Raw genomic sequence first — 114,251 nt, 5'->3', positions numbered from 1 at the left:
CCGTGGGCCTGGCCAACGGCCGCAACCCGATCCCGATCGTCATCCCCTGCCACCGGGTCATCGGCGCCAACGGCACCCTCACCGGCTACGCCGGCGGCCTCGAGCGCAAGCAGCTGCTCCTCGGTCTCGAGCAGGACGGGTTGTTCTGACCGCGGCGGGTTTCACCGGACATCCGGTGGAACCCGTGGTTGTCGGCCCACGCTTCGGCCGACGACCAAGGGTTTGCCCCGACAACCCCGACTTCTGCCCCTCGGGTCCGGGTGCCGGGTGCCGGGTGCCGGGTGCCGGGTGTGCCCCACGAGGCCCCACGAGCCCCACCTGTCGGCCCGGACCCGCACCTGTCGGCCCGTGCGACGGCCGACAGGTGCGGGTTTCACCAGCCGGCTGGTGAAACCCGCCAGACCCTCAGGCCGACTCGGCAGCCGCGCGGCGCAGCGACTCGGAGAGCCGCTCGGCCGCGGCGAGGACGGCGGGGGCGTGCATCCGCCCGGGCTGGCGCGAGAGGCGCTCGAGGGGTCCCGAGACCGACACCGCGGCGATGATCTTGCCGCTGGGGGAGCGCACGGGGGCCGAGACCGAGGCCACGCCGGCCTCGCGCTCGCCGACCGACTGCGCCCACCCGCGGCGACGGATGCCGGAGAGGGCGGCGGCGGAGAAGGCGGCGTGCTGCAGCCCGCGGTGCATCCGCTCGGGGTCCTCCCACGCCAGCAGCACCTGGGCGGCGGAACCGGCGCGCATGGTGAGCTGGGAGCCGACCGGGATGGTGTCGCGCAGGCCGGAGGGGCGCTCGGCGGCGGCGACGCAGACGCGGTGCTCGCCCTGGCGGCGCCACAGCTGCGCCGACTCCCCGGTGATGTCGCGCAGCCGGGCCAGCACAGGTCCGGCGGTGGCCAGCAGCCGGTCCTCACCGGCGGCGGCGGAGAGCTCGGCCAGGCGCGGGCCCAGCACGAAGCGCCCTTGCATGTCGCGGGCCACCAGCCGGTGGTGCTCGAGCGCGACGGCGAGGCGGTGGGCGGTGGGGCGGGCCAGGCCGGTGGCCGTGACCAGCCCGGCCAGCGTCGCGGGCCCGGCCTCGAGGGCGGTGAGCACGATGGCGGCCTTGTCGAGCACGCCCACTCCGCTGGTGTCCATATGCCAATACTCGTGTCTCAGATCATGGGATGCAAGCGTTGTGACCGGGACAACACCCCTCGGAGCGAGACGCGGACGTCGTCGCGCGAGGCCGCGTGGATCGCCAGGGCTGTCCCGAGGAGCGAGATCGGCATCTCAGGTAGTGGGACGGAGGCCGTAGGCTGGCGGGGCACACCAGCACCGCTGCACACGTCACGAGGGAGTGAGCCATGGGCACCGCCCGCACCGCCCGGACCTTGGCCGAGAAGGTCTGGGACGAGCACGTCGTCCGCTCGAGCGACGGGGAGCCCGACCTCCTCTTCATCGACCTCCACCTCATCCACGAGGTGACCTCCCCGCAGGCGTTCGACGGCCTGCGGCTCGCGGGCCGGGGCGTGCGCCGTCCCGACCTCACGCTGGCCACCGAGGACCACAACGTGCCCACGCTGGACTGGGACAAGCCCATCGCCGACCCGGTCTCGCGCACCCAGGTGGAGACGCTGCGCCGCAACGCCCAGGAGTTCGGCGTGCGGCTGCACCCCCTCGGCGACGTCGAGCAGGGCATCGTGCACGTGGTCGGTCCCCAGCTCGGGCTGACCCAGCCCGGCATGACGATCGTCTGCGGCGACAGCCACACCAGCACCCACGGCGCCTTCGGTGCGATCGCCTTCGGCATCGGCACCTCCGAGGTCGAGCACGTGCTGGCCACCCAGACGCTGATGCAGGCCCGGCCCAGGACGATGGCCGTCACCGTCAACGGCAGCCTGCCGCCCGGCGTCACCGCCAAGGACATGGTGCTGACCCTCATCGCCCACACCGGCACCGGCGGCGGCCAGGGCTACATCGTGGAGTACCGCGGCCAGGCCGTGGAGGAGCTCTCCATGGAGGGCCGGATGACGGTGTGCAACATGAGCATCGAGTGGGGTGCGAAGGCCGGCCTGATCGCCCCCGACCAGACCACCTTCGACTACATCGAGGGCCGCCCCGAGGCACCGCAGGGCGCCGACTGGGACACCGCCGTCGCGCACTGGCGCACCCTGGTCAGCGACCCCGACGCGGAGTACGACGCCGAGATCGTCCTGGACGCCTCCACGATGACGCCGTTCGTCACCTGGGGCACCAACCCGGGCCAGGGCGTGCCGCTGGGCGCGGCCGTGCCCGACCCGGGCAGCTACGACGACGCCTCCGACCGGGTGGCCGCCGAGAAGGCGCTGCAGTACATGGGCCTCGAGGCCGGCACCCCCATGCGCGAGGTCAAGGTCGACACCGTCTTCGTCGGCTCCTGCACCAACGGCCGCATCGAGGACCTGCGCCTGGCCGCCGAGGTGATCAAGGGCCGCACCGTCGACCCCGACACCCGCCTGCTGGTGGTGCCGGGCTCGGTGCGGGTGCGGCTGCAGGCCGAGGCCGAGGGCCTCGACGTGGTGTTCAAGGACGCCGGCGCCGAGTGGCGCGGCGCGGGGTGCTCGATGTGCCTGGGCATGAACCCCGACACCCTCGCCCCCGGGGAGCGCAGTGCCTCGACGTCCAACCGCAACTTCGAGGGGCGCCAGGGCAAGGGTGGGCGCACCCACCTGGTCTCGGTGCCGGTGGCCGCGGCCACCGCCGTGCGCGGCACGCTGTCCTCGCCGTCCGACCTCGAGCCCGTGGGGAGCCACTGACATGGAGAAGTTCTCGCGCCACACCGGCGTCGGCGTGCCGCTGCGCCGCAGCAACGTCGACACCGACCAGATCATCCCGGCGGTCTACCTCAAGCGCGTCACCCGCGACGGATTCGAGGACGGGCTGTTCAGCGCCTGGCGGGGCGACCCCGACTTCGTGCTGAACAAGGAGGCGTACGCCGCCGGCTCGGTGCTGGTCGCCGGCCCCGACTTCGGCACCGGCTCCTCGCGCGAGCACGCGGTGTGGGCGCTGCAGAACTACGGGTTCAAGGCCGTGGTCTCGCCGCGCTTCGCCGACATCTTCCGCAGCAACTCCGGCAAGGCGGGCCTGCTCGCGGCACAGGTCGACGAGAAGGTCGTGCAGCGGCTCTGGGACCTCCTGGAGCGCGAGCCCGGCGCCACGGTCACCGTCGACCTCGAGTCGCGCACCGTGCGCGCGGGCGAGGGCCCCGACGCGGTCGAGGACTCCTTCGACATCGACGACTACACCCGCTGGCGGCTGCTCGAGGGTCTCGACGACATCGGCATCACCCTCGGCCACGCCGACGACATCACCGCCTTCGAGGCCGCCCGGCCCACGTGGAAGCCCGCCACCATCCACTCCTGAGCCGGCGCTCCGGCGCGCCGGAGCGCCACCGCAGGGGCTCGGAACCACTCACCCCGACGAGCGAGCCGTCGGGGCAGGTGGTGACGAACCATGGGGGACGCACCGTCTCCTACCGGAAGGGTCCGACGTGACCACGATCCCCAGCAACGGCATCACCCTCGAGTACACCGACACCGGCGGCACCGGCCGCCCCGTCGTCCTCATCCACGGCTGGCCCCTGAGCGGGGCGTCGTGGTCGGCGCAGGTGCCTGCGCTCACCGAGGCGGGCTACCGCGTCGTGACCTACGACCGGCGCGGCTTCGGGGCCTCCGACAAGCCCGAGACGGGCTACGACTACGACACCTTCGCCGCCGACCTGGCCGGCTTCCTGCAGGGCCTCGACCTGCGTGACGTGACCCTCGTCGGCTTCTCCATGGGCGGCGGCGAGGTGGCCCGCTACCTCGGCACCCACGGCGCCGAGCGCGTGCACTCGGTGGTGTTCGCCGCGGCGGTGCCGCCGTACTTGCTCGCCACCGACGACAACCCCGACGGGGGTCTGCCCGAGGAGTCCGTGCAGGGCATGGAGCAGGGCGCCGCTGCCGACCGCGAGGCGTTCCTCGACGGCTTCACCACCGACTTCTTCTCCGTCGACGGCGAGCTCAAGGTGACCGAGGCGCAGCGTCAGGAGGCGCTGGCGCTGGCCGCCCACGCCGGTGACACCGCGCTGGTCGGCTGCATCGGCGCCTTCGCCCGCACCGACTTCCGCGCCGACCTCGCCGCCGTCACCGTGCCCGCCCTGGTGATCCACGGCGCGGGCGACGCCACCGTGCCGTTCGAGATCTCCGGCAAGCGCACCGCCGAGGCCGTGGCCGGCGCCGAGCTGGTCGTCGTGCAGGACGCCCCCCACGGGCTCAACGTGAGCCACGCCGAGGAGTTCAACCGCTCGCTGCTGGACTTCCTCACCCGCTGAGCGGCCCGGTGGGGTGGGCAGTTTCCCCGGCCGGCCGGGGAAACCGCCTCTTGGTGGCCGACATTTCAGCCACCAGGAGACAGTTTTCGCCTCCAGGTCCGGCCGCCGGTGCTCAGGTGACCAGGCCGAGCGCGGCGGCGACCGAGCGGGTGGCCGGGCCGACGCCGAGAGCCAGCGCGACGCGCAGGTCGTCAAGGTCGTCGACGTCGCGGCGCAGGGTGACCAGCTCGCCCGGCACCTCCCGGGCGCCGGCGGCCAGGTGGGCGGCGCGCGACCCGACGCCGTACGCCGGGTCGAACCGCTCGTGCGGCGCGCTGTAGAGGGTCGTGCCGACCGCCTCCGTGTCGGGCACGAACGCGGCGCCGTCGACGCGCGCACCCGTCGGGTCCGCGGCCCCGAGCCCCCTCAGCCCCCTCAGCCCCGCCAGCGTCTCCAGAGCCGCGTCGAGGTCGCGCGGGTCGAGGGCCGGGAGGTCGGCGCACAGCGCCACCGGCACCAGCGCGGGCCAGCGCCGCTGCGCCTCGGCGGCGGTGAGCCGCAGCGTGACGTTCAGGTCGCTGGTGGTGCCGTCGGGGATCGTCGTGCAGCCGGCCCGCGCCAGGTCGTCGGCCAGCACCACGTCGTCGGTGGCCACCAGCACCTGCGCCACCCCGTGGGCGGTCAGGCACGCGCGAGCGGTGTCGAGGGCGAACGCCGTGGCCAGCCGCCGGCGCGCGTCGTCGCCGAGCCCCACCAGCCGCGTCTTCCCGACGGCGGGGGGCTTCACGGGCAGCAGCACGACGTGCGCGGGTGGGCCGGTCATCGCCCCGATCCTCCCAAGCCACGGCCCGCGTCGGCACGCCGGGCGGCGCGCGCCGACGAGTAGCCTGCGCGGGTGCCCGTCGTCCTGCAGCCGCGCCACCGGGGCGACGTCCCCGCGGTCGCGCCGCCGGGGCGCGTGGCGCAGGCGCCCGGTGGGCGCCCCCGCGTCGTACGGTTCGACCAGCGCACGGCCGGCGCCCCCCGCGACGGCGACACCGACCGGAAGGACACCGCATGAGCCAGCCCACGGGCCGCCCGACCGGCAAGGGCAAGGTGGCGGTGCTCGGCGCCGGGTCGTGGGGCACGTCGTTCTCCATGGTGCTGGCCGACGCCGGCAACGAGGTCACGATGTGGGCGCGCCGCGAGGAGGTCGCGGAGGCGATCAACGAGACGCGGGAGAACGCCGACTACCTCCCCGGCGTCGAGCTGCCGGGCGCGATCACCGCCACCCACGACGTGGAGAAGGCGCTGCACGGCGCCGACGTGGTCGTGCTGGCCACGCCGTCGCAGACGCTGCGCGACAACCTCACCGCCTGGGCGCCGTTCGTGGAGCCCGGCGCCGTCATGGTGTCGCTGATGAAGGGCGTCGAGCTCGGCACGCTCGCGCGGATGAGCGAGGTGATCGCCGACGTCACCGGCGCCGGCCCCGAGCGCATCGCGGTGGTCAGCGGGCCCAACCTCGCCAAGGAGATCGCCCGCCGCGAGCCGGCCGCCTCCGTGGTGGCCTGCGCCGACGAGGACGTCGCCCGCATGCTGCAGGACCGCTGCCACTCGCCGGCGTTCCGGCCCTACACCTCCGTCGACGTCGTGGGCTGCGAGCTGGGCGGCGCCTACAAGAACGTCATCGGCCTCGCCGTCGGGATGGCGGTCGGGCTCGGCTTCGGCGACAACACCACCGCCTCGCTGATCACCCGCGGCCTCGCCGAGACCGCCCGCCTGGGCAGCAGCCTCGGCGCCAACCCGCTGACGCTGATGGGGCTGGCCGGGCTGGGCGACCTGGTCGCCACCTGCTCCTCCCCGCTCTCGCGCAACCGCACCTTCGGCGAGAAGCTGGGTCGCGGCATGAGCACCGAGGAGATCTACGCCTCCAGCCGCCAGGTGGCGGAGGGCGCGAAGTCGTGCTCGTCGCTGCGGGCGCTGGCCGAGCGCAGCGGCGTCGACGCCCCCATCGCGATGGCCGTCGACGAGGTCGTCGGCGGGCGGCTCACCACCTCCGACATGATGTCGTCCTTCATCGCCCGCGACACCAAGGCCGAGACCGACTGAGCCGCTCAGTCGTCGCCGAAGCCCGCAGCGGCGTACGACGAGCGCAGGAACCCGAGCAGCAGGGCGTCGGGGTCGGGCGCCTCGCGCACGAGGTGGTAGGGCAGCACGAGCTCGCCGAGCGCCTCGACGTAGGCCGCGCCCTCCGGCGCGACCGCCGCGGTGCGGAAGCCGGGCGGCTCGGGGTAGGTGTAGGAGTAGAAGCTGCCCTCGGGGCTCCCACCAGGCCAGAACCCGGCGCTGGAGACCTCCTGGTCGTAGGCCTCCCACATCACCCGGTCCGGGCAGTTCGGCACCCCGCCGGGGTGGCGGGGCGCGGGTCGACCGGAGAAGCGGGTGACGGCGAGGTCGAAGGCGCCCCAGAAGAAGTGCACCGGGCTGGCCTTGCCGCGGAACTCGCCGCGGAACGTCGTCAGCACGCGGTGGGCGTGCACCAGCGACTGCCAGAACAGGTGCGCGGCCTCCGGGTCGTACGACGCGTGGTGGTGGTCGTCGGCGAACGGCGTGTCGTCCTCCACCTCGACCGGACGGGGGCCGATCGGCACGTGCAGGCCGAGCTCGGCCAGCCGGCCGCGGACCTCGGCGTGGAAGTCCGCGACCGACCGGGGGGCGAGCTCGACGGTGCGCCGTCGCCCGTCGGTGGTGTCGATCAGCAGGCGGTGGTCGGTGAAGTCGAGCTGCACCTCGAGCCCGCGCCCGTCGACCGGCACCAGCGACGTGGTGAGGCCGGTCGCGTTGACGTAGAGCGGCACGTGCCACCAGTGGTTCTCCGCCGGCGAGAGCGCCAGCCGCAGCTTGCCGACGACCTGCGCCCAGCGGTGCAGCGTGTCGCGGGTGTCGGTCCAGTCGTCGACGAGCAGGCGCGGCCAGCGGCCCCCGGCGGTGTCCACGAGGCTCAGGCCCCCTGGGCCGACGAGGCCGCCGCCGGGTGCGTCACGGCCGCGAGGGCCGTGCGGACGACGTCGGCGACCCGCTCGGGGTGCGCGAGCATCACCAGGTGGGAGGAGTCGACCTCGACCGTCGTCATGCCGGCCCGCTGGTAGCCGAACCGTTCGACGTCGGGGTTGATCGTGCGGTCGGCGGAGGCCACCACGCCCCAGGCGGGCTTCGTGCGCCACGCCGCGACGGGGGCCGGCTCGCCGAACGCCGCGCCGGCGAGCGGACGCTGCGAGACGGCGAGCACGGCGGCGAGGTCGGGGTCGAGGTCGGCGGCGAAGACGGCCGGGAACTGCGCGACGTCCACCGACACGTCGGTCCCGGGCTCGCCGCCGGCCTGGGGGAAGGGCGTGTAGACCAAGGCCTGCGCCAGCGGTGAGTCGGGGAAGCGGCCCTGCAGCTCACCGAGGCTCTCGCCCTCCTCGAGGGCGTAGCCGGCGAGGTAGACCAGGCCGACGACGTTGTCGGCGGCACCGGCCACGGTGATGACCGCGCCACCGTAGGAGTGACCGACCAGCAGCACCGGGCCCTCGACCTGCGAGACGACGGAGGCGACGTACTCGGCGTCACCGGTGAGGCTGCGGTTGGGCACGGCCGGCACGCGCACGGCCAGCCCGTCGGCGAGCAGCAGCGGCACCAGGGCCGCGAAGCTGGAGGCGTCGGCGAACGCGCCGTGCACGAGGACGACGGTCGGGGTGGTGGACATCGGGGCTCCTGGGTCCGGGGCGGTGGACGCGGTCGAGGTCACTGGTCGTGGAGCGCGGCGCGGAGGAAGTCGCCACCCTGGGCGGTCGCGGCCTTGGCTGCGTGGGTCTCGGCCAGGGCGTTGACCATCACGAAGTCGTGGATGGTGCCCTGGTAGCGCACCGCGGTGACGGGCACGCCGGCCGCGCGCAGCTTGGCGGCGTACGCCTCGCCCTCGTCGCGCAGGACGTCGGCCTCGGCCACGACCACCAGGGCCTGCGGCAGCCCGGCGAGCTGCTCCAGGCTGGCGCGCAGGGGGGAGGCGGTGATCTGGGCGCGGTCGGCGGGGTCGGTCGTGTACTGGTCCCAGAACCACTGCATCGCGTCGCGGCGCAGCCAGTGGCCGGTGGCGAACTGGTGGTAGGAGCCGGTGTCGAACGAGGCGTCGGTGACGGGGTAGTAGAGCAGCTGTGCCGCGAGGCGGGGGCCACCGCGCTCCTTGGCCATCAGGGTGATCGCCGCGCTCATGTTGCCGCCGACGGAGTCGCCGGCCACCGCGATGCGGCCCGGGTCGAGGTCGTGCTCGGCGCCGTGCTCGCCCACCCACTCCAGGGCGGCGTAGACCTCCTCGATCGCGGTCGGGTACGGCGCCTCCGGGGAGAGGCTGTAGCTGGTGAAGACGGTGGCGGCCTCGGCGCGTACGGTGAGCTCGCGCACGAGGCGGTCGTGGGTGTGGGCGTCGCCGAAGACCCAGCCGGCGCCGTGGGTGAACAGCACCACCGGCAGCGGCCCCACCGACCCGGCGGGGCGGTAGACGGTCACCGACACCTGACCGGTCGGGCCGCCGGCGATCGTGAGGGTCTCGGTGTCGACCGCCGGAGCGGGCACGTCGCCGTCCTGCACGGAGTCGACGGTCTTGCGGCCCTCCTCCACGGAGAGGTCGAAGAGGTACGGCGGGTCGGCGGTGGCCTCGACGAAGGCCTGGGCGGCGGGTTCGAGGACGGGCTTGATCTCGGTCATGCCCGGAGCCTGACGGTCGGTGCGGGCGCAGGCATCCGTCACCTGACGTAGGTGACGGCGCCCGCGCGGGACTCAGCGGTCCTGCTCGTCGGTAGGCACGTCGCGCAGCTGGGCCCGCGAGACCACGCCGAGCTTGGGGAAGGCGCGGTAGAGGTGCGTCGACACCGTGCGGGGCGAGAGGAAGAGCTGCTGCCCGATCTCCCGGTTGGACATCCCCGTGGCGGCCAGACGCACGATCTGGCGCTCCTGGGCGGTCAGCGGGTCGCCGGTGGGCCCGGAGTCGGGGCGGGTGGTCCCGGCCGCCCTCAGCTCGACGGCCGCGGCGTCGCGCCAGGCCCGGGCACCGAGCCGGCCGAAGGTCTCGTGGGCGGTCGCCAGGTGGCCGCGCGCCTGCGCCGGACGCCGGCGACGGCGCAGCCAGGTGCCGTAGTCGAGGCGGGCCTGGGCCAGCTCGAACGGCCACCGCTCGGCTCCGGGGTGGGTGGTGGCGAGCTCGAAGCAGGCCTCGGCCTCGCCGTCGTCGGCGAGCAGCCCGAGCGCGCGCTGCACGACGACGGCGTGGCGCGGGTTGCCGGTGCCGTCGAGGTGGGACCGGGCCCGTTCCACCACCCGGGCGACCGCGTGCTGCTCCCCGGCGCGGACCGCCACCGACGCGAGGTCGCCCAGGGTGCGGTAGGCGACGTGGGGGTGCCCCGGCTCCCCGTCGCGGTCGAAGAGGGAGCGGGCGTGGCGGTAGGAGCTCTCGACGTCGCCGCCGGCCAGGGCTGCCCGAGCCAGCGTGGCACGCAGGTTGGCCTCGAGCGCTGCGCACTCACCGAGGTCGAGGGAGCGCAGCACGGCCTCCGCCTGGCTCCGGGCGGCGTGCGGGTCGCCGGTGACGGCGGTGGTGCGGGCGAGCAGCTCGCGCCCGACGAGACGGTAGAACGGCAGGTGGTGGGCCTCGGCGAGGTCCACCAGCGTGCGGGCGGTCCCGGCGGCGTCGGCGAACGCGCCCACGTCGAACTGCACCTGGCCCTGCGCGGCCAGCGTCTGGGGCAGCTGGCCGGGGCCGAAGCCGCGTCGCATGAGGGAGGCCGCCTTCTCCAGCCGGCGGGCGGCGACGTCGGGCTCGTCGAGCAGCCAGGCGGTCGCGCCCAGCAGCATCTCCTGGGCCGCCACGGCCCCGGGGGGCAGCCCGGGGTCGAGGGGCCCGGCGTCGCGCACCAGCGCGACCACGGCGTCGGGACGGGACTGCGGTGACAGCGCGGTCTCCACCCAGGCGCGCACGGCCCGGGTGACCTCCGCGAACGGGCCCTGGGTGGGCGGGGCCTCGCGGACGTAGCGGTCGTACCAGTCGCGCAGGCGGTCGGCACCGCGCCCGGTCTGGTAGCTGAGGGAGGCGAGCGTGCTGAGCGAGGCCCAGCCGTCGTCGACGTCGGTCGCGAGCAGCTCGGGCAGGGCGCCCTCGAGGGTGTCCAGGGCGGCGGACTGGCGCATCGACTGGGCCAGCGCGTAGCCGACCTGGTGCGCCGCACGCGCGCGCACCGCAGGGTCGTCGCTGTCGCGACGCACGCGCTCCGACAAGGTGAGCAGCCGGGCCAGGTGTCCGGTGCCGGCGGTGTGGGCCAGCGCCTCCAGCATGCGGGCGTCGCGGTCGGCCCGGAGGGGGCTGAGGTCCGCCGCGCGGACCATCGCGCGGGCGGCCTCGGCGTGCGCGCCCCGGTCGCGCGCCGACCGCGCCGCGGCCTCCAGCTCGGCGGCCATCGGCTCGTCGGGTCCGAGGGTGGCCGCGGCCCGGTGCCAGGTGCGCCGCTCGGGGTCGTCGGTGTGGGCCTCGGCGAGCCGCCGGTGCGCGGCGAGCCGCTCGGCGGTCGAGGCTGCGTCGTACACCGCCGAGCGTGCCAACGGGTGACGGAACCTGACCCGGCCGTCCACCACCGTGACCAGCCCGACGGCCTCGGCGGGCCCGAGCGCGGGGGCCACCGGGTCGGGGCCCACCGCGCGGGCGAGGACGCGCAGGTCGCTCCCGCCGGCCGCGGCCAGGAGGAGGACGGTGCGGGTGGACGCCGGCAGCAGCGGCAGCTCGGCGGCGAACGCCGCCTCGACGTGCGGCGGCACCGCGGGCAGGCTCCCGGGGACGGCGGTCGCCCCGTGGCCGACGGCGCGGGCGAGCTCGCGCAGCGCCAGGGGATTGCCCTCCGAGCGCTGCAGCACGGCCGACCGGGTCACCGGGTCGAGCCGCACGCCGACGCCGTCGAGCAGGGCACCGGCGCCGTCGAGGTCGAGCGGGCGCAGCACCACCGTCGCGGGGTCGTCGAGACCGGTCGCCCCGGCCGTCGGACGGCTCGCGACCAGGCACGACACCGCGGTGCCCGTGAGCCGGTTGGCCACGAACGACAGCACCGACCACGAGCTCGCATCGAGCCACTGCTGGTCGTCGACGACGAGCAGCAGCGGCCGGTCGGTCGCGGCGTCGAGCAGCCACCGCCGCAGCGCCAGCCGCAGGACCAGGGCGGGGGAGGACGCCGCCGCGGCGGCGGCCCCACCTGCCGGTGCGGGGTCACCGGCTCCCACCACGAGCGCGGTGAGCTCAGCGGCCCTCTCCCGCAGCGCCGTGTCGTCGTGCACGTCCCGGGCGGCGAGCAGGTCGACGAGCCCGGCCCAGGGCAGGGCTCGTTCGGCCACCCGCCCGCGCAGCGCGAGCACGCGCCACCCGGCACCGACCGCGAGGTCGCCCACCGCGGCCAGCACGGTCGACTTCCCGGCGCCCGGGTCGCCGGTGACGCACACCGTGCGCGCCCCTGTGGACAGCAGCGACCAGGTGCGGTCGACCTCGTGCCTGCGCTCCGCCGCGTGCTCCGCCACGGTGGCATCCTCCCGCAGCCGGGAGGTCGGTCCGCACCTGCGGGTGGGGGCCGGTCAGCCGAGCGAGTCGAGGGCCTGGGCCAGGTCGGCCCACAGGTCCTCGACGTCCTCGATGCCCACCGAGAGCCGCACCAGCGCGTCGGGGATGGTGACGGGCTCCGACTTCCAGCGACGACGCCGCTCGAAGGTCGACTCCACCCCGCCGAGGCTGGTCGTGTAGACCCACAGCGACGTCTGGTGCACGAGCAGGTCGGCGGCCAGCGCGCCGCCGGCCAGCACGATCGAGACGATGCCGCCGAAGCCGGGGTAGCGCACCTCGGCCACCGCGGGGTGCTCGTCGAGGCGGGCCGCGAGCGTGGTGGCGTTGGCCTGGGCCCGCTCGACGCGCAGGTGGAGGGTGCGCAGGCCGCGGGTGGCGAGGTAGGCCTCCAGGGTGCCGGGCACCGCCCCGAGCAGGTCGCGGCGACCCTTCAGCACGCCGAAGAGCTCGTCGTCGGCGGTGACCACGGCGCCCATCAGCAGGTCGCTGTGCCCACCGAGGTACTTGGTGGCCGAGTGCACCACCAGGTCGGCGCCCAGCCCCAGCGGCTGCTGCAGCAGGGGGGTGGCGAAGGTGTTGTCGACCACGACGTACGCCCCGGCCGCGTGCGCGGCAGCCGCGATGGTCTCGATGTCGGCGATCTCGAGCGCGGGGTTGGTCGGCGACTCCAGCCACACCAGCGCGGCGTCGTCGCAGGCCGCGACGCAGGCCGCGGTGTCGACCACGTCGACCAGGTCGGTGGTGATGCGTCCCCGCGCCTCGAGGTCGGCCAGCTGCAGGATCGTGCCGTTGTAGGAGTTGCGCGGGGCGACGACCTTGGCGCCGTGACCCACCAGGTCCAGCACGGTGGCCACCGCCGCGAGCCCCGAGGAGAAGCTGAGCGCGCGGCCGCCCTCGAGCGCGCCGAGGGCCTCCTCGAAGGCCAGCCAGGTGGGGTTGCCCCAGCGCCCGTACTCCCGCTCGCCACCGGCCACGAACGTCGAGGCCAGGGTGATCGGGGTGTTCAGCGGCTGGTCGGCCTCGTGGGGCGGGCGCCCGGCGTGGACGGCCACGGTGGAGGGGCGCAGCGGAGCGGGCTCGCGGGGGTCGGCCATGCCCCACACACTAAGGTGAGCGGCCATGACCTCGATGCCCGGGACGGCCGCCGGAGTGGCCCCGTGATCGCCCTGACGCTGGCCCGGATCGCCGACGTGGTCGGGGGCGAGGTGGTCGGCGAGACCACCCCGGTCACGGTCAGCGGACCCGTCGTCCTCGACGGTCGGCAGGCCGGGCCGGGGAGCCTGTTCGTGGCGTTCGTCGGCGAGCGCGTCGACGGCCACGAGCACGCCGCACAGGCCGGGGAGGCCGGCGCCGTCGCGGTGCTCGGCAGCCGCCCCACGGCGCTGCCGACCGTGGTGGTCGCCGACACGCAGGCGGCCCTGCAGCGGCTCGCGGCCCACGTCGTCGCCGAGGTGCGCCGCGCCGGGCGGCTCACCGTCGTCGGCATCACCGGCTCGCAGGGCAAGACCTCCACCAAGGACCTGCTCGGCGCCGTCCTGGGCCACGCCGCGCCCACGGTGGCCACCGCCGGGTCGTTCAACAACGAGCTGGGCATGCCGCTCACGGCGCTGCGGGTCGACGACGACACGCGCTACCTCGTGCTCGAGCTCGGCGCCCGCGGCCGCGGCCATATCGCTGAGCTCACCGCGCTGGTGCAGCCCGACGTCGCGGTGGTGCTCAACGTCGGCCAGGCGCACCTGGGGGAGTTCGGCTCCCGCGAGGCGATCGCGGAGGCCAAGGGCGAGCTCGTGGAGGCGCTGCCCGACACCGGCACCGCCGTGCTCAACGCCGGCGACGAGCGGGTGGCCGCGATGGCGCGCCTCACCGCGGGAGCGGTCGTCACCTTCGACGAGGGTGGCGCCGACGGCGCCGACGTCCGGGTCGAGGACCTGCGCCTCGACCGGCTGGGTCGTCCCTCCTTCGTGCTCGCCACCCCGCAGGGCTCCGAGCCGGTCTCCCTGCGCCTGGTCGGTGCCCACCAGGCGCTGAACGCCGCCGCGGCGGCCGCGGCCGCGCTGGCCGTCGGGCTGACGCCGGCCCAGGTCGCCGAGGCGCTGAGCGGCGTCACCACGCTGTCGCAGTGGCGCATGGAGCTGCACGAGCGCGCCGACGGCGTCGTCGTGCTCAACGACTCCTACAACGCCAACCCCGAGTCGATGCGCGCCGCCCTCGACGCGCTGGCCGCCATCGGCGCCGACGCCGGGGTGCGCCGCACGGTCGCCGTGCTCGGCGAGATGCGCGAGCTGGGGGAGACCGGGCCCGAGGAGCACCGCGGCGTCGGGGCGTACGCCGTCGGCCTCGGCATCGACCGCGTGGTGGTGGTCGGTGAGCCCGCCCGGGGCATCCTCGACGGCGCCGGGCCGCGCGGCGTCCACGTCGCCGACAACGCCGCGGCCGTGGCCTGGCTGCAGGACTCCCTCGGGGAGGGTGACGCAGTGCTCCTCAAGGCCTCGCGCGGGGCGCGCCTCGACGAGGTGGCCGCCGCCCTTCAGTAGGGTCGCGGACCATGACCGAGACCCCTCCCCGCAAGGTCCGGGTGGCCCTCGTCTTCGGCGGCCGCTCCGGCGAGCACGCCATCTCCGCGGCCACCGCCGGCGGCGTGATGAAGGCGATCGACCGTGACAAGTACGACGTGCTGCCGGTCGGGATCACCCGCGAGGGGCAGTGGGTGCTGGCCTCGGGCGAGGCCTCCCACTGGGAGCTGCGCGCCGGTCGCCTGCCCGAGGTCACCCGCGACTCCGGCCGCGAGCTGGCCGGCCTCGGCGAGGCCGGCCCGGTCGACGTGGTGTTCCCGCTGCTGCACGGGCCCTACGGCGAGGACGGCACGATCCAGGGCCTGCTCGAGCTCGCCGGGGTCCGCTACGTCGGCGCCGGGGTGCTGGCCTCGGCGGTCGGCATGGACAAGCACTACATGAAGGTCGTCTTCGCCGGCCACGGCCTGCCGGTGGGTCCCTACGTCGTCGTCACCCCGCGCGAGTGGGAGCGGGACCAGGCGGGGGTGGTGGAGCGAGTGCAGTCGCGGCTGTCGTTCCCCGTGTTCGTGAAGCCGGCGCGCGCCGGCTCGTCGCTCGGCGTCACCCGCGTCGACGACCTGACGGGTCTGGTCGACGCCGTCGAGCAGGCCCGCGTGCACGACCCGAAGGTTTTGGTCGAGCAGGGCCTCGTGGGCCGGGAGATCGAGTGCGCCGTGCTGGGCGGGCGCGACGGCGGTCCGCCGCGGGCCTCGGTGCCCGGCGAGATCGTCGTCGACCACCACGCCGCCGACTTCTACGACTTCGAGGCCAAGTACCTCTCCGGGGAGCAGGCCCGCACCGAGGCGCCGGCCGACCTGCCCGACGACGTGGCGGCGCGGGTGCGCGAGGTGGCGGTGCAGGCGTTCGAGGCGATCGGCGCCGAGGGCCTCTCGCGAGTGGACGTGTTCGTGGCCCCCGACGGCGAGGTGGTGGTCAACGAGATCAACACGATGCCCGGGTTCACCCCCATCTCGATGTACTCGAAGATGTGGGAGGCCAGCGGCCTGCCCTACACCGAGCTCGTCGACGAGCTCATCCAGCTCGCGCTGGAGCGCCCCACCGGCCTGCGCTGAGGCGCGGTCAGCGGGCGAGGACGCCGAGCAGCAGGTCGCGGGCGACCTCGCCCAGCGAGGTGTCGCTGTGCGTGCAGGCGTAGGGCATCACCGAGGTCTCGGTCATGCCCGGGGTGATCGCGGTCTCCAGCACGACGAACGACCCGTCGGGCTCGACGATGAAGTCGGAGCGCGACACGTCGGCGAGGCCGAGCACCCGGTGGGCCTCCACGGCGGTGCGGCCGACCTCGGCGAGCTGGGCGTCGGAGAGGGGCGGGCGCGACAGCGAGACGTACTCCGCGGTGTAGCGGGCGCTGAAGTCGAACTCGTGGCCCTTCTCGTACTCCACCCACACCGGGGTCAGCGCCGTCGGGCCGTCGGGCCGCTCGACGCACACCACGCTGACGTCGATGCCGTCGTGGAAGCGCTCGATCAGCGCGTCCTCGCAGTAGGCGTAGCTGCTGACCAGCGCGGAGGGCAGCGCCCCCATGCCGTCGACGCCGGTGACCCCGAGGGCGCTGCCGCAGCGGGTGGGCTTGACCACCACGCGCGTGCCGAGGCGGCCCATCACGTGCTCCATCAGCGCGTTGGCGCCGACGTCGCGGAAGGTCTGCGCCGACAGCCCCACGCTCTCGGGCACCGGGATGCCGGCGCGGCGCAGCAGCTCGCGTGCGGTGCCCTTGTCCCACGCGACGCGGCAGGCGTTGCTGGAGGAGCCGACGTAGGGCAGGTCGATCAGCTCGAGCAGCGTCTGGATCTCGCCGTCCTCGCCGAAGTGCCCGTGCAGCGCCGGGAACGCCGCCACCACCCGGTCACGCTCCAGGGCGTGCAGCAGGGCGCGGTCGGAGTCGTAGGCCTGGGCGTCGATGCCCAGGGAGCGCAGCTCGCGCACCAGGTTGCGCCCCGAGGCCAGCGACACGTCGCGCTCGTGGCTGAGGCCGCCGGCGATGACGGCGACGGGTCCCGGGAAGTCCTCGCTCATGGCAGGAGCGTCCCACACGGCGCCGACGTCCCCCGACGGGTGTCACCGGGGGCCGTGCGGGGCCGGACGCGACGACGCCCCGGGGCCGCAGCGGCTCCGGGGCGTGCCGGGGGCGTCGTGGGGACGCCGGGTGGCCTCAGATGTGGACGACGGGGCAGGTCAGCGTGCGCGTGATGCCGTCGAGGGTCTGCACCTTCGCCACCACCAGCTTGCCGAGCTCGTCGACGTTGCGGGCCTCGGCGCGCACGATGACGTCGTAGGGGCCGGTGACGTCCTCGGCGAGGGTGACGCCCTTGACCTGGGCGATGGCCGAGGCCACCTCGGCGGCCTTGCCGACGTCGGTCTGGATCAGGATGTACGCCTGGACGACCATGGTGGTTCTCCCTCTTCAGCGACGCTGCTGGACGGTTGCCCTGCGGGCGCAGGTGCTCGGCGGTCAACCTACCCGCACCCGCTCCCGCCTCGGTAGCCGCGTCGCTGACCGCCCGCGACCGCCCCCGACCGCCCGCAGGGCCCCGGTCTGCTGGGATGGGGGCATGTCGACCCCGCCGCAGCACCCGACGTCCCCGCCGCCCGCGACGGGGCTCGCGCCGGGGACCACGCTGGCCGACGCCGGCGAGTTCGCGCTGATCGACGCGATCGTGTCGCGATTCCCCCAGGGGGAGCACGTGCTGATCGGCCCGGGCGACGACGCCGCCGTGCTGCGGGTGCGCACCGGCCACGTCGTGGTCTCCACCGACCTGATGGTCGAGGGCCGCCACTTCCGCCGCGACTGGGCCGGCGGGGCCGACGTCGGCCACCGCGCCGCGGCGCAGAACATCTCCGACGTCAACGCGATGGGCGGGCGCGCCACCTCGCTGACCGTGGGCCTGGCCGCGCCCCCCGACCTCGAGGTCGCCTGGGTGCTCGACCTCGCCCAGGGCCTGGCCGACGAGTGCGCGCTGGTGGGGGCCAGCATCGTCGGCGGCGACGTCACCCGCGCCGACCAGGTCGTGCTCGCCGTCACCGTGCTCGGCGTGTGCACCACCGCGCCGGTGCTGCGCTCGGGCGCCCGCCCCGGTGACGTGCTGGCCCTGGCCGGGCGCCAGGGCTGGGCGGCCGGCGGCCTGGCGGTCCTCGGCCGCGGGTTCCGCTCGCCGCGGGTGCTCGTCGAGGCCTACCGCCGCCCGCAGCCGCCGTACGACGCCGGGCCGGCGGCCGCCGAGGCCGGCGCCACCGCGATGGTCGACGTCTCCGACGGGCTGCTGGCCGAGGCCGGCCACCTCGCCGCGGCCTCCGGGGTGGCCGTCGACGTGCACCGCGCGGCGCTGCTGCTGCCCGAGCCCCTGGAGGCGGTGGGCGCGGCGCTCGGCGCCGACCCGATGTCGTTCGTGCTCGGCGGCGGCGACGACCACGCGCTGCTGGCCACCTTCCCGCCCGACGCGGCGCTGCCGCCGGGCTGGACGGTGGTGGGCGCGGTCGCCGACGGCAGCGGGGTCACCGTCGACGGCGCGACGTACGACGGGCCCACGGGGTGGACGCACTTCTGAGCGGTGGCCCGGGAACGCCGAAGGGCCGCCACCTCGCGGTGACGGCCCCGTCCGCGCGGTGCGCGGGTCAGGCTCTGGTGGGGCGCTCGGCCCCTCCTCGCACGCCCAGGGTCAGCGGGTGACCTTGCCGGCCTTGAGGCAGCCGGTGCAGACGTTGAGGCGCTTCGGGGTGCCGTTCACCTTGGCGCGGACGCGCTGGATGTTCGGGTCGAAGCGACGCTTCGTGATCTTGCGGGACCACGGGCGGTTGTTGCCGAAGCCAGGCTTCTTGGCGCAGATGTCGCAGACGGCAGCCACCGTGTACTCCTGTTGATCGATTGCTGGGTGAGGCTCGAACGAACGCTCGAGGGGCCCGGTCGAGCGGGCAACCGAAGTAGCGTATCCGACGTCCGGGGCGCCGGACGAATCGCGCTGCAGCACCGTCGTCCACACCGCCCGGCCCCGCCGCGGCGAGGCCACGACGGCCCCGTCGGGGCGCCACCACCGTACGACGTCACGCGGTCAAGGGTGGTGCGTCGGCGGGTTGCTCTAGCCTGGGCCGGTCGGTCCCCACGACCGCCCGCCGGCCCCGGCGCCCTCGCTCCGCGGACCGGCCGGCCCGTCCCGTCCGCCGCCCGGCGGCCCGAGCCCGAGGTGTCGAGTGGAAGTCCCCGCCAGCGGCCACGTCCGGCTCGACGTCCTGCTGCGCTTCGTCGACGTCGCCGTCGATGCGCTGGGTGCCGCCCGCGAGGAGGTCGACGCGCTCAACGTCTACCCCGTGCCCGACGGCGACACCGGCACCAACATGCACCTCACCGTCTCCGCCGCGCGCGACGCCGTGCGCCAGGCGATCGGCGCCGACGGGCCCGCTGCCGGCGCCGCCGACGGGCCGGCCGCCGTGGGGCGGGCGCTGGCGGCGCTGAGCCGGGGCGCGCTGCTCGGCGCCCGGGGCAACTCCGGGGTCATCCTGAGCGAGATGCTGCGCGCGGTGGCCGTGCGGCTCGCGGAGGCGACCCCCGGCGAGACCAACGCCCGCGTGGTCGCCGACGCGCTGCGCCGCGCGGCCGACGCCGGGTGGGCGGCGGTCGGCGAGCCGGTCGAGGGCACCATGCTCAGCGTGGCGCGAGCCGCGGCCGACGCGGCGCTCGACCGCGCCGACCAGCCGGGTGCCCGGGCCCGCGACGTGTTCGCCGTCGCGGCCGCCGCCGCGCGCACCGCGCTGGCCGCCACCCCCGACCAGCTCGCCGTGCTGCGCGACGCCGGGGTCGTCGACGCGGGCGGACGTGGTCTCAGCGTCGTGCTCGACGCCGCCGAGACGGTGCTGACCGGACGCCGGCCGGCGCCGGTCACCTCCCGCTGGGGCCGGCGCTCGATCCCGGTGCCGAAGCGCGCGGCCGACCCCGGGCTGCACGCCGACGGCCCGTCGTACGAGGTGATGTACCTGCTGGAGGCCGAGGCGCCCGCGGTGGCCGTGCTGCGCACCCGGCTCGCCGCGCTCGGCGACTCCCTCGTCGTGGTCGGCGAGGCCCCGCTGTGGAACGTGCACGTGCACGTCGACGACGTGGGCGCCGCCGTGGAGGCCGGCATCGAGGCCGGCCGCCCCCACCGCATCCGGGTCACCCACTTCGCCGAGCAGGCCGCCACCCGGGCCCAGGGCGACCCCGGCGACGGCCTCGGTGCCGGCGGCGCCGGTCCCCGCACCGGACGCCGGGTGGTCGCGGTGTCGGCGGGGCCGGGGCTCACCCGGCTCTTCGAGGAGGCCGGCGCGGTGGTGGTGCCCGGCGGCCCCGGCCGACGTCCCTCGACCGGTGAGCTGCTCGCCGCCGTCACCGGCTGCGGGGCCGACGAGGTGGTCGTGCTGCCCAACGACGGCGCCTCGGTGCGGGTGGCCGAGGTGGCCGCGGCGACCGCCGCCCAGGACCTCGGGCTGCGGGTGGCCGTCGTCCCCACCGTCGCGCAGGTGGAGGGCCTCGCCGCGCTCGCCGTGCACGAGCCCGGACGCGGCTTCGACCGCGACGTGCGCGAGATGACCGCCACCGCCCGGCACGTGCGCCAGGGCGCGGTGACCGTCGCGGCGCGCCAGGCCCTGACGATGGCCGGGCCCTGCGAGCCCGGTGACGCGCTCGGGGTCGTCGCGGGCGACTTCGTGGTGGTGGGCCACGACCTGCTCGACGTGGCCACCGAGGTGCTGGGGCGCCTCCTGGGCAGTGGTGGCGACCTGGTCACCGTGGTCGGCGGGGCCGACGACGCCGGGGGCGACCTCGCGGCCCGCGCCGCGGCCTGGCTCGGTGAGCACCACCCCACGGTCGACGTGGTGGTCTACGACGGCGGGCAGGAGCGCTACCCGCTGCTGGTGTCGGTCGAGTGACGGGGGAGGCGCGCCGGTGATCGCGGCGGACACACCGGTCGAGTCGGTGCTCGGCGAGGGCGGGCGCGGCAAGCGCGACGCCATCGTGGTGCGGCTCGGCCTGCGCACCGTGGGCGACCTCGTGCGCCACTACCCGCGGCGCTACCTGCGCACCGCCGAGCTCACCCACGTCGAGGACGTCGTCGTCGGCCAGATGCTGGTGGTGGTGGGGCGCATCGTCGCGAGCCGCACGGTCACCTACCAGGACAAGCGCCGCGGCGGCACGGCCCACCGCGTCGAGGTGACCCTGGAGACCGATGGCCCCGCGCTCAAGATGACCTTCTTCGCCAAGCACGCCCGCATCGCGGCGTGGCACGCCTCCCGCCTGCCGGTCGGGCGCCGCGGCGTGTTCCAGGGCAAGATCGGCCGGTTCCGCGACACCTGGCAGCTGACCAACCCGCAGATGGTGCTCTTCGGCGAGGCCGACGAGGACCGGGCGACGCTGTCCCTGGAGACGCTGCGCGACCTCTACCCGCTCTACCCCTCCACCAAGGGCGTCGACTCCTGGGACCTGCAGCGCTCCATCTCGTTCGCGCTGACCGTGCTCGACGAGCTCCCCGACCTGCTGCCCGACGACGTGCGCGAGGCCCACGACGTGCTCGACCTGGCCACCGCGCTGAGCTGGGTGCACCTGCCGGCCGACTGGTCCCAGGTCACCCGCGCCCAGCACCGCTTCCGCTTCGAGGAGGCCCTGGTCACCCAGCTCGTGCTCGGCCGCCGTCGCCGGGCCCTGCGCGCCCTCGGGGCCCAGGCGCGCACCGGCGGCGGCGGGCTGCTGGGCGCCTTCGACGCGCGGCTGCCCTTCACGCTGACCGCGGGCCAGCAGGAGGTCGGCGCCGAGATCGAGGCCGACCTCGCCCGGCCCCACCCGATGAACCGGCTGCTCCAGGGCGAGGTGGGCTCCGGCAAGACGCTGGTCGCGCTGCGCGCGATGCTGCGCGTCGTCGACTCCGGCGGGCAGGCCGCGCTGCTGGCGCCGACGGAGGTGCTGGCCCAGCAGCACCACCGCTCGATGACCGCGCTGCTCGGCGACCTCGCGGCCGGCGGCATGCTGGGCGGCGCCAGCGAGGCCACCGGCGTGGAGCTGCTGACCGGGTCCATGACCAAGGCGCAGCGCACGGCCCCGCTCTCGCGGCTGGCCAGCGGCGAGTCCGGCATCGTGGTCGGCACCCACGCGCTGCTCCAGGACACCGTGCAGCTGGCCGACCTCGGGCTGGTGGTGGTCGACGAGCAGCACCGCTTCGGCGTCGAGCAGCGCGCCGCGCTCACCGACAAGGCCGGTAGCCCGCCGCACGTGCTGGTGATGACCGCGACGCCCATCCCGCGCACGGTGGCGATGACGGTGTTCGGTGACCTCGAGGTCTCCACCCTCACCGAGCTGCCCGCCGGCCGGGCGCCCATCCAGACCACCGTGGTCCCGCTGGCCGACGCCCCCCACTGGGTCGACCGCGTGTGGGAGCGCGTGCGCGAGGAGGCGGAGACCGGCAACCAGGTGTACGTCGTGTGCCCGCGCATCTCCGGCGACGTGCTCGAGCAGGGCGACCGCGACGCCGTCGACGTCGACGCGGAGGGCCACGACCTCCCGGCGCCGTCCTCGCTGAGCGCCGTCGAGGAGGTCGTCGAGCGGCTGCGCACCGGACCGCTGGCGGGGCTCACCCTCGCCGCGCTGCACGGCCGGCTCCCCGCCGAGGAGAAGGACCGCACCATGCGGTCCTTCGCCGACGGAGAGGTGGACGTGCTGGTCTCCACCACGGTCATCGAGGTCGGCGTCGACGTCGCCGGCGCCACCGTGATGGTGCTGCTCGACGCCGACCGCTTCGGGGTCTCCCAGCTCCACCAGCTGCGGGGCCGGGTCGGTCGCGGCGGGCTGGCGGGCCTGTGCCTGCTGGTCACCGCCGCCGAGGCCGGCACCCCCGCCCGGCAGCGCCTCGAGGCGGTGGCAGCCACCGCCGACGGCTTCGAGCTCAGCCGGGTCGACCTGGAGACCCGCCGCGAGGGCGACGTGCTCGGCAAGTCGCAGTCGGGGTTCCGCTCCGGCCTCGAGAGCCTGCGGGTGCTGCGCGACGAGGACACCATCGTCGCCGCGCGCGCCGCCGCCGAGGACCTGCTCGACCGCGACCCCGAGCTGGCGGGCGCGCCGCTGCTCGCCGCGGCGGTCGTCGACCTCGAGCGCTCCGTGCAGGCCGACTGGATGGAGAAGTCGTGAGCCTCCCCGTGTCCTCGCCTCCCCGGGGACGTCGGCGGTGACCCGCATCATCGGCGGCGCGGCCGGCGGTCGACGCCTGGAGACCCCCCGCGGCTCCAGCACCCGCCCCACCAGCGACCGCGTGCGCGAGGCCCTGTTCTCCCTCATGGAGTCGTGGTCGGGCTCGCTGCACGGCCTGCGCTTCCTCGACCTCTACGCCGGCTCCGGCGCGGTCGGGCTCGAGGCGTGGTCGCGCGGGGCCGGCGTCGTGACGCTGGTGGAGTCCGACCGCCGCACCGCCGGGGTGGTGCAGGCCAACGCCCGCGCCATCGGCTTCCCCCGCGCCGACGTCGTGACGGCGTCGGTCTCGACGGTGCTGGCGCGCCCGGCGGTGGCGCCGTACGACCTGGTCTTCGCCGACCCGCCCTACCCGCTGGCCGCCGCGTCGGTGGACGCCGACCTCGCCGCGCTGGTGCGCAACGGCTGGCTGGTGCCGGAGGCGCTCGTGGTGGTGGAGCGCTCCTCGCGCACCCCGGCCCCGACGTGGCCCGCCGGGTTCACCGACGTCCGGCGGCGCACGTACGGTGAGACCTCGCTGTGGTCGGCGGTGGCCGGCGACGCCGCGCCGGAGTCCGACCCGGCCCCCGATCCCGATCCCGCCCAGCCCCAGGAGTGACGTGCCCCGAGCGGTCTGCCCCGGTTCCTTCGACCCGGTGACCCACGGCCACCTCGACGTGATCGGCCGCGCGGCAGCGCTGTTCGACGAGGTCGTCGTCGCGGTCGGCGTCAACGCCTCCAAGCACCGGATGTTCTCCGCCGAGGAGCGCCTCGACATGCTCCGCGAGACCTGTGCGCGCTGGGGCAACGTGCGGATCGCCGGCTTCACCGGCCTGCTCACGACGTTCTGCGCCGAGCACGACGCCCAGGTGGTGGTCAAGGGGCTGCGCGGGGCCGGTGACTTCGACTACGAGCTGCAGATGGCGCAGATGAACTCCTCGCTGACCGGCGTGGAGACCGTGCTGCTGCCCACCACCCCGGCGTACTCGTTCGTCGCCTCGAGCCTGGTCAAGGAGGTCGCCACGCTCGGTGGCGACGTCTCGGGGCTGCTGCCCGCCTCCGTGCACGCCCGGCTCCTGGCCCGGGTCGTGGAGCGGGCGGCGGCGCGCGACGCGGCCCAGCAGGGGTCGGCATGAGGTCGGCGGGCGCGTTTTGCCCGGTCAGGTGCCGGACGGTTACGATTCTCGACGATCTGTTGTGCCCGGAACCGGAAGTGACACCCTGACCAGCCTGGACCCGAGAGCGCCGCTCGTGCTCGACACCCGCGAGCTCGGCCGCCGCCCGGGGTCCCAACGTCAGGTGACGCGCTCGGTCCCGGCCCCGGCAGATCTCGGCATCGAAGTCCTCCATGTCCCCGAGGGTGCGCCGGTCGACCTCGACCTGCGCCTCGAGGCGGTCATGGAGGGGGTCCTGGTGACGGGCGGGGCGCGAGCCCGGCTCGAGGGCGAGTGCGCACGGTGCCTGGAACCGATCTCCGACGAGATCGAGGTGACGTTCCAGGAGCTGTACGTCTACGAGCAGCACCAGACGCCCCACGACGAGGACGACGAGGTCAGCCGGCTCGAGGACGACCTGGTCGACCTCGAGCCCCAGCTGCGGGACGCGGTGGTGCTCGCACTACCGTTCCAGCCGCTGTGCCAGGACGACTGTCCCGGGCTGTGCGTCGAGTGCGGTGCCCGGCTGATCGACGAGCCGGAGCACACCCACGACGCGCCGATCGACCCCCGCTGGGCCGGCCTGGCCGCGCTCACGCAGGACGAGGACCCCCGGGTCTGACCCGGCCAGCACGACCCGCACCACCTGCACCACCCACCCGAACTGCACGACCGGGGCGCCCGTCTGGGTGCTCCACAGCGAGCCGGACCTGCCGGCCCTGGTAGAGGAGAAGAACTGTGGCTGTCCCGAAGCGGAAGATGTCGCGCAGCAACACGCGCCACCGTCGCTCGGCCTGGAAGGCCGTCGCCCCCACGCTGGTGACCTGCGCCAACCCCGCCTGCGGTGCCAAGCACCTGCCCCACCGTGCCTGCAGCACGTGCGGTCAGTACGGCGCCCGGGCCGACCGTCGTCAGGTCCTCTGACCGGTCGACGACCCTGAACTACAACGAGCTGCGCGAGGCGCTCGGGAACCCTGAGCTGGATCCCGAGCTCCTCGAGCGTGCCCTCACGCACCGCTCGTACGCCTACGAGAACGGTGGCCTGCCCACCAACGAGCGCCTGGAGTTCCTCGGCGACTCGGTGCTGGGCGTCGTGGTCACCGAGCAGCTCTACGTCACCCACCCCGACCTCTCGGAGGGGCGGCTGGCGAAGCTGCGTGCGGCCGTGGTCAACGCCCGCGCACTGGCCGAGGTGGCCCGCGTCATCGGCCTGGGCGAGCACGTCAAGCTCGGCCGCGGCGAGGAGTCGACCGGCGGGCGCGACAAGGCCTCGATCCTCTCCGACACCGTCGAGGCCGTGATCGGGGCCGTGCACATGTCGCCCGGCGGATTCGCCACCTCCGCCCAGGTCGTGCACCGGCTCTTCGACCCCCTCATCGAGGCCGCCTCCGCGATGGGCGCCGGGCTGGACTGGAAGACCTCCCTGCAGGAGCTGGCCGCCGAGCACAGCCTCGGGGTGCCGGAGTACGTCATCCAGGACGCCGGGCCCGACCACCAGAAGACGTTCCGTGCCCAGGTGCGCGTCGGCGACGGGCTGCACGGCGACGGCGAGGGCCGGTCGAAGAAGGAGGCCGAGCAGGCCGCCGCCGAGACGGCGTACGGCGAGATCGCCGCCGAGCTCGGTCTCAACGACCCGGCGGCCGACGCCGCCGCCGCGGCCGTCTCGGTCGAGCCGCCCGCACGCGAGCACGACCCCGGCGCCTGACCTCGTGCCGGAGCTGCCCGAGGTCGAGGTCGTCCGCGCCGGCCTCGAGCGCCACGTCGTCGGGGCCCGCATCACCGCCGTCGACGTCCTGCACCCGCGCCCGGTGCGGCGGCACGTCGCCGGCCCGGCCGGCTTCGCCGACGACCTCACGGGTCGGCGCATCGTCGGCGCCCGGCGCCGCGGCAAGTACCTGTGGCTGCCCCTCGACGACGACGTCGCGGGCGACGCGCTGCTCGCCCACCTCGGCATGAGCGGGCAGATGCTGGTGCAGCCCGCCGACGCGCCGCCTGAGCGCCACCTGCGGGTGCGGCTCCACCTCGACCTGGGCGGCACCGGTGGCGGGACCGAGCTGCGGTTCGTCGACCAGCGGATGTTCGGCGGGCTGTCGATCTCCGCGGCGGGAGCCACGCTGCCACCCGAGATCGCCCACATCGCCCGCGACCCGCTCGACCCGCTCTTCGACGACGACGCGTTCGTGCGCGCCGTGCGCCGGCGCAGCTCGGCGGTGAAGCGGCTGCTGCTGGCCCAGGACCTGGTCTCCGGTGTCGGCAACATCTACGCCGACGAGGCCCTGTGGCGCACCCGCCTGCACGGCGAGCGGCCCGGCGAGCGGCTCACCCGCACCCAGGTGGTGGAGCTGCTCGCCCACGTGCGGGAGGTGATGACCGACGCGCTGGCCCAGGGCGGCACGTCGTTCGACGCGCTCTACGTCAACGTCAACGGCCAGTCGGGGTACTTCGACCGCTCCCTGCACGCCTACGGCCAGGAGGGTCGGCCCTGCGCCCGCTGCGGTGCGCTGATCCGTCGGGTGGCGTTCATGAACCGCTCGTCGTTCTTCTGCCCGGTCTGCCAGCCGCCCCCGCGCCGCCGCCGCACCCCCGCCGTCGGCTGAGCCGGGATCGGCCGTGGGCGGCCTGTTGCGGGTCTCGATACACCTCGTCGCTGGCGCTCCTCGGCACTCGACCAACGAGGGGCAAGGGTCGCCGGGCAAGGCCCGGCGTACGGCGTCACTGTCGTTGGTCGAGCAGGGCGCGCAGCGCCCGTACCGAGACCCGTTGCCCGCGCTGGGTGGGGTCTCGATACACCTCGTCGCTGGCGCTCCTCGGCACTCGACCAACGAAGGCGAGAGCTCGCCGGGCGAGGCCCGGCGTACGGCGTCACTGTCGTTGGTCGAGTAGGGCGCGCAGCGCCCGTATCGAGACCCTGGTCGCCCGCGCTGGGTGGGGCCGGGTCTCGATACACCTCGTCGCTGGCGCTCCTCGGCACTCGACCATCGAGAAAGGGGCTCGTCGGTCGAGTAGGGCGCGCAGCGCCCGTATCGAGACCCTGGTCGCCCGCGCTGGGTGGGGCCGGGTCTCGATACACCTCGTCGCTGGCGCTCCTCGGCACTCGACGACCGAGAAAGGGGCTCGTTGGTCGAGTAGGGCGCGCAGCGCCCGTATCGAGACCCCCGCCGCTCGCGCTAGGGCTGGCCGTGGGCGGCTTCCTGCGGGTGACTGCGGGGTCTCGACACACCTCGTCGCTGGCGCTCCTCGGCACTCGACCAACGAGGGGGGCTGGCGCTCCTCGGCACTCGACCACCGAGGTGAGAGGCGCAGTCCGTGCACGACGACCGCCCACAGGCCGTACGCCGTCGGATTGACCCCGACGGGCCCGGGTGGGACTCTTGAAGACGGCCCGCTCGTCGGGTCGCGCCGCGGCACGTCGTGCGGGGCGCACCACCCGGAACGGAAGGCAAGGCCCATGGCCAAGGCACTGATCGGCCACCTCGGTCACGACCTGCGCGACCCCCGCACCCTCGCCGACAACGCCCGCCTGCGGGCCCGCGTCGCCGAGCTCGAGCGCCTGGTCGTCCGGCTCTCGGAGGAGAACGACCGGCTGGTCGCCGCCCGCGCCGCCGAGCTGCTCGACACCGCGCCCCTGCAGGAGATGCAGCCCGCCTGAGCACCGCCGCACCCGACCCTCGCAGGGCCGGGTGGCACCGCTCGGCCTGCCCGCTGCTGCTCGCGACCTGCCCCGCCCCGTGACCCGCCCCACCGGCCGCCTGGTCGAGACGCTCGTGCCGGCCCGCCTGGGCCGCGGCTACCGCTGGGTGCTCGCGTCGTCGTGGACCAGCAACGTCGGCGACGGCATCGCCCTCGCCGCCGGTCCGCTGCTGGTGGCCTCGATGACCGACGCCGCGGCGCTCGTCGCGCTGGCCGCCCTGCTGCAGTGGCTGCCCCCTCTGCTGCTCGGCCTGTACGCCGGCGCGCTGACCGACCGCGTCGACCGGCGTCGGCTGGTGATCCTCGTCGACGTCCTGCGGTGCGGGGTGCTCGCGCTGCTCGCGGTGGCGATCACCACCGACACCGCGTCGGTCGCGCTGGTGCTGCTGGCGCTGTTCCTGCTCGGCACCGCCGAGGTGTTCGCCGACAACGCCTCCGGCACGCTCGTGCCGATGCTGGTGCACCGCGACGACCTGGCGCTGGCCAACGCCCGGCTGCAGACGGGCTTCATCACCGTCAACCAGCTGGCCGGCCCACCGCTGGGCGCGGCGCTCTTCGCCGCGGGCACGGTCTGGCCCGTGGTGGCCCAGGCGGTGCTGGTGCTGCTCGGGGCGCTGCTGCTGAGCCGCCTGGTGCTGCCCCACCGGGCCGACCCCGAGGTCGGCGCCACCCGGCTGCGCGCCGACATCGCCGAGGGGTTCCGCTGGGTGCGCCACCACGCCGCCGTGCGCACGCTGGTGCTGACCATCCTGATCTTCAACGTCACCTTCGGGGCCGCCTGGTCGGTGCTGGTGCTCTACGCCACCGAGCGTCTCGGCCTGGGCCCGGTCGGCTTCGGCCTGGTCACCACGGTGAGCGCCGTGGGCGGCCTGGTCGGCACGCTCTCGTACGGCTGGATCACCCGGCGGGTGAGCCTGGGCGACCTGATGCGCATCGGCCTCGTGGTCGAGACCCTGACCCACCTCGCGCTCGCCCTGACCACCGACCCGCGGGTGGCGCTGCCGGTGTTCTTCGTCTTCGGTGCCCACGCGTTCGTGTGGGGCACCACCTCGGTGACCGTGCGCCAGCGGGCCGTGCCGAGCCGGCTGCAGGGCCGGGTCGGCTCGGTCAACCTGGTGGGCGTCTACGGCGGCCTGGTGGTCGGGGCCGGCATCGGCGGGCTCCTCGCCCAGGCCTACGGCGTCACCGCGCCGTTCTGGTTCGCCTTCGTCGGCTCGGCGGTCTTCGTGGTGCTGATCTGGGGCCAGCTCAGCCACATCGCCCACGCCGACGAGCAGCCGGCACCGGCCTGACGCCACCCCCACGGGGGTCGTCGCCTCGCGCGCGTGCTCCTACCGTCGGTGCATGGCCCCCTCCTCCCACAGCACCCCCGGCGCGCCGGACGCCCCCCACGGCACGGACGCCGGCCGCACCGGCCCCGCCGAGGCGGTCCCGGCGGCGTCGCCCCGTGTGCCCGGTGACGTGCTGGCCCACAGTCGGCGCCCGTCGACCAGCGCCCTCGCGCTGTTCCGCCTGCGCACCAGCGGCACCCTCACCCGCGGCCTGCTCGCCGGCGCGGTCGGCAGCACCCTGCTCGGCGCGGCCGCCCACGCCGACGCGCTGCTCACCGGCACGCCGGCGGCCGACGCACCCGGACGGGCCGTCGCGGCCCTGCTGCGGCGCGCGGGACGCACGCCGTCGACCGACCCGGCCCGCGTGGCGGCGTACGGGCAGCTCGGTGGCGTCGGCGCCGGCCTCGGGGTCGGCGTGCTCGCCAGCGTGACGCGCTCCCGCGGGCTGTCGCTGCCCGCCCCCGTGGGCGTGGTGGCCGCGGGGGCCGCCGTGATGGCCGCGACCGACCTGCCGCTGCGCCACGACCTCGACGGCCCCGCCGGGTGGGGCGCCGCCGGCTGGCGTCGCGACCTGGTGCCGCACCTCGCCTACGGCCTCGGCGTGCGCTGGAGCCTCGACACGCTGCCGCCCACCGCCGCGGAGGCCGACCGCGCCACCGACCCCGCGCGCTGGCCGGTGACCCTCGGGCTGCTCGGTCGCAGCCTGGCGATCGGCGTCGCGGCGGGCAGCCGCTCCTCTATGGGGGCGGCCGCGGCCGTCCTGGGCACCGACGGCACCGTGCGTCGCCTGGCCGCCGGCGCCGCGGTGACCGGTGAGCTGGTCGGCGACAAGCTGCCCCTGGCCCCCAGCCGGCTGCGGCCGGGCCCGGCCCTGGGTCGGGCCGCGTCGGGTGGTCTCGGCGGCTCCGCGCTGGCCCGTCGCGCAGGCGCGTCGCCGGTGCTGCCCGCGCTCGTGGGAGCGGTCGGCGCGGTGGGCGGCACCGTCGCCGGCGCGATGTGGCGAGAGGTCGCCGAGCAGCACGGCTGGACCTGGCAGGCCGCGCTCGCCGAGGACGCCTTCGCGCTCGGCCTCACCGCGGCTGCGGTGCGCGGCGTGCGCGGCTGACGCCGGTCGCGCGGCTCGGCGGGTGACCCGGGTCACCGTCGGTCGCCGCCGGTAGTCTGTCGCGCGCCGACCCCCGCACGTGCCGCGCCCGGGGCGGGGCCGGTCGCGACCAGGGAGGAGCCCGCGGTGCACCTGAAGAGCCTGACCCTGCGCGGGTTCAAGTCCTTCGCCTCCTCCACGACCCTCCAGCTCGAGCCCGGCATCACCTGCATCGTCGGACCCAACGGCTCGGGGAAGTCCAACGTCGTCGACGCGCTGGCCTGGGTGATGGGCGAGCAGGGCGCCAAGTCGCTGCGCGGCGGCAAGATGGAGGACGTCATCTTCGCCGGCACCTCCGGGCGCCCGCCGCTGGGCCGCGCCGAGGTCGTGCTCACCATCGACAACACCGACGGCGCGCTGCCCATCGAGTACGCCGAGGTGACGATCAGTCGCACCATGTTCCGCTCGGGCGGCTCCGAGTACGCCATCAACGGCTCGTCGTGCCGCCTGCTCGACGTGCAGGAGCTGCTCAGCGACTCCGGCATCGGTCGCGAGATGCACGTCATCGTCGGCCAGGGCCAGCTCGACACCATCCTGCACGCCACGCCCGAGGACCGGCGGGGCTTCATCGAGGAGGCGGCGGGGGTCCTCAAGCACCGCAAGCGCAAGGAGAAGGCGCTGCGCAAGCTCGACTCCACCGAGGGCAACCTCACCCGCCTCACCGACCTGCTCAGCGAGATCCGCCGCCAGCTGAAGCCGCTGGGGCGCCAGGCCGAGGTGGCCCGGCGCGCCGCCACGGTGCAGGCCGACGTGCGCGACGCGCGGGCCCGCCTGCTCGCCGACGACCTGGTCACCGCCCGCACCGCGCTCGAGCAGGACCTCGCCGACGAGTCGGTGCTGCTGGCGCGTCGCGAGGAGGTGGAGACCGCGCTGGCCGCCGCCCGCGAGGCCGAGGCGGCCCTCGAGGCGGCGCTGCGCGACGACCTGCCGGCGCTGGCCCGGGCGCAGGAGACCTGGTTCGCCCTGTCGGGGCTGCGCGAGCGGCTGCGCGGCACCCAGTCGCTGGCCGCCGAGCGGGTGCGCAACGCGGCGAGCGCCTCCGAGCCCGACCGTCCGGGTCGCGACCCCGACGAGCTGGAGCAGCAGGCCGCCGGGGCGCGCGAGCAGGAGGACCGGAACGCCGCCGAGGTCGACACGCTGCGTGCGGCGCTCGCCGACGCCGTCACTGCCCGCGCGCAGGCCGAGGACGCCGCGGCCGCCGAGGACCGGCGGGTGGCCGCCCTGCAGCGCGCGGCGGCCGACCGGCGCGAGGGGCTGGCACGCCTGCACGGCCAGGTCGGGGCGCTGCGCTCGCGTGCGGCGGCCGCCGACGACGAGGTGGGCCGGCTGGAGGCCGCGCGGGAGGCCGCGGTCGCCCGCGCCGAGCGGGCCCAGCGCGACTTCACCGCCCTGGAGACGAGGGTCGCCGGCCTCGACGCCGGCGAGGAGGGCCTCGACGCCGAGCACGAGGACGCCGTCGCCGCGCTCGACGACGTGGACGAGCGGCTGGCCACGGCCCGCGCCGAGGCCCAGCAGGCCGACCGCGACCGCTCGGCCCTGGCCGCGCGCAAGGACGCGCTCGAGATGGGCCTGACCCGCAAGGACGGCGCCGGCGCGCTGCTGGCCGCCTCCGACGACGTGGCCGGGCTGCTCGGCTCGGTGGCGGCGCTGCTCGCCGTGCGCCAGGGCCTGGAGGCCGCGGTGGCCGCGGCGCTCGGCGCCGCCGCCGACGCCGTGGTCGTCGCCGGGCCCGACGCGGCGCTCGACGCCATCGGCCACCTCAAGGGCCACGCACTGGGCCGGGCCGGGCTGCTCATCGCCGGCGCCCCGTCGTCCGGGGTGCCCGAGGGCGACTGGCCGACGCTGCCGCCGGGCGCCACCTGGGCCGTCGACGCGGTGGAGTGCCGCGACGAGCTGCGCCCGGCGCTCACCCGGCTGCTCCACCAGGTCGCCGTGGTCGACGACCTCCACGCCGGGCGGGCGCTGGTGGCGCAGGAGCCCGAGGTGACCGCGGTGACCCGCGAGGGCGACGTGCTGGGCGTGCACGCCGCGGCGGGCGGCTCCACCGACCAGCCCAGCCTGATCGAGGTGCAGGCCGCCGTCGACGACGCCACGGCCCAGCTCGCCGAGGCCGTCGCGGCGGGGGAGCGGCTCGGCTTCGAGCTCTCCGGCCTCGAGGCCGAGCGGCTCGCGGCCCACCAGCGCGTCGACGTCGCGCTCGCGCGGCTGCACGAGTCGGACGCCACCCTCGCCGCGGTCGCCGAGGAGCTCGGTCAGCACGGCAGCCAGGCGCGCGCCGCGCGCGGCGAGGCCGACCGGCTGGCCCAGGCCATCGCGCAGGCCGGCGTGGCCCGTGAGCGCGACCTGGCCGGCCTGGCCGACCTCGAGGAGCGGCTGGCGGGCGCCGAGCAGGCGCCGGAGGAGGAGCCCGACACCGGCGAGCGCGAGCGCCTCGCCGACGCCGCCCGCGCGGCCCGGCAGGCCGAGACCGACGCCCGGCTCGCCCTGCGCACCGGTGAGGAGCGGGCCCGAGCCCTGCACGGCCGCGCCGACTCGCTGCTGCGCGCCGCCGAGCAGGAGCGCCGCGCCCGCGCCGCGGCCGCGGAGCGACGCCGCCGGCTGGCCCGCGAGGGCCGGGCGGCCCGGGCCGTCGGCGAGGGCGCGACCCACGTGCTGGCGCGCCTGGAGGTGTCGGTGACCGCTGCCGCGGCGGCGCGCACGGAGGTGGAGCAGCAGCGCAGCGGCCGCGAGCAGGAGCTGCTGGCCACCCGGACGAGCCTGCGCGACCTCACCCGCCGCCACGACGAGCTGGTCGGCACCGCCCACCGCGACGAGCTGGCCCGCGCCCAGCAGCGGATGCGCATCGAGCAGGTCGAGCAGCGCGCGGTCGACGAGCTCGGCCTCGAGCCCGACGCGCTGGTGGCCGACTACGGCCCCGACCAGCCGGTGCCGGTGGCGCCGTCCCCCGAGGGAGCCGACGGGGCCGACGGGGCCCCTGAGCCGGTGCCGTTCGTGCGCGAGGAGCAGCAGAAGCGGTTGCGGTCGGCCGAGCGGGCCCTGGCCCAGCTGGGCCGGGTCAACCCGTTGGCCCTGGAGGAGTTCACCGCGATGGAGGAGCGCCACCAGTTCCTCTCCGAGCAGCTCGAGGACCTGCGCAAGACCCGCAAGGACCTCCTCGACATCGTCAAGGACGTCGACCTCCGCGTGGAGCAGGTCTTCACCGAGGCCTACGCCGACGTCGAGAAGGCCTTCGACGCCACCTTCGAGCGGCTGTTCCCCGGCGGGGAGGGGCGCCTGGTGCTGACCGACCCCGACGACATGCTGACCACCGGCATCGAGGTGGAGGCCCGCCCGCCCGGCAAGAAGGTCAAGCGGCTCTCGCTGCTCTCGGGCGGCGAGCGCTCGCTGGTGGCCGTGGCCTTCCTGGTGGCGCTGTTCAAGGCGCGGCCCTCACCGTTCTACATCCTCGACGAGGTCGAGGCCGCCCTCGACGACACCAACCTCGGGCGGCTGCTGCAGATCTACGAGGAGCTGCGCGAGAGCTCGCAGCTGCTCGTGATCACCCACCAGAAGCGCACCATGGAGGTCGGTGACGCCCTCTACGGCGTGACGATGCGCGGCGACGGCGTCTCGACGGTGATCAGCCAGCGGCTGCGCGACACCGAGCCCCGCGAGCGCCGCGACCCCGACGACCGACCCGCCCACAGCCTGGAGAACGCGTGACCGCCGCACCCGCCAAGACCGCCGACACCGCCGCAGCGGCGCGCCCCGTCCGGCCGACCCGCGCCGACTACGTCGTGTGGCGCACCATCACCACCCGGTGGCGCGACGACGACGCCTACGGCCACCTCAACAACGCCACCTACTACGAGATGTTCGACACCGCGGTCAACGCCCACCTCTACGAGCAGACCGGCGTCGACATCCGGCGGCTGCCGCAGATCGGGGTGGTCGCGGAGACCTCGTGCCGCTACTTCCGCGAGATCGGGTTCCCGGCCCCCGTCGAGGCGGGCCTGGTGGTCGACCGCATCGGCACCTCCTCGGTCGTCTACCGCATCGGCCTGTTCCAGGGCGACTCCGAGGAGGCCGCGGCGGAGGGCCGCTTCGTGCACGTGTACGTCGACGACACCGACCCCGCCCGCCCGGTGACCCCGATGCCCGACGTGATCCGCGTCGCAGTGCAGCCGTGCCTGCGCGAGGTGGGCGCAGGCTGAACCGGGCGCGTGCGACCGTGGTGACGTCGGGGCGGTCCATCGCCCCGCTCATCGTCTCGGGAGGTCCGTGTGCTCGCCATCGTCGTCGCCATGCTCGTCATCGTCGTGCTCGCGGGGCTGGTGATCTTCTACGTCGCGTTCCCGCACCGCGGGCAGACCCCGCCGCAGGGCGAGTGGCTCGGTGACGCGATGACCCGTGCCGTCGCGCGGATGCCCACCCTCGAGCACGACGCCCGCGCGGGGCACGACGCCCGCGCCGAGCAGGAGCGTCTCGTCGACGGCGACCTCGCCGACCAGGACAGTCCCCACCGCGCCGCCTGACCCGTCTCCGCGCCGACCCGGCGCGCCACCGCGGCCGTGCCTGCGCGCGTGCGGGGAGCCGCGGGGGCTCTGGTTGGATTGAGCCATGGAGCTCATCGCAGGCTTGATCCTGGTCATCGCCCTGGTCGGCGTCGCCCTCGTGGTGACGGTGACCGGGCTGGTGGTCACCCGGCGGCGCAAGCCGGCGCCGCTGCCCGACACCCACACCGACGTGCTGGGGGCGCCCCCGGCCGAGGACGGTGCCCCACCGGTCGAGCTGAGCTCGCCGCCGGCCACCATCGAGCCGGGGGTGCCGCTCGAGCCCGAGCTGGTGCTCGACCGCCCCGAGAGCACCGCCTCCCGGCTGCAGCGCCTGCGCGCCCGCCTCGCGGGCTCCCAGGGCACCCTGGGCCGCGGCCTGCTCGCACTGCTGTCGCGTGACCGGCTCGACGAGGACACCTGGGAGTCCATCGAGGACACCCTGCTCACCGCCGACATCGGCGTCGGTCCGACCCAGGAGCTGGTCGACCGGCTGCGCACCCGGATGCGGGTCGACGGCACCGACGCGGGCTCGGCCCGCGAGGTGCTGCGCGAAGAGCTCGTGACACTGGTCGACCCGACCATGGACCGTCGTCTGCGCGTCAGCGGCGACGACGGCCGCCCCGGGGTCGTGCTCGTGGTGGGCGTCAACGGCGCCGGCAAGACCACGACCGTCGGCAAGATCGCCCGCATCCTGGTGGCCGAGGACCGGCGCGTGCTGCTGGGCGCCGCCGACACGTTCCGCGCCGCCGCCGTCGAGCAGCTCGCCACCTGGGGGGAGCGGGTCGGCGTCGAGGTCGTGCGCGGCCCCGAGGGCACCGACCCCGCCAGCGTGGCGTTCGAGGCCGTGAAGCAGGGCACCGCCGAGGGCGTCGACACCGTCATCGTCGACACCGCCGGGCGGCTGCAGAACAAGGCCGGCCTGATGGACGAGCTGGGCAAGGTCAAGCGGGTCATCGAGAAGCAGGCGCCGGTCACCGAGGTGCTGCTCGTGCTCGACGCCACGACCGGGCAGAACGGGATGGTCCAGGCCCGCGTCTTCAGCGAGGTCGTCGACGTCACCGGCATCGTGCTGACCAAGCTCGACGGCTCGGCCAAGGGCGGCATCGTGGTGGCGGTGCAGCGCGAGCTCGGCGTGCCGGTCAAGCTCGTCGGCCTGGGGGAGGGCCCCGACGACCTGGCGCCCTTCGACTCCGGGGCGTTCGTCGACGCGCTGCTGGGCTGAGCCCGCGCGGCGCCCGCGCCGCAGGACACACACGAGGGGCCGGTGCGACCGCACCGGCCCCTCGTGCGCGTGCGTCACGGTGAAGTTACACAGCGGTGGAGTCGTTTACACCGGTGAAACAACGCCCACGGCGGGAGGAAACCTGGCGCCACGAGTCTCTGCTGCATCAGCCGTTGGGCCCCGACACCGCCGTCGCGGACGACCCAGCGGCACCCGTGCAACTCCTGGAGGTTCTGTGGACGGCTATTACGCCTTCATGCTGGTCGCGACGGCGCTCGTGCTGATGATGACGGTGCCGGCGCTGGCGATGTTCTACGGCGGCATGTCGCGGTCGAAGTCGGTGCTCAACATGATGATGATGTCGTACATCGCGGTCGCGATCGTCGGCATCCTGTACGTCGCGGTCGGCTGGTCGATGGGCTGGAGCGGTGACGGCACCTTCTTCGCCGACCCGTTCGAGATGCTGTGGCTCGACGGCGTGACCACCGACGCCTACGTCGGCGTGATGTTCCAGATGACGTTCGCGATCATCACCGTCGCGCTGATCAGCGGTGCGGTCGAGGGCCGGATGAAGTTCGCCGCCTGGGTGGCGTTCGTGCCGCTCTGGGCGCTGTTCGTCTACTTCCCGCTGGCCCACATGGTGTTCAGCTGCACCGACGCCTCGCTGATCTGCGGCCGCATCGGCGCGCAGGACTACGCCGGCGGCACCGCGGTGCACATCAACGCCGGTGTCGCGGCCCTGGTGCTCGTGCTCCTGCTGGGCAAGCGCGTCAGCTGGCCCCGCGACAAGATGCGCCCGCACAACCTGACCCTCACCATGCTGGGCGCCGGTCTGCTGTGGTTCGGCTGGTACGGCTTCAACGTCGGCTCGATCGTCTTCGCCGGTGAGGAGGGCGAGGCGTTCACGGAGCGGTTCATCTCCGAGACCGGCCGCACCTTCGCCAACACCACCCTCGCCACGATGGCCGCGATCCTCGGCTGGCTCGTCGTCGAGCGGGTGCTGCACAAGAAGGCCACCTCGCTGGGCGCCGCGTCCGGCATCGTCGCGGGCCTCGTCGCGATCACCCCGGCCGCCGGTGCGGTCGACATCGAGGGCGCGGTCGCCATCGGCGCCATCGCCGGCGCCGTGTGCGCCTGGGCGGTCGGCCTGAAGTTCACGCTGCGCTACGACGACTCCCTCGACGTCGTCGGCGTCCACCTCGTCGGCGGGATCGTCGGCACCGTGCTGATCGGCTTCTTCTCCACCAGCGACGGCGCCGGCGGCATCGACGGCCTGCTGTACGGCGGCGGCGCGGAGTCGCTGGTCGACCAGGTGCTGGGTGTGCTCGTCGCGGTCGCCTGGTCCGGTGTGCTGACCGCGATCATCGCGCTGGCCATCAAGCTCACCATCGGGCTGCGTCTCGACGAGGAGGACGAGGTCGGCGGCATCGACCTGGCCGAGCACGGCGAGAGCGCCTACGACCTGCACACCGGCGTGGGTGGTGGCGTGCAGTCCGGCATCGTCGCCGGTGCCACGACCGGCCCCAACAAGGGAGTGAAGGCATGAAGCTCGTCACCGCGGTGATCAAGCCGCACAAGTGGGAGGACGTGCGCGAGGCCCTCGAGACCTTCGGCGTCACCGGCATGACCGTGAGCGAGGTCAGCGGCTACGGCCGGCAGAAGGGCCACACCGAGGTCTACCGCGGCGCGGAGTACGACATCGCGCTGGTCCCGAAGATCCGCATCGAGATCGTGGTCGAGGACGGTGACGCCGAGGACGTCGTCGGCATCGTCGTGAAGACCGCGCAGACCGGGCGCATCGGCGACGGCAAGGTGTGGCTCAGCCCCGTCGAGAGCGTGGTGCGGGTGCGCACCGGCGATCGGGACGCGGCTGCGCTGTGACCCAACGGACGGGCCCGGTCCTCCTCACGCAGGAGGGCCGGGCCCGTCCCGTTCCCGCGGCGTCGGCCCGGCGCGCGCCACACCCGGCCGCGGCCGGGGTCCGGCATGATCGGGGCCACGTCCCCGGCGGGGTCGGCGTCCCGCCCCCTCGCCGCACCACCCCCGGCACGATCCGGACGCCCCTCGGCGGGGCGTCCCGCACACCCACCAGGAGAGATCGATGAAGCTGGTCACCGCGGTCATCAAGCCGCACAAGTGGGAGGACGTCCGCGTCGCCCTCGAGGCCGTCGGGGTCACCGGCATGACGGTCAGCGAGGTCAGCGGCTACGGCCGGCAGAAGGGGCACACCGAGGTCTACCGCGGCGCGGAGTACGACGTCGCGCTGGTGCCGAAGATCCGCCTCGAGATCGTGGTCAACGACGCCGACGTCACCACCGTCGTCGACACGATCCTCAGCGGTGCCGCGTCGGGCCGCATCGGCGACGGCAAGGTGTGGGTCTCCCCGGTCGAGTCGGTGGTGCGCGTGCGCACCGGCGACAGGGACGACGCAGCGCTCTGACGGTGCCCCGCCCGGTCGCAGCACCCCTGCCCGTCCACCTGCCCGTCCTCCCGGGCGCCACTGCACCTGGCGGTCGCCGGTGAGCGCCGAGGACCGCGCGCGCCGCACCGCGCAGGCCGACGAGCTGTGCACGGGCGCGTACGCCGCCGCCGGCGGGGGAGAGGTCGGTACGGCGCTGGTGGCCGTGGGCGGCTACGGCCGCGGCGAGCTCGCGCCCCACTCCGACCTCGACGTCGTGCTGGTCTCCGACGACGGGGTCGACCCCGGTGAGGTGGCCCACCGCGTCTGGTACCCGCTGTGGGACTCCGGGACCACCATCGACCACTCGGTGCGCACGCTCTCGCAGATGCTCGCCGCGGCCGACGCCGACCTGCGCGTGGCGCTCGGCCTGGTCGACATCCGCCACCTCGCCGGAGACCCCAACCTGACGCTGCGCCTGCGCACCACGATGCTGGCGCACTGGCGCCGGCGCGCGCGGGAGCGCCTGCCCGCCCTCCACGACCTGGTGCGTGCCCGCCACGAGCGGGTCGGGGAGCTCGCGCACCTCTCGGTGCCCGACCTCAAGGAGGCCGAGGGCGGCCTGCGCGACGCCACGGTGCTCAAGGCGCTCGTCGCCACCTGGCTGGTCGACGTGCCGCACGTCGCGCTCGAGCAGGGCCGGCAGTCGCTGCTCGACGTGCGCGACCTGGTGCAGGACGTCGCCGGGCGCTCCACCGACCGGGTCGCCCCCGAGATGTGGAGCGACCTCGCCACCGGCCTCGACCTGCCCGACGCCCGCGACGCGCAGGTGCACGTGCGCGAGATCGGGCGCCGGCTGACCCACCTGTCGCGCCTGACCTGGCGCCGCGTCGACGACGTGCTGGCCCGGCCGGTGGCCGCGCGCCCACGGCGTCCGGTGCTGACCCCGATCGGGCCGGGCGTCGCGCTGTCCGGGCGCGAGGTGGTGCTCGACGCGCGGGCCCGCCCGGCCGACGACCCCGTGCTGCTGCTGCGCGCGGCGGCGGCCGCCGCCGAGCTCGACGTCGTGCTCGCCCCGCCCACGGCCGCGCGCCTGGCGCGGGAGTGCCCGCCGCTGCCCGACCCGTGGCCGGCCGAGGCCCGCCAACAGCTGGTGCGGCTGCTGGCCGCGGGGCGCGGGCTGCTGCCGGTGTGGGAGACCCTCGAGGAGACGGGGGCGCTGGGCCGGCTGCTCCCCGAGTGGGAGCGCATCCGGCTGCTGCCCCACGCCTCGGCCATCCACCGCTTCACCGTCGACCGCCACGTCGTGGAGACCTGCATCGAGGCCTCGGCGCTGATCCGCACCGTGGCGCGACCCGACGTCCTGATGGTGGCCGCGCTCCTGCACGACATCGGCAAGGGGAGCCTGACCGAGCACAGCGTGGCCGGCGAGCCGCTGGCGCGGCGCATCGCCACCCGCATGGGCTTCGCCCCCGACGTCGTCGACCTCGTCGCGACGCTGGTGCGCTGGCACCTGCTGCTGGCCGAGACCGCCACCACCCGCGACCCCGACGACCCCGCCACCGTCGACCGGGTCGCCAGCCGGGTGACGTCGGTGGAGGCGCTCGACCTGCTCACCGCCCTCACCGAGGCCGACGCCAAGGCCGCCTCGGCGCCGGCCTGGTCGACGTGGCGCGCCGGGCTCGTGCGCGACCTCGCCCGGCGCGTCCGCACGGCGCTCGACACCGGGCGCAGCCTCCCCGTGGTCGAGACCGACGACGTCGAGATCCCCGACGAGGTGCGTCGCGGCGGGGTTTCGGTGGTGGTCGAGGAGGTGCCGGGCGGGTCGCGGGTGGTCGTGGTGGCCCCCGACCGGGTCGGGCTGCTCGCCGACTTCGCGGCTGTGCTCGCGCTGCAGCGCCTCCCGGTGCGTGCCGCGCGCGCGTGGGCCCAGGAGTCCTACGGCGTCGCGGTGTGGGAGGTCGGCGAGTCGGGCCTGAGCGGGGCGGTGCTGCTGGAGAAGTACGAGGCGATCGTCGAGGGCCGCGTCGACCCCGCCGCGCGCCTGCGCCCGCCCGCCTCGGCGACCCTGGCACCGACCGTCGAGGTGCGCGCCGACGCGTCGGCGTCCGCGACCGTGCTCGAGGTGCGCACCGCCGACCGGCCCGGCGTGGTGCACCTGGTGTGCTCGGCGCTGGCCCGCCTCGACGTCGCCGTGCGCTCGGCCCACGTCGACACCCTCGGCCCGCAGGCCGTCGACGTCTTCTACCTGCAGGAGGCCGGGGCCGGTCGGCTGGCCGACACCCGCGCCGCCGAGGCCGCCCACGCGGTCAGGGCGACCCTGTCGGGAGGCGCGGGTTAGGCTCGACGCCGACTGCACGCCCGTTCGACAGCCGAGGACCTCCTTGTTCGCCACACTCTCCGACCGCCTCGCCGACACCTTCAAGAACCTGCGGGGCAAGGGCCGGCTCTCCGAGGCCGACATCGACGCCACCGCGCGCGAGATCCGCATCGCGCTGCTCGAGGCCGACGTCGCGCTGCCGGTGGTGAAGGAGTTCGTCGCCGCGGTCAAGGACCGCGCCCGCAGCGAGGAGGTCAGCGGTGCGCTGAACCCCGCGCAGCAGATCGTCAAGATCGTCAACGAGGAGCTCGTGACGATCCTCGGCGGGGAGACCCGCCGGCTGCGCTACGCCAAGAGCGGCCCGACGGTCATCATGCTGGCGGGCCTCCAGGGCGCCGGGAAGACGACGCTGGCGGCCAAGCTCGCGCTGTGGCTGAAGGAGCAGGGCAAGACCCCGATGCTCGCGGCCTGCGACCTGCAGCGGCCCAACGCCGTCAAGCAGCTGCAGGTCAACGGTGAGCGCGTCGGCGTCCCGGTCTTCGCCCCCGAGCCCGGCAACGGCGTCGGCGACCCCGTCGGCGTGGCCCGCGCCTCGATCGAGGAGGCGCGCCGCAAGCTCCACGACGTGGTCATCGTCGACACCGCTGGACGTCTCGGCGTCGACGCCGAGCTGATGCAGCAGGCCGCCGACATCCGTGACGCGGTGCGCCCCGACGAGGTGCTCTTCGTCGTCGACGCGATGATCGGCCAGGACGCCGTGGTCACCGCCCAGGCGTTCCTCCAGGGCGTCGGCTACGACGGCGTGGTGCTGACCAAGCTCGACGGCGACGCCCGCGGCGGTGCGGCGCTGTCGATCGCCTCGATCACCGGCAAGCCGGTCATGTTCGCCTCGAACGGCGAGAAGCTCACCGACTTCGACCTGTTCCACCCCGACCGCATGGCCTCGCGCATCCTCGACATGGGCGACGTGATGACGCTCATCGAGCAGGCGGAGAAGACCTTCGACGCCGAGCAGGCGATGAAGGCCGCCGAGAAGCTCTCGGGGCGCGGCGGGCAGTTCACCCTCGACGACTTCCTGCAGCAGATGCAGCAGGTGCGCAAGCTCGGCTCGATGTCGAAGATCATGGGCATGCTCCCGGGCATGGGCCAGTTCCGCGAGCAGCTGGAGAACTTCGACGAGCGGGAGATCGACCGCATCGAGGCCGTCATCCGCTCGATGACGCCCGCCGAGCGCGACAACCCCAAGATGATCGACGGCTCGCGCCGCGCCCGCATCGCCAAGGGCTCGGGACGTCAGGTCTCCGACGTCAACCAGCTCGTCGACCGGTTCTTCGAGGCGCGCAAGATGATGGAGCAGATGGCCCGCGGCGGCGGGATGCCGGGCATGCCCGGGATGCCCGGCATGGCGGGGGTGGGCGGGCCCAAGCGCGGCAAGGCCAAGGCCCAGCCGAAGAAGGGCAAGGGCGCCAAGCGCTCCGGCAACCCCGCCAAGGCCGCGCAGGAGGCGGCGGCCGCCAAGGAGAAGTCGGCCGCGGTCAACCCGTTCGCGACCCCCGACGAGGTCGACTACGAGCAGGCCGCCGCCGCCCTCGACCTGCCCCAGGACTTCTCCAAGTTCTTGAAGTGAGCCGCCCAGCGCCGTGCGAGCCCGCGAGCACGGGGCGCCAGGCGGCCAGGTCGAGCAAGCCCCGCGGCGCCGAGCCTGCGAGGCGCCGCGACGGGCGGGTCGAGACCCAGTTGCGTGGAGCGGTCGAGCTCGCGAGGGCGCGGCGTCGGGCGGCCGGGTCGAGCCGCGACGGGCGGGTCGAGACCCAGCTGCGTGGAGCGGTCGAGCCGGCGAGCGCGGAGCACCGAGCGACGCGGGCGAGCGCGGCGGCGAGCCGGTGACCACCGTGCTGGTCGTCGACGGCGCCAACGTCGTGGGCTCGCGTCCCGACGGCTGGTGGAAGGACCGCGCCGGGGCGGCCCGGCGCCTCCACGAGCGGCTGCTGGTGGCCGACACGACGTACGACGCGATCGTGCTGGTGCTGGAGGGCGGGGCCAAGGGCGGGGTCAAGGCGGGACGCGACGGCCACGTGCAGACCGTCCACGCGCCCCGCGACGGCGACACCACGATCATCGAGCAGACCCGGGTGGCCCGCGAGCGCGGCGACCAGGTGGTGCTGATCAGCGCCGACCACGTGCTGCGCGGGCGCTGCGAGGGCCTCGGTGCGCGGGCGATGAGCCCGTCGTGGCTGCTCGACCAGCTCGGCTGAGCGGGAGCACCCCCCGGTGCCGCTCAGCCGGCGGCGACGCGGCTGAGCGCGAGGGCGACGGCGCCCAGCACCTCCGCGCGGTCGCCGAGCTCGCCGGAGCGCACCTGCACCGCCGCGGCGGCGTCGGGCTGGGTGTAGCGGTCGAGGGCGTCGCGGATGCCCTGCACCAGCGACGGGCAGGTGCCGAGCGACCCGCCGAGCACCACCGCGCCGGGGTTCAGGCTGTTGCACAGGTCGGCCAGGGCGCGCCCGACGGTGCGCCCGGCGTCGCTGAGCACCCGACGTACGCCGGGGTCGCCGGCGAGGTCGAGCTCGCGCAGCCGGCCGGTGGTGAGCGGCTCGTCGTACGCCGGTCGCAGCAGGTCGAGCAGGCGGGGCGCGGCCACCAGGGTCTCCAGGCAGCCGCGGTTGCCGCAGCGGCAGACACGACCGTCCTCGCCGACCTGCACGTGGCCGATCTCGCCGGCGATGCCGGTGGCGCCGCGGTGCAGCCGGCCGCCGAGCACGATGCCGGCCCCCACCCCGCTGGCGAGCTTGACGTAGACGGTGTCGGGGCTGTCGCGGGCCGCGCCGCGGGCGCGCTCGGCGAGGGCGCCGAGGTTCGCGTCGTTGTCGGCGTGCACCGCCACCCCGAGCCGTCGCTCGAGCTCCTGGCCGGGCGCCAGCCCGTGCCAGCCGGGCATGATGCCGGTGCTGATGCGGGCGGAGCGGCGGTCGAGCGGCGCCGGCACGCACAGCCCCACGGCCTGCACGTGGTCGCGGCCCAGGCCCAGCTCGCGCAGCAGCGCGCGCAGCATGTCGGCCACCTCGTCGAGCACCTGCGCCCCGTCGAGGTCGACGTCGGCCGGGGTGAGCCGCTCGCCGAGCACGGCACCGGTGCGGTCGGCCACCGCCACCCGCACGTGGGCGTGCCCGACGTCGACGCCGGCCACGCCGCCGCTGGGCGTGCTGAGCTCGAGCAGGGTGGGCGGCCGGCCGCTGCCGCCCTTGTGGGGGCGGCCCCGTGCCGGGGCCTCGACCACGTGGCCGGAGGCGACCAGGGCGGCCACCAGGCTCGAGACGGTGCTGCGCGACAGTCCGGAGGCGCGGGTGAGGTCGGCCCGGCTCAGCGGCCCCTCGGCGGCGAGCAGGCCGGTGACGACGCGGGCGTTGGCCGCCCGCAGCCGTTCCAGGGAGCCGTGGGAGCCCTGGGTGCCCGGGGGTGCCGGCGAGGTCATGCTCCGACTCTAGGGGCGTTCGTCCGGAAGTCGGACGAAAAAGTCCGGTTAACGGGATGTTTACGCATTGACCGTGGCAAAACGCGGTTCCTACGTTGACGGGACGCGCACCGCGCGTCCGGACGCCCCCGCGCCCGGCCCTTGATCGGGCAAGGAGCCCCCATGTCCCTCCGACCCACCCCCACCCGACGGCGCCGCCGCTCGGTCGCGACCGGGCTCACCGCCTTGGCCGTGGGCGCCCTCGGCGTCACCCTGCTCGCCCCTCCCGGGTCCTCCGCCCCGGCCGCAGCCGCCCCCGCGGTCGGCGCCCTGGCCCGGGCCGACGAGGTGCTGCCCTACCAGGACGCCTCGCTGCCCACCTCCGAGCGCGTGGCCGACCTGATCGACCGGATGACGCTGGCCGAGAAGGTCGGCCAGATGACCCAGGCCGAGCGTGCCGACATCGACGCCGACCCCTCGCTGATCGCCACCTACGGCCTCGGCAGCGTGCTGTCGGGCGGCGGGTCGGTGCCGGCGACCAACACGCCCGAGGCCTGGGCCGACATGGTCGACCGCTACCAGGAGGCCGCCCTCGGCACCCGCCTCGGCATCCCGCTCCTCTACGGCGTCGACGCCGTGCACGGCCACGGCAACCTGCTCGGCGCCACCGTGTTCCCCCACAACATCGGGCTCGGGGCCACCCGTGACCCCGCCCTGGTGCGCCGCATCGGCCACCTCACCGCCATCGAGACCCGTGCCTCGGGTCCGCAGTGGAACTTCGCGCCCTGCGTCTGCGTCGTGCGCGACGATCGCTGGGGCCGCACCTACGAGTCCTTCGGCGAGGACCCCGCCCTGGTGACGTCGATGGCCACCGCCATCGACGGCCTGCAGGGCCGGCCCGGCGAGCTCGACGAGCCCGACCGGGTGCTGGCCACCGCCAAGCACTTCGCCGGCGACGGCCTCACCGACTGGGACACCGGTGAGGGCGACTACACCCTCGACCAGGGCATCAGCCGGGTCTCCCGCGAGGAGTTCGCCGAGCTGGCCCTGGCGCCGTACCCCGCCACGGTGCGCAGGCACGACGTCGGCTCGGTCATGCCGTCGTTCTCCAGCGTCGACTGGACCGACGACGGGCTCGGCGACCCGGTGAAGATGCACGCCAGCAAGGAGCTCGTCACCGGCTACCTCAAGCGCGAGCTCGGCTTCGACGGCTTCGTGATCTCAGACTGGCAGGCCATCCGCCAGATCCCGGGCGACTACGCCACCCAGGTCGTGACGTCGGTCAACGCGGGTGTCGACATGTTCATGGAGCCCTACTCCGGCAGCGCGACCGGCTTCCGCGAGTTCACGGCCACGCTGGCGACCGCCGTCGAGGAGGGCCGGGTCACCCGGGCCCGTCTCGACGACGCCGTGGCCCGCATCCTCACCGCGAAGTTCGAGCTCGGCCTGTTCGAGGACCCGATGACCGACCGCTCGCTCATCGACACCGTCGGCAGCCCGGCGCACCGGGCCGTCGCCCGGCGCGCGGTCGCCAAGTCGCAGGTGCTGCTGCGCAACCGCCGCCAGACCCTGCCGCTGGCCCCGGCCGGCGACGTCTACGTCGCGGGCAGCAACGCCGACAACATCGGCAACCAGGCCGGCGGCTGGACGCTCACCTGGCAGGGCGGCTCCACCAACGTCCTGCCCGGCGACACGGTCCTCGACGGGATCCAGGAGGCCAGCGACGGCCGGGTGACGTACAGCGAGACCGCCGAGACGCGGGTGCCGAAGCGGGCCCACGGCATCGTGGTGGTCGGCGAGACGCCGTACGCCGAGGGCTTCGGCGACGTGGGTGGCCCCGAGTGGGGCTACGACCCGGGCGACGCGGGCGTGCTGCGCCCCGAGCAGACCATGGAGCTCAACGACGCCGACCGTGAGGCGGTGCGCACCGTCTGCGCCGCGGCAAGGAGCTGCACCGTGCTGGTCGTCTCCGGGCGCCCGCTGGTCCTGCCGCCCGCGCTGCTGCGCTCCACCGACGCCGTCGTGGCGTCGTGGCTGCCCGGCAGCGAGGGGGCCGGCGTGGCCGACGTGCTCTACGGCGAGCGGGCCTTCACCGGCACCCTGCCCGTCACCTGGCCGCGCAGCGTGGCCCAGGAGCCGATCAACGTCGGCGACGAGGACTACGACCCGCTGTACGCGTTCGGCCACGGGCTGACCACCCGCCGCTGAGCACCCACCGTTGCACCACGGCTGTGCCCCGGACGCGCGGTAGCGTCCGGGGCATGGCCGTCCCCGGTGCCGCCCCCGCCCCCGCCCCCGTCCAGCGCTTCCACGGGCCCGTGCTGCCCGACGGCGAGGTGCGCGACCTCCACGTCGTCGACGGCAAGGTCACCTACGAGCCGCAGCGGGGCGCGGAGACCGTGGCCTCGGGGTGGCTGCTGCCCGGGCTCGTCGACGCGCACAACCACCTCGGTATGGAGGACCACGGTGCCGTCGACGAGGCCGAGGTCGAGCGTCAGGCCCTCGCCGACCGCGACGCCGGCGCCCTGCTGCTGCGCGACTGCGGCTCGCCCGCCGACACCCGGTGGGTGCACGGGCGCGACGACCTGCCCCGCCTGGTGCGCGCCGGACGCCACGTCGCGCGCACCCGCCGCTACATCCGCCACTACGCCCACGAGGTCGAGCCGGCCGACCTCGTCGCCACCGTGGCCGGGGAGGCCCGCGCCGGCGACGGCTGGGTCAAGCTGGTCGGCGACTGGATCTCCCGCGACGCCGGCGACCTCGCGCCCTCCTTCGACGCCGACGACTTCGCCGCGGCGATCGCCGCCGCCCACGCCGAGGGCGCCCGGGTCACCGCCCACTGCTTCGGCCGCGAGGTCCTCGACGGCCTGCTCGACGCCGGCATCGACTGCCTCGAGCACGGCACCGGCCTCACCACCGACCATCTCGACCGGATGGTCGCCCAGGGCGTGGCGCTGGTGCCGACGGTGATGCAGACCGCGAAGTTCCCCGAGTTCGCCGACGCCGGGCGCGAGCGGTTCCCGGCGTACGCCGCGACCATGGAGGACCTGTTCGCCCACCGGCGGGCGACCCTGCTGGCGGCCCACGAGGCCGGGGTCGAGCTGTACGTCGGCAGCGACGGCGGGGGAGCCGAGCGGCACGGCCACCTGGCCGGCGAGGTCATGGCGATGGTCGACCTGGGCCTGCCGCCGGCGGACGTGGTGGCCGCGGCCTCCTGGCGCGCCCGCGCCTGGCTGGGCCACCCCGCCGGGCTCGAGGAGGGCGCGCCGGCCGACTTCCTGGTGCTCGACCGCGACCCGCTGCTCGACCCCTCCGTGCTCTGGGGGCCGTCGCGCGTGGTGCTGCGCGGGCGGGTCGTGGCCTGAGGCACGCGGCGCCCAGGGCGTGCCCACCGGGCGATTTAGCCTGCCCGCCGCTCTCTGGCATCATTACCGGTCGAGTCCTGCGCGTCCGGCCCCTCTCACTGGTCGCGCAGTGCCCTCGAGGTGCCCACCCCGGTGTTTCCCCACCTGGTGCGCGGGTCCTCACCCACCCCGATAAACGAGGAGACACCACAGACGTGGCCGTCAAGATCCGCTTGAAGCGCCTGGGCAAGATCCGGGTGCCGCAGTACCGCATCGTCGTCGTCGACTCGCGCAAGAAGCGCGACGGTCGAGTGATCGAGGAGATCGGCAAGTACCACCCCAAGGAGGAGCCGTCCTACATCGACGTCGTCTCCGACCGGGCGCAGTACTGGCTGGGTGTCGGCGCGCAGCCGACCGAGGCCGTCGAGGCCATCCTCAAGATCACCGGTGACTGGCAGACCCACCACGGTCTCCCCGGCACCGAGGGCACCCTGCGCACCGCCGAGGCCAAGCGCGCCAAGCTCGACATCTTCAACGAGGCCCTCGCCGACGCCCAGCGCAGCGGCTCGTCCGACGCGACGACCAAGAAGACCTCGAAGAAGGCCGAGCCGGCCGCCGCCGAGAAGCCTGCTGAGAAGCCGGCCGAGGCCGCTGCCGAGACCCCGGCCGAGGTCCCTGCCGACGAGACCCCCGAGGTCGCGACCGAGCAGGCCGAGACCGCCGAGACCGCGGCGGTCGACGCCGAGGCCCCGAAGACCGAGGCCTGAGCGTCGTGCTGGCCGAGGCGCTCGAGCACCTCGTCCGCGGCGTCGTCGACAACCCCGACGACGTCTCGGTCCGCGACAAGCAGCTGCGTCGTGGCTCGACCCTCGAGGTCCGGGTGCACCCCGACGACCTCGGCAAGGTCATCGGCCGCGGCGGACGCACCGCGTCGGCGTTCCGCACCGTCGTGGCCGGCCTCGCCGGTCGCGAGGGCGCGCGGGTCGACTTCGTGGACGTCGACCGCCGCCGCTGAGCCTGCGCCCACCGGCCGCTTCGGACGGGTGTCGCCCTGCGGGGCGGCACCCGTCCGGCATTTCCCCCGCTCCCTGGAAGGACCACCGTGGCCCCCACCCCGCCCCGCATGCCCGACGGCACCCCCGACGGCACCCTCGAGCTGGTCGTGGGGCGCGTCGGCAAGCCCCACGGCCTGCGCGGCGAGGTGACCATCGACGTGCGCACCGACGAGCCGGAGCGGCGCTACGCCGACGGCGCGGTGCTGCGCGCGGAGCCCCCGCGCGACGCGGTGTCCGCGCACCGCGCGCTCACCGTCGAGCGCACCCGGTGGCACCAGGGCGTGCTGCTGGTGACGTTCGCCGAGCTCGGCGACCGCACGGCGGCCGAGGCGGCGCGCGGGCTCGTGCTGCACGCCTCGGTGCCGGCCGACGCGGTGCCCGACGACCCCGACGAGTACTACGACCACCAGCTGGTCGGCCTCGACGTCCACGACCTCGACGGCGCCCACCTCGGCACGGTCTCCGCGCTCGTGCACGGTGGCGCCCAGGACCTGCTGACCGTGCGCACCCCGGGTGGGCGCGAGGCGCTGGTGCCGTTCGTCAAGGCGCTGGTGCCGCAGGTCGACCTCGACGCGCGCCGCGTCGTCGTGGCCGACCGTCCCGGCCTGGTGACCCCGCTGCCCGAGGACGCGTGAGCGCGTGCGGCTCGACTACCTGACGATCTTCCCCGACTACCTCGCGCCGCTGTCGCTCTCGCTGCCGGGCCGGGCGGTCGAGAAGGGCCTGCTCGAGCTGCACGTGCACGACCTGCGCCGCTGGACCCACGACCGCCACCGCACCGTCGACGACACGCCGTACGGCGGCGGCGCCGGCATGGTGATGAAGCCCGAGCCGTGGGGCGAGGCGCTCGACGAGGTGGCACCGCCCGAGGCCACCGTGGTGGTGCCGACCCCCTCGGGCGAGCCGCTGACCCAGGCCCTGGCCCGCGAGCTGGCCACCCGGCCCCACCTGGTCTTCGCCTGCGGGCGCTACGAGGGCATCGACCAGCGGGTCGTCGACCACGCCGCCACCCGCGGCGAGGTGCGGGAGGTGTCGATCGGCGACTACGTGCTCAACGGCGGCGAGGTGGCTGCGCTGGCCGTCACCGAGGCGGTGGTGCGCCTGCTGCCGGGCTTCATGGGCAACGCCGCCTCGCTGGTGGAGGAGTCGCACGAGGACGGCCTGCTGGAGTACCCCGTCTACACCAAGCCGGCCTCCTGGCGCGGCCTCGACGTGCCGCCGGTGCTGCTCAGCGGCGACCACGGCGCCGTCGCGGCCTGGCGCCACGAGCAGGCGGTCGCCCGCACGGCGCAGCGCCGCCCGGACCTGCTCCACCCCAGCGCCGTGGTGGGGGAGTGGGTGGTCGAGCGCGCCACCCGCGCCGACGCCGCGGAGGTGCTGACCCTCCAGCTGGCCTGCTGGGTGCGCGAGGCGGTGGTCAACGACGACCTGACCATCCCCCCGCTGCACGAGGACCTCGACGACGTCGTCGCCTCCATCGCCTCGTGGGACACCTACGTCGTGCGCTCGGCCGGGCGCCTGGTCGGGTCGGTGCGCGGGCGCCTCGACGGCACCGCCTGGGACGTCGGGCGGCTCATGGTGGCCCCCGACCTGCGCGGTCGCGGGCTCGGGCGGCTGCTGCTCGAGCACGCCCAGCGCGTCGCCCCGCCGGCGGCCACGTCGTACCGGCTGCTGACGGGGGCGCGCAGCACCGCCAACCTGCGGATGTACAAGAAGGCCGGGTTCTCGGTGCGCGAGGTGCTCGACGGCCCGTCGGGGCCGGCGGTGCTCACCAAGCGTCGCCGTGGCTGATTCACGACCACCGCGCGCGCTGTGGCAGAATCGGCGACCGGCCAGCCGGCCAAATCAGGACCACCCCGAGGCGCTGCTCGCAGCCGCCGGCAGGGGGGTCTGCGTCAGGCACCTGCCACAGGGGGAGCACGACGCCGCCGGCCACACCTGCTGCGCCGCACCCGATGAAGGCACCACCTTCCAGCACCGCGGCTGACCTGTGGCACCCGCGAGGAGAACACCATGACCAACGTGATCGCCGAGCTCGGCAACGCGCTCAAGCGTGACGACGTCCCGGCCTTCCGCGCCGGTGACACCATCAAGGTCCACGTGAAGGTCGTCGAGGGCAACCGCGCCCGCGTCCAGATCTTCCAAGGCGTGGTCATCCGCGTCCAGGGCTCCGGCATCGGCCGCACCTTCACGGTGCGCAAGGTGTCGTTCGGCGTCGGCGTCGAGCGCACCTTCCCGCTGAACTCCCCGATCTTCGAGCAGATCGAGATCGTGACCCGCGGCGACGTGCGTCGCGCGAAGCTGTACTACCTGCGCAACCTGCGCGGCAAGAAGGCCAAGATCAAGGAGCGTCGCGAGGTCTGAGTCGTTCCGCTCCGGCGGCGACCCACGCTTTCTAGACTCACGCGCGTGACACCCCACGACCGCGACCCCGCCACTGGCGCCACCGGCGGCTCGACCTCCACGGACGAGCCCCCGGCGCCGGCCGCGGCGTCGCGGTCGTGGCGTCAGCGGGGGCGCGAGCTCCCGTTCGGCGTCGAGACGCTGGTGCTGCTCGTGCTGGCCGTCGTGCTGGCGGTGCTGGTGAAGTCCTACCTGCTGCAGGCCTTCTACATCCCCTCGGAGTCGATGGAGCCGGGCCTGGTCGAGGACGACCGCATCGTGGTGCAGAAGGTCTCCTACTGGGGCGACGCGGGCCCCGAGCGCGGCGACGTCGTGGTGTTCGAGGACCCGGGCGGCTGGCTCGGCGACGAGGAGGTCCGCGAGCCCGGCAACGTGCTGACCCGGGCGATGGCCGGCATCGGGCTCTACCCCGAGGGCGGCCACCTCGTGAAGCGCGTCATCGGCGTCGCGGGCGACGTCGTCACCTGCTGCGACGCCCAGGGCCGGATCAGCGTCAACGGCACGCCGCTCGACGAGGACTCCTTCGTGCTCGACGAGAAGAACATCAAGTGCCGCGGCCCGATGCTGGGCGACTGCGACTGGGAGGCCGGTCCGGTGCCCGAGGGCACCCTGTTCGTCATGGGCGACAACCGCGGCCACTCCGCGGACTCCAGCTTCCAGATGTGCGCGGAGGGCGACACCGCCTGCGTGCCCGGCGACGAGTTCGTGCCGGTGGACGACGTCGTCGGCAAGGTCCTCGCCGTCATCTGGCCGCTGGGCAACGCCGGCACCCCCGATCGTCCCGCCGTGTTCGCGGACGTGCCCGACCCCCGGTAGGTCGCGATGAGCCTGCTGCCCCGTGGCGCGACGGTGCGCCGCGACGCCGGCCTCTACGGCTACGAGCGCGCCCTGCGCCGCCACGGCATCGAGACCGTCGCCGGTGTCGACGAGGCCGGTCGCGGCGCCTGCGCCGGCCCGCTGGTGGCGGGCGCCTGCATCCTGCCCGCCGGCCGGGCGGGGGTGGTGCCGGGCCTCGCCGACTCCAAGCTGCTCACCGAGCGCGCCCGCGAGCGCTGCTACGAGCAGGTGGTGCGCCGCGCCCTGGCGTGGTCGGTCGTGGTGGTCTCCCACGAGGAGTGCGACCGCCTCGGCATGCACGTCGCCAACATCGAGGCGCTGCGTCGCGCGGTCGCGCTGCTCGACACCGCCCCCGACTACGTGCTCACCGACGGCTTCCCCGTCGACGGGCTCGGGGCGCCCGGTCTCGCGGTGTGGAAGGGCGACCGGGTGGCGGCCTGCATCGCCGCGGCCTCGGTGCTGGCCAAGGTGACCCGCGACCGCATCATGACCGACCTGCACGACGAGTGGCCCGTCTACGACTTCGCCACCCACAAGGGCTACATCACCGACACCCACACCGCGGCGCTCACCGCCCACGGGCCCTCGCCGGTGCACCGCATGCGGTTCGTCAACGTACGCCGCGCCGCGGGCCTCGAGCCGCCGCCGGGCAGCGGCGCCGAGACCGGCTGAGCCGCACTTGGCAGCCGGCCCGGCCGGCTCACCGCGGCGGCTCAGCGCGGCTGGCTCAGAGGGGCTGGCTCAGAGCGGCTGGGGGAGCCCGAACTCGGTGCGCACGCCCGAGGAGAACAGCACGGAGTCGGGCGGCGTGCCGGCCACTCCGGGCAGCCCGGCCGCGGTCACCAGCTCGTCGTCGAGCGCGGTGACCCGGGCCCGGCGCAGCGGCCACGGCCCGTGGGTGTTCGGCACCCACCAGGTGCGCCCGGCGACGCGGGTGTGCAGCCCGAAGCGGGCGGTGAGGAAGAGCTCGAGCGCGCCCGGCTCGGCGACCGGGTCGCCCACCTCGACCTCCACCAGGCTGCGCGGGCGCCCCGGGGCGCGCCGTACGCTCTCGTAGCGCATCTGGCGCCCGGTCGGGTCCGGCGGCAGCGAGGCGGGGGTGGCCCGCATCCGCGCCCACCGGTAGGGCACGCCGAAGGAGGCGTTGGCGCCCAGCACCACGGCCAGCCGCTGGGCCTCCAGCGAGCAGAACACCACGCCGCGGCGTCCGCGGTCGTCGGTGGAGTAGAGGCGCACGTTGGTCTCGAGGAACGAGCCGAACCACGGCGCCGTGCTGCGCGGCCCGAACCCGGCGTCGACCATGCGGAACGGGATCAGCCCCACCCAGGCGCTGCCGTCGTGCACGTCGGGCCGCACGCCCGACGGCAGCAGCGGCGCCACCCGTGCGGGGTCGACCCGCCAGTGCACGAAGGTCAGGTCGCGCCACCACTGGTTCATCACCGACCGGCCCGGCAGGGGCGGGCCCTGTGCCCGGATCACGCCGGGAGGAACGGCGTCGCGGGTGTCGCTCACCCCTCTACGATGCCAGGCAGCAGGCGCCCGGAGCCCACCCCTGCGGCTCGTTCCCGGGCCCGGCCCCACCACCAGGCCCGCCACGACCAGGACGCCACGACCAGGCCCCCCACGACCAGGCCCCGCCCACACCAGGAGAGTGCATGAGCGCCGAGGATCTCGAGAAGTACGAGGCCGAGATGGAGCTCACGATGTACCGCGAGTACCGCGACGTCGTCGGCATCTTCAAGTACGTCGTCGAGACCGACCGCCGCTTCTACCTGTGCAACCAGGTCGACGTGAAGGCCCGCACCGAGGCCGGCGACGTGTTCTTCGAGGTCTCCATGAGCGACGCCTGGGTGTGGGACATGTACCGCCCGGCCCGCTTCGCCAAGAACGTCAAGGTGCTGACCTTCAAGGACGTGAACGTCGAGGAGCTCAACCCTTCGGACATGGATCTCCCCGAGAAGTAGCCCGTTCGGGCCACCCGGTCCGCGTGCGTCCTCGCCGAGGGGCGGGAGCTCGTAGCGTGCGCGTGAGGCGTCGGCGAGGCCGGTGCCCCCCGGCGTGACCCGTGGTCGACCGGCCACGTCGTCACCCCACGCCGGGACCGACACGGCGGGAGGACGCAGCGATGGGTGGGATCCGCCGCCGCACGCAGCGCGGCGCGGCAGCCGTCGAGGCCGCGCTCGTCATCTCGTTCCTGCTCGTGCCGCTCGCGCTGGGCGTGATCCAGTGGGGCGAGTACTTCTGGCGCGCCCAGAAGGTCGACACGATCTCGCCCGCCGTCCCGACCGGCGGCGTCGCCGGCTCCTACAGCTGCCAGGGCCTGAAGGACGCGGTGGCCGGCACCGTGGTCGGGGTCGTGGCCGACCTCACCCGCGACACCGAGCTGGTCGGCCTCGAGGAGGTCACCGTGACCGTCGTCGAGGTCCTGCCCGACGTCGGGGTGACGGTGGCGATCCACATCGAGTCGGCTGCGGTGACCGGGCTGTCGTCGCTGCTGCCCCTGCCCTCGGGCGGCGCGCTGGTCACCGACTTCACCCAGCGCCTCACCGACGTCACCATCACCGACGCGGTGTGCCGGTGAACGTCGTCCCGGACCGGCTGCGCCGGCCCCACCGCCCTGGCCGCTCGCGTCGGTCGCCCGACGAGCACGGCGCGATCGCCGTGATGACCGCCATCGTCAGCCTCGCGCTGCTCGTGGTGGCGGGCCTCGCGGTCGACATCGGCAAGACCTGGGCCGTGCGCGGCCAGCTGCAGGTGCAGGCCGACCGCGCGGCGACGTACGCCGCCCAGTTCCTCCCCGCCGACTCCGCGGCGCAGCGGACCACGGTCGCCAAGGCGGTCGCCTACTACGTCGCCTGCCACGAGGTGGGGGGCCAGCGCCAGCTCGACGCCACCATCCCGGCGTGCCCCACCGACCCCGAGTCGGCGACGTTGAACGCGTACGCCGCCAGCCTGCTGAGCACCGGCCAGGTCACCTTCCCGCTGCGCAACCAGGTCAAGGTGCTCACCCCCCGGGCGCGGATCGACTTCGGCTTCGGCCGTGCGGCGGGGTTCGACGGCTCGACCCAGCAGAAGCAGGCCGCGGCCAAGGTGACCTCGCCCGGGCTGCTGTCACCCATGGCGCTCTCGCTCGACTGCCTGCTGAACACGGGGAGCACCCTCCTCGGCGGTGCGGCCCTGCCGTTCGGCTACATCTCGACGACCCACCAGGGCGGGGGCTCCACGTCGGTCACCACCACCTGGCCCACCACGCTGGCCTACCAGGCCGACCCGCAGATGAACGGTGTCGTGCCGGGCCGGGTGACCCAGCAGCTGCTCGGCACGCCACCGACCATCCAGGTCAGCGGCAGCAGGTGGCCGGAGCTCGCGGCGAACCAGCGCTACGTGGTGATCTTCGCCCAGGGCGGTGATCTGCTGCGTCGACAGTTCGAGGCGGCCGGCACCCTGACCCTCGACGCCGGGAGGAACCCCCGCCGGCTCGGCTACGTCGCCGTCCAGCTGCCGCCGGGCGCGCAGGCGATCACGGGGGAGTGGCAGATCAAGGTCGCCGTCGAGACGACGGGGGCGGCCGGCGCCACCCGGGTGTACTCCTCCGACACCTCCACGATCGAGGTCGACCCGCTGGTGACCTCGGGCACCACCTCGTGCGGACGGCTGCTCAAGAGCCCCCGGGCGGGCACGCAGGCCAACGTGAACTTCACCCTCAACCTGCAGGAGGGCATCGACCACCTGATCGCGCAGTACCCCGGCCTGCTCTCCGCGGGGACCACCCTCGACAGCCTGCGCTCCCTGGTGAACCTGACCGAGTGCGGCCCGGGGTCGGTGAAGGACACGAACGGCGTGCAGCCCCCGTCGGTGCCGTCCTGCGTGGTCACCAACATGAGCAACGCCTACGAGGCCGGCTTCACCGAGGGCATGATCGGCGCCAACGGCCGGCTGACCTGCACCACCGCGCGGCCGTGCCGACCCGACCGGCAGTTCGCCCTCAACGGGCGGACGGTCAACGACGACCGGTTCACCGACTACGTCGAGAACACCTCGCTGCTCACCTCCGCGACGTTCTTCAACGTCGACAGCTACCTGCAGACGGGCGTGCCCGTCGTGACGCCCACCAGCAACCTCGACCGCAGCATCTACGGCTCGCACCGCTTCATGTGGGTCGCCGTGATCTCCACCGCCGGGGCGACGTCCGCGGTGCAGGCGGGGGACTACCCGGTGCTGACGTTCCGCCCCATCTTCATCACCCAGTCCACGGCCCTGGACGGCACGCTCCCGCTGCTCGACGAGGCGGGGCTCTCGCTGCTCAGCGGCGGCCTGCTCGGTGCGCTGGGGCTGGTCGACGCGTCGATGACGGCGTTGCTGCAGCCGGGCCTCAGCGACCGTCAGGGCCTGCTGATGGACTCCTCCGGCAAGCTGAGCGCCGTCCGGTTCATGACCATCAGCCCCGACGCGCTCCCGGCCGTGCCGGCCGACTACGCCGGCCCGGAGTCGGAGTACCTGGGGGTCGGGCCGCGCATCGTCAGGCTGGTCCAGTGAGGCGGCGCGACGAGCGGGGGTCGGTGGTCGTCGAGTTCGCCCTGGTCGTGCCGCTCGTGCTGGCGCTGGTGTTCGGGATCATCCAGTACGGCTACCAGTTCTGGGCGATGGAGACGGCTGCCGCGACCGCGCGGGAGGCGGCCCGCCGGCTGGTGGTCGGCACCGACCCCGGCTGCACCCGCACCGAGGCGGTGGCGCGCGTCGCCGGGGTGGACACCGGGCCGGGGGACCCGACGGTGACGTGGGTCTACGAGAGCACCACCGGTGGTCCGGCCACGCTCGAGCGCGGGGCGCTGGTGACGGTGACCGTCCGGCTGCAGAGCCTCGACCTGGGGCTGCTCCCGGTGCCGAACGACGGGGTGGTGGTGGAGACCGCGGTCAACCGGGTGGAGAACGTGCCGGTCGACGCCCTGGACTGCGACCTGCCCTGACCTGCCCTGCCCTGCCCTGACCGGCCCCGGCCGGCTGTGACCGGCCCTGACCGGCCGGCGACCACGCCGGCCCACGAGCCGTCCACAGAACGGGTGCGAGAGCCCCGCGTCCACAGCCGCTGACCGCTCGCCCGCCGCTGTCGACCACCGCGGCCAGGATCTCCGCAGGAGGTCGCACCCATGACGACAGCAGCGAGCAAGCAGGCCCTGGGGGCCTACGGCGAGACCGTCGCCGAGCGCCACCTGGTGGCGCGCGGCATGACGGTGCTCGACCGCAACTGGCGGTGCCCGCAGGGCGAGGTCGACCTCGTCCTGCGCGACGGCGACGTCCTGGTGGTGTGCGAGGTGAAGACCCGCAGCAGCCTGGCCTGCGGCACGCCCCACGAGGCCGTCACCGACGCCAAGCTCGACCGGCTCCGCCGGCTGGCCGACGCCTGGCAGGACGAGCGCGGCACCCGCGTGCCCGAGGTGCGCATCGACCTGGTGGCGGTGCTGCGCCCGCGGCGCGGGCCCGCGGTCGTCGACCACGTGCGGGGCCTGGCCTGATGGCCACCGCCACGGCCCGGTCGGTGTCGCTCCACGGTGCACTCGGCCACCTCATCGACGTGCAGGCCGACGTGTCGCCCGGCCAGGTCGGCACCACGCTGGTCGGGCGGCCCGACGCCGCGCTGAACGAGGCCAAGGACCGCGTGCGGATGGCGGTGGTCAACGGCGGGTTCGACTGGCCCGCGACCAAGCGCATCACCATCCTGCTCTCGCCGGCCGACCTGATGAAGCGCGGCACCCACTTCGACCTCGCCATCGCGGTGTCGGTGCTGGCCGCCTCCGGCACCGTGCCGCCCGCAGCGCTGGAGGGGGTCGCGATGATCGGGGAGCTCACGCTCGACGGCCACCTGCGCTCGGTGGCCGGCGTGCTGCCGATGGTGCTGGCCGCGTCCGAGCGGGGCGTGCACTGCGTGTTCGTCCCCGAGCCGCACGCCCACGAGGCGTCGATGGTGCCGGGCATGAGCGTGCTCGGGGTGCGGTCGCTGGCCCAGGTGGTCGCCGAGCTGCGCGGTGAGGAGGTGCCGTGGGCGCCGCCGGTCGCGGCCATCTCGGGCAGCCGGCTGCTGACCTGGCGCGGCGACAGCCGCCACGAGGAGGGCGACCTCGCCGACCTGATGGGGCTGGCCGACGCCCGCTTCGCCGTCGAGGTGGCCGCGGCCGGGGGCCACCACCTGATGCTCGAGGGGCCGAAGGGGGCGGGCAAGACCACGCTCGCCGAGCGCATCCCGACGATCCTGCCCGACCTCGGCCCGGCGGAGTCCCTCGAGCTGACCGCCATCCACTCGCTGGCCGGGGTGCTCGAGCCGGGCGACCCGATGATCGTGCGCCCGCCGTACTCCGCGCCCCACCACGACGCCAGCAAGGCCAGCCTGATCGGCGGCGGGTCCGGGTCGGTGCGCCCCGGCGAGCTCAGCCGCACCCACCTCGGGGTGCTGTTCCTCGACGAGTTCCCGCTGTTCCGCAGCGACGTCATCGACGCCCTGCGCCAGCCGCTCGAGAGCGGCAACGTCACCGTGGCCCGGCGCGAGGAGTCGGTGACCCTGCCGGCGCGCGCCATGGTCGTGCTGGCGTGCAACCCGTGCCCGTGTGGCGAGTACACCGCGTCGGCGTCCTCGCGGTGCGGCTGCACCGAGCGCCGGCGGCGCGACTACCGCGCCCGCATCACCGGCCCGATCGCCGACCGCATCGACATCACCCGTCACGTCGAGCCGCTCGCGCCGCACGACCAGGCCGACCCGCTCGCCGTCGTCGAGTCGTCGGCGCAGGTGCGACGTCGCGTGGCTCGGGCCCGCGAGCGGCAGGCGGCGCGCTACGCCGACCGCAGCTGGCGCCTCAACGCCCACACCCCGGGGCCGCAGCTGCGCGACGAGTGGCCGCTCACCTCCGACGGCAAGCGGCTCCTCGAGCGCGAGATCTACTCCGGCAAGGTCACCGGCCGCGGCGCGGTGCGGGTGCACCGGATGGCCTGGACGCTCGTCGACCTCGCCGAGACCGACGACGTCGGACCGCCCGGTGAGGCAGAGGTCGCGACGGCCCTGCGGCTGCGGCGCGGCGACCCGCTGCTCGGCGCCACCCTGCTGCGGAGGGCCGGGTGAGCGCGGAGGGGGTGCACGGGGAGGGGGTGCACGGGGAGGGAACGAGCGGGGAGGGAACCAGCGAGGAGGGGGTGGGTGCGGGCCGGGCACCCGACGACGAGCGGCTGGCCCGCGCGGCACTGAGCCGCCTGGCCGAGCCGGGTGACGAGCGGATGAACGCCCTGGTGGTCGAGCTGGGCCCCTGCGCCGTGCGTCGTGCCCTCACCGCCGACCACGACCTCCACGGCCTGCTGGGTGACCTCGGCGCCCGCCTGGCCGCGCTCGACCCCGAGCGCGAGCTGGAGCAGGCCGAGCGCCGGGGGGTGCGCTTCGTGGTGCCCGGCGACGACGAGTGGCCCAGCGGTCTCGACGAGCTCCACGGCGTGCCGTCGCTGCACCGCCGCGGCGGCACCCCGCTGGGGCTGTGGGTGCGAGGTGCGCTGCGCCTCGACGCCGTCGTGGGCTCGGTGGCCGTCGTGGGCTCGCGCTCGGCCACCACCTACGGCGAGACCGTGGCCCGCGACCTCGCCGCCCGGGTCGGCCTCGCTGGCACCACGGTCGTCTCGGGCGCCGCGTTCGGCATCGACCAGGCCGCCCACCGCGGCGCCCTGGCGCTCGGGTCGCCGACCGTCGCGGTGATGGCCTGCGGCGCCGACCGGGTCTACCCGGCCGCTCACGCCACCCTGCTGCAGCACGTCGCGGCCACGGGGGCGATCGTGTCGGAGACCGCGCCGGGCCTGCCGCCGACCCGCATCCGGTTCCTCAGCCGCAACCGGCTGATCGCGGCGATGACCCGGGGCACCGTGGTCGTCGAGGCGGCCGCGCGCAGCGGGGCGCTGAACACCGCCAACTGGGCGGGCCGGCTCAACCGCGCCGTCATGGGGGTGCCCGGCCCGGTGACCAGCGCGCCCTCGCAGGGCGTGCACCAGCTGCTGCGCAGCGGTGCCGCCACCCTGGTCACCTCCGGCGACGACGTCCTCGAGCTGGTGGGGGCGAGCGGGGAGCACCTCGCCCCGGAGCCGCGCGGCCCGGAGCGTCCGCGCGACCGGCTGACCTCGCGTCAGCAGCAGGTGCTCGACGCGGTGCCGGTGGCCCGTCCCGCCGAGGCCGACTCGGTGGCCCACACCGCCGGCATGGGTCTGCTGGAGGTGCGCTCCACGCTCGGGGTGCTGGAGGGCGCCGGGCTGGTGGTGCGCTGCGAGGAGGGGTGGCGGCTCGCCGTCCTCGCTCACGCCTGAGCCGGGGGAGGCGTCCTACCCTCGGCCCATGACCACGGGACCGGCCACCGGCGACGCGCCGGCCCCCGGCGGCGGCGTCGAGCAGGCCGAGGGCGCTGAGGAGGCAGACCTGCTCCCGGAGGCGATGGCCCGGCTCCTGGGCGACTACGAGCGCCATCTCGTCTCCGAGCGCGACCTGAGCCCCCACAGCGTGCGCGCCTACACCGCCGACGTCGCGGGGCTCCTCGAGCACGCCCGACGCCTGGGCCACCACGACGTCACCACCCTCGACCTGCGCGCGCTGCGCAGCTGGCTTGCCAAGCAGCAGAGCACGGGCCTCTCCCGCACCACCCTGGCCCGCCGCGCGACCGCTGCCCGGGTGTTCACCGCCTGGCTCACCCGCACCGGGCGCGTCCCCACCGACGTCGGTGCCAGCCTCGCCAGCCCTCGTGCCCACCGGACCCTGCCCGCCGTGCTGCGCGCCGACGAGGCCGAGCGCCTCATCCGCAGCGCCGCCGACCTCGCCGACGACGGGAGCGCCGTGGGCCAGCGCGACGTCGCGATGCTCGAGGTGCTCTACGCCACCGGCGCGCGGGTCGGTGAGCTCGTCGGGCTCGACGTCGACGACGTCGACCGCGAGCGCAACGTCCTGCGGGTGCTCGGCAAGGGCCGCAAGGAGCGGATGGTGCCCTTCGGCCGGCCTGCGGCCGACGCGCTCGACCGGTGGGTGCGCCACGGCCGGCCGCTGCTCGCCGTCGACGGCTCCGGGCCCGCCCTGTTCCTCGGTGCCCGCGGGCGGCGCATCGACCAGCGGGCCGTGCGCACGCTGGTGCACCGCCGCATCGCCGACGTACCGGGGGCGCCCGACATCGGCCCCCACGGACTGCGCCACACCGCCGCCACCCACCTGCTCGAGGGGGGCGCCGACCTGCGCTCCGTGCAGGAGCTGCTGGGCCACGCCAGCCTGGCGACCACGCAGCTCTACACGCACGTCACCACCGACCGGCTGCGCGCCGCCTACCGGCAGGCCCACCCGCGGGCCTGATCCCGGCCCGTCGCCGGCCCGGTCACCCGAGCCTGGCCGCCCACGGCAGCCACCCCAGCAGCGCCCACCCCGGCAGCAGCGCGGCCGTGGTCGGCGCGCCGGCGGGGGCGTCGGCGGGGGTGTCGCGCCACAGCGGGAGCAGCCGCACCGGGCCGGCCCCCACCAGCCGCAGCGGGTCGAGGTAGGTGTCGGGGTCGGCGATCCACCCCCAGTGCAGGCAGGTGCCGGGCGCGCAGTGCGACGCCGCGGCCTGCAGGGTGCCGATCACCGCCCCCTCGACCACGGGCGCGCCGCGCCGTGCGGTGGCCGTCACCGGCTCGTACGTCGTGCGGGTGGCCCCGTGGTCGACGACCACGACCCCACGGCCGGCGATGGTGCCGGCGAACGAGACCGTGCCGGCCAGCGCGGCGTGCACGGCCTGGCCGGGCCGGCCACGCAGGTCGGCGCCGCGGTGGCCCGGGGCGTACGGCGTCGGCGGTGGCTCGAACCCGCGCACCACCTCCGGCGCCGGCCGCAGGGGCCAGGTGCCGACGGGGTCGTCGGCGGCCGCGGCGGCCGCAGCGACGTGGACGACCCCGGGCGGGGCGAGCACGACCAGCAGCGCCAGCAGGGCGACGCGGCGGGCGACCCGGCGGGCGACCCGGCGGGCGGGCGGCAGGGCGGCGGCGGGGGACAGGGGGGTCATCGGGCCAGCCTGGGCCGGCTCGGGCGCGGCACGGGCCGACCCGGTGGCGGGGTGTGGACGAGGGGGCCCGAGGCGGGGCTGGGCACGGCTCGTGGGTCGTCGTCACACGATTGGTCGCGCACCGCCGGACTCGCGTAGGCTGTGGGGTGCGACCGGTGCGTCAACGCGCGCCGATCGACTTCGCACGCCGGCAGACCGCGTCGGTCGTCCCCCTCCGGGACGGCTGGTCCACCGTGGGCGACGACCCTCGGTCCCCCTGGGAGCGGCCGCTGAGCGATCAGTGGCGGTGAGCAGGTCGGGGCGGGTCGCGCGCTGGCGTCAGGGCGACCGACACCCGTCGGGAGCAATCGAACCGAAACCGACCGGCTGCAGCGCCGGTGCGTCCTGGCCCACCCGCGGGTGGACTGGAAGGACGCACGTACGGCGCCGCGCCACCCAGGAGAAGAGAACCACCATGGCAGTCGTCACCATGCGCCAGCTCCTCGAGAGCGGCGTCCACTTCGGGCACCAGACCCGTCGCTGGAACCCCAAGATGAAGCGCTTCATCATGACCGAGCGCAACGGCATCTACATCATCGACCTGCAGCAGTCGCTGGCCTACATCGACCGCTCCTACGCCTTCATCAAGGAGACCGTCGCCAAGGGCGGTGTCGTGATGTTCGTGGGCACCAAGAAGCAGGCCCAGGAGGCGATCGCCGAGCAGGCGACCCGCGTCGGGATGCCCTACGTCAACCAGCGCTGGCTGGGCGGCATGCTCACCAACTTCCAGACCGTGCACCAGCGGATCAACCGCCTCAAGGAGCTCGACGAGGTCGACTTCGACGACGTCGCCGGCAGCAGCCGCACCAAGAAGGAGCTGCTGCAGATGCGTCGCGAGCGCGACAAGCTGAACAAGTCGCTCGGCGGCATCCGTGAGATGACCCGCACGCCCTCCGCGGTGTGGATCGTCGACACGAACAAGGAGCACCTCGCCGTCGAGGAGGCCCGCAAGCTGCACATCCCGATCATCGGCATCCTCGACTCCAACTGCGACCCCGACGTCGTCGACTTCCCGATCCCGGGCAACGACGACGCCATCCGCGCGGTCGGCCTGCTGACCCGCGTGATCGCCGACGCCGTCGCCGAGGGCCTGATCGCCCGCTCGGGTGCCAAGACCGGCACCGAGAGCGGCAGCGGCACCACCGACGAGCCCCTGGCCGAGTGGGAGCGCGAGCTGCTCGGTGGCGAGGCCGAGAAGGCCGCGGAGGCCGCGACCTCCACCGACACCGGCGCCGCGGCGTCCGAGGCCACCGGTGCGTCGTCCGAGGGTGCGCAGGCCGCCGAGGTCGCTGCTGCTCCGGCCGAGCCCGCCGCCGAGACCGCTGCGGAGCCCACGACCGAGGCTGCTGCCCCGGCCGAGCCCGCTGCCGAGACGGCCGCGGAGCCCGCGACCGAGACGGCCGACGAGCCCGCTGCCGAGACGGTGGCCGCGCCGGCCACCGACGAGGCCACGGCCTGATCCACCCCGTGTCGTGACCGCCGTCCGCGAGCAACCGCTCGCGGACGGCGGCACGTCCGGCGTCCGCCACTCACCACCGAACCGAGGGACCAACCACATGGCGAACATCACCGCCGCCGACGTCAAGAAGCTCCGCGAGCTCAGCGGCGCCGGCATGATGGACTGCAAGAAGGCCCTGACCGAGGCCGACGGCGACTTCGACAAGGCCGTCGAGATCCTCCGGATCAAGGGTGGCAAGAAGATGGCCGAGCGCGCTGCCGAGCGCGAGGCCTCCGCCGGCCTGGTCGCCACCTCCGGTGGTGCGCTGGTCGAGCTGCGCTGCGAGACCGACTTCGTCGCCAAGGGCGACGCGTTCGTCTCCACGGCCCAGCGCATCGCCGACGCCGCGGACGCGGCGAAGGCCGGGGACGCCGAGACCCTCAAGGCCGTCGAGCTCGACGGCAAGACCGTCGGCGAGGTCGTCGACGACCTCGCCGTCTCCATCGGCGAGAAGATCGAGCTGGGCCAGGTCGCCTACTTCGACGGCGACGTCGTGGTCTACATGCACAAGCGCGCCGCCGACCTGCCCCCCGCCGTGGGCGTGCTCGTCGAGTACGTCGGTGACGAGGCGGCGGCGAAGGGTGCGGCCATGCAGGCAGCGGCCATGCGCCCGAAGTACCTCACCCGCGACGAGGTGCCGGCCGACGTCGTCGCCAAGGAGCGGGAGATCGCCGAGGCCACCTCCCGCGAGGAGGGCAAGCCCGAGCAGGCGATCGCCAAGATCACCGAGGGCCGGCTCAACGGTTTCTTCAAGGAGCAGGTGCTCCTCGAGCAGCCCTCGGTCACCGAGAGCAAGAAGAACGTGAAGGGCGTGCTCGACGAGTCCGGCACCACCCTGAAGCGCTTCGCCCGCTTCGAGATCGGCGCCTGAGCCCCGGCTCGAGCAGGTCCCGCAGCACCAGCACGGCCAGCACCACCAGCACGACCCGGACCGGGTCGGCGAGCCACCGCTCGCCGGCCCGGTCCTGTCGGTTCCACCCGTGCCCGTGCCCGCGCCCGAGCCCGTGCCCGCGGCGTGGCGCCGGCCACGCCGAGCGTCGTCCGGCCTCCGTCAGGTCGGCGCCGGCCACCTCGATCGGTTAGGTTGCTGCCTGGGCCGGCGGCGCCCGCGCGGCCCCGTCGAGGGCCGGGCGGACCCCGTGCGCTCCAGCCGCACCGACCAGGACGGCGACGACCACGAGGGAGAACCACGGTGACCGGCTACGAGAGAGTCCTCCTGAAGCTGTCGGGCGAGGTGTTCGGCGGCGGCCGGGTCGGCATCGACCCCGACGTCGTGCAGGGCATCGCCAAGGAGATCGCCGCGGCGGCCGGGGCCGGCGTGCAGATCGCGGTGGTGACCGGCGGCGGCAACTTCTTCCGCGGCGCCGAGCTGCAGCAGCGCGGCATGGACCGCGTGCGCGCCGACTACATGGGCATGCTCGGCATCGTGATGAACTGCCTGGCGCTGCAGGACTTCCTGGAGAAGCTGGGTGTCGAGACGCGCGTGCAGACCGCCATCACGATGGGCCAGGTCGCCGAGCCGTACGTCCCGCGCCGCGCGATCCGCCACATGGAGAAGGGCCGCGTCGTGATCTTCGGCGCCGGCATGGGCATGCCGTTCTTCAGCACCGACACCGTGGCGGTGCAGCGGGCGCTGGAGAGCCGCTGCGACGTGGTGCTGGTGGCCAAGAACGGCGTCGACGGCGTCTACTCCGCCGACCCCCACCTCGACCCCACCGCCACCAAGTACGACGAGCTCACCTACGACGAGGCCATCGCCCAGGGCCTGCGCATCATGGACCAGACGGCGTTCGCCCTGTGCGGGGAGAACAAGCTGCCGATGATCGTGTTCGGCATGGAGCCGGAGGGCAACATCCTGCGCGTCGTGCAGGGTGAGAAGATCGGTACGCGGGTGAGCGCGGGCTGAGTCCCGCCCGCCCCGCCCGCAGCAGACCGCGACGAACAGGAGCCACCGGTGATCAACGACATCCTCAACGAGGCCGACACGAAGATGGACAAGTCGGTGGAGTCGACGCGTGAGGAGTTCGCGGCGATCCGTGCCGGCCGGGCCAACCCCAGCATGTTCAGCAAGATCACGGTCGACTACTACGGCTCGCCCACGCCGCTGCAGCAGCTGGCGTCGTTCACCGCCCCCGAGGCGCGGATCATCCTGATCCAGCCCTACGACATGGGTGCGATGACCAACGTCGAGCGGGCCATCCGCGACTCCGACCTCGGCGTGAACCCCTCGAACGACGGCAAGGTGCTGCGCTGTGTCTTCCCCGAGCTCACCGAGGAGCGCCGCAAGGAGTACATCAAGGTGGCCCGCGGCAAGGCCGAGGACGGCCGCGTCGCCGTGCGCAACCTGCGCCGCACCGCCAAGCAGCAGCTCGAGCGCCTCGAGAAGGACGGCGACGTCGGCAAGGACGACGTCACCGGTGCGGAGAAGAAGCTCGACGGCGCCACCAAGAAGCACACCGACGCCATAGACGAGATGCTCAAGAACAAGGAAGCCGAGCTGCTGGAGGTCTGAGGACCCCCCTCGACCTCACCCGACCCATGACCGACACCACCGCCGACACCACCGGACCCGTCCCGCCCAGGGACCACGGCCGGGCCGGGCGCGACCTCCCGGCCGCCATCACCTCGGCACTCGTGCTGCTCGCGGCGATCGCCCTGTCGCTGCTGTTCTACAAGGCGGCGTTCATGGTGATCGTGGTCGCCGCGGTGGTGGTCGCGATCTGGGAGCTGCACCGCGGGTTCACCGCCAAGGGCATCGACCTGCCGGAGCAGCCGCTGATGGTGGGCGGCGCCACGATGGTGGTGGTCGCCTACTTCTTCGGCGCCTCCGCGCTGGTCACCGCCACGGCCGTCGCTGCGCTGGTGATCATGCTGTGGCTGCTGCGCCGCGGCATCGACGGCTACGTCATGAACTCCACCGCGGCCGTCTTCTGCCTGGTCTACGTCCCGTTCCTCGGCTCGTTCGTGGCCCTGCTCCTGGCCGAGGGCGGCTCCAGCGGTGCCGGCCTCGACAACGACGGCGTGCTCGCCGTCATCGTGTTCATCCTGGTCACCATCGCCTCCGACACCGGCGGATACATCGGCGGCGTGCTGTTCGGCCGCCACCCGATGGCGCCGGTGATCTCGCCCAAGAAGTCGTGGGAGGGCTTCGCCGGATCGGCCGTGGCCACGGTCGCCGGCGGCACGGCGCTCGTGGTGTGGCTGCTCGACGGCGACTGGTGGGTCGGTGTCGCGCTCGGCCTGATCACCGTGGTGATGGCCACCCTCGGTGACCTGTGCGAGTCGGTGATCAAGCGCGACCTCGGCATCAAGGACATGAGCCAGGTCGTCCCCGGCCACGGTGGTCTGATGGACCGACTCGACTCGCTGCTGGCCACCGCCGCCCCGATCTGGCTGCTGCTCCACTACGCCGTCTTCTGAGCCTCGCCACGGGTGCGGGACGAACGCGCCGCGCGCCGTCGCAGCCTGTCGGGGAATCCGGCGAGGGCCGGGGTGACATATTGAGCCCATGGACACCCAGGGCCGGCCCGTGACGGGCGGCACCGACGCAGGCGCCACGACAGCGGCGCCGCTGCACGACACCGGCGACGGAGGCGACACCGGCGCCGGGTCGGCGACGACCGCGACGACCCCGGCGGCCGGCGGAGGATCGACCAGCACCCGGGCCCGCCGCCGCGACCACCCGACGTTCACCGCCCTGGCGGGGTTCTTCACCGGCCTGCTGTTCTTCATCCTGGTGCCGGGCGTGTACGGCGCCGTGCTGAGCGCGATGTTCGCCTACGACACCGCGGAGCGGCTGTTCCCCTACGTGCTGATCGCGCTGGCCGTGCCGCTGGTGCTGGTCGCGGTGCCGCGCACGCGCCGGTTCGGGCGCTACATGCTGATCGGCATCCTCACCACCGCCGTGGTCGTGCTCGGCGTGGCCGGGGCGGTCCTCTGGTACCTGGTCCGCGTCCGCGGCTGAGCCCCGGCTCAGGCGTCCTCGTCGACCACCCAGTGCAGGGTGCGCTCGACCGCGCGGTCCCAGGCGGCGCGACCGCGCCGGCGTGCGGTCTCGCTCATCGACGGCTCCCACAGCGCGGCGCGGCGCCAGTTGCCGCGCAGCACCTCGAGGTCGGGCCAGAAGCCGACCGCCAGGCCGGCGGCGTACGCCGCGCCCAGCGAGACCGACTCCGCCACCAGCGGCCGCTCCACCGGCACCGCGAGCACGTCGGCGACGGTCTGCATGAGCAGGTGGTTGGCGGTCATCCCGCCGTCGACCTTCAGCCGGGTCAGCGCCAGGCCGGTGTCGGCGTCCATCGCCTCGACCACCTCGCTGGTCTGCCAGGCGGTGGCCTCCAGCACCGCACGGGCGAGGTGGGAGCGGGTGACGTACGACGTCAGCCCCACCACCACCCCGCGCGCGTCGGGCTGCCAGCGGGGCGCGAACAGCCCGGCGAACGCCGGCACGATGTAGCAGCCGCCGGTGTCCTCCACGCGCCGCGCGAGGGTCTCGATCTCGGGGGCCGACGAGATCATCTCCAGGGAGTCGCGGAACCACTGCACGAGCGCCCCGGCGACCGCGATGGAGCCCTCGCTGGCGTAGACCGGCGGCCGGTCCTCCAGCGCGTAGGCCACCGTCGAGATCAGCCCGTGCGTCGACGTCGGCACCGTGGTGCCGGTGTTGAGCAGCAGGAACGCGCCGGTGCCGTAGGTGCACTTCGCCTCGCCCTCGTCGAAGCACGCCTGCCCGAACAGCGCGGCCTGCTGGTCGCCGAACGCCCCGCCGATGGCCACGCCGGGCAGCCCGACGGCGCAGGTGCCGTAGACCTGGGCGTTGGGTCGGATCTCCGGCATCAGCGGCTCGGGGATGTCGAGGGCGGCCAGCAGCCGGGGGTCCCAGGCGAGGGTGCGGATGTCCATCAGCATCGTGCGGCTGGCGTTGGTCACGTCGGTGACGTGCACGCCGCCGTCGGGACCGCCGGTGAGGTTCCAGATCAGCCAGCTCTCGATCGTGCCGAACGCCAGCTCGCCGGCCCGGGCGCGGCGCTGCAGGTCCGGCACGTGGTCGAGCAGCCAGCGCAGCCGAGGCGCCGCGAAGTAGCCGGCCGGGGTCAGCCCGCACACCTCCCGGAAGAGCTCCGCCGAGGGGGAGCGCTGCATCTGGGCCACCAGGTCGGCGGTGCGGGTGTCCTGCCAGGTGATCGCGGGGGCCACCGGCCGCCCGGTGGCCCGGTCCCACACCACGGTGGTCTCGCGCTGGTTGGCGATGCCGACCGAGGCGATGTCGGCCGGGGTGAGGCCGGCCAGGTCCAGCGCCTCGGGCAGCACCCGCAGCGTGTTGGTCCAGATCTCGGCGGCGTCGTGCTCGGCCCAGCCCGGCTGAGGGAAGTGCTGGTGGTGCTCGTGCTGGGCGACCGAGACCATCCGCCCGGCGTGGTCGAAGACCAGGCAGCGCGTCGAGGTCGTGCCCTGGTCGATGGCGGCGACGTAGCGGGCGGTCACAGGCGCTCCTGGAGGGTGGCGGAGACGGCGGTGGCGGCGCCGAGCACCTGGCTTACCAGGTCGTCGTGGGCCAGGCCGGACGGCGACAGCAGCCGCTCGCGCGGTCCGGTGACCCCGAGCGCGCCGACGCCGACGCCCAGCTGGTGGCGCAGGGGTGCGGCCAGCGTGGCCACCCCGGGCCGGTGGGTGCCGTCGAGCACCGCCCACCCCCGCCGCTGCACCTGCTGCACGAGGCGGGTCAGGGCCACCCGGGCGGTCGGGGTCGCCGAGGTGTACGGCGTGAGCTCCAGCTCTCGCAGGTGGGCGGCGTTGGGCGCGAACGCGAGCAGCACCTGCCCCAGCGCGGTGGCGTGCAGCGGCTGCAGCTCGCCCACGCGCAGGCGCTGGGGCGAGCCGTCGGGACGGAACACGTGGTGCACCAGCTCGACATTCTGCCCGCTGAGCACCCCGAGCTCGACCTCGAGGCCGGTGCGGGCGGCCAGCCCGTCGGCCCAGTTCACCGCCCGGGAGCGCAGCAGGTGGGGGTCGAGGGTGTCGCCCAGACGGGCCAGGCCGCTGCCCAGGGCGTACCGCCCGGTGTCGGGCTCCTGGGTGACGAAGCCGACGGAGACCAGCGTGCGCACGATGCCGTGCACCGTGGGCTTCGGCAGGTCCAGCATCCGCGCGAGCTCGCCCAGGGCCACCGGCTCCGGCACCGCCCCCAGCAGGTGCAGCACCGCAGCGGCGCGCTGGATCGACTGGATGGGCCCGGGCACCCGCGGAGTGTAAGCCGGATCACCGGTTCGCGTTCGACCATGTCGACCGCACGTTCGCCATCGTCGAACGACGCGGCTGGGCGGGACGCTCGCCGGACGGCAGCCTGTGACGGGCGCCACCCCAGGCGCCGTTCTCGGAGGGAGATCCACATGTCCAGTCGCAAGCACCCGATGGTCGGGGAGCTGTGTGCGGAGTTCGCCGGCACCGCGATCCTGATCCTCATCGGCACCGGCGTGGTGGCCCAGGTCGCCACGAACACCGACGGCGCGCTCGGCGACCACGACTCCATCGCCTGGGCCTGGGGCATCGCCGTCACCCTCGGCATCTACGTCGCCGCCCGCCTCTCGGGGGCCCACCTCAACCCTGCGGTCACCATCGCGCTGGCGGCCTTCAAGGGCTTCGAGTGGCGCAAGGTGCTGCCGTACTCGCTGGCCCAGCTCGCCGGCGCCTTCGTCGCCGCGCTCATCGTGCGGGTCACCTACGCCGACCTGATCTCCGCCGTCGACCCCGAGCACACCATCGCCACCCAGGGCATCTTCTCCACGCTGCCCGGCAACGGCGGACCCGGCGTCAGCATCCCCACGGCGTTCCTCGACCAGGTGGTCGGCACCGCGATCCTCGTGTTCGTGATCTTCGCCCTCACGACCGCGTGGAACAACCCGCCGATGGCCAACCTCGGCCCGGTCGTCGTGGGCCTGCTGGTCGTCGCGATCGGCATGTCGTTCGGCGCCAACGCCGGCTACGCGATCAACCCCGCGCGCGACCTGGGTCCCCGCCTGGCCTCCCTGATCACCGGGTACGGCGGAGCGCTGAACGACCAGAACGGCGACCTCTACTTCTGGCTGCCGATCGTCGCGCCGATCATCGGCGGCCTGGTCGGCGGCGGGCTCTTCAAGCTGCTCATCGAGAACCACCTGACCCCCGAGGACAGCGACGAGGCCGTGGCCGAGCCGCTCCCCAACGCCTGACCGCACCGCCCCCGCCACACCGCACGCGCCAGCACCCCCACCGAACCCAGGAGGACCCCCATGGCCGAGTACGTCGGAGCCGTCGACCAGGGCACCACCAGCACCCGCTTCATGATCTTCGACCACGGCGGCAACGAGATCGCCCGCCACCAGCTCGAGCACGAGCAGATCCTCCCGCAGGCCGGGTGGGTCGAGCACGACCCGGTGGAGATCTGGGAGCGCACCAGCTCGGTGCTGCAGACCGGCCTCGCCAAGGCCAAGCTCACCGCCGACGACCTGTGTGCGCTCGGCATCACCAACCAGCGCGAGACCACCGTGGTGTGGGACAGGCACACGGGCCGGCCCTACTACAACGCGATCGTCTGGCAGGACACCCGCACCGACCGCATCGCCAGCAAGCTCGAGCGGGACGGCCACGGCGACCTGATCCGCCAGCGCGCCGGCCTGCCGCCCGCGACGTACTTCTCCGGCGGCAAGATCCAGTGGATCCTGGAGAACGTCGACGGCGTGCGCGAGGCCGCCGAGCGGGGTGACGCCCTCTTCGGCAACACCGACTCGTGGCTGGTGTGGAACCTCACCGGCGGCACCGACGGCGGCGTGCACGTCACCGAGCCCACCAACGCCAGCCGCACCATGCTGATGGACCTGGAGACCCTCCAGTGGGACGACGAGCTGCTGGCCCTCTTCGACATCCCCCGCGCGATGCTGCCCGAGATCCGGTCGTCCTCCGAGCCCGGCGGCTACGGCACGACCCGCGCCACCGGCCCGCTGCGCGGCGAGGTGCCGCTGACCGGCATCCTCGGCGACCAGCAGGCCGCCACGGTGGGCCAGGTGTGCTTCGCGCCGGGGGAGGCGAAGAACACCTACGGCACCGGCAACTTCATGCTGCTCAACACCGGCACCGAGCTGGTGCGCTCGAACTCCGGGCTGCTGACCACCGTCTGCTACAAGTTCGGCGACCAGGACACCGTCTACGCGCTCGAGGGCTCGATCGCGGTGACCGGCTCGGCCGTGCAGTGGCTGCGCGACCAGCTCGGGATCATCTCGGGCGCCGCGCAGAGCGAGTCGCTGGCCCGTCAGGTCGACGACAACGGCGGCGTGGTGTTCGTCCCGGCGTTCTCCGGCCTGTTCGCCCCCTACTGGCGCTCGGACGCCCGTGGGGCCATCGTCGGGCTGTCGCGGTTCAACACCAACGCCCACCTGGCGCGGGCCACGCTGGAGTCGATCTGCTACCAGTCGCGCGACGTCGCGGAGGCCATGGAGAAGGACTCCGGGGTGACCCTGGAGGTGCTCAAGGTCGACGGCGGCGTCACCGCCAACGAGCTGTGCATGCAGATCCAGGCCGACATCCTCGGCGTGGAGGTCAGCCGCCCCGTCGTGGCCGAGACCACCGCCCTCGGCGCGGCGTACGCCGCCGGCCTGGCGGTCGGCTTCTGGAGCAACACCGACGAGCTGCGGGAGAACTGGAACGAGGCGAAGCGATGGTCGCCACAGTGGGATGAGGAGCGCCGGTCGACCGGTTATGCCCAGTGGAAGAAGGCCGTCGAGCGCACGCTGGACTGGGTCGACGTCGAGTGAGCGGCGCCCCGGCCGGCCCGCACGACCCCCGCCACCGCCCGCGCCACCGTCCCGCCCGAGAGGATCACCCCCGATGAGGTCCGTCGCCCTGTCACCCGAGCTCCGCGAGCAGTCCCTGCAGGCCATGGCGGCCGAGGAGCTCGACGTCCTGGTCATCGGTGGGGGCGTGGTGGGCGCCGGCAGCGCCCTCGACGCCGCCACCCGCGGCCTCAAGGTGGGGCTGGTGGAGGCGCGCGACTTCGCCTCCGGCACCTCCAGCCGCTCCAGCAAGCTGGTGCACGGCGGCCTGCGCTACCTGGAGATGCTCGACTTCCGCCTGGTCGCGGAGGCACTGAAGGAGCGTGGGCTGCTGCTGCAGGAGCTCGCCCCCCACCTGGTGAAGCCGGTGGCGTTCCTCTACCCGCTGCAGCACCGCGGGTGGGAGCGTTTCTACGCCGGCTCCGGCGTCGCGCTGTACGACGCGATGAGCCGGGTCTCCGGCCGCGCCGGGGTGCCGCTGCACCAGCACCTCACCCGCCGCGGCGCCCGCAAGCTGGCTCCGTCGCTGCGCAAGGACGCGCTGGTCGGGGCGCTGAAGTACTACGACGCGCAGGTCGACGACGCCCGCCACACCATGTTCATCGCCCGCACCGCCGCGGCGTACGGCGCGCACGTCGCCTCCCGCGCCCGCGTGGTCGAGCTGGTGCGCGAGGGCGAGCGGGTGACCGGTGCGGTGGTGCGCGACCTCGAGGCCGGCACCACCGTCACGATCCGCGCCAAGCAGGTGCTCAACGCCACCGGCGTGTGGACCGACGAGACGCAGTCGCTGGGCGGCCAGCGCGGCCAGTTCCGCGTGCGGGCCAGCAAGGGCATCCACCTGGTGGTGCCCAAGGACCGCATCCGCTCCGACGTCGGGCTGATCCTGCGCACCGAGAAGTCGGTGCTGTTCGTCATCCCGTGGGGCCGGCACTGGATCATCGGCACCACCGACACCGACTGGGCCCTCGACAAGGCCCACCCGGCGGCCAGCCGGGCCGACATCGAGTACCTGCTCGACCACGTCAACGCCGTGCTCGAGACGCCGCTCACCCACGCCGACGTGGAAGGGGTCTACGCCGGGCTGCGCCCGCTGCTCGAGGGGGAGTCGGAGGCCACCTCGAAGCTGTCCCGCGAGCACGCCGTGGGCCACCCCGCGCCCGGCCTGGTGGTGGTGGCGGGCGGCAAGTACACGACCTACCGGATCATGGCGCAGGACGCCGTGGACGAGGCGGTCTTCGGGCTGTCGTCGCAGTTCGACCGGGTGGTGGGCCCGTCGGTCACCGACAAGGTGCCGCTGCTCGGGGCGGAGGGCTACCAGGCGCTGGTCAACTCCCGCCACGTGCTCGCCGAGGCCTCCGGGCTGCACGAGGTGTGGATCGAGCACCTGCTGGGACGCTACGGCTCGCTGGTGCACGAGCTGCTCGACCTGGTGCGTGACGACCCCTCGCTGGGCCGGCCGCTGGCCGGGGCTCCGGACTACCTGCGGGTCGAGGCGCTGTACGCCGCCAGCCACGAGGGCGCCCGTCACCTCGACGACGTGCTGACCCGGCGCATCCGGCTCTCCATCGAGAGCTTCGACCGCGGGGTCGGCGCGGCCGAGGAGGTCGCCGACCTCGTCGGCGGCGTGCTCGGCTGGAGCGAGGAGCAGCGCGCGGTCGAGATCGACCACTACCGCAAGCGGGTCGAGGCCGAGCGCGAGAGCCAGCAGATGCCCGACGACGCCACCGCCGACGCCGCCCGCCTCGGTGCGGCCGACGTGGTGCCGCTGAGCTGACGACGTCCCGCGGCCCGCAGGTTCGTCGTCTCGGGCCGCGGGTGGGAGAATCGGTGGCCTGATGTCCCAGACCCCCGCCCCTGACTCCTCCGCCGTCCCGCCCAGCGACCCGTCGGCCGCCCCTTCGGCTGCTCCGGTGTCGCCAGTGAGCGCCGGCGCGCCGGAGGGTGCGCTGTCGCTTCCGCTGGTCTTCGACGAGCCGCGGGGCCGCAAGAAGCCGCCGCGCCACCTCGCCGACCTCGACGCCGCGGGGCGCAAGGCGCTGCTGGAGGAGCACGGCCTGCCGGGCTTCCGCGCCAAGCAGCTGTCCACCCACTACTTCGCCCGGCTCGTCGACGACCCGGAGCAGATGACCGACCTGCCGGCCGGGCAGCGCGCCGAGCTCGTCTCCACGCTGCTGCCCGACCTGATGACGCCGCTGCGCACCCTGGAGGCCGACAAGGGCACCACGCGCAAGACGCTGTGGAAGCTGTTCGACGGGGCCCTCGTGGAGTCGGTGCTGATGCGCTACCCCGACCGCGCCACGGTGTGCGTCTCCAGCCAGGCCGGCTGCGGCATGGCCTGCCCGTTCTGTGCCACCGGCCAGGGCGGCCTGCAGCGCAACATGAGCACCGCCGAGATCGTCGAGCAGGTCGTGGCCGCGGCCCGGTCGATGACCCGCGGCGAGGTGGCCGGCGGCCCCGGTCGCGTCTCCAACGTCGTCTTCATGGGCATGGGCGAGCCGCTGGCCAACTACAAGGCCGTGATCGGTGCCGTGCGACGGCTGGTCGACCCCACCCCCGACGGCCTCGGCATGTCGGCGCGCGGCGTGACCGTCTCCACGGTCGGGCTGGTGCCCCGCATGCGCCAGCTCACCACCGAGGGCATCCCGGTGACCCTCGCGCTGAGCCTGCACGCGCCCGACGACGAGCTGCGCAACGAGCTGGTGCCGATCAACACCCGCTGGTCGGTGGCCGAGACGGTCGAGGCGGCGTGGGACTACGCCCGCCAGACCAAGCGCCGGGTGTCCATCGAGTACGCCATGATGCGCGGCATCAACGACCAGGCGTGGCGCGCCGACCTGCTCGGCGACGTGCTGGGCTCCTACGGCGACTGGGGCTGGGTGCACGTGAACCTGATCCCGCTGAACCCGACCCCCGGCTCGAAGTGGACCGCCTCCGACCCCGCCGACGAGCGTGAGTTCGTGCGCCGCCTGGAGGCGAAGGGCATCCCCACCACCGTCCGCGACACCCGCGGCCGTGAGATCGACGGCGCCTGCGGCCAGCTGGCCGCGGCCGAGTAGCCACCGCCGTGCCGCTGACCGACGCGGAGGTCGCCGCCGCCTCGGCGGCGTGGGTCTGGGTGCCGGCCAACGCCCGCCGCATCGCCGGCGAGGGGTGGCTGCTGGTGCGCTTCCCCGACTGGTTCGAGCACCCCCTCGAGCTGGTGTCGGTCACGGCGCGCCACGACGTCGCGGCGACCCTCGACGAGGCGCTCGCCGCCGCCCGGGCCGAGGCGGTGCCCGGGGTGGTGGAGCAGGTGGTCTGCTGGGTGAGGCTCGACGCCCCCGGCCGGCTCACCGACCTGCTCCTCGAGCGCGGGGGGGCGCTCGACGAGACGCTCGACGTCCTCGCCCTCGACCTGTCGCCCACCGGCGCGCCGCCCGACCTGGGCGCCGAGCCGGCGCCCGGCCTCGAGCTGCGCTGGGCCGTCGACGAGGCCACCGCGCGCGACTCCTTCGCCGTGGGCGCCGAGGTGTTCGGCGGGCACGTGCCGCCCGACGACGAGGTCGCGGCCTACGCCGCGCTCGCGGTCACCGACCTGCGCGACGGCGACGGCGGCGCCGTGGTCGCCTACCGCGACGGCCGCCCGGTCGGCAGCGGCGGCCTCAGCCTGGTCGACGGCGTCGCCCGCCTGTGGGGCGGCGCGGTGGTGGCCGACCAGCGCGGCCGCGGCGTCTACCGCACCCTGCTCGCCGAGCGCCTCGCCTACGCCCTGGCCCACGGCGCCACGATGGCGCTGGTCAAGGGCCGGGTCGAGACCTCCGGACCGATCCTGCGCCGCGCCGGCTTCGCCGCCCACGGCCAGGAGCGCTCCTACGCCGTCCCCCTCACCGGCTGACGAACCGACCACGTCGTCGGTCGGGTGACGACGAGCTCCGGTGGTGGGTCTCGACACGGGCGCGGCGCGCCCTGCTCGACCGACGAAGGACCGAGGTCTCGTTGGTCGAGTGCCGAGGAGCCCTTCGAGACGCTCGCTGCGCTCGCTCCTCAGGAACCACGCCAGCGACGAGGTGTATCGAGACCTCCGCAGCCGGCGCTGGTACGTCGTCCGGCAGGGGTCTCGACACGGCGCTGCGCGCCCTCGACCGACGAACAGCTGGCGCGTCGAAGGGGGAGGGGGCCGAGGGTCAGCGGCGGGGGTCGGCGACGACGAGCTCGACGTTGCGGGCGTCGGGCGGGCCGCGACGGTCGCCGGGGCGGGTGTGCCAGTCGTTGACCGACAGCTCGCGGGCGAGCCCGGCGAGGGCGAGCACGTCGTCGAGGCGGGCGGCGTGGTCGGTCCGTGCGTCGGTGAGCCCGTGGTCGAGGTGTCCGTGGTGGTCGAGCAGCGTGCAGAGCAGCGACAGGGTGCCGTCGCGGTTGTCGGCCACCTCCACGACGCGCGACTGCTGGGGCCAGTCGACGTGGGAGGCGGTGGTGACCTCCCACAGCCCGCCGCCGTCCGGTCGGCGGTGGGCCCGGACGGCGTGGGTGTGGGTGTGCCCGTCGAGCCAGGCCACCACGCACGGGTGGGCGAGCAGCAGGGCGAGCAGGGCGTCGCCCAGCACCCGCGGACCCTCGCCGGCCACGACGCGGTCGTTGTCGAGCGAGGTGGAGTCGTGGTGGCCGGCGACCACGACCACCCGGTCGCCGGCGGCGTCGAGCGCGTCGAGCTCGCGGGCCAGCCACGCGGCCTGGGCGCGGTCGAGCGACCCGCTGCTCCCGCCGGCGGGGTCGACGGTGTCGAGCACCAGGAACGTGAGCGGCCCCGCGTCGTGGCGGTACCACGCGGTGCCCTCGGCCCGGTTGCGCGCGGTGAACCCGTGCCCCACGGGGGTGCCGGTGGTGGTGAAGTGCTCCGCCACGAGCTCGGCGCGTCCGAGCGGACGGCGGGCGGGGTCGGGTGTCACCTGGCGGGTGCCGGGTGCGGCGAGCAGCCGGCCGGCCAGGTCGCCGAGGTCGCCGCGATCGAGGGCGTCCAGCACGTCGGGAGGTCCGACGTCGTCGGGCGGGGTGACCACCTTGAAGCCGCCGGTGGCCAGGGTCTCCACCAGCGACGAGGTGGTCGGCAGGTTGCCCTGCACGAGCGCGTCGTGGTTGCCGAACGCCGTGATCCACGGCAGGCCGAGGCCGGTGGCCGCGACCGGTCGCCGGGCCGCGTCGAGCAGGCCCGGCACGACGGGGAAGCCGAGGTCGGCGCGGGGACGGTCGTCGTCGAGGCCGGCGGGCGTGCCGTCGGGGTGCCAGTACGCCGGGTCGTACGTCGACGCGTCGGCGTCGGCCACCCCCTCCCAGCGGCCGGGGTCGCCGGAGTCGGGCACGACCTCGCCACCGTCGAGCAGGTCGATGCCCCAGCGCACCTCGTCGAGCTGGGCGTTGTCGGCGTTGTCGCCGGTCTGCACCGCCAGCGCGAGCGGGGCGCCGGTCACCGGGCCGCGCCCCAGCGCCACCACGGCCCGCACCATCGCCTCGCCCACCTGCACGGTCAGCGGCTCCTGGGGTCGGTACGCCGCGGCGAACACCCCCGGCGGGGCGGCGGCGTCGGGGGGCGCGTCCTCGAAGCGGTCGGTCCACTCCACCCGCAGCGGCGACTGCGCGTCGAGCAGGTGCAGGTCGCTGAGGTGCACGAACGCCAGCAGCGCCCGCCGGCGTCCTGCTCGGCCCGGCCGGGGCCGGGCGCCGAGGTCGGTGCGCAGCACGTGGGGCTCGCCGGGGCCCACCACGACCCCGCGGTAGCCACCGGCACCGGGCGGGCCCGGCAGCAGCACCCCGTCGAGGGTGGTGGCGGGCTGCGGGGCGCCCGGCGTACCGGGGCCCGGGCCGGCGCCGGGGCCCGCACCCTCGGGGCCGCCCCAGCGCCACCACGCCGCGCCGCCGGCCCCGGCCACCGCCGCGCCGGCCAGCGAGGTGCGCAGGACGACGCGTCGGGAGGTGGCCATGGGTGACCACGACACCACACCCGCGGCGCCGGCGGGCCCGGTCGGCCCGGTCGGCCCGGTCGGACCCGGGAAACCGGGACCGGGCGGGGCCAGATGGGCACGCACGGTTCACGTGTCGGCCACCACGGGCTGGGCGGGCGTTGCTCCCGCGTCCTTAGCGTCACCCCCATGTCGACGCTCGTCAGGCTGCGCCCGACCACCCCCGCCCCCACCGAGAAGCTCCGCGTCCTCGTGGTCGCCGAGTCGTTCCTCCCCCAGGTCAACGGCGTCACCAACTCGGTGCGTCGCGTCCTGGAGCACCTCGAGGCCGAGGGCCACGAGGCCGAGCTGGTGGCCCCCACCGGCCCGGCGTCGTACGCCGGCTTCCCGATCACCCTCGCCCGCGGGGCGAGCCTGCCGTTCTACCCCGACTTCCGCATCGGCCTGGAGACCCGCCGCCGGCTGCGTGCGGTGATGCTGCGCTTCGACCCCGACGTCGTCCACGTCGCCTCGCCGGCCACGCTGGGCCACCAGGCGGTGCGCGCCGCCGAGGAGCTCGGCATCCCGGTCGTGGCGATCTACCAGACCGACCTGGTCGGCTTCGCCGAGCGCTACGGCATCGCCGGCGGCACCCGCGCGATGGCCCGGCTCACCCGCCGCATCCACAGCCGCGTCGACCGCACGCTGGCGCCGTCCACGGCCAGCCTGCGCCAGCTGCGCGACCTCGCCGTGCCGGCCACCGCCTTGTGGCCGCGCGGGGTCGACCTCGAGGCGTTCCACCCGCGGTGGCGCTCCGGCGACCTGCACCGCGAGCTGGCCCCCGACGGCCGCCTCGTCGTCGGCTACGTCGGCCGGCTGGCCCCCGAGAAGGAGCTCGAGCTGCTCGCCGGCCTCGACGCCGACCCCCGCTACCAGCTGGTGCTGGTGGGCGGCGGCCCCGAGGAGCCGCGGCTGCGCGAGCTGCTGCCCGGCGCCCGCTTCCTCGGCGTGCTGCACGGCGACGAGCTGAGCCGCGTCTACGCCACCCTCGACGTGTTCGTGCACACCGGGCGCCACGAGACCTACTGCCAGTCGGCCCAGGAGGCCCTGGCCGCCGGCGTCCCGGTGGTCGCGCCGCGCTCGGGCGGCCCGATCGACGTGGTCACCGACGTGGTGAGCGGCTTCCTCTACGTGCCGGGCGACGCCGACGACCTGGCGGCGTACGTCGACCGCCTCACCGACGCCGCGCTGCGCCAGCAGATGGGTCGCGACGCGCGCACCAGCGTGGAGGGCCGCTCGTGGGCGGCCGTCAACGCCGCCCTCGTCGAGCACTACCGCGACGTGGTCGCGGCCCGGCGCGGGCTCAGCCCGAGCCTGGCCGGCTGAGCACCACCGCGGCGGCCTCCTCCACGGTGTCGACCAGCGCCACCGGCATGTCCCGGCCGCGGGCCAGCGACTCCAGCAGCGGCCAGGCCGGCACCGCGCGGGTCCAGTGGTCGACCCCGACCAGCACCATCGGGGCCACCGACGACGCGTCGGCGTAGTAGTTCTCGCAGGCGTCCTGGAACACCTCCTGCACGGTGCCGGCGGCCCCGGGCAGGAAGACGATGCCGGCGTCGCACACCTCGAGCAGCACCGCCTCCCGGGTGGCGTTGCGCACGTACTTCGCGATGGCGGTGGCCAGCACGTTGGGCGGCTCGTGGCCGTAGTGCCACGTCGGGATCCCGAGGGTGTCCACGGGGTCGGGCAGGTCGGTCACGGCGCGGGCGGCGTCGGCCCACGCCTGCACCGAGGGGCGGTAGGAGGCCACGGCGGCCACGGACGCCAGCGCCGCCTCCAGGTCGGCGACCGGCCGGCGGGCCAGCCGCGCCCCGAGGTTGGCCGCCTCCATCGCGCCCGGGCCGCCACCGGTGGCGACGGTCAGCGAGGCGCCGAGCAGGTGGCCGAGCCGGGCGGCGGCGGCGTACCCGGGCTGGCCGCGCTCGAGGGCGTGCCCGCCCATCACGCCGACCAGGCGCCGGTCGTGCACCCACGAGGCGAGCGCGTCGTCGACGGCGTGGTCGTGCAGCGCCACGGCCAGCGACGCCTCCGGGCCGCCGTCCTGCTGCGACCAGGCGTAGGCGCGGGCGTCGAGGGAGTCCTCGTAGCGCGGGGTGTCGTAGAGCTCGGCGGCGGCGTAGAGCCCGGAGCGGTAGACGTCGAGGGGCACGTCGCCCATCGTCGGCAGCACCAGCGCGCCGGCGGCGGCGAGCCGCTCGGCGTCGCCGGGGGTGAAGGTGCAGCCCAGGAACAGCGCCCCGCCGACGCGGCTGCCGGCCAGGCGCTCTCCGTGTCGGGTGAGGTCGAGCGACCGCACCCGCCAGCCGGCCAGCGAGGCCGCGCCGGCGTCGAGGCGGTGGTCGAGGTCGTCGAGCGTGGCGACGTCGACGGTGCGCCCGAGGTGGCGTCTCATCGCGCACCGCCCCCGGCGACGGCCCCCGCAGCCACGGTGCGCACGCCGTAGCGCTCGGTGTGCACGACGTCGGCGAGCGGGGAGCGGTGGCGCCAGCCGGCCGCCTCCAGGTCGGGCACGTCGGGCAGCGCCGAGACGTGGCCCAGGCACAGCCACGCCACCGGCCGCACGTGCGCGGGCAGGCCCACCAGGTCGGCGAGCACCTCCTCGCGGTAGAAGCTCACCCACCCCACGCCCAGGCCCTCCGCGGTGGCGGCGAGCCACAGGTTCTCGATGGCCAGGCACACCGAGTAGAGCCCCGTGTCGGCGATCGTGTGGCGCCCCAGCACCGCGGGCCCGCCCCGGTGCGGGTCGTGGCCGACCACCACCCCGAGCCCGGCGTCGACGATCCCCTCGACCGTGATCCGGGCGAAGGTCTCCGCGCGCTCGCCGGTCAGGGTGGCGGCGAAGCGCTCCCGCTCCTCGGCCACGTGGTCGCGGAAGGCCGACAGCGTGGCCGGGTCGCGCACCAGCACGAAGTCCCACGGCTGCGACATGCCCACGCTGGGGGCGCAGTGCGCGGCCGAGAGCACCCGGGTCAGCACGTCGTCGGCCACGGGCGCGCCGGTGAACTCGCGGCGGGTGTCACGGCGGCGCCGTACGGCGTCGTAGAGCAGCACGGCCGGGCTCCTCGGGTCGGCGGGGGGAGGACCCGGCCACGCTACTGCCACGACGCGGGCCTCAGAACGCGTGGGCCAGCAGGTCGGCGAAGAGCGCGTGCTCGTCCACCTCCAGCCCCTTGCTGGTGAACCACCGGCACATGTTGGTGCAGTCGCGCTGCAGGTAGTCCATGCCCTGCAGGTTGCCGACCAGGTCGACGACCTGCGGCAGGTCGATGACCACGAGCCGCTCACCGGCGGCGAGCGTGTTGTACGGCGACAGGTCGCCGTGCACCATGCCGGCCTGCACCATCGTGGCCATGGTGTCGCGCAGCTGCTCCCAGTACGACGCCAGCAGCGCCGGCGACGGGCGCAGCTGCGCCAGCCGCGGCGCGGTCTGCGGCCCCTCGGGCCCGTCGACGTGCACCCACTCCATCAGGATCTCGGTGCCGTCGAGCTGCACGGGGTAGGGGACCGGCAGGCCCAGCCCCCACCAGCGGCGCAGCGCGTCCCACTCCGCGCCGGCCCACTCACCGGCGGCGACCCGGCGTCCGTAGGTGCTGCCGCGCTTCAGCGCCCGCTCGTCGCGGCTGCGGCGGGTGGTGCGGCCCTCGGTGTAGGTGGTGGCGCGGTAGAAGGTGCGGTGCTCGCTGCTGCGGTAGCGCTTGGCGGCCATCACCACGCCGGTGCCGGGCGCGGCGGGGTCCTCCCGCTCGACGAGGAAGACGTCGGCCTCCTTGCCGGTCTTCAGGACGCCGAGGTCGGTGTCCACCGCCCCGTGGGAGGTCACCACCCAGTCGGGACGGGGCTCGGGCCCGCGGCACAGCGGGTCGACGTCCCACCACGTGCTCCAGCGCTGGGAGTCGTCGTCGGGGTCGTCGTAGGCGTGGAAGTCGAAGCGGAACGCCGGGTGGACGGCGTCGGTGTCGGGCCCGGTGGCGTGGCCGGTGTCAGGCCCGGGGTCGGGGACGTGCGGGTCGGGCGGGTGCTGCTCGGTGTCGGACGACATCGCTGGTGGGTGCTCCATCGGGGAGAGGGGGACGGGCTGCGGGCAGGCCGAGGACGGTCGTGGCCATGTCGTCGCTCCTCTCGTCGGTGGACGCCAGCGGCGCCCGTGCCCGACCACTCTCGTGGCCGGGCGGCGGGCGCCGCAACGGGTTTTCGCGGGTCTCGGCTCAGCAGACCGAGTCGGTCGGCCGGGGGTTGCCGAGGCCGAACAGCGGCCGGAGCCTCAGGCCCACCACGGTGCCGGCCAGGGCCGTCAGCCCCCACAGCCAGCCGTGCAGGCTGAACGAGGCGATGCCGCCGAAGTAGGCGCCGATGTTGCAGCCGTAGGCGATGCGCGCGCCGTAGCCCATCACGATGCCGCCGAGCACGGCGCCGAGGGCGAGGCGGGCGGGGATGCGGCGGTGCAGCACCCACGAGCCCGCGGCGGCCGACGCGATCATGGCGCCCAGCACGATGCCGAGGTCCATCACCGAGGTCTTCTCGGCCAGCACCCCGGCCTGGTACTTCGCCAGGTTGGCCGGGTCGGTCCAGTACGACCAGCCCAGCACGTCGACGCCGACGACGTCGAGCACCTTCGAGCCCCACAGGGAGAAGGCGAAGGTGATGCCCCAGGCGCCGCCGGAGACCAGCAGCGTCAGGGCGTTCAGCCCGGCCAGCAGCAGCGCGCCGACCCACAGCGGCCAGGAGCCGCGCACGGCGCGGGCGACGCCGTGGGCCACGGGCGGGCGGTCGATCGCCGGCACGGAGCGTCCGCGGGCGACGCGTCGGGTGAGCGCCACGACGCCGGCCATCGCGACCAGCGAGACCACCAGCGCGCCGGCGTACCCGGCTCGGGTGTCGGCCAGCGACACGGGGGCGAACGAGGGCAGGTCGGTCCAGAAGGTGAACGTGCGGGCGGCGAGCACCGACCCGACCACGAAGCCGAGCAGGGTCAGCAGGATGGCGCTCTGGCCGGAGCCGACCGCGAACAGGGTGCCCGAGGCGCACGCCCCGCCCACCTGCATGCCGACGCCGAAGAGGAACGAGCCGACGAACAGGCCGAACCCGATGGGCGCGAGGCTCGGCGTGGGCGCGGCGCCGCCGAAGGAGACGCCGGTCGCCAGGATCGGGGCGAACAGGGTGCACGCCACGGCCAGCATCAGCATGTGGGCGCGCAGGGCCTGGCCCTGGCGCACCGCCACCAGCTGGCGCCACGCCGAGGTGAAGCCGAAGCGGGAGTGGAACAGCACGAAGCCCAGCGAGAGCCCGATCGCGAACAGGATCGTGGGCGTCTGGCCGGAGCGGGCGAAGATCACCGCGCCGAGCGCCGCCGCGGCCAGCAGGCCGCCCAGCACGATGCCGGCCTGCGGGGCGGGTGCCTCCGCGGTGGCCGGAGCGGCAGCGGTGGTGGTCGAGGTCGGTGCCGCGGCGGGCACGTCCTCGCGCGGGCGGGGACCGCCGCCGGGGCGGGGGAGGACCGACATGGGTGGGGGTTTCCTTTCGTCGGGCGGGACCCCGGGTCAACCGCCCTCCCGGGGGCTGCTGTTCCCGGGGCGCGGCCGCTCCCGACGTGGCCCCGCCCACGCCCGGGGCGCGGTGCCCGGTGCGGTGCGGTGCGGTGCGCGGTGGGACGAGGTCAGCCCAGCAGGGGCGCGATGGCCCGGGCGAGCAGCGAGGGACGGCGGGTGAGCCGCTCCTCGGCGTCGGCCCAGGTGGTGGCGGCGAGGCCGGCGTTGATGCCGAGCCACCGCAGCGGCTCCGGCTCCCAGGCGGGGGAGCGGTGCCCGACCCACGGCAGCGTCGTGAGGTCGGTGTCGCGGCCCAGCACGAGGTCGCGCAGCGTGCGTCCGGCCAGGTTGGTGGTGCTCAGGCCGTCGCCGACGTACCCGCCGGCCCAGGCCAGGCCGGTGGCGCGGTCGAGCCCCACCGACGCGCTCCAGTCGCGCGGCACGCCGAGCGCGCCGCCCCAGGCGTGGGTGACGGTGTAGCCCCGCAGCACCGGGAACAGCTCGAGCAGCGCGGCCCAGAGCCCTGCGTGCACCTGCCGGTCGGCGTCGAAGGAGGGGTGGGTGCGCGAGCCGAGGTGGTACGGCGCGCCGCGGCCGCCGAAGGCCAGCCGGTCGTCGGCCGTGCGCTGGCCGTAGACGATGAGGTGGCGGTGGTCGCTGAACGTCTCGCGGCGGGCCAGCCCGATCTCCTCCCACACCTGCGCCGGCAGCGGCTCGGTGGCGATCATCAGCGAGTAGACCGGCGCCACGGCCCGACGCAGGCCCGGCAGGTGGGCGGTGTAGCCCTCGGTGGCGCGCACCACCACGTCGGCGCGCACGGTGCCGTGGGCGGTGACGGCCCGCGCCGGCTCGATGCGGGTCACCCGGGTGCCCTCGTGCACGCGGACGCCGGCCCGCTCCACCGAGCGCGCCAGCCCCCGCACCAGCCGCGCGGGGTGCAGCGCCGCGCAGTCGGGGGTGTACGTCGCCCCGAGCACGTCGGTCGCCCCGAGCAGGGCGCGCGCCTCACCGGCGTCGAGCAGCCGCAGGTCGTCCTCGTCGCGCCCCCAGGCGCGTGCCTCGGCCACCTCGTGGCGGGCCCGCGCCAGCTGGGGGGCCGTGCGCGCCACCACCACGGTGCCGCCGTGCGCGACTCGGGCGTCGACGCCGGCCTCGCGGGCGGCCCGCAGCACCTCGCCGACGGTGTCGCGCATCGCGCGGTGCTGGCGCAGGGCGTCCCCACGCGTCGAGCGGGCCGCGAGCGTGGGCAGCGTGGCGGGGAACAGCGCCGAGCACCAGCCGCCGTTGCGCCCCGACGCGCCGTACCCGCACACCTCGGCCTCCAGCACGACCACGCGCAGGGTGGGGTCGGCCTCGGCGAGGTAGTGCGCCGTCCAGAGCCCGGTCAGCCCCCCGCCGACCACCACCACGTCGGCGTCGGTGTCACCGGGCAGCGGCGCGCGCGGCGTCCAGTCGTCGTCGGCCGTGGCGTGCCAGAGCGACAGCCCGGCGTACGCCTCGTGGCCGCCGGTGCCGGTGCCGCCCCCGGTGCTCAGCGCACGCCCCACGAGTAGGTCTGCTTGCGCAGCTCGAGGTACATGAAGGTCTCCGTGGCCACGACGCCGGGCACGGTGCGGATGCGGGTGGAGAGCAGCTCGAGCAGGTGCTCGTCGGACTCGCAGACGGCCTCGACGAGCAGGTCGTAGGACCCGGCGGTGATCACGACGTAGTCGACCTCGGGCATCTCCGCCAGGGCGTCGGCCACCGGCTCGAGCGGCCCGGTGGCCTTGATGCCGACCATCGCCTGGCGCGGGAATCCGAGCTGGAGCGGGTCGGTGACGGCGACGACCTGGATGACCCCGCTCTCGGTGAGGCGCTGCACACGCTGGCGCACGGCGGCCTCGGAGAGGCCCACCACCTTGCCGATCGCGGCGTAGGAGCGGCGGCCGTCCTGCTGCAGCTGCTCGATGATGGCCTTGGAGACGTCGTCGAGGTGGGGCACGGCCCGACCGGGCTTGCGGTTCATGCCCCGCAAGGTACCCCCCGAGCCGTCCGCATGCGTGGACTCGGCCCGGCCAAACGCACGATTTCGTTGCGAGAAGGTTTCGGCTCGACCGGATCGCTTGTCGCCGAGCGGTGTGCGTGGCACCATCCGATGACCTGCCCGTGCCGGACCGTCCAGACAGGAGCGTCATGGCCTCGCCCCGTCCCCGCCCCACCGGGCTGTTCTCCCGCCGCACGCTGCTGCGCGGCGGCGGGGCCCTCGCCGTGGGCGGTGCCAGCGTGGCGGCGCTCAAGCTGCCGGTCTTCGAGGTGGCCGGTGCGGCCCAGGACCCGATGACCTGCCGGGCGCGGGACGTCTCGGCCGACGAGGCCCGCCTGGTGATCTCGAACTGGCCGCAGTACATCGACCCGCGCGGCAACAAGAACGGCACCTACCAGCTGTTCACCGAGCGCACCGGCATCGCCGTGGACTACACCGACGACGTCAACGACAACGCCGAGTTCTACGCGAAGGTGCGCAACCAGCTCGGCACCTGCGAGCCGATCGACCGCGACATGATCATGCTGACCGACTGGATGGCCGCCCGGATGATCGGGCTGGGCTGGGTCCAGCCGCTCGACCGTGACCGCGTGCCGAACCTGCACGCCAACCTCATCGAGCCGCTGCGCGGCCTGCAGTGGGACCCCGACCTCGAGTACCACGCGCCGTGGCAGACCGGCCTGACCGGCATCGCCTACGACGCCAGCCGCACCGACCCCGTCGAGAGCTTCGCCGAGCTCATCTCCCGCCCCGACCTCAAGGGCCGCATCAGCCTGCTCACCGAGATGCGCGACACGATGGCGTTCATGCTCAAGGTCACCGGGTCGGACCCGGAGGACTTCGACGACGACGCCTGGGCCGACGCGATCGACCGGCTGCGCCAGGTGGTCTCCGACGGGCACGTGCGGGCCTTCACCGGCAACGAGTACGTGCAGGACCTCGCCGCCGGCAACGTCGTGGCCTGTGAGGCGTGGTCGGGCGACGTCATCCAGCTGCAGTTCGACAACCCCGACATCAAGTTCGTCACGCCGGAGGAGGGGCTGGCGCTGTGGAGCGACAACATGATCGTGCCGAACCTCGCCACCCACACCGCCAACGCCGAGGCCTGGATCGACTACTACTACGAGCCGGCGGTGGCCGCGAAGCTCGCCTCGTGGGTCAACTACATCTGCCCGGTGCAGGGCGCGCAGGAGGAGATGGAGGCGATCGACCCCAGCCTGGTCGACAACCAGCTGATCTTCCCCAGCGAGGACTCCCTCGCCGCCACCTTCGGCTTCATGCCGCTCGACGACCAGCAGACCGCGCAGTACGAAGGGGAGTGGGCCGATGTCACAGGTGGTTGACGGGACCGGGACGACGGCCGGCGCGACCGGCACCCCTGGCGTGGCCGGCGCTGCTGGCGCCGCGGACGGCGCGGCGTACGACGGGCTGCGGCTGCGGGCGGTGACCAAGCGCTTCGCGACCTTCACCGCCGTCGACGCGCTCGACCTCGACGTGCCGGCCGGCTCGTTCTTCGCGCTGCTGGGGCCCTCGGGCTGCGGCAAGACCACCACGCTGCGGATGGTCGCCGGGCTGGAGACGCCCACCAGCGGCACGATCTCGCTGGGCGAGGACGACATCACCTGGGCCAAGCCCTACCGGCGTCCGGTCAACACCGTCTTCCAGAGCTATGCGCTCTTCCCGCACCTCGACATCTTCGAGAACGTCGCCTTCGGCCTGCGCCGCCGTGGCGGCGGCGACGTGAAGACCCGGGTCGCGGAGATGCTGGACCTCGTCGAGCTCGGCTCGCAGGCACGCAAGAAGCCGGCGCAGCTCTCCGGCGGCCAGCAGCAGCGGGTGGCCCTGGCCCGGGCCCTGATCAACCAGCCGAAGGTGCTGCTGCTCGACGAGCCGCTGGGCGCCCTCGACCTGAAGCTGCGCCGGGGCATGCAGATCGAGCTCAAGCGCATCCAGACCGAGGTGGGGCTCACCTTCGTCCACGTCACCCACGACCAGGAGGAGGCCATGACGATGGCCGACACCGTGGCCGTGATGAACGCCGGCGTCATCGAGCAGATGGGCGCCCCGGCCGAGCTGTACGAGAACCCGCGCTCGACGTTCGTGGCGAACTTCCTCGGCCAGTCCAACCTCGTCGCCGGCCGGGTGATCGCGCGCGCCGCCGACGTCACCACCGTCGACATGCACGGCATCACCGTGTCGGTGCCGTCCACCCGCACCCACACCACCGGTGACGCCGGCTGGATCGGCATCCGGCCCGAGAAGGTGCTGATCGGCGAGGAGGGCGCCGAGCTGGACGCCCCGGGCAACACGATCCCGGGCGGCGTCGTCACCGACGTCAGCTTCAACGGCGTCAGCACGCAGTACCTCGTGCGGATGCCGTGGGGCCAGGAGCTCCAGGTGTTCGCGCAGAACACCGGGCGCCAGCGGATGTTCGCCACCGGCGAGCGCGTCGAGCTGTCGTGGCGTCCCGAGTACGCCTTCCTCCTCGACGCCGCCCAGGACGCCACCGCCGGCGCGCAGCGGGACGGGCGCTGATGGCCAGCGCCGCGGGCGTGCAGCCGCCGCCGACGTCGACCCGCGCCGACGACGGCGACGCCGGCGGCGAGGAGCCCCTCGACCCCGGCAGCCCGACCGGTCGCCGTCGCGGCCTGACCGGCTACCTCCTGCTCGCCCCGGCCGTGGTGTGGCTAGCACTGTTCTTCGTGGTGCCGTTCTACTCGCTGGCCGCCACCAGCCTGTACGACCCCAGCGGCTCCGACTTCCGCGGCTACGAGATGACCTACGAGGTCGGCAACTACGTCGACGCGCTGGGGGAGTACTGGCAGCCGCTGCTGCGTGCGCTGATGTACGGCGCCGCCGCCACCCTGATCTGCCTCGTGCTGGGCTACGTGCTGGCCTACGCGATCGCGTTCAAGGCGGGGCGGTGGAAGAACCTGCTGCTGGTGCTGGTGATCGCGCCGTTCTTCACCAGCTTCCTGCTGCGCACCCTGTCGTGGAAGCTGATCCTGGCCGACGACGGGTTCGTCGTCGACGCGCTGCAGACGGTGCACCTGCTCGGTGACGACGGCCGGCTGCTGGCCACGCCGGTGGCGGTGGTGGCCGGGCTCGCCTACAACTTCCTGCCGTTCATGGTGCTGCCGCTCTACGCCAGCATCGACAAGATCGACCACCGCCTGATCGAGGCCTCCGCCGACCTCTACGCCCGGCCCTTCGTCGGCTTCTGGCGCGTCACCTGGCCGCTGTCGCTGCCCGGTGTCGTGTCCGGGACGCTGCTCACCTTCATCCCGGCGTCGGGTGACTACATCAACGCCCAGCTGCTCGGGAGCCCCAACCAGCGGGTCATCGGCAGCGTCATCCAGGGCCAGTTCACCGACGCCGGCGACTACCCCTCGGCGGCGGCGCTGTCGATGGTGCTGATGGTGCTGATCGTCGTCCTGGTCCTGATCTACGTGCGCCGCGCCGGCACCGAGGAGCTGCTGTGAACTCCGCGTCCGCTGGCCGCTGGCTGCGCGAGCACCTCGTGCTCCTGCTGGGCCTGCTCGTGCTGCTCTACACGTTCGTGCCGATCGCGGTCGTCGTGCTGATGAGCTTCAACGAGGGCACCCGCAACGTCTACGCCTTCCAGTCCTTCACCCTCGACAACTGGGCCAACCCGTGCGAGGACGCCTCGATGTGCGAGTCGCTGTGGGTGAGCATCCGCATCGGGGTGCTGGCCACCCTCGGCGCCACCCTGCTCGGCACGCTCGCGGCGTTCGCGCTGGTGCGCCACGACTTCCGCGGCCGCTCGGCGTCCAACCTGCTGATCTTCCTGCCGATGGCCGCCCCCGAGATCGTGCTGGGCTCGTCGCTGCTGGCGCTGTTCGTGGCGTCGGGCTTCTCCGGGCAGCTGGGCTTCTGGACGATCCTCATCGCCCACGTGCTGTTCTGCCTGTCGTTCGTCGTGGTGACGGTGCGCTCGCGCCTGGCCGGCATGGACGACTCCCTCGAGCAGGCCGCCATGGACCTCTACGCCACGCCCTGGCAGACCTTCTGGCGCGTCACGTTCCCGCTGGTCTTCCCCGGCATCCTCGGCGCGGCGCTGCTCAGCTTCTCGCTGTCCTTCGACGACTTCATCATCACCAACCTCAACGCCGGCACCGAGCTCACCTTCCCCATGTACGTCTGGGGCGCCAGCCAGCGCGGGGTGCCGATGCAGGTCAACGTCGTCGGCACCGTCATGTTCGCTCTCTCGGTGGCCATCGTCGTCGCCGCCGAGCTCGCCAGCCGCCGCCGCTCCCGCGCCCTCACCTGACCCGGCCCCCCGTTCGGTGGTCGTCAGGGCGCGCAGCGCCCGTCCCTTTCGTTGGTCGGCAGGGCGCGCAGCGCCCGTGTCGAGGCCCCCGCAGCCTGCGCTGGTAATCGCTCTGGGTCGCGTCCCAGCGGACGGTCGCGTGGTCTCGATACACCTCGTCGCTGGCGCTCCTCGGCACTCGACCAACGAGGCGGGGCTCGTTGGTCGGCAGGGCGCGCAGCGCCCGTGTCGCAACCTCCGCAGCCCGCGCTGGAACCTGCCCCGGCACACCTCGCCGTCGACCACCGAGGCGCGCGTGCGGGCACGGCGTCAGATGTGCGTCCAGGCCTTCTCGAGCACGGTGCGCAGGATCTGCTCCATCTCGTCGAAGTGCTCCTGGGTGCAGATCAGCGGGGGAGCGAGCTGGATGACGGGGTCGCCGCGGTCGTCGGCGCGGCAGTAGAGGCCCTCGGCGTACAGCGTCTTGGAGAGGAAGCCGTAGAGCAGCCGCTCGCTCTCCTCGTCGTCGAACGACTCCTTGGTGTCGCGGTCCTTGACCAGCTCGATGCCGTAGAAGTACCCGTCGCCGCGGACGTCGCCGACGATCGGGAGGTCCTTCAGCTTCTCCAGCGTGGCGCGGAAGCCGCCCTCGTTGGCCCGCACGTGCTCGAGCACCTTCTCGTTCTCGAAGGCGTCGAGGTTGGCCAGCGCCACGGCGCAGGAGACGGGGTGGCCGCCGAAGGTGTAGCCGTGGGCGAACCACTCGGAGCCGTGCAGGAACGGCTCCATCAGCCGGTCCGAGGCGATCATCGCGCCGAGCGGGGCGTAGCCCGAGGTGAGGCCCTTGGCGCAGGTGATGATGTCGGGCTGGTAGTCGTAGCGCTCGGCGCCGAACATGTGTCCGAGGCGGCCGAAGGCGCAGATGACCTCGTCGGAGACCAGCAGGACGTCGTACTGGTCGCAGATCTCCCGCACCCGCTGGAAGTAGCCGGGCGGCGGCGGGAAGCACCCGCCGGCGTTCTGCACGGGCTCCAGGAAGACCGCCGCGACGCTGTCGGGACCCTCGTTCTCGATCGCCACCGCGATCTGGTCGGCGGCCCACCGGCCGAACGCCTCGACGTCGTCGCCGCTGGGACCGAGGGCGTGGGCGGGCGCGCGGTAGGCGTTGGTGTTCGGCACCCGGAACGTCGAGGGCACCAGCGGCTCGAACTGCTGCTTGAGCGCCGGCAGCCCGGTGATCGACAGCGCCCCCTGGGTGGTGCCGTGGTAGGCGATGGTGCGGCTGATCACCTTGTGCTTCATCGGGCGGCCGGTGAGCTTGTAGTAGTTCTTCGCCAGCTTCCACGCGCTCTCCACGGCCTCCCCGCCGCCGCTGGTGAAGAAGACCCGGTTGAGGTCACCGGGGGCGTACGCCGCCACCCGCTCGGCCAGCCGCACCGCGCTCGGGTGGGCGTAGGACCACAGCGGGTGGAACGCCAGCTCCGCGGCCTGCGCGGCGCCGGCCTGCGCGAGGTCGGTGCGGCCGTGGCCGAGCTGGCTGACGAACAGCCCGGCGAGGCCGTCGAGGTAGCGGCGGCCCTTGGCGTCGTAGATGTAGGCGCCCTCGCCGCGCACGATCATCGGCACGTCGGCCGACGCGTAGGAGCCGTGGCGGGTGAAGTGCATCCACAGGTGGTCCTTGGCGGCCTGCTGCAGGTGGTCGTAGTCGGGGAGCATGTCGCCATGATGCGGCTGCGACAGGCGCTCGTGCAAGCGGAATCGGTGGTGTTCAGCGCGAAACGACACCGAATCCGTCGTCCCGAGACGCTCCGCAGCGACCCCGCGGGGTCTGCTTCACTGCAGCCATGACCGTCACCGCCTTCGTCCGGGGCCAGCTCTTCGACGGCCACCACCACCGCGGCGACGTCGGCGCGGTCGTCGTGCGCGACGGCGTGGTGGTGCAGGTCGGGGGCGCGGCGCCCCGCGGGGCGCAGGTGGTCGACCTCGCCGGCGGGCTGCTCGCCCCGGGGTTCGTCGACGCCCACGTGCACGCCGTGCAGGGCGGCCTGGAGCGGGTGCGCTGCGACCTGTCCGCGCTGCGCACGCGGGAGGAGTACCTCGACGCCGTCGGCGCGTACGCCGCCGCGCACCCCGACCTGCCCTGGGTGCTCGGCGGCGGCTGGGCCATGGCGGCCTTCCCCGGCGGCACGCCGAGCGCCGCCGACCTCGACGCGGTCGTGCCCGACCGGCCCGTGCTGCTGCCCAACCGCGACCACCACGGCGCCTGGGTCAACTCCGCGGCCCTGCGGCTGGCCGGCGTCGACGCGCACACCCCTGACCCGCCCCACGGGCGCTTCGAGCGCGACGCCCGGGGCCGGCCGACCGGCACCCTCCACGAGGCGGCGATGGGCGTGGTCACCCGCCACCTGCCGCCGGTCTCGGAGGCGGAGTACGACGCCGCGCTGCTGGCCGGCCAGGCCTACCTGCACTCGGTCGGGGTGACCGGCTGGCAGGACGCCATCATCGGGGCGTACGCCGGCATGGACGACCCGGGCCCGACGTACCTGCGCGCGGCCCGCCGCGGCGACCTCACCGCCCACGTCGTCGGCGCGCTGTGGTGGGACCGCGAGCGCGGCCTGGAGCAGCTGCCCGAGCTCGTGGCGCGCCGCGAGGCCTACAGCCACGGCCGGTTCCGCGCCACCAGCGTGAAGGTGATGCAGGACGGCGTGGCCGAGAACGGCTCGGCCGCGCTGACCGCGCCGTACCTCGACCGCTGCGGCCACGCCACCGTCAACAGCGGGCACTCCTTCGTCGACCCCCGCGCGTTGGTGTCGTACGTCGCCGCACTGGCGGCCGCCGACTTCCAGGTGCACGTGCACGGCATCGGCGACCGGGGAGTGCGCGAGGCCCTCGACGCCTTCGCCGCCCTCGACGACGACCTGCGCCGCCGCGGGCGCCACCACGTGGCCCACCTGCAGCTGGTGCACCCCGACGACGTCGCCCGCTTCGGCGAGCTCGGCGTGGCCGCCAACGTGCAGGCGCTGTGGGCCTGCCTCGACGAGCAGATGCTCGAGCTGACGCTGCCGTTCATCGGCCCTGAGCGGGCGCGGTGGCAGTACCCCTTCGGGGACCTCCACCGCAGCGGCGCACGGCTGGTGGCCGGCAGTGACTGGCCGGTCTCCACGCCCGACCCCCTCCAAGCGATCCACGTCGCGGTCAACCGGTGGGCGCGCGGCGAGGCCGGGCGCGGGGGCAACGAGCAGTTCCTGCCCGAGCAGGCCCTCGACCTGACCACCGCCATGGCGGCGTACACCTCGGGCAGCGCGTGGGTGAACCACCGTGACGACGTCGGGGCCGGCACCGTCGCGGTGGGCGCCGTGGCCGACCTCGTGGTGCTCGACCGCGACCCGTTCCTGGGACCGCCGCAGGAGGTGGGGGAGGCGCGCGTGGTGTCGACCTGGGTCGACGGGACGTGCGTCTTCGTGGCCTGAGGCGCCTGAAACGATTGATCCCGCACCGAAACGCCCGTCGGCCTACAGATTCCGTCGATCGGTGTCTAGGGTGTGGCCATGGCCGACCAGACCTTCAGCAACGTCGTCAACGGTGAGCTCGTCGCGGCGGTGAGCGGGGCGACGTACGACGTCGAGGACCCCTCCACCGGCGAGGTGTACGCCGCCGCCCCGCTCTCCGGCGCCGAGGACGTCGAGCGCGCGTACGCCGCCGCCGACCGCGCGTTCGAGACGTGGGGCGAGACCACCCCGCAGGAGCGGATGACCGCCCTGCTCGGCATCGCCGGCGCCCTGGAGGCCCGCAGCGACGAGTTCGTGCGGGTGGAGTCGCAGGACACCGGCAAGCCGCTCGGGCTCACCGCCACCGAGGAGCTGCCGATCGGCGTCGACCACTTCCGCTTCTTCGCCGGCGCCGCGCGGATGCTCGAGGGCCGCTCGGCGGGGGAGTACCTCGCCGACCACACCTCGTGGATCCGGCGCGAGCCGATCGGGGTCATCGGGCAGGTGACCCCGTGGAACTACCCGCTGATGATGATGATCTGGAAGATCGCCCCGGCGCTGGCCGCGGGCAACACCGTCGTCCTCAAGCCCAGCGACACCACGCCCGCCACCTCCGTGCTGCTCGCCGAGCTGGCGCAGGAGTTCCTGCCGCCGGGCGTGCTGAACGTCGTGTGCGGCGACCGCGACACCGGTCGCCGGCTCATCGAGCACCCCACCCCACAGATGGTGTCGATCACCGGCTCCGTCCGCGCCGGCATGGAGGTCGCCGGGGCCGCGGCCGCCGACCTGAAGAAGGTGCACCTCGAGCTCGGCGGCAAGGCACCCGTGGTGGTCTTCGACGACGCCGACGTGGCCAGGGCCGCGGCCGCGATCGCCGAGGCCGGCTACTTCAACGCCGGGCAGGACTGCACCGCCGCCACCCGCGTGCTGGTGGCGCCCGGCGTGCACGACGAGTTCGTCGCCGCGCTCGCCGAGGCCGCTCGCGGCACCCGCACCGGCCCGCCCGACGACGAGGACGTGCTCTACGGCGCGCTCAACAACGCCGACCAGCTCGCCCGCGTGTCCGGGATGGTCGACCGCCTGCCCGACCACGCCGCGCTGCAGACCGGCGGGGCGCGCCAGGGGGAGCGCGGCTACTTCTACGAGCCCACCGTGGTCTCGGGGCTGCGCCAGGACGACGAGCAGGTGCAGACCGAGATCTTCGGCCCGGTCATCACGGTGCAGCGCTTCACCGACGAGGCCGAGGCGCTGCGCTGGGCCAACGGCACGCAGTACGGGCTCTCGTCGTCGGTGTGGACCGCCGACCACGGCCGGGCGATGCGCATGTCGAAGCGCCTCGACTTCGGCGTGGTGTGGATCAACACCCACATCCCGTTCGTCTCCGAGATGCCCCACGGCGGGTTCAAGCACTCCGGCTACGGCAAGGACCTCTCGGCCTACAGCCTCGAGGACTACACGCGCATCAAGCACGTGATGAGCCACATCGGTGAGTAGGCCCATGCGCATCCTGCTCGTCGGCGCGGGGGGCGTGGGCTCGGCGTTCGCCGCCATCGCCGCGCGCCGCGACTTCTTCGAGGCCGTCGTGGTCGCCGACCACGACGAGTCCCGCGCGGTGGCGGCCGCCGCCGGCGACGACCGCTACTCCGCCACCCGCGTCGACGCCTCCGACGCCGCCTCGGTGACGGCGCTGTGTCGCGAGCACCGGATCACCCACGTGATGAACGCCGTCGACCCGGTCTTCGACATGCCGGTCTTCGAGGGCGCGTACGCCGCGGGCGCCGACTACCTCGACATGGCGATGTCGCTGTCGCGGCCCCACCCCGAGGCGCCGTACGAGAAGTGCGGGGTCAAGCTCGGTGACGAGCAGTTCGCGGTGGCCGGCGAGTGGGAGGCCGCGGGCCGGCTGGCGCTGGTCGGCATGGGGGTGGAGCCGGGGCTCTCCGACGTGTTCGCCCGCTACGCCGCCGACCACCTGTTCAGCGAGATCGAGGAGCTCGGGACCCGCGACGGCGCCAACCTGGTGGTCACCGACGACGACGGCAACGAGGTCTTCGCGCCGTCGTTCTCCATGTGGACCACCATCGAGGAGTGCCTGAACCCCCCGGTGGTCTGGCGCGACGGGCAGTGGTCGACCACCGCGCCGTTCAGCGAGCCGGAGGTCTTCGACTTCCCCGAGGGCATCGGGCCGGTGGAGTGCGTCAACGTCGAGCACGAGGAGGTGCTCCTCATGCCGCGCTGGATCGACTGCCAGCGGGCGACGTTCAAGTACGGCCTCGGCGAGGAGCTCATCGGCCTGCTGAAGTCGCTGCACACCCTGGGCCTCGACCGCACCGAGCCCGTCAGCGTGAAGGGCGTGCTGGTCAGCCCTCGCGACGTCGTCGCCGCGGTGCTGCCCGACCCCGCCACCGTCGGTCCCCGCATGCGCGGCAAGACCTGCGCGGGGCTGTGGGTCACCGGCCGTGGCAAGGACGGCGCGCCGCGCTCGACGTACCTCTACCACGTGGTCGACAACGCGTGGACGATGCAGGAGTACGGCCACCAGTGCGTTGTGTGGCAGACCGCGGTCAACCCCGTCGTCGCGCTCGAGCTGCTGGCCACCGGCGTGTGGCAGGGGGTGGGCGTGCTGGGCCCGGAGGCCTTCGACGCCGTACCCTTCCTCGACCTGCTCACGGCCTACGGCAGCCCGTGGGGGACCAAGGAGATGGACTCGTGACCGACACCCAGCAGCACCGCCCGACCAGCAGCACCAGCCCGGCCGGCCCGACCAGTGCAGGGCTCCCGCAGGAGCGCCGGCTGGTGACCGCGATCCCGGGCCCGGCCTCTCTCGAGCGACTCGAGCGCAAGAAGGCCTACGTCGCCGACGGGGTCGGCACGACCCTGCCGGTCTTCGTGGTCGCCGCCGGTGGCGGCGTGGTGGTCGACGTCGACGGCAACTCCCTGATCGACCTCGGCTCGGGCATCGCGGTCACCACCGTCGGCAACGCCGCGCCCGCGGTGGTCCGCAACGTCACCGAGCAGGTGCAGGCCTTCACCCACACCTGCTTCATGGTCACCCCCTACGACGGGTACGTCGACGTCGCGCAGGCCCTCGCCGAGCTCACGCCCGGCGCCCACGCGAAGAAGTCGGCGCTGTTCAACTCGGGCGCCGAGGCGGTGGAGAACGCGGTGAAGATCGCCCGCGCCGCGACCGGCAAGGACGCGGTGGTGGTCTTCGACCACGCCTACCACGGCCGCACCAACCTCACGATGGCGATGACCGCCAAGAACATGCCCTACAAGCACGGCTTCGGCCCGTTCGCCGGCGAGGTCTACCGCGCGCCGATGTCCTACCCCTTCCGCGACGGGCTCTCCGGCGAGGACGCCGCCGCCCGGGCGATCGACGTCATCGAGAAGCAGGTCGGCGCCGCCAACCTGGCCTGCGTCGTGATCGAGCCGGTGCAGGGCGAGGGCGGGTTCGTCGTCCCGGCGGCCGGCTTCCTGCCCGCGCTGTCTGCGTGGTGCACCGCCAACGACGTGGTGCTGGTGGCCGACGAGATCCAGTCGGGCTTCTGCCGCACCGGCGACTGGTTCGCCAGCGACCACGAGGGCGTCGTGCCCGACCTGGTCACCACCGCCAAGGGCATCGCCGGCGGCCTGCCGCTGGCCGCGGTGACCGGCCGCGCCGAGCTGATGGACGCCGTGCACGCCGGCGGCCTCGGCGGCACGTACGGCGGCAACCCGCTGGCCTGCGCGGCCGCCCTCGGCGCGCTCGAGGAGATGCGCGAGCACGACCTCGTCGGCCGCGCCCGCGCGGTGGGGGCCCTCATGCAGGAGCGGCTCACCGCGCTGGCCGCCGAGCACGCCGTGGTCGCCGACATCCGGGGCCGCGGCGCGATGATGGCGATCGAGCTGTGCGAGCCCGGCACCACCACCCCCGACGCCGCGCGCACCGCCGCGGTCGCCTCGTGGTGCCACCGCAACGGCGTCGTGGTGCTGACCTGCGGCACGTGGGGCAACGTGTTCCGGTTCCTGCCGCCGCTGTCGATCTCCGACGAGCTGCTCCAGGAGGCCTTCGACGTCGTCGCCGAGGCGTTCGCCGCCACGGCCTGAGCGGCCCCGGCCGGTGCGGGGGGCGGGGGCTGCGACACTGACCGGCGTGAAGCGCCGCGACATCGTCATCCTCGGGTCGACCGGGTCCATCGGCACCCAGGCGGTCGACCTCGTGCGCGCCCACCCCGACCGGTTCCGCGTGGTCGGGCTGACCGCCGGCGGCTCGCAGCCCGAGCTGTTCGCCCAGCAGGTCGCCGAGCTCGCGCCGGCGTACAGCGGCCTGGGCGAGGCCGCCTCGGTGGAGGCGGCGGGCATGCCGGCCGACGTCGTGCTCAACGGCATCACCGGCGCGGTGGGGCTGCGCCCGACGCTGGCCGCGCTCGACGCCGGCACGACCCTGGCGCTGGCCAACAAGGAGTCGCTGGTGATGGCCGGGCCGCTGGTGCTCGAGCGGGCCGCGCCGGGCCAGGTGGTGCCGGTCGACTCCGAGCACTCCGCGATCGCGCAGTGCCTGCGCGGGGGAGCGGCCCACGAGGTGCGCAAGCTGGTGCTCACCGCCAGCGGCGGCCCGTTCCGCGGCCGCAGCCGGGCCGAGCTGGCCGAGGTGACCCCCGAGCAGGCGCTCGACCACCCCACCTGGTCGATGGGCCCGGTCATCACGATCAACTCCGCCACCCTGGTCAACAAGGGGCTGGAGGTGATCGAGGCCCACCTGCTGTTCGGCGTCCCCCTCGAGCGCATCGAGGTGGTGGTGCACCCCACGAGCGTCGTGCACTCGATGGTGGAGTTCACCGACGGCTCGACGCTGGTGCAGGCGAGCCCGCCGACGATGGCCATCCCGATCGCGCTGGGGCTGGCCTGGCCCGACCGGGTGCCCGACACCGCCCCGGCCGTCGACTGGACCACCGCGCAGACCTGGCGCTTCGACCCCCTCGACGACGACGCCTTCCCCGCGGTGTCGGTGGCCCGGGAGGCCGCCGCGCTCGGCCTGACCGCGCCGGCGGTCTACAACGCCGTCAACGAGGAGTGCGTGGAGGCGTTCCGCCGGGGTCGGCTCGGGTTCACCCGCATCGTCGACGTCGTGGCCGAGGTGCTGCGGCGCCACGACGTAGGCTCGGGCCACCAGCTCACCCTCGACGACGTGCTCGCGGCCGACACCTGGGCCCGCGAGACCGCTCGCTCCGCGATCGAAGGACGCCGATGACGACCGCCCTGCTCTACATCCTCGGCGTGGTGGTGTTCTTCGTGGCCATCCTGGCCTCGATCGGCCTGCACGAGCTCGGCCACATGATCCCCGCGAAGAAGTTCGGCGGGAAGGTCACCCAGTACTTCATCGGCTTCGGGCCCACCGTGTGGAGCAGGCAGGTCGGCGAGACCGAGTACGGCGTCAAGGCCATCCCGCTCGGCGGCTACGTGAAGATCGTCGGCATGCTGCCGCCCGGCGCGGCGCAGCTGGCCGACGAGGTCACCCACGACGCCGACGGCACGACCGTCACACGGGTGCGCAAGTCCAACACCGGCATGTTCACCCAGCTCATCTCCGACGCGCGAGCCGCCGAGTGGGAGCTGGTACGCCCCGAGGACGACGCGCGGCTGTTCTACAAGATGGCCTGGTGGAAGAAGGTCGTGGTGATGGCCGGCGGCCCCACGGTCAACATCCTCATCGCGTTCGGCCTGTTCTGGGCGATCTTCTCCACCTACGGCCAGCAGAGCGTCGAGCCGCAGGCCGGCGCCCCGGTCATCGAGACGGTCGCCGCCTGCGTCGTGCCCTACGCCGACGGCGAGCGCGCGTGCACCCCCGCCGATCCCGCCAGCCCCGCCGCCGAGGCCGGGCTGCGCCCCGGTGACGTCGTCACCTCCTTCAACGGCACCGCCGTCACCAGCTGGGACCAGCTGCGCGAGCTGATCCGCGACAACGCCGACGGCGACGCCGTGATCGGCTACCAGCGCGACGGCGAGCAGCTGAGCGGCACCACCAGCACCACCGTCGAGGCGCGGCCCACCTCCGCCACCGACACCGCCCTGCGCCAGGTCGGCTTCCTCGGGGTCACCCCGGCCGTCGAGGTGGTCACCACCACCGGCGGGCCGATCTACACCCTGCGCGAGATGGGCGGGATGTTCGTCGACACCGTGCAGGCCCTCGTCACGCTGCCGGTCAAGGTCTGGGACGTCGGCCAGGCCATCGTCGGGCTCGAGGACCGCGCCGACGACAGCCCCGTGAGCATCGTCGGCGGCGGCCGCATCGCCGGCGAGGTCAGCTCGGCCGAGGAGATCCCCAGCACCGACAAGGTGGTCTTCGTGGCCTCCCTGGTGGCCGGGTTCAACTTCTTCATCGGCGTCTTCAACTTCATCCCGCTGCTCCCGCTCGACGGCGGCCACATCGCCAGCGCGCTCTGGGAGGCCGTGCGCCGCGGCGTGGCCCGCCTGCGCCGCCGTCCCGACCCCGGGTACGTCGACGCCGCCAAGCTGCTCCCCGTCGCCTACGTCGTGGCCATGGCGATGCTGGTGATGGGCGTGGTGCTGATCGTCGGCGACCTCGTCGCGCCCGTCGACACCCCCTTCTGACCCGCCGCGCCCTCGGTCGCGGGCGGGGCCGGGGCTTGCGTCATACGAACGGTGGGGTCGCATCCACGATTCGTATGACGTCCGGCTGCGGGCTGGCGCGGCCTGCGGGGTGCGTCATACGGACGGTGGGGTCGCACCCACGATTCGTATGACGTCCGGCCCCCACCCGGTCGTGGGCCGCAGCGAGGACCACGAGCACCGCACGCCCGGCGGTCCAGCGCGGTCGTCCACAACGGGTCCGCGCCGAGCCGCGGCGAGCCGGCCGAGCCGGTGATCCTCGGCCCATGGCCAGACCGCTGCGCGACGACTCGCCCCCCGCCCGCCGGGTGCGCGCGCTGGGCGCCGTGCAGCACGGCGTCGTGTCGCGGCGACAGCTGTACGACGCCGGCGTCACGCGCTGGCAGGTCAGCGGCGAGCTGCGGGCCCGCCGGTGGCAACGGGTAGGCGACCAGTCGGTGTGCCTGCACAACGCCGAGCTGTCCTTCGACGCCCTGATGTGGGCGGCCGTCCTCCAGGGCGGACCGCGGGCGATGCTCGACGGGTCGGCGGCCTTGGTCGCGGCGGGGCTCGAGCGCTTCGAGGTGGGTCGGATCCGGGTGACGGTGCCGCGAGGGGCGCGGGTGCGCCGCACCCGCCGGTTCGACGTCCGCCAGACGCGCCGGTGGGAGGCCGACGACGTGGCGCCGGGCGTGGGCCCGCGGCGTACCCGTGCCGACGTCGCGGCGGTCCGCGCCGTGCTGTGGGCCCGCAGCGAGCGCCAGGCCGTGCACCTCGTCACCGCCGCCGTGCAGCAAGGCCTGGTGACACCGGCCGCGCTCGCGGAGCAGGCCCTGCGGGTACGCCGCGACCCACGCCGGCTGCTGCTCCACGAGCTCGTCAACGAGCTGCTCGACGGCGCACGGTCGCTCGGCGAGGTCGACGTGGCCCGCGAGCTGAGGCGCCGGGGACTGCCCGCTCCGCAGCGGCAGGTGCTGCGGCGTGACGCCCGGGGCCGCTACTACCTCGACCTCCACTGGCCCGAGTGGCACCTCGTCGTCGAGGTCGACGGCATCCACCACACCTGGGCCGATGCCGTGGTGACCGATGCACTGCGGCAGAACTCCCTGGCGCTCGCGGGCGACGTCGTCCTGCGACTCCCGCTGCTCGGCCTGCGACTGCGCCCCGACGAGTTCTTCGGCCAGGTGCGCACCGCGCTCGAGCAGGCCGGCTGGGGCCGCGACGCGGCCTGACCCACCCGCGGAGGCTGCGATCGCGGGCCCAGGGGCAGACGTCATACGAAACGTGGCGTCGCCTCCACGATTCGCATGACGCACCCGCGGTGGCCCCGGCAGCGACCGGACATGGGGGACGTCATACGAACCGTGGGGTCGCATCCACGATTCGCATGACGCACACCCCCGCCACCGACCCACCACCACCACCACCACCACGACCACCACCACCACCAGGCCGACGACGCCCGGCGCCGCGGGGTGGGGGCGCGGGGGGCCGCAGTAGCCTGGGGCCATGACCGAGATCAACCTGGGCATGCCCGCGGCGCCGCCGCCCGTGCTCGCGCCGCGCCGCCAGACCCGCCAGATCAAGGTGGGCTCGGTGGGGGTCGGCAGCCAGTCGCCGGTCTCGGTGCAGTCGATGACGACGACGCTCACCTCCGACGTCAACTCCACGCTCCAGCAGATCGCCGAGCTCACCGCCACGGGCTGCGACATCGTGCGGGTGGCGTGCCCGAGCCAGGACGACGCCGACGCGCTGGCCGAGATCGCGCAGCACTCGCAGATCCCGGTGATCGCCGACATCCACTTCCAGCCCAAGTACGTCTACGCCGCGATCGACGCCGGCTGCGCGGCGGTGCGGGTGAACCCCGGCAACATCCGCAAGTTCGACGACCAGGTCAAGGAGATCGCCCGGGCCGCCAAGGACCGCGGCACCTCCATCCGCATCGGCGTCAACGCCGGCAGCCTCGACAAGCGGATCATGGACAAGTACGGCAAGGCCACGCCCGAGGCGCTGGTCGAGTCGGCCGTCTGGGAGGCCGGCCTCTTCGAGGAGCACGACTTCCACGACTTCAAGATCTCGGTGAAGCACAACGACCCCGTGATCATGGTGCGCGCCTACGAGCTGCTCGCCCAGGCCGGCGACTGGCCGCTGCACCTCGGCGTCACCGAGGCCGGCCCCGCCTTCCAGGGCACCATCAAGTCGGCCACGGCGTTCGGTGCGCTGCTCAGCCAGGGCATCGGCGACACCATCCGGGTGTCGCTGTCGGCGCCGCCGGTCGAGGAGGTCAAGGTCGGCATCCAGATCCTGCAGTCGCTGAACCTGCGCCCCCGCAAGCTCGAGATCGTGTCGTGCCCCAGCTGCGGGCGGGCCCAGGTCGACGTCTACAAGCTCGCCGAGGAGGTCACCGCGGGCCTCGAGGGCATGGAGGTGCCGCTGCGCGTCGCGGTGATGGGCTGCGTCGTCAACGGCCCGGGCGAGGCCCGCGAGGCCGACCTCGGGGTGGCCTCCGGCAACGGCAAGGGCCAGATCTTCGTGCGCGGCGAGGTCGTCAAGACCGTGCCGGAGGCCCAGATCGTGGAGACCCTGATCGAGGAGGCCATGCGCATCGCCGAGGGCATGGAGGCCGTCGACGGCGCCTCCGCCGAGGTCAGCGTCAGCTGACCTGCCCGCCGGGGAAGTGCCCGGTGCGGATGCGGCCCCGCAGGCGGCCGGCGTCCCCTACGGTGTCGCCATGACGTGGAGCGGGCTCGGGGCCGTGGTCGGGTCGAGCGGCGGGCGCACCCCCGACCCCGACCGGCCGCCTGCGTGGTGCGCCACCACCGACGTCTCGGGCCAGGTGAGCGAGTGCACCCTGGTCGACGGGAAGTGGCAGTCGACGTACGTCGACCAGGTGGGTCAGCCCGGCTCCGGCGTCGGTGGCGCTGTCGCGCTGCTGCTCGTGCTGGGGATCGTCGCGGCGGTCGTCGGTGCGATGTGGCGGATGTCGGTGGCGCGCCGGATGGCGCGCGAGGCCGGCCTCGACGAGCGCGACGCGGCGATGATGACCCTGGTCAGCCAGGACGGCCTCGACGCCACCTACCTCGCCGCGAGCCTGCGCCGCCCCGGCGCGGAGCCCTCCGGCGCCGCGGCCCCACCGCCGCCGGACGTCGGCGTGCCCGGACCCGCCGAGCGGCTGCGCCGCCTCGCCGACCTGCGTGACCAGGGGCTGATCACCGACCAGGAGCACGACGAGCGCCGCCGCGCCGTCCTCGACTCCCTGTGACCCCCACCCCGGCAGCGCTGCGGCGCCGGCCGCGGTGGCCGTAGGCTCGGCGCGTGCTGACCACCCGCCACGGCGTGCGCCCCCTGGGGCCTGCCGACCTGCCCGACTTCCTCGGGCTCGTCGAGCGCGACCCGGTGGTCAACGTGTTCGCCGACTACCGCGCTCGCACGACCAACCTGGAGCCGCGCTGGCTGGGCGGCGAGGTGTGGGGCCGCTTCAGCGACGGCGACCTGGTCGCGGCGTGCCACGTGGGCGCCAACCTGGTGCCGATCAGCGCCACGGTCGACGACGCCCGGGCCTTCGCCGAGCGGGCGATGGCCCGCGGGCGCAGCGTCTCGACCGTCGTGGGCCCGCACGACGCCGTCGAGGCCTTCTGGCAGGAGGTCGCCTCGGCGTGGGGCCGCCCGCGGGAGGCCCGCTGGCGCCAGCCCCACCTCGAGCTGGCCCGCGCCCCCGACGTCGCACCCGACCCCCTGGTGCGCCGCACCACCCGCGACGACCTCGCCGAGCTCTACCCCGCGTGCGTGGCGATGTACACCGAAGAGGTGGGGGTCTCGCCCGAGCAGGGCGGGGGAGCCGACCTCTACCGCGCCCGGGTCACCCAGCTGGTCAGCCGCGGCTGGTCGTTCGCCCGGTTCGACGACGCCGGCAGGCTGGTGTTCAAGGCCGAGGTGGCCTGCGCCTCGCCGCACGCCGCGCAGGTGCAGGGCGTGTGGGTGGCCCCGGAGCGCCGCGGCGAGGGCCTCGCGGTCAGCGGCATGGCGGCGGTCTCCGAGCTCGTGCGCGCCGAGGTGGCCCCCACGGTGTCGCTGTACGTCAACGAGTGGAACGACGCGGCACGCCGTGCGTACGCCCGGGTCGGCTTCGAGGAGACCGCCCGGTTCTCCACCGTCATGTACTGACCCGGCCGGGCAGACGGGTCGGCGCCCGGTCCGGGGACGAGAGTCCGCACCGGGCGGTCCACCGACTAGCCTCGGCGCGTGCCCACCACCGCCGCGCCGCTGCCCCTGACCGCCAGGCTCCTCGCCGGGGCGTTCGTGACCAGCGGAGTCGTGCACCTGGTGCGTCCCGCGACGTTCGCGCCGCTGATGCCGTCGTGGGTGCCGGCCCACCGCGAGGTCATCGCCGCCAGCGGCGTCGCCGAGCTGGTCTGCGCCGCCGGCCTGGCCCACCCCGCCACCCGCCCGGCCGCCGGCTGGGCCAGCGCGGCCCTGCTGGTCGCGGTGTTCCCGGGCAACGTGAAGATGGCGCAGGACGCCCGTCGTTCGCGCAGCACCGCCCTGCGCCTCGGCACGCTCGCGCGGCTGCCCCTGCAGGCCGAGCTCGTGCGCGTCGCGCTGAAGGTGGCCCGCGGGCGCTGACCCGCCCACGGGCGGTAACGGGTTCGTCGCGCCGGTGGGCCCACCCCTACGCTGGCGCCCATGATCCTGCGGATGTCGAGCCTGTTCGTGCGCACCCTGCGGGACGACCCCGCCGACGCGGAGGTGCCGAGCCACCGGCTGCTGGTGCGGGCGGGCTACATCCGCCGCGCCGCCCCCGGCATCTACAGCTGGCTGCCGCTGGGCCTGCGCGTGCTGCGCAGGGTCGAGGCCGTGGTGCGCGAGGAGATGGACGCCATCGGCGCCCAGGAGCTCAGCTTCCCGGCGCTGCTGCCCCGCGAGCCCTACGAGGCGACCGGCCGCTGGACCGAGTACGGCGACGGCATCTTCCGCCTCAAGGACCGCAAGGGCGCCGACTACCTGCTCGGCCCCACCCACGAGGAGATGTTCACCCTCGTGGTGAAGGACCTGTACTCCTCCTACAAGGACCTGCCGCTCTCGATCTACCAGGTGCAGACCAAGTACCGCGACGAGGCGCGCCCCCGGGCGGGCCTGCTGCGCGGGCGCGAGTTCACCATGAAGGACTCCTACTCCTTCGACGTCGACGACGCCGGCCTCGAGGTGAGCTACCAGGCCCACCGCGACGCCTACGTCCGCATGTTCGACCGGCTCGGCTTCGACTACGTCGTGGTCAAGGCGACGTCGGGTGCCATGGGCGGCTCGCGCTCGGAGGAGTTCCTGGCCAAGGCCGAGGTCGGCGAGGACACCTACGTGCGGTGCACGACCTGCGACTACGCCGCCAACGTGGAGGCCGTGCAGGTGCGCGCGCCGCTGCCCGTGGCCTACGACGACGCCCCGGCCGCCCACGCCGAGGAGACCCCCGGCACCCCCACCATCGACACCCTGGTCGCCCACCTCGACCAGGCCCACCCCCGCGCCGACCGGGCGTGGCACGCCGCCGACACCCTGAAGAACGTGCTGGTCGTGCTCAAGCACCCCGACGGCACCCGCGAGCCGCTGGCCATCGGCCTGCCCGGTGACCGCGAGGTCGACCAGAAGCGCCTGGAGGGCCAGCTCGAGCCGATCGAGGTCGAGCCGTTCGGCGAGGCGGAGTTCGCCGCCCACCCCGAGCTGGTCAAGGGCTACCTCGGCCCCGGCGTCCTCGGCGAGGAGGGCGTGTCCGGCATCCGCTACCTCGTCGACCCCCGCGTGGTGGAGGGCACCCGCTGGGTCACCGGCGCCGACGTCGACGGCCGGCACGTGCTCGACCTGGTCGCCGGGCGCGACTTCACCCCCGACGGCACCATCGAGGCCGCGGAGGTGCGCGACGGCGACGCCTGCCCCGTGTGCGACGACGGCGTCCTGGAGACCGCCCGCGGCATCGAGATGGCCCACATCTTCGCGCTGGGGCGCAAGTACGCCGAGGCCCTCGGCCTGCAGGTGCTCGACGAGAACGGCAAGCTGGTCACCGTCACCATGGGGTCCTACGGCGTCGGTGTCACCCGCGCGGTGGCCGCGATCGCCGAGGGCACCCTCGACGGGTCGGGGCTGTGCTGGCCGCGCGAGGTGGCCCCTGCCGACGTCCACGTCGTGGCCGCGGGCAAGGACGAGGCCGTGCTGGCCGCTGCCGACCGCATCGCCACGGAGCTGTCGTCCCACGGGCTCGACGTGCTCCACGACGACCGCACCGGCAAGGTGAGCCCCGGGGTGAAGTTCAAGGACGCCGAGCTCATCGGCGTGCCGACCATCGTGGTCGTCGGGCGCAGCCTGGGCGAGACCGGCACCGTCGAGGTGCGCGACCGCGCCAGCGGCGCCCGCGAGGACGTCGCCGCCGAGCAGGTGGTCGACCACCTCGTCCGCCTCGTGCGGGCCTGAGGCCCTCCGTGGCGGTCGACGCCGTCGTCTTCGACTGGGGCGGCACGCTCACCCGCTGGCACGACGTGGACTTCCACGCCGAGTCGCTGGCCCTGGCGCAGGCCGTGACCGGCTCCGAGCACCCGGTGGAGGTGCACGCCGAGCGGCTGCACCGCGCCGGCGCGAACGTGTGGGGGCGCAGCCGCGACCTCCAGCGCAGCTCCACCGTGGCCGACCTGTTCACCGAGGCCGGCCTCGAGCACGACCCGGACATGCTGGCGGCCTACCGCGAGTTCTGGGAGCCCCACACGCAGACCGACCCCGCGGTGGGGCCGCTGTGGACCGCGCTGCGCGAGGCCGGCGTCCGGGTCGGCGTGCTGTCCAACACCATCTGGCCGCGGGCCTGGCACCGCGGGTTCTTCGCCCGCGACGGCGTGCTCGACCTGGTCGACGGCGACGTGTACTCGTGCGAGATCGCCTGGACCAAGCCGTCGCCCCACGCCTTCCGCGCGGCGCTCGACGCCGTGGGCGTCGACGACCCGGCGCGTGCGGTGTACGTCGGCGACCGGCTCTTCGACGACGTGTGGGGCGCCCAGCAGGCCGGGATGCGGGCCGTGCACGTGCCGCACAGCACCATCCCGGTCGACCAGGTCGGCCACACCGAGGGCGTGCCCGACGCGGTCGCCCACGACCTCGCCGACGTCCTCGGCATCGTCGCCGCCTGGTCCTGAGGCCCGCCCAGGCCCGACCCGGGGGCGGGTGCTGCGACTTCGTGCATTGCACGAAGCTGGGCCACCGCCGCCGGCGACGGGCCGCCGCGGCTGGTGCACGATCCGATGACTCGGCCGCGACCCCCCGCCGGCCCGGCACGGACGGACACCCCCACCCATGGGCATCTCGCACCACCTGCGGCTCGCCGCCGCCACGCTCGGCCCCGGCGCGCTGCTCGCCACCACCCTGGCCGTCGGCCTCGCCTCGCCGGCCCAGGCGATGACGGTCGGCGACGTCGCCCGCGAGTGCGTGGTCGCCGACACCCACGCCCACGACGAGGCGGCCGCCGCCCGCGGCGGGCGGCACGTGCGTGACCACCGCGCCATCGACTCCCTGGAGCAGGAGCGCATCGAGGCCGACTTCCGGCGTCGTCTCGACCGCGCCCTCGAGCAGGAGCGGGCCGGGACCCGCGCGTCGACCACCGTGCCGGTCCACGTCCACGTGATGCGCGACGCGAACGGCGGCGGCGACGTCACCGACAGCCAGGTGCAGCAGCAGGTCGCGGTGATGAACGCCAGCTTCTCCGGCGCCAAGGCGCCCGAGGCCGCCGACACCGGCTTCCGGTTCACCCTCGCCGGCATCGACCGCTACAGCAACACCAGCTGGCACCAGGACAAGCAGAGCGCGACCTACCGCCGGCAGACCCGCCAGGGCGGCGCGAACGCGCTGAACATCTGGCTGGTCGACTTCGACTACCTCGGCGTCGCGACCTTCCCGTGGGACCACCGCCGCAGCCCCGGCGTCGACGGCATCCGCGTGCAGTACTCCTCGCTGCCGGGCGGGTCGGCGACGAACTACGACCTCGGCGAGACCGCCACCCACGAGGCCGGGCACTGGCTCGGGCTCTACCACACGTTCCAGGGCGGCTGCACGGCCACCAACGACGAGGTGGGCGACACCCCGGCCCAGTCGAGCAGCACCACCGGCTGCCCCGAGGGCCGAGACTCCTGCTCCCTGCCGGGCCTCGACCCCGTGCACAACTTCATGGACTACAGCTACGACGCCTGCTACACGATGTTCTCCGGCGGCCAGGCCACCCGGGCACAGCAGATGTGGACCGCGTACCGCGGCTGAGCGCCCCCGCACGACGGCCCGCACGACGGCCCGCCCCGGCGACCGGGGCGGGCCGTCGCACGTCCGGTCGGACCCCGCACCACGCGTGCTCAGTTGCAGGTTCCTGCAATGCACACAACTGAGGATCCCGGCTGCTCGCGCCCCTCGCCGGCACCGTTGCATGATCTTGCACGGAAGAGGCGGGCCCCACACCCGGCTCCGACACCGGCCAGTCCCCGGCCTACGGCCCGTGGACTCGCGGCATCGAGGGGGATCTCGGGACCTCCTCGGTGACACGAGCCCACGGGCCGCCGTCACGTCCGGCCCGTGCAGGCCCGGTCGCCGGTGGTCGACCGGCGGCCTCAGGCGTCGGGCACGCCGAGCAGCCGCTCCGGCTCCCCGCCGAGGTCGAGCAGCAGCAGGCCGGTGGCCTGCAGGGCCTCGACCGCCCACCGCCGCTGCGCGCCGGTCGTGCTGCCCACCAGCCAGGCGTACGTCGCGGCGCACGACGACTCGACCCGGCGCGCGGTGGCCGCCACCTCGCCGGGAGCGCCTGGCCCGTCGGTGTCGCCGGGAGGGCCGGGCAGGTCGTAGGCGGTGGCGGTGCCGACCGGGTCGGCGCCCGCGGCGAGCACGGCGGCGGTGAGGTCGTCGCGCCGGTCGCGGTGGGTGGACAGGGCGGTCTGCAGCAGGGCGAGCAGGCCGGGGGTGGCGGCCGCCGAGGTGCGGGCACCGAGGACGCCGATCACGTGGAGGGCGGCGTGCTCGGCGGCCAGCGCGGTCTGCAGCGCCTCCACCGGCGAGACGACCGCGCCGTCGAGGCGGGCCGACGGCAGCCGCGGCGCCGTCACCGGTCGGCGTCCCGGCCGCGTGGGCCGCTGTCGGGCGGGGCGACCGGCAGCGCTGCGAGGTGCTGCCCGGTCGAGGCCGACATCGCGGCCAGGACCCGGGCCAGCTCGCCGCTGCGAGCGGCCACCGACCAGGTGGCCAGGCGCCGCCCGAGACGCTCCTCGCCGGTGCGCACGGCGGCCCACGCCGCCGCCGGGGCGGACGGGGCGGATGCTCCGGGCGCCCCGCGCCGGTCGTCGCTGTCCCCGCCGTCGCCACCCGCGTCGTCGAGCAGGCGCAGGTGCGCGGCGTGCAGCCCGGCCAGCGGGCGCAGGCCGGTCTCCAGGCCGGCGTGGCGACGACCCGCCGCGGTCACCAGCGCGGCGGCGGCGGCGAGGTCAGCGCGGGCCCGGCGGGCGAGGGCGACGTCGTCGTCGGGTGCGGGTCCTGCGGGCCCGGCGGGCACGACCAGACCGGGAGCACCGGGGCCCCGGCTCCCGTCGGCGCCGCACGCGGCGAGGCCCGGGACGGCCACCACGACCGTGCCCACGAGGGCGGCACGACGGGTCGCGGTGGGGCCGGCGGGCGAGGATGAAAGAGGCTGGCCGGGCACCGCACGACCCTAGCGCGGGCGGGCCGCCGGGATGGTCGGGCCGGGTGCGCGGGGGGCTATCGTGTGCAGACCGGCGCGCGGGGTGACCCGCGCCCGCCACGAGCACCGACAACAGAACAGGGAGGCTGCGTCACCGTGAGCAGCGCAGGACAGGACAGCAGCCGGATCGAGGCCGAGCTCTCGGGCCCGCTCGCCGCGCTCGGGCTCGACGTGGAGGCCGTCGAGGTCACCCCCGCGGGCAAGCGCCGCGTGCTGCGGGTGGCCGTAGACCAGGACGGCGGGGTCACCCTCGACACCGTCGCCGAGGCCACCCGTGAGGTCAACCGGGTGCTCGACGGCTCCGAGGTGATGGGGGAGCACCCCTACACCCTCGAGGTCACGTCCCGCGGCGTCGACCGCCCGCTCACGCTCCCGCGCCACTGGCGCCGCAACACCGACCGCCTGGTCAAGGTGACCCTGGTCGACGGCGCCACGATGACCGGGCGCATCACCGACACCGGCGAGGAGACCGCCACCCTCGACGTCGCCGGTGCGCAGACCCTGGTGACCTACGCCGACGTCGCGAAGGCGCTCGTGCAGGTCGAGTTCAACCGGCGGGCCACGCCCGCCGACGACACCGACGACCTCGACGACACCGACGACACCGACGACCTCGGCGACGACGCGGGCACCGAGCGCGGGGAGGACTCCTGATGGACATCGACATGAGCATCCTGCGGATGCTGGAGCGCGAGAAGGAGATCTCCTTCGCCGTGCTGGTGGAGGCCATCGAGCAGGCCCTGCTCACGGCGTACCTGCGCTCGCCCGGCGCCAGCGAGCGCGCCCGGGTGGAGCTGGACCGCAAGAGCGGCCACGTCACGGTGATGGCCACCGAGGTCGACGCCGAGGGCAACGTGGTCGGCGAGTACGAGGACACCCCCGACGGGTTCGGGCGGATCGCCGCGACCACGGCGAAGCAGATCATGCTGCAGCGGCTGCGCGACGCCGAGGACGACGTCCGCTTCGGTGAGTTCGCCGGCAAGGAGGGCGACATCGTCTCGGGCGTGGTGCAGCAGGGCCGCAACCCCGACGACGTGCTGGTCGACCTCGGCAAGCTCGAGGCGCTGCTGCCCGTCGGCGAGCGGGTGCCCGGCGAGGACTACCGCCACGGCACGCGCATCAAGTGCCTGGTGGTCTCGGTGCGCAAGGGCATGCGCGGCCCCCAGGTCACGCTGTCGCGCTCCCACCCCAACCTGGTCAAGAAGCTGTTCGCCCTCGAGGTGCCCGAGATCGCCAACGGGCAGGTGGAGATCGCCGCGCTCGCCCGCGAGGCCGGTCACCGCACCAAGATGGCGGTGCACTCCACCGCGCCGGGGATCAACCCGAAGGGCGCCTGCATCGGTCCGATGGGCCAGCGGGTGCGCAACGTGATGGCCGAGCTGCAGGGCGAGAAGATCGACATCGTCGACTGGGTCGAGGACCCCGCGCGGCTCGTCGCCAGCGCGCTGTCGCCGGCGCGGGTGACCTCGGTCGAGATCGTCGACCGCGAGGCGCGCTCGGCGCGGGTCGTGGTGCCGGACTTCCAGCTCTCGCTCGCGATCGGCAAGGAGGGGCAGAACGCCCGCCTGGCCGCCCGGCTCACCGGCTGGCGCATCGACATCCGCTCCGACGAGCCCGACCCCGAGCGCGACGACGCCTGACAGACACCCGACCGCGCCCGACCGGGCCGCCCGGCGTGCCCCGGGTCGGCGTGCCGGGTCACCGGTTCGGAATCCTCGGGCGTGTCGGGCTAGGATCGGGGCAGTGGCCCGCCGAGATCGCCAGCACCCCTCCCCGGACGACGTCCCCCTCGTGGGACCCGTGCGGACGTGTGTCGGTTGTCGGGCGCGGGCCACGAAGAGCGAGCTGTTGCGGGTCACCGCCGGCTCGGACGCGTCAGGCCGCCCGGCCGTCGTGCCCGATCCGGCCGGCACCGCACCGGGGCGGGGTGCACACGTGCACCCCACCACCGGGTGCTACGACCTCGCGGTGCGACGCAAGGCGTTCGGACGGGCCCTCCGGCTCTCCGCGGGCCTGGGCAGCGCAGCGGTGGGGGAATGGGTGGCAGCGCGCGAGGACCACGATCGTGACCGATCGACCAGAAGATCCACCGAGGGATCGAACGACCAGGACTGGAGCAGCAGCTCATGAGCACTCGATGAGTACTTCCCGATGAGTTTGCACCACCACTAACGCTCCTCGAAGACACCCGGACCGGGTCGAGGGGCCAGAAGGAGAATTGTGGCCAAGACCCGCGTTCACGAGCTCGCCAAGGAGTTCGGTGTCGAGAGCAAGTTCGTTCTCGAGAAGTTCAAGGAGATGGGTGAGTTCGTCAAGTCGGCGAGCTCGACCGTCGAGCTGCCGGCGGAGATGCGCTTCCGCAAGGAGGTCGGCTCCCAGCTGAAGGCCGCCCCGGCGCCTGCCGCTCCGGCGCCCAGCGCCCCCACGCCGGCCGCCCCGCCGGCCCCCGCCGCGGCTGCGCCGTCGGCGCCCGTCACCCCGCAGACGCCCGCCGCCACGTCGGCACCCGCCGCCCCGGCGGCTCCGGCCCCGTCGGCGCCGTCCGGTCCCCGTCCGGGCCCGAAGCCCGCGCCGCGCAAGCAGCCGTCCGCGCCCGCCGAGCCGGCTGCCCCCGAGGCGCCGGCCGCCGTCGAGCAGCCGGCAGCTCCCGCCGCCCCCGAGCAGCCCGCCGCCCCGGCCGCCCCCGAGGCGCCGGCCGCCCGCGCCGCGAGCCCCGCTCCCGGTGCCCCCAAGGCGCCCTCGCCCCGTCCCGTGGGCCGCCCCGGCGCCCCGCGTCCGGGCAACAACCCGTTCGCGCCCAGCCAGGGCATGGGCCGTCGCCCCGCCCCGGCCCCCGGCGGCGACCGTGGCCCGGCCGCTCCCGGCGGCACCGGTGCACCTGCCGGCCCCGGCGCCGGAGCCGGCGACACCCGTCCGCCGCGGCCCCCGGCCGCGCGTGACGGCGGCGCCCCGGGTCGCCCGGGCATGCCCCGCCCCAACCCGGCGATGATGCCCAAGTCCCCGGCCGCCTTCGGTGGCGGCCCCGGCGGTCGCGGCCCCGGCGGTCCCGGTGGTCCCGGTCGTCCGGGTGCCCCCGGTCGCGGCGGTCCGGGCGGTGCCCCGGGTCGTCCCGGCGCCCCCGGTCGCGGTGGTCCCGGTGGTCCCGGCGGCGCTCCCGGGCGCCCCGGCGGCTTCGGCCCCTCCGGCGGCGGTCGCCCCGGCGGTCAGCGTCCCGGCCAGCGCGGCCAGACCCAGGGTGCCTTCGGTCGCCCCGGTGGTCCGTCGCGCCGTGGTCGCAAGTCGAAGCGGGCGCGTCGTCAGGAGTTCGAGGCCATGCAGGCCCCGACGATCGGCGGCATCCGCGTCCGCAAGGGCGACGGCGAGACCGTCAAGCTGCCGCGCGGCGCCTCGCTGACCGACTTCGCCGAGCGCATCGGCGTCGACGTGTCGTCGCTGGTGCAGATGCTGTTCAGCCTGGGCGAGATGGTCACCGCGACCGAGTCGGTCAACGACGAGACCTTCGAGCTGCTCGGCGAGGAGCTCAACTACGTCGTCGAGGTCGTCTCCCCCGAGGACGAGGACCGTGCGCTGCTGGAGTCCTTCGACCTCGAGTTCGGTGAGGACGAGGGCGACGAGACCGACCTGGTCGTCCGTCCGCCGGTCGTGACCGTCATGGGTCACGTCGACCACGGAAAGACCAAGCTGCTCGACGCGCTGCGCAGCGCCAACGTGGTGGCGAAGGAGGCCGGTGGCATCACGCAGCACATCGGTGCCTACCAGGTCGCCGCCGACGTCGACGGCACCGAGCGTCGCATCACCTTCATCGACACCCCCGGTCACGAGGCGTTCACCGCCATGCGTGCCCGTGGTGCCCAGGCCACCGACATCGCGATCCTCGTGGTCGCGGCCGACGACGGCGTGATGCCCCAGACGGTCGAGGCGCTGAACCACGCCAAGGCCGCCGGGGTGCCGATCGTGGTGGCGGTCAACAAGATCGACAAGCCCGACGCCGACCCGACGAAGGTCCGCGGTCAGCTGACCGAGTACGGCCTGGTGCCCGAGGAGTACGGCGGCGACGCGATGTTCGTCGACGTCTCGGCGAAGTCCGAGCTCAACCTCGACAAGCTGCTCGAGGCCGTCATCCTCACCGCCGACGCCTCGCTCGACCTGCGCGCCAACCCCGAGCAGGACGCCCAGGGCCTCGTCGTCGAGGCCCACCTCGACCGCGGTCGCGGCCCCGTCGCCACGGTGCTGGTGCAGCGCGGCACGCTGCGCGTGGGCGACTCGATCGTGGCGGGCGCGGGCTACGGCCGCGTGCGCGCCATGCTCGACGAGCACGGTGCGAACATCACCGAGGCCTACCCGTCGCGCCCCGCGATGGTGCTCGGCCTGACCGCCGTCCCCGGCGCCGGTCAGACCTTCATCGTCGTCGAGGACGACCGGATGGCCCGTCAGATCGCCGAGAAGCGCGAGTCGCGCGAGCGGGCGGCCATGCAGGCCAAGCGCCGCGTGCGTCGCACCCTCGAGGACTTCATGGCCTCCATGGAGAAGGGTGCGAGCCAGGAGCTCAACCTGATCCTGAAGGGCGACGTGTCCGGCTCGGTCGAGGCCCTCGAGGACGCCCTGTCGAACATCGACGTGGGCGAGGAGGTCAACCTGCGCGTCATCGACCGCGGTGTCGGTGCGATCACCGAGACCAACGTCGACCTGGCCGCCGCCTCCGACGCGATCATCATCGGGTTCAACG

106 protein-coding genes (2 of these 106 only partly in view) are annotated in these 114,251 nt (G+C 74.5%); 81 read left to right on the top strand and 25 right to left on the bottom strand.

The genetic code is table 11. The annotated features are described in order from the left end of the window. Positions 1-149, top strand: partial view of a methylated-DNA--[protein]-cysteine S-methyltransferase gene (locus AC4OR8_RS12475; RefSeq protein WP_492165880.1) — the 3' end only. The gene continues 331 nt to the left of window position 1, outside the view; 149 of the gene's 480 nt are visible here — the last part of the coding sequence; the start codon falls outside the window, past its left edge; the stop codon is at positions 147-149. A 256-nt stretch (positions 150-405) separates the two neighbouring features. Here the strand turns inward: AC4OR8_RS12475 and AC4OR8_RS12470 are convergent, their stop codons facing one another. After that, the gene (locus AC4OR8_RS12470; RefSeq protein ID WP_492165879.1) at positions 406-1,131 is read right to left on the bottom strand and encodes an IclR family transcriptional regulator; all 726 of its coding nucleotides are present in this window, start codon (positions 1,129-1,131) and stop codon (positions 406-408) included. Positions 1,132-1,340: 209 nt separating this feature from the next. On the opposite strand from AC4OR8_RS12470, the gene leuC reads away from it, so the two are divergent. From leuC to AC4OR8_RS12455, 3 genes are all read left to right on the top strand, one after another. Beyond that, on the top strand, positions 1,341-2,771 hold the full coding sequence (gene leuC, locus AC4OR8_RS12465; RefSeq protein ID WP_492165878.1) for a 3-isopropylmalate dehydratase large subunit: 1,431 nt from the start codon (positions 1,341-1,343) through the stop codon (positions 2,769-2,771). Position 2,772: 1 nt separating this feature from the next. Beyond that, a complete protein-coding gene (gene leuD / locus AC4OR8_RS12460; protein WP_492165877.1) occupies positions 2,773-3,378 on the top strand; it encodes a 3-isopropylmalate dehydratase small subunit in 606 nt (201 codons plus the stop codon). 127 nt (positions 3,379-3,505) lie between these two features. Then, a complete protein-coding gene (locus tag AC4OR8_RS12455; protein ID WP_492165876.1) occupies positions 3,506-4,327 on the top strand; it encodes an alpha/beta fold hydrolase in 822 nt (273 codons plus the stop codon). Between the two features lie 112 nt (positions 4,328-4,439). On the opposite strand, the gene AC4OR8_RS12450 is transcribed toward AC4OR8_RS12455, so the two are convergent. Further along, a complete protein-coding gene (locus AC4OR8_RS12450) occupies positions 4,440-5,129 on the bottom strand; it encodes a 2-phospho-L-lactate guanylyltransferase (protein WP_492165875.1) in 690 nt (229 codons plus the stop codon). Positions 5,130-5,201: 72 nt separating this feature from the next. On the opposite strand from AC4OR8_RS12450, the gene AC4OR8_RS12445 reads away from it, so the two are divergent. Both AC4OR8_RS12445 and AC4OR8_RS12440 read left to right on the top strand, forming a co-directional pair. Then, a complete protein-coding gene (locus AC4OR8_RS12445; protein WP_492165874.1) occupies positions 5,202-5,366 on the top strand; it encodes a hypothetical protein in 165 nt (54 codons plus the stop codon). Then, positions 5,363-6,394 (top strand): NAD(P)H-dependent glycerol-3-phosphate dehydrogenase, encoded by a 1,032-nt coding sequence (locus AC4OR8_RS12440; RefSeq protein WP_492165873.1) that lies wholly within the window; start codon positions 5,363-5,365, stop codon positions 6,392-6,394. The genes AC4OR8_RS12445 and AC4OR8_RS12440 overlap by 4 nt, the downstream gene beginning before the upstream one ends. A 5-nt stretch (positions 6,395-6,399) precedes the next feature. On the opposite strand, the gene AC4OR8_RS12435 is transcribed toward AC4OR8_RS12440, so the two are convergent. The 5 genes from AC4OR8_RS12435 to AC4OR8_RS12415 form a co-directional block, all read right to left on the bottom strand. Further along, positions 6,400-7,281: a DUF5996 family protein gene (locus AC4OR8_RS12435; RefSeq protein WP_492165872.1), complete on the bottom strand. Its 882-nt coding sequence runs from the start codon at positions 7,279-7,281 to the stop codon at positions 6,400-6,402. A gap of 5 nt (positions 7,282-7,286) precedes the next feature. After that, positions 7,287-8,033 carry an alpha/beta fold hydrolase gene (locus AC4OR8_RS12430; protein ID WP_492165871.1) on the bottom strand — a complete coding sequence of 249 codons (747 nt, stop codon included), beginning with the start codon at positions 8,031-8,033 and terminating at the stop codon, positions 7,287-7,289. Positions 8,034-8,071: 38 nt separating this feature from the next. Further along, entirely contained in the window at positions 8,072-9,031 is a 960-nt protein-coding gene (locus AC4OR8_RS12425) for an alpha/beta hydrolase (protein WP_492165870.1), read from the bottom strand. 72 nt (positions 9,032-9,103) lie between these two features. Then, positions 9,104-11,875, bottom strand: coding sequence for a helix-turn-helix transcriptional regulator (locus tag AC4OR8_RS12420; RefSeq protein ID WP_492165869.1), 2,772 nt, complete (start codon positions 11,873-11,875; stop codon positions 9,104-9,106). Positions 11,876-11,929: 54 nt separating this feature from the next. Further along, complete coding sequence (locus AC4OR8_RS12415) at positions 11,930-13,009, bottom strand: trans-sulfuration enzyme family protein (RefSeq protein ID WP_492165868.1); 1,080 nt, start codon at positions 13,007-13,009, stop codon at positions 11,930-11,932. Positions 13,010-13,072: 63 nt separating this feature from the next. Between AC4OR8_RS12415 and AC4OR8_RS12410 the strand changes: the two genes are divergently transcribed. Both AC4OR8_RS12410 and AC4OR8_RS12405 read left to right on the top strand, forming a co-directional pair. Next, complete coding sequence (locus AC4OR8_RS12410) at positions 13,073-14,449, top strand: UDP-N-acetylmuramoyl-tripeptide--D-alanyl-D-alanine ligase (RefSeq protein ID WP_492165867.1); 1,377 nt, start codon at positions 13,073-13,075, stop codon at positions 14,447-14,449. Between the two features lie 11 nt (positions 14,450-14,460). After that, the gene (locus AC4OR8_RS12405) at positions 14,461-15,540 is read left to right on the top strand and encodes a D-alanine--D-alanine ligase family protein (RefSeq protein WP_492165866.1); all 1,080 of its coding nucleotides are present in this window, start codon (positions 14,461-14,463) and stop codon (positions 15,538-15,540) included. A 7-nt stretch (positions 15,541-15,547) separates the two neighbouring features. Here the strand turns inward: AC4OR8_RS12405 and AC4OR8_RS12400 are convergent, their stop codons facing one another. Together AC4OR8_RS12400 and AC4OR8_RS12395 are read right to left on the bottom strand one after the other, a co-directional pair. Then, a complete protein-coding gene (locus AC4OR8_RS12400) occupies positions 15,548-16,501 on the bottom strand; it encodes a D-alanine--D-alanine ligase family protein (RefSeq protein WP_492165865.1) in 954 nt (317 codons plus the stop codon). 136 nt (positions 16,502-16,637) lie between these two features. Beyond that, positions 16,638-16,874, bottom strand: coding sequence for an Lrp/AsnC family transcriptional regulator (locus AC4OR8_RS12395; RefSeq protein WP_492165864.1), 237 nt, complete (start codon positions 16,872-16,874; stop codon positions 16,638-16,640). Between the two features lie 163 nt (positions 16,875-17,037). Here AC4OR8_RS12395 and AC4OR8_RS12390 point away from each other — a divergent pair, with 163 nt between their 5' ends. After that, a complete protein-coding gene (locus AC4OR8_RS12390) occupies positions 17,038-18,030 on the top strand; it encodes a thiamine-phosphate kinase (protein ID WP_492165863.1) in 993 nt (330 codons plus the stop codon). 111 nt (positions 18,031-18,141) lie between these two features. Here AC4OR8_RS12390 and rpmB read toward each other — a convergent pair whose 3' ends face one another. Beyond that, on the bottom strand, positions 18,142-18,327 hold the full coding sequence (gene rpmB, locus AC4OR8_RS12385; RefSeq protein ID WP_181644901.1) for a 50S ribosomal protein L28: 186 nt from the start codon (positions 18,325-18,327) through the stop codon (positions 18,142-18,144). A 343-nt stretch (positions 18,328-18,670) separates the two neighbouring features. On the opposite strand from rpmB, the gene AC4OR8_RS12380 reads away from it, so the two are divergent. From AC4OR8_RS12380 to AC4OR8_RS12280, 21 genes are all read left to right on the top strand, one after another. Next, entirely contained in the window at positions 18,671-20,377 is a 1,707-nt protein-coding gene (locus tag AC4OR8_RS12380; protein ID WP_492165862.1) for a DAK2 domain-containing protein, read from the top strand. Positions 20,378-20,393: 16 nt separating this feature from the next. Further along, positions 20,394-22,622 (top strand): ATP-dependent DNA helicase RecG, encoded by a 2,229-nt coding sequence (locus AC4OR8_RS12375; protein WP_492165861.1) that lies wholly within the window; start codon positions 20,394-20,396, stop codon positions 22,620-22,622. Positions 22,623-22,659: 37 nt separating this feature from the next. After that, a complete protein-coding gene (gene rsmD, locus AC4OR8_RS12370) occupies positions 22,660-23,277 on the top strand; it encodes a 16S rRNA (guanine(966)-N(2))-methyltransferase RsmD (RefSeq protein WP_492165860.1) in 618 nt (205 codons plus the stop codon). A 1-nt stretch (position 23,278) separates the two neighbouring features. Further along, positions 23,279-23,794: a pantetheine-phosphate adenylyltransferase gene (coaD, locus tag AC4OR8_RS12365; protein ID WP_492165859.1), complete on the top strand. Its 516-nt coding sequence runs from the start codon at positions 23,279-23,281 to the stop codon at positions 23,792-23,794. Positions 23,795-23,879: 85 nt separating this feature from the next. Continuing rightward, positions 23,880-24,434, top strand: a complete 555-nt coding sequence (locus AC4OR8_RS12360; RefSeq protein ID WP_492166420.1) for a YceD family protein — start codon at positions 23,880-23,882, stop codon at positions 24,432-24,434. A gap of 116 nt (positions 24,435-24,550) precedes the next feature. Continuing rightward, positions 24,551-24,736: a 50S ribosomal protein L32 gene (gene rpmF / locus AC4OR8_RS12355; protein ID WP_182526167.1), complete on the top strand. Its 186-nt coding sequence runs from the start codon at positions 24,551-24,553 to the stop codon at positions 24,734-24,736. Further along, positions 24,678-25,517: a ribonuclease III gene (rnc, locus tag AC4OR8_RS12350; protein ID WP_492165858.1), complete on the top strand. Its 840-nt coding sequence runs from the start codon at positions 24,678-24,680 to the stop codon at positions 25,515-25,517. Before rpmF ends, rnc begins: the two co-directional genes overlap by 59 nt. 4 nt (positions 25,518-25,521) lie before the next feature. After that, on the top strand, positions 25,522-26,409 hold the full coding sequence (gene mutM / locus AC4OR8_RS12345) for a bifunctional DNA-formamidopyrimidine glycosylase/DNA-(apurinic or apyrimidinic site) lyase (protein WP_492165857.1): 888 nt from the start codon (positions 25,522-25,524) through the stop codon (positions 26,407-26,409). Between the two features lie 851 nt (positions 26,410-27,260). Next, a complete protein-coding gene (locus AC4OR8_RS12340) occupies positions 27,261-27,461 on the top strand; it encodes a hypothetical protein (RefSeq protein WP_492165856.1) in 201 nt (66 codons plus the stop codon). A gap of 79 nt (positions 27,462-27,540) precedes the next feature. Beyond that, positions 27,541-28,794, top strand: coding sequence for an MFS transporter (locus AC4OR8_RS12335; RefSeq protein WP_492165855.1), 1,254 nt, complete (start codon positions 27,541-27,543; stop codon positions 28,792-28,794). Positions 28,795-28,846: 52 nt separating this feature from the next. Beyond that, complete coding sequence (locus tag AC4OR8_RS12330; protein WP_492165854.1) at positions 28,847-29,938, top strand: hypothetical protein; 1,092 nt, start codon at positions 28,847-28,849, stop codon at positions 29,936-29,938. A gap of 126 nt (positions 29,939-30,064) precedes the next feature. Next, positions 30,065-33,679, top strand: coding sequence for a chromosome segregation protein SMC (gene smc, locus AC4OR8_RS12325; RefSeq protein ID WP_492165853.1), 3,615 nt, complete (start codon positions 30,065-30,067; stop codon positions 33,677-33,679). Then, entirely contained in the window at positions 33,676-34,170 is a 495-nt protein-coding gene (locus tag AC4OR8_RS12320) for an acyl-CoA thioesterase (RefSeq protein WP_492165852.1), read from the top strand. The genes smc and AC4OR8_RS12320 overlap by 4 nt, the downstream gene beginning before the upstream one ends. A 90-nt stretch (positions 34,171-34,260) precedes the next feature. After that, positions 34,261-34,491, top strand: a complete 231-nt coding sequence (locus tag AC4OR8_RS12315; protein ID WP_492165851.1) for a hypothetical protein — start codon at positions 34,261-34,263, stop codon at positions 34,489-34,491. 85 nt (positions 34,492-34,576) lie between these two features. Further along, on the top strand, positions 34,577-35,734 hold the full coding sequence (gene ftsY / locus AC4OR8_RS12310; RefSeq protein WP_492165850.1) for a signal recognition particle-docking protein FtsY: 1,158 nt from the start codon (positions 34,577-34,579) through the stop codon (positions 35,732-35,734). 235 nt (positions 35,735-35,969) lie between these two features. Next, positions 35,970-37,280: an ammonium transporter gene (locus tag AC4OR8_RS12305; RefSeq protein WP_492165849.1), complete on the top strand. Its 1,311-nt coding sequence runs from the start codon at positions 35,970-35,972 to the stop codon at positions 37,278-37,280. Continuing rightward, positions 37,277-37,615 carry a P-II family nitrogen regulator gene (locus tag AC4OR8_RS12300; protein WP_492165848.1) on the top strand — a complete coding sequence of 113 codons (339 nt, stop codon included), beginning with the start codon at positions 37,277-37,279 and terminating at the stop codon, positions 37,613-37,615. The genes AC4OR8_RS12305 and AC4OR8_RS12300 overlap by 4 nt, the downstream gene beginning before the upstream one ends. A 220-nt stretch (positions 37,616-37,835) precedes the next feature. Beyond that, the gene (locus tag AC4OR8_RS12295) at positions 37,836-38,174 is read left to right on the top strand and encodes a P-II family nitrogen regulator (RefSeq protein ID WP_492165847.1); all 339 of its coding nucleotides are present in this window, start codon (positions 37,836-37,838) and stop codon (positions 38,172-38,174) included. A 79-nt stretch (positions 38,175-38,253) separates the two neighbouring features. Next, entirely contained in the window at positions 38,254-40,473 is a 2,220-nt protein-coding gene (locus AC4OR8_RS12290) for a [protein-PII] uridylyltransferase (RefSeq protein ID WP_492165846.1), read from the top strand. 43 nt (positions 40,474-40,516) lie between these two features. Next, positions 40,517-42,079, top strand: coding sequence for a signal recognition particle protein (gene ffh, locus AC4OR8_RS12285; RefSeq protein ID WP_492165845.1), 1,563 nt, complete (start codon positions 40,517-40,519; stop codon positions 42,077-42,079). Between the two features lie 256 nt (positions 42,080-42,335). Continuing rightward, positions 42,336-42,707: a hypothetical protein gene (locus AC4OR8_RS12280; RefSeq protein WP_492165844.1), complete on the top strand. Its 372-nt coding sequence runs from the start codon at positions 42,336-42,338 to the stop codon at positions 42,705-42,707. 23 nt (positions 42,708-42,730) lie between these two features. Here the strand turns inward: AC4OR8_RS12280 and AC4OR8_RS12275 are convergent, their stop codons facing one another. Next, the gene (locus tag AC4OR8_RS12275) at positions 42,731-43,924 is read right to left on the bottom strand and encodes an ROK family transcriptional regulator (protein ID WP_492165843.1); all 1,194 of its coding nucleotides are present in this window, start codon (positions 43,922-43,924) and stop codon (positions 42,731-42,733) included. Positions 43,925-44,086: 162 nt separating this feature from the next. On the opposite strand from AC4OR8_RS12275, the gene AC4OR8_RS12270 reads away from it, so the two are divergent. From AC4OR8_RS12270 to AC4OR8_RS12230, 9 genes are all read left to right on the top strand, one after another. Further along, the gene (locus AC4OR8_RS12270) at positions 44,087-46,111 is read left to right on the top strand and encodes a glycoside hydrolase family 3 protein (protein WP_492165842.1); all 2,025 of its coding nucleotides are present in this window, start codon (positions 44,087-44,089) and stop codon (positions 46,109-46,111) included. Between the two features lie 53 nt (positions 46,112-46,164). After that, complete coding sequence (locus tag AC4OR8_RS12265) at positions 46,165-47,268, top strand: amidohydrolase family protein (RefSeq protein ID WP_492165841.1); 1,104 nt, start codon at positions 46,165-46,167, stop codon at positions 47,266-47,268. Between the two features lie 194 nt (positions 47,269-47,462). Beyond that, positions 47,463-48,014 carry a 30S ribosomal protein S16 gene (gene rpsP, locus AC4OR8_RS12260; RefSeq protein WP_492165840.1) on the top strand — a complete coding sequence of 184 codons (552 nt, stop codon included), beginning with the start codon at positions 47,463-47,465 and terminating at the stop codon, positions 48,012-48,014. A 5-nt stretch (positions 48,015-48,019) separates the two neighbouring features. After that, positions 48,020-48,262, top strand: a complete 243-nt coding sequence (locus tag AC4OR8_RS12255) for an RNA-binding protein (protein ID WP_492165839.1) — start codon at positions 48,020-48,022, stop codon at positions 48,260-48,262. Positions 48,263-48,370: 108 nt separating this feature from the next. Next, positions 48,371-48,937, top strand: coding sequence for a ribosome maturation factor RimM (gene rimM / locus AC4OR8_RS12250; protein ID WP_492166419.1), 567 nt, complete (start codon positions 48,371-48,373; stop codon positions 48,935-48,937). A 4-nt stretch (positions 48,938-48,941) separates the two neighbouring features. Continuing rightward, positions 48,942-50,093, top strand: coding sequence for a tRNA (guanosine(37)-N1)-methyltransferase TrmD (gene trmD / locus AC4OR8_RS12245; protein WP_492165838.1), 1,152 nt, complete (start codon positions 48,942-48,944; stop codon positions 50,091-50,093). Between the two features lie 222 nt (positions 50,094-50,315). After that, positions 50,316-50,666 (top strand): 50S ribosomal protein L19, encoded by a 351-nt coding sequence (gene rplS / locus AC4OR8_RS12240; protein WP_492165837.1) that lies wholly within the window; start codon positions 50,316-50,318, stop codon positions 50,664-50,666. Between the two features lie 45 nt (positions 50,667-50,711). After that, positions 50,712-51,521, top strand: a complete 810-nt coding sequence (gene lepB / locus AC4OR8_RS12235; RefSeq protein ID WP_492165836.1) for a signal peptidase I — start codon at positions 50,712-50,714, stop codon at positions 51,519-51,521. Between the two features lie 6 nt (positions 51,522-51,527). Continuing rightward, positions 51,528-52,214: a ribonuclease HII gene (locus tag AC4OR8_RS12230; RefSeq protein ID WP_492165835.1), complete on the top strand. Its 687-nt coding sequence runs from the start codon at positions 51,528-51,530 to the stop codon at positions 52,212-52,214. A 69-nt stretch (positions 52,215-52,283) separates the two neighbouring features. Here the strand turns inward: AC4OR8_RS12230 and AC4OR8_RS12225 are convergent, their stop codons facing one another. Further along, positions 52,284-53,054: a YqjF family protein gene (locus tag AC4OR8_RS12225; RefSeq protein WP_492165834.1), complete on the bottom strand. Its 771-nt coding sequence runs from the start codon at positions 53,052-53,054 to the stop codon at positions 52,284-52,286. 143 nt (positions 53,055-53,197) lie between these two features. Between AC4OR8_RS12225 and AC4OR8_RS12220 the strand changes: the two genes are divergently transcribed. The 8 genes from AC4OR8_RS12220 (at position 53,198) to AC4OR8_RS12185 (ending at position 60,891) form a co-directional block, all read left to right on the top strand. Then, a complete protein-coding gene (locus AC4OR8_RS12220; RefSeq protein WP_492165833.1) occupies positions 53,198-53,506 on the top strand; it encodes a DUF2469 domain-containing protein in 309 nt (102 codons plus the stop codon). A gap of 161 nt (positions 53,507-53,667) precedes the next feature. Continuing rightward, positions 53,668-54,123 carry a TadE/TadG family type IV pilus assembly protein gene (locus AC4OR8_RS12215; RefSeq protein ID WP_492165832.1) on the top strand — a complete coding sequence of 152 codons (456 nt, stop codon included), beginning with the start codon at positions 53,668-53,670 and terminating at the stop codon, positions 54,121-54,123. Beyond that, the gene (locus tag AC4OR8_RS12210; RefSeq protein ID WP_492165831.1) at positions 54,120-56,078 is read left to right on the top strand and encodes a TadE/TadG family type IV pilus assembly protein; all 1,959 of its coding nucleotides are present in this window, start codon (positions 54,120-54,122) and stop codon (positions 56,076-56,078) included. Before AC4OR8_RS12215 ends, AC4OR8_RS12210 begins: the two co-directional genes overlap by 4 nt. Next, positions 56,075-56,509 (top strand): TadE/TadG family type IV pilus assembly protein, encoded by a 435-nt coding sequence (locus AC4OR8_RS12205; protein WP_492165830.1) that lies wholly within the window; start codon positions 56,075-56,077, stop codon positions 56,507-56,509. The genes AC4OR8_RS12210 and AC4OR8_RS12205 overlap by 4 nt, the downstream gene beginning before the upstream one ends. A gap of 180 nt (positions 56,510-56,689) precedes the next feature. Next, positions 56,690-57,055, top strand: a complete 366-nt coding sequence (locus AC4OR8_RS12200) for a YraN family protein (RefSeq protein WP_492165829.1) — start codon at positions 56,690-56,692, stop codon at positions 57,053-57,055. Next, positions 57,055-58,650: a YifB family Mg chelatase-like AAA ATPase gene (locus AC4OR8_RS12195; protein WP_492165828.1), complete on the top strand. Its 1,596-nt coding sequence runs from the start codon at positions 57,055-57,057 to the stop codon at positions 58,648-58,650. The genes AC4OR8_RS12200 and AC4OR8_RS12195 overlap by 1 nt, the downstream gene beginning before the upstream one ends. Then, positions 58,647-59,867 (top strand): DNA-processing protein DprA, encoded by a 1,221-nt coding sequence (gene dprA / locus AC4OR8_RS12190; RefSeq protein ID WP_492165827.1) that lies wholly within the window; start codon positions 58,647-58,649, stop codon positions 59,865-59,867. Before AC4OR8_RS12195 ends, dprA begins: the two co-directional genes overlap by 4 nt. 124 nt (positions 59,868-59,991) lie before the next feature. Continuing rightward, the gene (locus AC4OR8_RS12185; RefSeq protein ID WP_492166418.1) at positions 59,992-60,891 is read left to right on the top strand and encodes a tyrosine recombinase XerC; all 900 of its coding nucleotides are present in this window, start codon (positions 59,992-59,994) and stop codon (positions 60,889-60,891) included. A gap of 22 nt (positions 60,892-60,913) precedes the next feature. Here the strand turns inward: AC4OR8_RS12185 and AC4OR8_RS12180 are convergent, their stop codons facing one another. After that, positions 60,914-61,576, bottom strand: a complete 663-nt coding sequence (locus AC4OR8_RS12180) for a M23 family metallopeptidase (RefSeq protein ID WP_492165826.1) — start codon at positions 61,574-61,576, stop codon at positions 60,914-60,916. Between the two features lie 454 nt (positions 61,577-62,030). On the opposite strand from AC4OR8_RS12180, the gene rpsB reads away from it, so the two are divergent. The 6 genes from rpsB to AC4OR8_RS12150 all read left to right on the top strand — a co-directional run bounded on the left by rpsB (position 62,031) and on the right by AC4OR8_RS12150 (position 67,077). Then, positions 62,031-63,074, top strand: a complete 1,044-nt coding sequence (gene rpsB, locus AC4OR8_RS12175; protein WP_492165825.1) for a 30S ribosomal protein S2 — start codon at positions 62,031-62,033, stop codon at positions 63,072-63,074. 97 nt (positions 63,075-63,171) lie between these two features. Beyond that, positions 63,172-63,984, top strand: coding sequence for a translation elongation factor Ts (tsf, locus tag AC4OR8_RS12170; RefSeq protein WP_492165824.1), 813 nt, complete (start codon positions 63,172-63,174; stop codon positions 63,982-63,984). Positions 63,985-64,305: 321 nt separating this feature from the next. After that, the gene (gene pyrH / locus AC4OR8_RS12165; protein ID WP_492165823.1) at positions 64,306-65,019 is read left to right on the top strand and encodes a UMP kinase; all 714 of its coding nucleotides are present in this window, start codon (positions 64,306-64,308) and stop codon (positions 65,017-65,019) included. A gap of 51 nt (positions 65,020-65,070) precedes the next feature. Further along, positions 65,071-65,625, top strand: coding sequence for a ribosome recycling factor (gene frr / locus AC4OR8_RS12160; protein ID WP_492166417.1), 555 nt, complete (start codon positions 65,071-65,073; stop codon positions 65,623-65,625). A 26-nt stretch (positions 65,626-65,651) separates the two neighbouring features. Continuing rightward, positions 65,652-66,533 carry a phosphatidate cytidylyltransferase gene (locus tag AC4OR8_RS12155; RefSeq protein ID WP_492165822.1) on the top strand — a complete coding sequence of 294 codons (882 nt, stop codon included), beginning with the start codon at positions 65,652-65,654 and terminating at the stop codon, positions 66,531-66,533. An 88-nt stretch (positions 66,534-66,621) separates the two neighbouring features. Next, positions 66,622-67,077 (top strand): hypothetical protein, encoded by a 456-nt coding sequence (locus tag AC4OR8_RS12150; RefSeq protein WP_492165821.1) that lies wholly within the window; start codon positions 66,622-66,624, stop codon positions 67,075-67,077. Positions 67,078-67,085: 8 nt separating this feature from the next. Here AC4OR8_RS12150 and glpK (AC4OR8_RS12145) read toward each other — a convergent pair whose 3' ends face one another. Continuing rightward, a complete protein-coding gene (gene glpK, locus AC4OR8_RS12145) occupies positions 67,086-68,597 on the bottom strand; it encodes a glycerol kinase GlpK (protein ID WP_492165820.1) in 1,512 nt (503 codons plus the stop codon). Continuing rightward, positions 68,594-69,352, bottom strand: a complete 759-nt coding sequence (locus AC4OR8_RS12140) for an IclR family transcriptional regulator (protein ID WP_492165819.1) — start codon at positions 69,350-69,352, stop codon at positions 68,594-68,596. Before AC4OR8_RS12140 ends, glpK (AC4OR8_RS12145) begins: the two co-directional genes overlap by 4 nt. 150 nt (positions 69,353-69,502) lie before the next feature. Here AC4OR8_RS12140 and AC4OR8_RS12135 point away from each other — a divergent pair, with 150 nt between their 5' ends. The 5 genes from AC4OR8_RS12135 to AC4OR8_RS12115 all read left to right on the top strand — a co-directional run bounded on the left by AC4OR8_RS12135 (position 69,503) and on the right by AC4OR8_RS12115 (position 75,791). Further along, on the top strand, positions 69,503-70,321 hold the full coding sequence (locus AC4OR8_RS12135; RefSeq protein ID WP_492165818.1) for an MIP/aquaporin family protein: 819 nt from the start codon (positions 69,503-69,505) through the stop codon (positions 70,319-70,321). Between the two features lie 60 nt (positions 70,322-70,381). Then, positions 70,382-71,899, top strand: coding sequence for a glycerol kinase GlpK (gene glpK / locus AC4OR8_RS12130; RefSeq protein WP_492165817.1), 1,518 nt, complete (start codon positions 70,382-70,384; stop codon positions 71,897-71,899). 73 nt (positions 71,900-71,972) lie between these two features. Then, positions 71,973-73,691 carry a glycerol-3-phosphate dehydrogenase/oxidase gene (locus AC4OR8_RS12125; protein ID WP_492165816.1) on the top strand — a complete coding sequence of 573 codons (1,719 nt, stop codon included), beginning with the start codon at positions 71,973-71,975 and terminating at the stop codon, positions 73,689-73,691. Positions 73,692-73,752: 61 nt separating this feature from the next. Further along, positions 73,753-74,973 carry a dual-specificity RNA methyltransferase RlmN gene (gene rlmN, locus AC4OR8_RS12120; protein ID WP_492165815.1) on the top strand — a complete coding sequence of 407 codons (1,221 nt, stop codon included), beginning with the start codon at positions 73,753-73,755 and terminating at the stop codon, positions 74,971-74,973. 8 nt (positions 74,974-74,981) lie between these two features. Then, positions 74,982-75,791 carry a GNAT family N-acetyltransferase gene (locus AC4OR8_RS12115; RefSeq protein WP_492165814.1) on the top strand — a complete coding sequence of 270 codons (810 nt, stop codon included), beginning with the start codon at positions 74,982-74,984 and terminating at the stop codon, positions 75,789-75,791. Between the two features lie 289 nt (positions 75,792-76,080). On the opposite strand, the gene AC4OR8_RS12110 is transcribed toward AC4OR8_RS12115, so the two are convergent. Beyond that, the gene (locus AC4OR8_RS12110) at positions 76,081-77,871 is read right to left on the bottom strand and encodes a TIGR03767 family metallophosphoesterase (RefSeq protein ID WP_492165813.1); all 1,791 of its coding nucleotides are present in this window, start codon (positions 77,869-77,871) and stop codon (positions 76,081-76,083) included. 168 nt (positions 77,872-78,039) lie between these two features. Between AC4OR8_RS12110 and AC4OR8_RS12105 the strand changes: the two genes are divergently transcribed. Next, on the top strand, positions 78,040-79,215 hold the full coding sequence (locus AC4OR8_RS12105) for a glycosyltransferase family 4 protein (protein ID WP_492165812.1): 1,176 nt from the start codon (positions 78,040-78,042) through the stop codon (positions 79,213-79,215). Here the strand turns inward: AC4OR8_RS12105 and AC4OR8_RS12100 are convergent. The 6 genes from AC4OR8_RS12100 to AC4OR8_RS12075 form a co-directional block, all read right to left on the bottom strand. Next, entirely contained in the window at positions 79,193-80,281 is a 1,089-nt protein-coding gene (locus AC4OR8_RS12100) for an LOG family protein (RefSeq protein ID WP_492165811.1), read from the bottom strand. The genes AC4OR8_RS12105 and AC4OR8_RS12100 overlap by 23 nt on opposite strands. Further along, positions 80,278-80,940 carry a 5,6-dimethylbenzimidazole synthase gene (gene bluB, locus AC4OR8_RS12095; RefSeq protein WP_492165810.1) on the bottom strand — a complete coding sequence of 221 codons (663 nt, stop codon included), beginning with the start codon at positions 80,938-80,940 and terminating at the stop codon, positions 80,278-80,280. Before bluB ends, AC4OR8_RS12100 begins: the two co-directional genes overlap by 4 nt. Before the next feature lie 61 nt (positions 80,941-81,001). Further along, positions 81,002-81,928 carry a serine protein kinase RIO gene (locus tag AC4OR8_RS12090; RefSeq protein ID WP_492165809.1) on the bottom strand — a complete coding sequence of 309 codons (927 nt, stop codon included), beginning with the start codon at positions 81,926-81,928 and terminating at the stop codon, positions 81,002-81,004. 166 nt (positions 81,929-82,094) lie between these two features. Then, the gene (locus AC4OR8_RS12085; protein WP_492165808.1) at positions 82,095-83,390 is read right to left on the bottom strand and encodes a YeeE/YedE family protein; all 1,296 of its coding nucleotides are present in this window, start codon (positions 83,388-83,390) and stop codon (positions 82,095-82,097) included. 152 nt (positions 83,391-83,542) lie between these two features. Beyond that, entirely contained in the window at positions 83,543-84,961 is a 1,419-nt protein-coding gene (locus tag AC4OR8_RS12080) for an NAD(P)/FAD-dependent oxidoreductase (RefSeq protein WP_492165807.1), read from the bottom strand. Next, positions 84,946-85,419, bottom strand: coding sequence for an Lrp/AsnC family transcriptional regulator (locus AC4OR8_RS12075; protein WP_492165806.1), 474 nt, complete (start codon positions 85,417-85,419; stop codon positions 84,946-84,948). Before AC4OR8_RS12075 ends, AC4OR8_RS12080 begins: the two co-directional genes overlap by 16 nt. A 167-nt stretch (positions 85,420-85,586) precedes the next feature. Here AC4OR8_RS12075 and AC4OR8_RS12070 point away from each other — a divergent pair, with 167 nt between their 5' ends. Genes AC4OR8_RS12070 through AC4OR8_RS12055 form a run of 4 tightly spaced genes read left to right on the top strand, consistent with a single transcriptional unit; the run spans position 85,587 to position 89,728 of the window. Beyond that, complete coding sequence (locus tag AC4OR8_RS12070; protein WP_492165805.1) at positions 85,587-86,780, top strand: polyamine ABC transporter substrate-binding protein; 1,194 nt, start codon at positions 85,587-85,589, stop codon at positions 86,778-86,780. After that, positions 86,764-87,972, top strand: a complete 1,209-nt coding sequence (locus tag AC4OR8_RS12065) for an ABC transporter ATP-binding protein (RefSeq protein WP_492165804.1) — start codon at positions 86,764-86,766, stop codon at positions 87,970-87,972. The genes AC4OR8_RS12070 and AC4OR8_RS12065 overlap by 17 nt, the downstream gene beginning before the upstream one ends. After that, positions 87,972-88,919 (top strand): ABC transporter permease, encoded by a 948-nt coding sequence (locus AC4OR8_RS12060; RefSeq protein ID WP_492165803.1) that lies wholly within the window; start codon positions 87,972-87,974, stop codon positions 88,917-88,919. Before AC4OR8_RS12065 ends, AC4OR8_RS12060 begins: the two co-directional genes overlap by 1 nt. Further along, positions 88,916-89,728, top strand: a complete 813-nt coding sequence (locus tag AC4OR8_RS12055) for an ABC transporter permease (RefSeq protein WP_492165802.1) — start codon at positions 88,916-88,918, stop codon at positions 89,726-89,728. The genes AC4OR8_RS12060 and AC4OR8_RS12055 overlap by 4 nt, the downstream gene beginning before the upstream one ends. 309 nt (positions 89,729-90,037) lie before the next feature. Here AC4OR8_RS12055 and AC4OR8_RS12050 read toward each other — a convergent pair whose 3' ends face one another. Further along, complete coding sequence (locus AC4OR8_RS12050) at positions 90,038-91,423, bottom strand: aspartate aminotransferase family protein (protein WP_492165801.1); 1,386 nt, start codon at positions 91,421-91,423, stop codon at positions 90,038-90,040. 128 nt (positions 91,424-91,551) lie between these two features. Here AC4OR8_RS12050 and AC4OR8_RS12045 point away from each other — a divergent pair, with 128 nt between their 5' ends. The 14 genes from AC4OR8_RS12045 (at position 91,552) to AC4OR8_RS11980 (ending at position 108,066) form a co-directional block, all read left to right on the top strand. Next, positions 91,552-93,177, top strand: coding sequence for an amidohydrolase (locus AC4OR8_RS12045; RefSeq protein WP_492165800.1), 1,626 nt, complete (start codon positions 91,552-91,554; stop codon positions 93,175-93,177). Between the two features lie 78 nt (positions 93,178-93,255). Next, positions 93,256-94,689 (top strand): gamma-aminobutyraldehyde dehydrogenase, encoded by a 1,434-nt coding sequence (locus AC4OR8_RS12040; RefSeq protein WP_492165799.1) that lies wholly within the window; start codon positions 93,256-93,258, stop codon positions 94,687-94,689. A 4-nt stretch (positions 94,690-94,693) separates the two neighbouring features. Further along, positions 94,694-95,908 (top strand): saccharopine dehydrogenase family protein, encoded by a 1,215-nt coding sequence (locus tag AC4OR8_RS12035; RefSeq protein ID WP_492165798.1) that lies wholly within the window; start codon positions 94,694-94,696, stop codon positions 95,906-95,908. Beyond that, on the top strand, positions 95,905-97,284 hold the full coding sequence (gabT, locus tag AC4OR8_RS12030; protein WP_492165797.1) for a 4-aminobutyrate--2-oxoglutarate transaminase: 1,380 nt from the start codon (positions 95,905-95,907) through the stop codon (positions 97,282-97,284). The genes AC4OR8_RS12035 and gabT overlap by 4 nt, the downstream gene beginning before the upstream one ends. A gap of 46 nt (positions 97,285-97,330) precedes the next feature. Beyond that, complete coding sequence (locus AC4OR8_RS12025) at positions 97,331-98,428, top strand: 1-deoxy-D-xylulose-5-phosphate reductoisomerase (RefSeq protein WP_492165796.1); 1,098 nt, start codon at positions 97,331-97,333, stop codon at positions 98,426-98,428. Further along, complete coding sequence (locus AC4OR8_RS12020; protein ID WP_492165795.1) at positions 98,425-99,789, top strand: M50 family metallopeptidase; 1,365 nt, start codon at positions 98,425-98,427, stop codon at positions 99,787-99,789. The genes AC4OR8_RS12025 and AC4OR8_RS12020 overlap by 4 nt, the downstream gene beginning before the upstream one ends. Positions 99,790-100,073: 284 nt before the next feature. Further along, positions 100,074-101,018 (top strand): DUF559 domain-containing protein, encoded by a 945-nt coding sequence (locus tag AC4OR8_RS12015; protein ID WP_492165794.1) that lies wholly within the window; start codon positions 100,074-100,076, stop codon positions 101,016-101,018. Between the two features lie 277 nt (positions 101,019-101,295). Beyond that, a complete protein-coding gene (ispG, locus tag AC4OR8_RS12010) occupies positions 101,296-102,447 on the top strand; it encodes a flavodoxin-dependent (E)-4-hydroxy-3-methylbut-2-enyl-diphosphate synthase (protein ID WP_492165793.1) in 1,152 nt (383 codons plus the stop codon). A gap of 70 nt (positions 102,448-102,517) precedes the next feature. Beyond that, a complete protein-coding gene (locus tag AC4OR8_RS12005; protein WP_492165792.1) occupies positions 102,518-103,048 on the top strand; it encodes an SHOCT domain-containing protein in 531 nt (176 codons plus the stop codon). Positions 103,049-103,101: 53 nt separating this feature from the next. Further along, complete coding sequence (locus tag AC4OR8_RS12000) at positions 103,102-103,950, top strand: GNAT family N-acetyltransferase (RefSeq protein ID WP_492165791.1); 849 nt, start codon at positions 103,102-103,104, stop codon at positions 103,948-103,950. A gap of 78 nt (positions 103,951-104,028) precedes the next feature. Then, complete coding sequence (locus AC4OR8_RS11995; protein WP_492165790.1) at positions 104,029-104,409, top strand: DoxX family protein; 381 nt, start codon at positions 104,029-104,031, stop codon at positions 104,407-104,409. Between the two features lie 60 nt (positions 104,410-104,469). Continuing rightward, positions 104,470-106,242, top strand: a complete 1,773-nt coding sequence (locus tag AC4OR8_RS11990; RefSeq protein ID WP_492165789.1) for a proline--tRNA ligase — start codon at positions 104,470-104,472, stop codon at positions 106,240-106,242. An 8-nt stretch (positions 106,243-106,250) separates the two neighbouring features. Then, complete coding sequence (locus AC4OR8_RS11985; RefSeq protein WP_492165788.1) at positions 106,251-106,952, top strand: HAD family hydrolase; 702 nt, start codon at positions 106,251-106,253, stop codon at positions 106,950-106,952. A 157-nt stretch (positions 106,953-107,109) separates the two neighbouring features. Continuing rightward, positions 107,110-108,066: a zinc metalloprotease gene (locus AC4OR8_RS11980; RefSeq protein WP_492165787.1), complete on the top strand. Its 957-nt coding sequence runs from the start codon at positions 107,110-107,112 to the stop codon at positions 108,064-108,066. 341 nt (positions 108,067-108,407) lie between these two features. Here AC4OR8_RS11980 and AC4OR8_RS11975 read toward each other — a convergent pair whose 3' ends face one another. Both AC4OR8_RS11975 and AC4OR8_RS11970 read right to left on the bottom strand, forming a co-directional pair. After that, entirely contained in the window at positions 108,408-108,896 is a 489-nt protein-coding gene (locus AC4OR8_RS11975) for a DUF4439 domain-containing protein (RefSeq protein WP_492165786.1), read from the bottom strand. After that, a complete protein-coding gene (locus AC4OR8_RS11970; protein WP_492165785.1) occupies positions 108,893-109,486 on the bottom strand; it encodes a hypothetical protein in 594 nt (197 codons plus the stop codon). Before AC4OR8_RS11970 ends, AC4OR8_RS11975 begins: the two co-directional genes overlap by 4 nt. A gap of 135 nt (positions 109,487-109,621) precedes the next feature. Between AC4OR8_RS11970 and rimP the strand changes: the two genes are divergently transcribed. The 4 genes from rimP to infB form a co-directional block, all read left to right on the top strand. Beyond that, a complete protein-coding gene (gene rimP / locus AC4OR8_RS11965) occupies positions 109,622-110,179 on the top strand; it encodes a ribosome maturation factor RimP (protein ID WP_492165784.1) in 558 nt (185 codons plus the stop codon). Further along, a complete protein-coding gene (gene nusA, locus AC4OR8_RS11960) occupies positions 110,179-111,165 on the top strand; it encodes a transcription termination factor NusA (protein WP_492165783.1) in 987 nt (328 codons plus the stop codon). Before rimP ends, nusA begins: the two co-directional genes overlap by 1 nt. A gap of 103 nt (positions 111,166-111,268) precedes the next feature. Next, positions 111,269-111,655, top strand: coding sequence for a YlxR family protein (locus AC4OR8_RS11955; RefSeq protein WP_492165782.1), 387 nt, complete (start codon positions 111,269-111,271; stop codon positions 111,653-111,655). A gap of 90 nt (positions 111,656-111,745) precedes the next feature. After that, a protein-coding gene (gene infB, locus AC4OR8_RS11950; protein WP_492165781.1) for a translation initiation factor IF-2 crosses the window boundary here: on the top strand, positions 111,746-114,251 show its 5' portion. It continues 428 nt past the right edge of the window; the window shows 2,506 of its 2,934 coding nt (coding positions 1-2,506); its start codon is at positions 111,746-111,748; its stop codon lies beyond the right edge, outside the window.

The organism is Nocardioides sp. FY1077, assembly GCF_058681775.1.
The sequence above is the reverse complement of the archived record's forward strand: the minus strand, read 5'-3'. Positions and strand labels throughout refer to the sequence as shown.

Coding starts and splice junctions, on each gene's coding strand:
- AC4OR8_RS12470 (WP_492165879.1), bottom strand. CDS start 1,131: ATGGACACCAGCGGAGTGGGCGTGCTCGACAAGGCCGCCATCGTGCTC.
- leuC (WP_492165878.1), top strand. CDS start 1,341: ATGGGCACCGCCCGCACCGCCCGGACCTTGGCCGAGAAGGTCTGGGAC.
- leuD (WP_492165877.1), top strand. CDS start 2,773: ATGGAGAAGTTCTCGCGCCACACCGGCGTCGGCGTGCCGCTGCGCCGC.
- AC4OR8_RS12450 (WP_492165875.1), bottom strand. CDS start 5,129: ATGACCGGCCCACCCGCGCACGTCGTGCTGCTGCCCGTGAAGCCCCCC.
- AC4OR8_RS12440 (WP_492165873.1), top strand. CDS start 5,363: ATGAGCCAGCCCACGGGCCGCCCGACCGGCAAGGGCAAGGTGGCGGTG.
- AC4OR8_RS12430 (WP_492165871.1), bottom strand. CDS start 8,033: ATGTCCACCACCCCGACCGTCGTCCTCGTGCACGGCGCGTTCGCCGAC.
- AC4OR8_RS12425 (WP_492165870.1), bottom strand. CDS start 9,031: ATGACCGAGATCAAGCCCGTCCTCGAACCCGCCGCCCAGGCCTTCGTC.
- AC4OR8_RS12415 (WP_492165868.1), bottom strand. CDS start 13,009: ATGGCCGACCCCCGCGAGCCCGCTCCGCTGCGCCCCTCCACCGTGGCC.
- AC4OR8_RS12405 (WP_492165866.1), top strand. CDS start 14,461: ATGACCGAGACCCCTCCCCGCAAGGTCCGGGTGGCCCTCGTCTTCGGC.
- AC4OR8_RS12400 (WP_492165865.1), bottom strand. CDS start 16,501: ATGAGCGAGGACTTCCCGGGACCCGTCGCCGTCATCGCCGGCGGCCTC.
- AC4OR8_RS12395 (WP_492165864.1), bottom strand. CDS start 16,874: ATGGTCGTCCAGGCGTACATCCTGATCCAGACCGACGTCGGCAAGGCC.
- AC4OR8_RS12390 (WP_492165863.1), top strand. CDS start 17,038: ATGTCGACCCCGCCGCAGCACCCGACGTCCCCGCCGCCCGCGACGGGG.
- AC4OR8_RS12340 (WP_492165856.1), top strand. CDS start 27,261: ATGGCCAAGGCACTGATCGGCCACCTCGGTCACGACCTGCGCGACCCC.
- AC4OR8_RS12330 (WP_492165854.1), top strand. CDS start 28,847: ATGGCCCCCTCCTCCCACAGCACCCCCGGCGCGCCGGACGCCCCCCAC.
- AC4OR8_RS12315 (WP_492165851.1), top strand. CDS start 34,261: ATGCTCGTCATCGTCGTGCTCGCGGGGCTGGTGATCTTCTACGTCGCG.
- ftsY (WP_492165850.1), top strand. CDS start 34,577: ATGGAGCTCATCGCAGGCTTGATCCTGGTCATCGCCCTGGTCGGCGTC.
- AC4OR8_RS12300 (WP_492165848.1), top strand. CDS start 37,277: ATGAAGCTCGTCACCGCGGTGATCAAGCCGCACAAGTGGGAGGACGTG.
- AC4OR8_RS12295 (WP_492165847.1), top strand. CDS start 37,836: ATGAAGCTGGTCACCGCGGTCATCAAGCCGCACAAGTGGGAGGACGTC.
- AC4OR8_RS12275 (WP_492165843.1), bottom strand. CDS start 43,924: ATGACCTCGCCGGCACCCCCGGGCACCCAGGGCTCCCACGGCTCCCTG.
- AC4OR8_RS12270 (WP_492165842.1), top strand. CDS start 44,087: ATGTCCCTCCGACCCACCCCCACCCGACGGCGCCGCCGCTCGGTCGCG.
- AC4OR8_RS12265 (WP_492165841.1), top strand. CDS start 46,165: ATGGCCGTCCCCGGTGCCGCCCCCGCCCCCGCCCCCGTCCAGCGCTTC.
- rimM (WP_492166419.1), top strand. CDS start 48,371: ATGCCCGACGGCACCCCCGACGGCACCCTCGAGCTGGTCGTGGGGCGC.
- rplS (WP_492165837.1), top strand. CDS start 50,316: ATGACCAACGTGATCGCCGAGCTCGGCAACGCGCTCAAGCGTGACGAC.
- AC4OR8_RS12230 (WP_492165835.1), top strand. CDS start 51,528: ATGAGCCTGCTGCCCCGTGGCGCGACGGTGCGCCGCGACGCCGGCCTC.
- AC4OR8_RS12220 (WP_492165833.1), top strand. CDS start 53,198: ATGAGCGCCGAGGATCTCGAGAAGTACGAGGCCGAGATGGAGCTCACG.
- AC4OR8_RS12215 (WP_492165832.1), top strand. CDS start 53,668: ATGGGTGGGATCCGCCGCCGCACGCAGCGCGGCGCGGCAGCCGTCGAG.
- AC4OR8_RS12200 (WP_492165829.1), top strand. CDS start 56,690: ATGACGACAGCAGCGAGCAAGCAGGCCCTGGGGGCCTACGGCGAGACC.
- AC4OR8_RS12195 (WP_492165828.1), top strand. CDS start 57,055: ATGGCCACCGCCACGGCCCGGTCGGTGTCGCTCCACGGTGCACTCGGC.
- AC4OR8_RS12185 (WP_492166418.1), top strand. CDS start 59,992: ATGGCCCGGCTCCTGGGCGACTACGAGCGCCATCTCGTCTCCGAGCGC.
- AC4OR8_RS12180 (WP_492165826.1), bottom strand. CDS start 61,576: ATGACCCCCCTGTCCCCCGCCGCCGCCCTGCCGCCCGCCCGCCGGGTC.
- rpsB (WP_492165825.1), top strand. CDS start 62,031: ATGGCAGTCGTCACCATGCGCCAGCTCCTCGAGAGCGGCGTCCACTTC.
- tsf (WP_492165824.1), top strand. CDS start 63,172: ATGGCGAACATCACCGCCGCCGACGTCAAGAAGCTCCGCGAGCTCAGC.
- AC4OR8_RS12155 (WP_492165822.1), top strand. CDS start 65,652: ATGACCGACACCACCGCCGACACCACCGGACCCGTCCCGCCCAGGGAC.
- AC4OR8_RS12150 (WP_492165821.1), top strand. CDS start 66,622: ATGGACACCCAGGGCCGGCCCGTGACGGGCGGCACCGACGCAGGCGCC.
- AC4OR8_RS12135 (WP_492165818.1), top strand. CDS start 69,503: ATGTCCAGTCGCAAGCACCCGATGGTCGGGGAGCTGTGTGCGGAGTTC.
- glpK (WP_492165817.1), top strand. CDS start 70,382: ATGGCCGAGTACGTCGGAGCCGTCGACCAGGGCACCACCAGCACCCGC.
- AC4OR8_RS12125 (WP_492165816.1), top strand. CDS start 71,973: ATGAGGTCCGTCGCCCTGTCACCCGAGCTCCGCGAGCAGTCCCTGCAG.
- rlmN (WP_492165815.1), top strand. CDS start 73,753: ATGTCCCAGACCCCCGCCCCTGACTCCTCCGCCGTCCCGCCCAGCGAC.
- AC4OR8_RS12110 (WP_492165813.1), bottom strand. CDS start 77,871: ATGGCCACCTCCCGACGCGTCGTCCTGCGCACCTCGCTGGCCGGCGCG.
- AC4OR8_RS12105 (WP_492165812.1), top strand. CDS start 78,040: ATGTCGACGCTCGTCAGGCTGCGCCCGACCACCCCCGCCCCCACCGAG.
- AC4OR8_RS12100 (WP_492165811.1), bottom strand. CDS start 80,281: ATGAGACGCCACCTCGGGCGCACCGTCGACGTCGCCACGCTCGACGAC.
- AC4OR8_RS12090 (WP_492165809.1), bottom strand. CDS start 81,928: ATGTCGTCCGACACCGAGCAGCACCCGCCCGACCCGCACGTCCCCGAC.
- AC4OR8_RS12085 (WP_492165808.1), bottom strand. CDS start 83,390: ATGTCGGTCCTCCCCCGCCCCGGCGGCGGTCCCCGCCCGCGCGAGGAC.
- AC4OR8_RS12075 (WP_492165806.1), bottom strand. CDS start 85,419: ATGAACCGCAAGCCCGGTCGGGCCGTGCCCCACCTCGACGACGTCTCC.
- AC4OR8_RS12070 (WP_492165805.1), top strand. CDS start 85,587: ATGGCCTCGCCCCGTCCCCGCCCCACCGGGCTGTTCTCCCGCCGCACG.
- AC4OR8_RS12065 (WP_492165804.1), top strand. CDS start 86,764: ATGTCACAGGTGGTTGACGGGACCGGGACGACGGCCGGCGCGACCGGC.
- AC4OR8_RS12060 (WP_492165803.1), top strand. CDS start 87,972: ATGGCCAGCGCCGCGGGCGTGCAGCCGCCGCCGACGTCGACCCGCGCC.
- AC4OR8_RS12050 (WP_492165801.1), bottom strand. CDS start 91,423: ATGCTCCCCGACTACGACCACCTGCAGCAGGCCGCCAAGGACCACCTG.
- AC4OR8_RS12045 (WP_492165800.1), top strand. CDS start 91,552: ATGACCGTCACCGCCTTCGTCCGGGGCCAGCTCTTCGACGGCCACCAC.
- AC4OR8_RS12040 (WP_492165799.1), top strand. CDS start 93,256: ATGGCCGACCAGACCTTCAGCAACGTCGTCAACGGTGAGCTCGTCGCG.
- AC4OR8_RS12035 (WP_492165798.1), top strand. CDS start 94,694: ATGCGCATCCTGCTCGTCGGCGCGGGGGGCGTGGGCTCGGCGTTCGCC.
- AC4OR8_RS12020 (WP_492165795.1), top strand. CDS start 98,425: ATGACGACCGCCCTGCTCTACATCCTCGGCGTGGTGGTGTTCTTCGTG.
- AC4OR8_RS12015 (WP_492165794.1), top strand. CDS start 100,074: ATGGCCAGACCGCTGCGCGACGACTCGCCCCCCGCCCGCCGGGTGCGC.
- ispG (WP_492165793.1), top strand. CDS start 101,296: ATGACCGAGATCAACCTGGGCATGCCCGCGGCGCCGCCGCCCGTGCTC.
- AC4OR8_RS12005 (WP_492165792.1), top strand. CDS start 102,518: ATGACGTGGAGCGGGCTCGGGGCCGTGGTCGGGTCGAGCGGCGGGCGC.
- AC4OR8_RS11990 (WP_492165789.1), top strand. CDS start 104,470: ATGATCCTGCGGATGTCGAGCCTGTTCGTGCGCACCCTGCGGGACGAC.
- AC4OR8_RS11980 (WP_492165787.1), top strand. CDS start 107,110: ATGGGCATCTCGCACCACCTGCGGCTCGCCGCCGCCACGCTCGGCCCC.
- nusA (WP_492165783.1), top strand. CDS start 110,179: ATGGACATCGACATGAGCATCCTGCGGATGCTGGAGCGCGAGAAGGAG.